Here is a 102,401-nt window from a genome sequence, read left to right as displayed (position 1 = left end):
AAGCCGCGAGATCAGCTACCCTCGCGGAAGCGGCATAACCCACCCGACACCGTGTCCACGATCAAGGGTCAAGGCCCACCAGTTCGACGGCAGTCAAGGTGTAGTAGCTGACCGCGAAAAACACGGCGAACACTGCGATAGCTGCGATGAACAGCCAGCCGAGCGCGACGAAGGGTCGCGGGATTCCGGGAATCCAGGCGGGGAGTCGGATCACGAGGATGGCGAACACGACGGCCATCCCCGAGGCGAAGCCGGTGTGAATCGCGAAGAACCGATCGACCGGAAAGACCCCGACGAAGGCGAGGAAGATCCCGACCAGGATGAGGCACAGCCGCACCCACCGGATGCCGTTCGCATGCGAGCTCGGGATGCCTCGGGTCGTGTACCTCGCAAGGGTCGTGACGATGAAGCCTGCGACGATGAGCGTCAGGTTGAACGTCATCGCCGACAGGTCGTTCGTCATCCCGAGCGCGGAGAGATTGTCTTTCCACCAGTACGGATCGCTGGCCGTCAGCATCGCCGCCAGCACCCCTTCGACCAGGAAGACCGCGAGAATCAGCGCGAGCAGCGACAGGTCCATGTGCGTGGCCGAGTAGAAGACCAGGTACGCGGTCACGGATGCTGCGGCACCCGAGAGGGCAAGCAGCGGCAGCGCGTACACTTCCGCGCCGATGAACGCATCCTCGAGGATCACCGCGAGCAGCGTCCACGACAGCAGGGCGATGATCCCGTGGGCAAAGGCAAGAGCTGCGGCATCCAGGTAGTCGAGCACCCCGAGGCGGCGAGCGCCGGACTGGCGCTGGTGGAGGACGTACCTGCCCGCGATGAACGCGAGGATGCCCGCAACCGCGGAGGCGATCGCGGAAAACTGGCCCACCGAGCCGGGGCCGGATATCGGCGCGCTCTCGAACCGGAACGCGACCAGCGCGACCAGCGCGACAAGGACGAACGCAACGGCTCCGACGCCAAGACTGAGCGACTCGAGAGTCCGCTCCTGGTCGGGGCCCGAGCCCTCGGCCGCGACGATGCGGTGCGCGCGGCGCGTCTCAGCCTGCGGTGCGGGGACTTCGCTCGGTGGTGTCGCTGTCACGGCATGAGAGTAGCGCAGCGGCCGCTGCGTGAGTCAGCCCTCACCCTCCGGGGTGTCGGATGCCGGGGGCAGCGCGTGACGCGGGCGCCACAACACGATCTCAGTGGCGCGGCGGACGCGGCGGCCGTGGCGAAGGGTGATGACCGATCCGCTCGATCCTGCCGCGAACACCCGCGCGCCGGGCCTACTGGCGAGTTCCGCTTCGACGCGGGCCTCGAGGTCGCGCACGCGCGTGTGGAGCTCGCGCACCCGGTTCTCGAGCTCGAGGATTCGCGCGATCGCCGGCAGGCTCATCCCCTCACTCGACAGCCGGGCGATCTCGCGCAGCTGCTCGACATGGCGAATGGAATACCGCCGCGACCCGCCCTGCGTGCGCCCCGGTACAACCAGGCCGAGCCGGTCGTACTGGCGCAGGGTCTGCGGATGCATGCCGGCGAGCTCGGCCGCTGCCGCGATCGCCAGGATCGGGGCCTCGTCGTCAATCTCGTCTTCGTGCATCCGGATGTCCTCGATGGCGTGTCAGCTTGCTGCGCGGGCGAGCAGTTCGGCGCGCGGGTTCTCTTTCGGCTCGGCCTCGCGGTATTTCTCGAGCGCTTCCCGCGCGGCACCGTCGACGTGTGTCGGCACCGCGATCTGCACCTCGGCGAGGAGGTCTCCGGTGCCCTTCTGCGCCTGCACGCCGCGGCCCTTGACCCGCAGAACGCGCCCCGACGGCGTGCCGGGGGCCACGCGCAGCTTGACGGGGTCGCCGCCGAGGGTGGGGACCTCGATCGTCGCGCCGAAGACCGCCTCGGTGTACGTCACCGGCACGACGACCCGCAGGTTCAGCCCGTCGCGGGTGAACACCGGATGCGGCCGCACCGTCACCTGCACGACGATGTCGCCGCTCTCCCCGCCATCCGGCGAGGGTCGACCGCGGCCGCGGAGCCGGATCTTCTGCCCGTCGGCGACGCCGGCTGGGATCTTCACCTTGAACGGTTGCCCGTCCTCGGACTGCAACGTGATCGTCTCGCCCTTGGTCGCGGTGACGAAGTCGATCGTCGTCCGCGCGGTGACATCGGCACCACGCGTGGGTCCACCGTAGCCGCGGTATCCACCGGATGCCTGCCCGAACCGACCGGAGCCGAACGAGCTGCCACCGCCCTGCCCGAACATCGAGAAGATGTCGTCGAAGTCGGCGCTCTGGTAGCTGTAGCCGCCGCGGCTCTGGCCGAACCGGCTGAAGACGTCCTCGAAGCCGCCGGCGCCCTGACCGCCCGCCGTGAAGCGAGCGCCCGAGCCCATCGCGCGGATCTGGTCGTACTCCTCGCGCTGTTCGGGATCCGAAAGCACCGCGTACGCTTCGCTGATCTCCTTGAAGCGCGCTTCAGCCTTCGCATCACCGGCGTTGGAGTCCGGGTGATACTGGCGGGCGAGCTTGCGGTAGGTCTTCTTCAGGTCCGCAGCTGATACGTCCTTCGAGACGCCAAGGACCTTGTAGAAGTCCTTGTCGAACCAGTCTTGACTGGCCATCGATCGTCCTCCGTGCTACTCAGCCGGCACGGCGACGACGACCTTCGCGGGGCGAAGCTCGATCGACCCGAGCCGATAGCCGACTTCCACGACCTCCAGAATCGTGGTCTCGGTAGCCCCGGGAGTGGGCTGCTGGAAGATCGCCTCGTGCTGTTGCGGGTCGAAGACCTCGCCGGCTTCGCCGTAGGAGCTGACACCGAGCCGCTCGGCGACCGAGCGGATCTTCTCGGCAATGGCCGCGAAGGGAGTGCCCTCCTCGAGGTCGCCATGCTTCTCGGCGCGGTCCAAATCGTCCAGTACTGGAATGAAGCCCTTGGCGACAGCGCCCTTGGCGCGTTCGATCTCGATCTCCCGCTGCTCCTCCGTGCGGCGGCGGTAGTTGGCGTACTCCGCCTGGAGGCGCTTGAGGTCGGTCAACAGTGCCGACTCGAGGTCGGCGAGGACGACATCCTCGGCCGCCGCAGCGTCTGCCGACTGCGCGGCCCCGAGGATGTCGTCGACCGTGAGCTCATCCTGCCCGGCACCGGCGGCGCCGGAGGACGAATCCTCCGACGCAGCCGCGTAGCCATCGTCAGCGCTCGCGCTGTCAGGGGCGCCGTCAGGTCCGACTCCGGAGTCCTTCTCCGAAGGGGTGGGCTCTTCGTCGTCCTTGCGTGCCATGATCTCTTCCGCTTACTTCTTGTCGTCTTCGTCCTCGACGACCTCGGCGTCGATGACGTCCTCGTCGGGGTTGGGGACCTCGCCCGAACCGGGCTCGTTCGCGGCCGGGTCGGGGTTCTCACCCGCGGCCTGGCCTGCCTGGTAGATGGCTTCGCCCAGCTGCGACTGGCTCTGGTTCAGCTTGTCGAACGCAGCCTTCACCGCGTCGTCATCATCGCCCGCGAGCGCGGCCTTGAGGGCGTCGACATCGGCTTGCACCGAGGTCTTGACCTCGTCGGGCAGCTTGTCTTCGTTGTCCTTGATGAGCTTCTCGATCGAGTACGACAGGGTCTCGGCCTGGTTGCGGGTTTCGGCCGACTCGCGGCGCTTCTTGTCTTCGGCGGCGTGCTCCTCGGCCTCGCGCACCATACGCTCGATGTCTTCCTTCGGCAGCGACGAGCCACCGGTGATCGTCATCGACTGCTCCTTGCCGGTGCCCTTGTCCTTCGCCGAGACGTGAACGATGCCGTTCGCGTCGATGTCGAAGGTGACCTCGACCTGCGGGATGCCGCGCGGGGCCGGCGCGATGCCGGTGAGCTCGAACGTACCCAGCGGCTTGTTGTCGCGGGTGAACTCGCGCTCGCCCTGGAAGACCTGGATCGCCACCGACGGCTGGTTGTCGTCGGCGGTCGTGAAGGTCTCGCTGCGCTTGGTGGGGATGGCGGTGTTGCGCTCGATGAGCTTGGTCATGATGCCGCCCTTGGTCTCGATACCGAGGCTCAGCGGGGTGACGTCGATGAGCAGAACGTCCTTGCGCTCGCCCTTGAGGACGCCCGCCTGGAGGGCCGCACCGACGGCGACGACCTCATCGGGGTTCACACCCTTGTTGGGCTCCTTGCCACCGGTCTCTTTCTTGACGAGGTCGCTCACGGCTGGCATACGGGTCGAACCACCCACGAGCACGACGTGGTCGATGTCGCCGACCTTGATGCCGGCTTCGCGGATGACGTCCTCGAACGGCTTCTTGGTGCGGTCCAGCAGGTCCTTGGTGAGGTCCTCGAACTTGGCGCGGGTGATCGTCTCAGACAGCGACACGGGGCCGTTCTCCGTCAGCGACAGGTAGGGCAGGTTCACGCTCGTGGATGCCGAGCTCGAGAGCTCCTTCTTCGCCTGCTCGGCGGCCTCCTTGAGGCGCTGCAGCGCGATCTTGTCGCCCGAGACGTCAACGCCGGTCGTGTCCTTGAACTGCTTGATCAGGTAGTCGACGACCCGCTGATCCCAGTCGTCACCACCGAGGCGGTTGTCGCCCGCGGTCGAACGCACCTGGATGGTCGAGAAGTCGTCATCCTTGCCCACTTCGAGCAGCGACACGTCGAAGGTCCCGCCACCGAGGTCGAACACCAGGATGAGCTCGTCTTCCTTGCCGCGGTCCAGGCCGTAGGCCAGAGCGGCAGCAGTCGGCTCGTTGATGATACGCAGGACGTTCAGACCCGCGATCTCGCCGGCCTCCTTCGTCGCCTGACGCTCGGCGTCGTTGAAGTAGGCGGGGACGGTGATGACGGCATCCGTCACCGTGTCACCGAGGTACTGCTCGGCATCGTGCTTCAGCTTGGCGAGGATGCGTGCCGAGATCTCCTGGGGCGTGTACTTCTTGCCGTCGACATCGAAGGTCCAGGTGGTGCCCATGTGGCGCTTGACCGACGAAACGGTGCGGTCGACGTTGGTGACGGCCTGACGCTTGGCGGTCTCGCCGACGAGCACCTCGCCGTCCTTCGTGAATGCGACCACCGACGGGGTGGTGCGGAAGCCCTCGGCGTTGGCGATGACCTTGGGCTCGCCGCCCTCGAGGACGCTGACGACGGAGTTGGTGGTTCCGAGGTCGATTCCCACTGCACGTGGCATCTGTTTCTCCTTGTTCTGCGTGGAAGCGATGTTCCGGTTGAAAGTCGACTCGCGTCACCCACGAGAGGTTGAGCCGCGATGACTCAAGCTTAGCGAGCAGTCGATGGCATGTCAATCGGAGTTGAGTCTTCTCATATCAAGTTTGCGGCGACGATAATGTCTGCGTGAACCTTCCCTGGCACTTCGCTCCGCTGCGCGGCGAGCGCGTGACACTCGACCTTCTGCGAGCCGACGATGTGGAGGTGCTGAGTACCATCCAGGGCGACCCGGCGATCGTGCGGTACATGCTCTACGAAGCGCGGTCGCGCGAGCAGGTCATTGCCGCGATCGAGCGCGACAGCGCCCACGACTGCCTCGAGAGGGCCGGTGACTACGTGCAGCCGGCGATCCGGGATGCCGATGGCCAGCTGGTCGGAACGCTGTACTTCACCCTCGTCAGCACCGATGACCGCACCGCCGAGATCGGATGGCTGCTGTCGGCATCCGCGCGGGGAAAGGGCTATGCCACCGAGGCTGCCGAGATCTTTCTGCGCGTCGGGTTCGAAGAACTCGGGTTGCACCGGATCTCTGCCGAACTCGATCCGCGCAACGACGCCTCAGCCGCAGTCTGCCAGCGCCTCGGAATGCGCCACGAGGCGCACCTCCGCGAGAACATGTGGCTGAAGGGAGAGTGGGTCGACACCGCCATCTACGCGATCCTCGAACAGGACTATCGACGCGCGCACTCCGAGTTTCGGGATGCGGACGGGCGCTAACTCCTGCAATTCACAGCCGTCCGGGGCGGCGCTCGCCCCTCACCCACCGAGTTGCAGGAGTTGGGACCGCGCCCGGCCGCCCCTCACCCGCCGGCCGCCGCCGCCCGCTGTCGCATCCGTCGCGCCTTCTGCCGCGCCTTGGCCCAGGCGTCGAACCGCGCGGTATCGGGAATACGTGCCAGGAGGGGCCCGACGACGATCGTGATGAGGACGTAGGCCGTGGCGAGCGCGGCAAGCGATCGGTCGGCCCCGGCCGATACCGCAAGCCCCGCGATGACGATCGAGAACTCCCCACGAGGCGTGAGCGCGAAGCCGGCACGCCAGCGACCGGGCTCGGCGATCCCGGCCTTACGCGCCGCAAGGTAGCCGGTCAAGACCTTCGTGCCCATCGTGACGATCGCCAGGATGAGTGCGGGGACGAGGACCGGAGGGAGATCGGAGGGGGTGGTGGAAAGCCCGAAGAACAGGAAGAACACTGCCGCGAACAGGTCGCGCAGCGGAGTGAGAACCTGCGTCGCATGCTCGGCCGCGGGACCCGAGATCGCGATCCCCACGAGGAAGGCGCCGACCGCTGCCGACACGTTCGCCTCTGCGGCAAGCCCCGCAACGATCAGGGTGAGCCCCAGCACCGAGAGCAGCAGAACGTCCGCCCGCTTGGACCAGACGAGCTTGGAGACGAGGGGTCCGTGCCGGAGGGCCACCCAGAGGATCAGAAGCACCGCGGCGAGCGCGATCGTGACGCTGATCGTCCCGGCAGCAAGGTCCATGCCGACCAAGACAGCTGTCAGCACCGGAAGATAGAAGGCCATCGCCAGGTCCTCGATCACCAGGATCGAGAGGATCGTCGGCGTCTCTCGGTTGGGGAGGCGACCCAGATCCTGCAGCACTTTGGCAACGACACCGGATGATGAGACCCACGTGATCCCCGCGAGGACCAGCGCACCGATCGGCCCCCACCCGAGGACGAAGCCGGCGATCGCTCCGGGGATGGCGTTGAGAGCCATGTCTAGGCCGCCAGCCATGCGCGACCTGTTCAGGCTACCCATCAGCTCTTTTGCGTTGTACTCCAGGCCCAGCATCACGAGCAGCAGGATGACGCCGATCTCGGCGCCGACTTCGATGAACTCCTCGCCCTGCGAGATCGGCAGGATCCCGCCCTCGCCGAACGCGAGACCTCCCAGGAGGATCAGTGGAATCGGGGAGATACCAATGCGCCCTGCGAGGCGACCCAGCAGCGCGATGCCGAACAGCAGCGCGCCGATCTCGAGAAAGAGCAGCGCGCCATCATGCATCGATCAAGCGCCGTTCAGAATCCGGACCAGATGCTCCAGGCCCTCGCGGGTGCCGACGACGACCAGGGTGTCACCGGCGCGAAGCACGTCGGAGGGCTCGGGCGCAGGGATGACGCCTGACTCGCGCACGACGGCGACGATCGAGCAGCGCGTGAGCGTGCGTGCTTTGGTATCGCCGAGGGGGCGACCGACGTACGGGGAGTCTGCCCGCACGGGAATCTTCTCCATCTGCAGGCCGGCGAAGGCCTCCTGCAGTCCCGCCAACTGCGTGAGGATCACCGATCCACCCAGAACCTCCGAAAGGGCGGTGGCCTCGTCATCCGTCAACGCGAGGGTGTCACCGCAGCGGTCGGGGTCGTCCTCGTCGGAGATCGCTATCTCTCGACCGCCCTCGCGGAAGTTCACCACCGAGAGACGCCGACCATCGTCGGTGAGGATGTCGTGACGGATGCCGATGCCGGGTAGCTCGGCGCGCTCCACGTGAACGGGCATGCGCCCATCTTCCCACCAAAAGGGCTACCCAATGTTCACTCTGGACCCCTAGCGTATGGCGAGTGAGCGACAGCGAGCCCGAACTCCGCGAGGCCCAGGCCCCGACACCCGACGCAACCGGTGTGCCGACTCCTCCGCCGACCACCGACACCGATGCCCTCGAGAGCCTGGCGGTGCTCTTCCAGGACTCCACCGAGGAGCGGCACGTCCCGCGCAAGCAGGTGATCTCGTGGGCGTTCTGGGACTGGGCGACCCAGCCTTTCAACTCCGTCATCCTCACCTTCGTCTTCGCGGCCCTGTACCTCGTCTCCGACAGCTTCCTGCCCGCTGACGTCGCTTCGCTCCCCGATGATTCCCCTGTAAAGGAGGCGGCGCTGGCCGACCTCACCAGCGGGTACGGCTTGGTCACCACCATCGCGGGGCTGCTGATCCTGTTTCTCGCGCCGGTCCTCGGCCAACAGGCCGATCGCCGGGGCAGCAAGAAGCGCTGGCTCTTCGTGTTCACGATGCTCCTCGCGCTCACGCAGTTCGCGTTGTTCTTCGTCTACGCCCAGCCCGGCTTCTTCTGGTACGGCGCGGCCGTGCTGGCCGTGGGTGCGGTCATCTCCGAGATCGCCGGCGTCAACTACAACGCGCTGCTCGTCCAGGTGTCAACGCCGAAGACGGTCGGCAAGGTCAGCGGCCTCGGCTGGGGCATGGGCTACATCGGCGGAATCGTCGCCCTCGTGATCGTCGTCGCTCTCACGTTCGCGGACTGGTTCGGGATGGACACCTCCGACGGCCTCGCGTATCGCCTGATCGCGGTCGGATGCGGTGTGTGGACGATCCTTTTCTCCATCCCGCTCTTTCGGAACGTCCCCGAGCCCCCGCCCTCGGCGCCCGGCCAAAGCGTGGGCTTCTTCCGCAGCTATGTGGTGCTCGTGCACGACATCGCGCGCCTGTTCCGGGAGCACCGTCCGACCTTCTGGTTCCTCATCGCCAGCGCCGTGTACCGCGACGGGCTCGCCGGGGTCTTCGCCTTCGGCGGGGTGCTCGCCGCCGTCGCCTTCGGGTTCGGGCCGACTGACGTCATCCTGTTCGCGATCGCCGCCAACGTGGTGGCCGGCCTGTCGACGGTCATCGCGGGTCGCTTCGACGACCGATTCGGAGCGAAGGCCGTCATCGTTTTCGCCCTGACGACACTCGTGCTCGTCGCTTTCGTCGTCTTCGCCTTCCACGACCTCGGCGCCGTCATCTTCTGGATCGGCGGGCTCATCCTCTCCGCGATGGTTGGTCCGGCCCAGGCCGCGTCTCGGTCGCTGCTCGCCCGGGTCACCCCGACGGGGATGCAGGGTGAGATCTTCGGTCTCTACGCCACCACCGGCCGCGTAGCGAGCTTCCTGTCCCCGGCGATGTGGACGGTCTTTATCGCCGCCTTCGGTTCGACCATCTTCGGCGTCCTCGGCATCGGACTGGTGCTGCTGCTCGGCCTCATCCTGCTGCTGTTCGTGCGGTTGCCGAAGCGCTCGGCGGCCTGAGCGCGGCTCCGGCATCCTCGAGGTAGGCAAAATCCGCAAGGTAGGAGGGTGGCGGCAGCATCCGTCCTACCTCGGTGATTTCTCCTACCTCCGTGCTGACGGCACAGGCGTCGCCCGGGCGTGGCACCTGAATCGCGGAGGTCGGCAATCTCTCGGAGGTAGGACGACGTGCCCAGCATCCGTCCTACGTCGGTGATGTCTCCGACCTGCGCGATTCGGCGGGGGCGGGTCAGCTTGGCCAGGAGTCGGCGAGCTTGGTCAGCAGGCGGGCGAGGTCGGCGCGTTCGGCATCCGTGAAGGATGTCAGCGCCGTCGTGATCGCATCCCGGCGCTGATCGCGAAAGCCGCGAACGAAGGCCTCGCCCTTGTCGGTGAGGACGATCCGGGTTCGGCGGGCATCGTCGGGGTCGGCTTCGCGACGCACGAGTCCGAACTCGACCCCCTGCTGGACGAGGCGTGATGCGCGAGGCTGATCGACGCCGATGGCTTCGCCGAGCTCGCTCACGGTCAGCGGGTGGTCGCTGGATGCCAGCACCTCGAGCACCCGCATCCGTGCCGGGCCCGAGATGCGGGCATCTCCCCGCTGTTCCCTCGGACCCATCGGTCCCGCCCACGGACCCCAGCCGCCGCCCGGCGCGAAGCCCGGTCCTCCTCGGTGATGCCCGCGCCTGCGGTGGTCACGTTCTTCGTCGGAACCGTGGTCGTGGGACTCGGAGGGCTCGTGGGGCATCCACGGCCGGGGGCCGCGCCGACCTCGCAGGCGAACGAGTGCTGCCGCGATCTGATCGATGGGGTCGGACGGCGAGCTCGGCATCCTTCCAATTTACATGCGAGTTGACATGGACTCGGATTACATGTCACCATACAACTATATGCATAGTCACATGCATTTCCGAGGAGGCTGCGACAACGCCCACCGGAACTGACGCGGGCTCCGCCCGCCAGAGAGGATTCACCATGAACACCCACGAAGAACACCACGAAGACGCTCCCGGCGGAAGCGACCGCCCACTCGGGTACTGGCTGCGCCTGGTCGACGCCCTGGTCAGCCGAGAGTTCGACATCCGCTTGGCCGAGTCCGGCGCGGACCGCCGTGACTGGATGCTGCTGAACGTCATCGACGGCACCTACGCCTGGGCCCGAGCACCGCGAGGTAAGCGGACGCGCCGGATCGAGGAGCGCGGCTGGATCGAGCAGAACGGATCCGGCGACTGGACTCTCACCGACGCCGGTCGGGAGATGAAGGAACGCCTCGCCGAGGCCGTGTCCGGCATCCGTGAGCGCGTGTCAAGCGCGGTCTCACCCGAAGACTACGCCACGACCATCGCGTCACTGCAGGCGATGGCCCGCGAACTCGGCGGAGCAGAGGAACACGACTCGTACCCGGGCCACGGGTTCGGCCGATTCGGCCGCGGCCGGCACGGCCACCCGTTCGGACACGGATTCCGCCCCGGATTCGGGCGCGGCTTCACCCCCGGCTTCCGTCCGGGGTTCGGACCGGCGTTCGAGGCCGACGACGATGCGCGCCACTGCGACAGCGGTCGTGACCACGGCGCGCACCGAAACGGTCACCGTCGGGGCAAGCACCACCACGGCGAGCACCGCCACGGCGAGCGCGCGTACGAGCGGGGCTTCGACGCCGGCTTCGCGCGCGGTCGCGAGTCCGCCGCGAGCTAGCGCGACCTGGCCTCACACACCCACTTCGGTCGCGTCGTCTTGCGGGTACGGCTCACGTCAACCCGCAAGACGGCGCGACCGAACCGTTGCTGGTGTCAGGGCGCAAGTCGCGTCATCCGAATCGGCCGTTGACGTAGTCGTAGGTGCGGGGATCGATCGGATCGGCGAACATGGCTTCGGTGTCGCCGTGCTCAACGATGACACCCGGGGTCCCCTGGGATGCTAGGAAGAATGCGCACTGCTGCGAGACCCGCTGGGCCTGCTGCATGTTGTGGGTCACGATGACGATCGTGACTTCTTCCTTGAGCTCGACCATGGTCTCTTCGATCACGCGGGTCGAGGTAGGGTCCAGAGCCGAGCACGGCTCATCCATCAGCAGGACGCGGGGCTTGACCGCAAGCGAACGGGCAATGCACAGTCGCTGCTGCTGACCGCCCGACAGACCGCCGCCGGGCGCACGAAGACGGTCCTTGACCTCTTTCCACAGCCCGGCCTTGATGAGAGACGTCTCGACGAGCTCGTCCTTCTCGTCGCGACCCGCTTTCAGACCGGTGAGCTTGAGGCCGGCGATGACGTTGTCGTAGATCGACATCGCGGGGAACGGGTTGGGCTTCTGGAAGACCATCCCGATCGACTTGCGCGCGTCGACGAGCTTCTTGCTCGGGTCGTAGATGTCGTCTCCGTCCAGCAGAACCTCACCCGCGAGGGATGCCGAGGGCACGAGCTCGTGCATGCGGTTGAGGATCCGCAGGAATGTCGATTTTCCGCATCCGGACGGTCCGATCAGAGCCGTGACCTGACCGGCCGGCATCGTGAGGGAGATCCGGTCGAGCACCTTGCGCTCACCGAACCAGGCCGAGACGTTCCGCCCCTCGAGTTGCGCGAGCGGAGTGCTCGCGTCGACCCAAGCGAAACGTCCACGACGCTTGCGGGCATCCTTGCGGCCGTCTGCTTTCGCAGCCTGCACAGCGGATGCCGCCATCGGCGCGGGCTCCACGGGTGCCGGTGCGATAGTCGAGGTCGGGGCTGGCGGAGTCGTCGGGTCGCCCGCGACCGCTGTCGCAGCGGGCAGGTGTGCACGTGCACCCTGCGGGGCGATCACCTCGGTGACGCTGTCGGCGTCGGGTTCGGCATCCATCGGTTCTCCTTACATGAGGTTCGGCAGTAGTCGCACCACTTCGCCTGCAACCCACAGGCAGGCAACGAGCGTCAACGGCACGAAAACGATCCAGGTGCGTGCGGGGCCGATCCTGCGAAACGACCAGACCGCCGCGATCTCGACGACGATGAGGAACTGCAGTGCGAACACCAGGGCCCACACCATTGACGTGTCCCCCGCCATCTCTTTGTCCGCCGCCGGGAGCGTTGCGAACCGGGTCTGCCGGACGCCCGACGGTTGCGGTTCGCTCACCAGTCGCGCATCGACGCGGACGAGACCGGTCGGCGCGAACGGAAGTCCGCGAGCGGTGATCAGCACGAGACGGCTTTCGCCGGCCTTGACCGACGGCGGCATCGGGTCGCCGGCGTAGCGCAGCCCGATCACCTCGTAGGTGTTCTCGCCTTGACCGGTGATCACCGTGAACTCGGTTCCGGGTGTCAGCTCCTGGATGCGGCCAAACGGAGCGCCGTATCCAGCCGCACGCCCCATGACGATGCTCAGTCCTACCTGGCCGGGAAGGACGGTGTCACGCCGGTGCCCCGGGCCGGACTGGGTCGTTTCGGAATCCGTCCCCTCGACGATCACTTCCCGCACCCCGATGCTGGGCATGTCGATGATCGCGACCGGCACGCCATCCGGCAGCAAGATGTCGTCAACGTCCCCTTCTGAGACTGGCGCGACAGCCTCAGCGAGTTGCTTGCGAAACGCATCGTCCAACTGCTGCTGTGCCGCGAAGTGGCGGAACTGCCCCAGCACGGTGATGCTCAGCACCAGTACGAGCAGAAGGGCTGCGAGCACCATCAAGGCGATCCTCAGGTACTGCTGCCCGGGCGTCAGCTCGACGGGCGGCCGCGGTGATGCGGGCGGCCTTCGCGGCGGCTTCGGTGGCGCGGAGCGTCGCGGCGGAACCGGCGCGGGGGGAGCAGGCGCGTCGGTTGCACGGTCGGTGGGGGGAAGCGGCACACGAGGGGATAGGAAGGGTATGCGCTGCCACCACTTCTGCGGCGGTTTCTGGCTCGGCAGCTGAGGCGTCGAGGACGGGGCTGGCTCGGTCGTCGTCATCGGGACGCTGCTCCACTTCCCACGAGTTCGCCGCGCCGCTCAGCGGGAGCGGGCGGCTCGTCATCCTCGTCGTCACTGCGGCGCCGGGCAGCGAACATCGCCTGCAACCGGCCGGTCACCAGCATCCACACGAGGATGCCGAGCGTCGCGAGGATCAGGAGCGCGAGCACGGGCAACGCGGCTGGAGGGGGCACAAGAACGTCAGCCTGCCGGCTCACGGCCGACAGAGCGGTGTTGTCGACGACCTCCGGGGGCGTGAATGTGGCATAGCCGCGGTAGAAGGTCCAGTTGCCGACGGGCTGAAAGGTGGCGGCGATGCGGCGGGATTCCCCGGGCTGAATGTGCGGCACACCGATGCCTTCCACCTGCGCGACCGCGCCACCGAGCAGCGAGTCCAGGCGGAACGCGATGGTCCCGTCGAACGCCTCCGGAGAGGTGTTGCGAACGATCATCGACAGGGAGACCGTGCCGCCCTGAAGATTGAAGGTCGGCACCGCGGTTGCCCGCAGTGCGCTGACGGCGAAGACGCCGAGATCCAGCGCGCCGGTGCCGAGATCCTCGCCGGTGGGCTCCTGTGTGACTGTGACGGGGGTCTGCGAGCCGGCCGAGGCGCCGGGGTAGGAAACCGTGCCCCCGGGCCCACTTATGGCGGGGGTCGTAGTGACTGGCGCGGCCTTCACGCGCACGCCCATCGTGATCACCGCTGGCGATCCAGCGCTGGTGTACCCGAGCAACTGAACATGGTGATCACCGACCGCGATCGCCGGCGGCACCGGGAACGATCCACTGAACGCTCCGGAGCCGTCGGTCGTGAGCGTTCCGAGCAGCGTCGGATCCGTGTAGTGCGCGACGGATGCCGGGCTGAAGGCCGCGAAGCCGGAACCGGACACGAGGTAGGAGCCATCGGTCTGGACCAGAACCGCGCCGTCGGAGTCGAGCGCGACCTCGCCTCCCGACGCGGTGCGTGCCTTCAGCTCGATCGTCAGCCCCCCGACCGTGACGACAATCCCGGTGCCGTCCGCGTTGGGGCGACGGACGACACTCTGGCGCACGCCGCCGATGAGTGCAGCGGCGCCGGTCACGGATGTCGGCACCTCACTGGGCACGGGTGGCACCGGAGTGCGGGTCGGAGTCGGGCTCGGATCCGTGATCGTGACGGTGACGTTTCCGTCGATCTCCGGGTCGTCATCGGCCGCAGCGGCGACGACGCCCGTAGCGACGAGAGCGAGCGCTACCGCGGCGCCCCCTGTCACAGCAAGGAGGCGCCGCAGGCCCGCACCACGTGTGCGGCCAGGTCGGCGCGCTGTCACTCGGAGGTCCGATCCCGTCCTGCGGTCGCGGCTGCCAGCCGCTCCTCGGCAGCCTGACGCTGCGCCTCGCGCTCGGTGAATCGCATCCATTCGGCAGCGCGTTCGGCATCCTTGCGACGGCGCCACCACACGAGGCCGGCGATCCCGGCGCCGATGGCGAGCACGATCACAAGCGGCCATGGCACTGCCCAGACGATGGCGTCGCGATTGGTCGCGGTGATGCTGACGAGATCCGTCTCGGGTGTCGGGTCCTTCACGAACGGATTGAGGGTGATCCAGGGGTTCAGGTAGAGCAGGGCCGCGACGCCCGGGATCTCGACCTCGACGTTGCGTCCATTGCCGGGGAGGACCTCACCAATCCCACCGCCCTGTACCTCGCCGACCGGGATGCCGAACCACGTCTTCGCGCCGACCTTACTGTTGGTGGCGAGGGCGACGTTCCCCGTGTTCTCGACGGTGTAGAACATGTGGATCGATCCGGATAAGGGGTTCCACCAGTCGCCGACGTACTCGGCGTTGAGCGCGCTGATAGACAATTGCGACACCACCTCACCGGCGACACGCACATACAACGGAGCTGCCACGCGGTTCTCGACGTCCAGCACGACACCGGGCGCCGTCACGGACACGAGGACGCCACCGACGTGATCGCCGGGGGTCGCATCAGCAGGGACCTCAACGGTGAAGGGCACCAGTCGCGATTCGCCAGCGCTGAGCGGGAATGTCAGCGACGTCGCACCGCCCTCGAACGTGACCCAGTTGTCGACGACATCCCCCGCATCGGCGGTGGCAGTGAGGTCGAAGTCACCCTTGTCGTTGTTGAAGGCATCCGAGGCCACCACGGTGTAGTCCGCTGCAACGGAGCCCGTGTTCCTCACGAGGAACTGATCGGTCACCGTCTCGCCCGGGGACACCGAGAAGGTATAGCGTGCGCGTCCGTCGACCACGCCGTCCGTGCCCGCAGGCAGCCCTGACACACCGATCTGGTCATCTGTCGCCGCGGCCGGCAGCGAGATCGAGCCGACCACGGATGCCGCGATGAGCGCGACGGCGGCGGCACGAAGCGAGAGCGAGACCACCCTGCGGGTCGTCGTGGCAAGGGTCATGATGCGGAGTATCTCTCTGGTGTCGTGTCATCAGGTGAACCGGGGGTCACACCCGGTAAAGGACAGATGAATAGACTGGGTGAGGGCCTAAGCCCCCACCCAGTCGGGTATCACCTGAGCGGCGGCTCTCAGCTCGCGGGAACGAGCGTGAGTGTCACCGACGAGGTGTACGATCCGGCGGTGGCCGAGACCGGAGCGAGGAACGACAGGTTCAGGTCGTAGTTCGCCCCCGAGGCCGCCGTACCGTTACCGGTGGTCGCCGCGAGAGCAGAACCGAACGCACCCGCGCCAGCCGTCTTGCCCGTGGTCGGAGCCGAGCCCGCGGAGTTCCCGCCGACGACGGTGGCCACGTAGCCGAGCTGGTCCTTCGAGATGGTCGCACCGCTCGGGCCAGTGAAGTCGTTCGCCGACACGTTGACCGACCAACCCGTGAGGGTGTTGCGGTCGTCGATGACGGTGAACCCACCGAGCGCGGCAGTCGCCGTCGTGTCACGCAGGACGTCTCCAAAGTCGACGCCTGTTGACGGTCCGGTCAGTTCAAACCTTCCGGTCGCCTGAATGTTGACCTCCAGCGGTGTTGTAAATGCCGTCTGTGATGTGAGTTGGAACTTCACGGCATCTTCCATTGCCTCGATATCTCCCGGCTGAACAAACGCCACCCAGAGGTCCGTGTTGTACGGGAGCCCTGATACACCGGTCAGGTCCACGGTCACGTCTCCGGACGCCGCCACGACCGCTTGCGTTGGCACCTGGACTGGGATGTCGTTGCCCTCGTTGTAGATCAACGCGGTGTAGGTCCCTGGCAACACATTCGTAAAGTTCGTTGTTCCGGGCGAGTGTGATGCGGCGCTTGCGGCCGCCTTTGCTGAGACTGCCGAGAACAGCGGCGCCTGCGGCGGGGCATCGATGATGATCTGGTCCGCAGCGAAGGTGTAGGTGTCGGTGTCCGCGTTGATCGTGATCTGGCGAGCCCAGGTCACGACCGGGACAACACCCGAGGCCTTCGTGAGGGAGACACCGACGTAGGCGGTCTTCGTACCGGTGCCGGAGAACAGGGCCGCGACGCCACCGTTGTTGCTGCCCGACACACCGAGGTTGCCCATACCAATGTTGACTGCTGCGGTGTTGGCCGCCGCGTCACCCACGTAGGTGTATGCAGCCCATCCGTTCGTGCCGGATCCAATGCCCTCCGGCGTAGCCACGAATGCGTACAGGGCATTCTGTCCTGTTGCACCGAGATCAGTTGCGGAAGGCGTCAATGCCGCGAACTTGGTGGAGCTCGAGCCTGAAACCTGCGCGGACGTGGACAGACCGTAGACCTTGTCCGCAGCTGCCAGCGACGACCCTGACCACACATAGAACGAGCCATCGGCGACAGGGGTACCCGAAACCACACCGGTGCTCGGGTCAACCGTCATTCCGGCGGGTGCCTGAGCACCGACGGGGAAGACTGCCGAGTACCCGTGAACCGTGCTGATCGCGTCGCCCGGGTTGTGTGTCGCTGCGTTCGCGGCAGCTGAGCCACCCGCGACGAGGGCCGCCGTAACCAGGGTCGCGACCCCGACCTTCGTGATGTTCTTCATCTAGATCAGTTCTCCTTATCTAGCGGTGCTCAGAAGGCGCCGAGGTTGCCGGACTTGAGGGGAGCGTAGATTGCCTCATCGATCGCGTCCTTGACCGTCTGCGGGAAGAAGCCATAGGCGAGCTTCACTCCACCGACCGTGTCGGGGTCCGTGGACTGGTTCAGCAGGGAGCTTCCCGGAATGTCCTCAGTCGTGTAGCCAGCGGCCTTCGAGACGCCCAACAGCGCGGCAAGCGAGTTGTCGAAGGTCGACGACCCCGGGTAGGTACGAGATGCCTGGGTGATCAGGAAGGTGTCACGCCCGAAAACGGTGTCAGCGTAGTAGCTAGCGTTCGGAACGAGCTTGCCCGCCACGGTGTCGACAGGCACTTTGCCTGCGATTGCGGAGCCAAGCGTGAATCCGGCTCCACGACGATCGGCGCCTACCCCGTTTACCTGAGCGACCCACTGCGCAACCGAGTGCACGACAACCGCGTTAGCGGGCATCGGGTTTCCGTTGTAGAGCGATGAAGTCTGGTGCTCCTGGCCGATCTTGATGCAGGTCGTCGGCTCGCCACCCTTGGGAAGGTTGGCGTCGGTGATCTTGCCGTCCACCGAAAGTCCAATCTGCTTGGCGAAGAACTCGCGGGTGCCAGAGCCCTCCTGCGGAAGGACAGGCGTGTACTCGACACCGTTGACCTGCGGGAGCTTGTTCGGGCCGAGGTTCGTGCACGTGAACAACGAGGTCAGTTGCTGCTGGGTAAGCTGCGTGAGACCCGATGCGTTCGTCGCGAAGGAGATTGCGTCCCGAGCGAAGGGGTAGGCCGCGAGCGTCGTGGCGAGGTTGCCGACAGTCGGGTCGATGCTCCCCGACGGCGCCGACGACGAGCGTGCGATATCAACCTGGTCCACGATGGACAGGCTTCGGGAGGAGCTGATCGATCCACCGTCGATCGAGCGGCTGAGCGCGATCTGACCGTTTCCCGACCCGTTGGGACGAAGGAAAGAGTGTCCGAATGCCTTCGTCTGGATGAACGACTTCTCGCTGTGGGCGAGGTAGACGGGGTCGATCGCGTTGAAGTTGCACGCAACCTTGCCGTTCCCGCTCGCGCGGACGTTATATCCCGTGACATTGGTACCGTTCGCGATACCGGTCAGGACGTCCTGAATGGTGTCCGAACCGACGACGGCGAATCCGTCACAGACCGGTTCGGCGTGCGCAGCCGGAGCTGCAATGACAAGCGACGCAAGAACCCCGAGGGCCGCTGCGGCACCGATGAACTGCTTCTTCACGGTGTTCCTTTTCTTTGTTGGGGATGATGTATCCGACCGCTCGATCGGGTCCAGCTCAAGCGGGGAGTGTCCTCGCAGACGCTGTTTACGCTCGTGCCGGCAGGTGAACGGTGAGCGAGCGGATGCTGAAGGAGTGGTCTCGACTCCGGCATCTACGGGTTCTCCCTGAATCACCTGGGTGTCACCTAAAGTGGCCGGCGAACGCGGGATGCCAGCGGCACACCAAGCGCCGCGACGAGACCCGCGGCCAGCCCGATTGGCACCGCGGCAGCGAGAGGCTCAGTGTCTGGGTCATCTTGTGTCACGCCGAGTTGTGCCACGGTGATCGGTGCCTCGGCTGCAGGACCTGCCGTTCCCCCCTCGCCCTCAGCGGCGGGCACCGCGTACACGGGAGTCACGTAACTCGAGCCGCCCGCGTAAGCCGGCGTACCGAGGCCTGAAGAGGAAGGTGTCGGCGCGGGGCTCGCCACCACACCCTGCCGAGCGGAGGTTGCAGCTGACTTCGCCTGGGTGGCCCAGCTTGTGGGGAGCGGTGCATACCCACGAGGCAGATCCCCCGAGTTCTGTCCGGGCTGCTGTCCCTCGTTGACGATGAACTCGACGAAAGACGCGTAGTCGCTACGCATCTCCTCGTCCGGATCGGCCGGATTCAACGCTGCATACACCGGAACCGTTAGCGGATAAGCACTTGCGGCGCTCTCTGCGGCACCCGAAAGGCTATCGAACGCCTTTACCCCCGATCCACCCGGGACGTCCGTCATCGCGTTGGCGGCCGCGAGCATAGCCTCGGTTGTCGCGCCCACGTACTGTCCAGCCGAGTTCTCTAGGAGAGCCGTGTACGTCTCGAATCGCGCGGCCGCGGACGAGTCCGTGAGCCCAATAGCCGTACGCTGGCCGACCGGGGAGGGTGCCGTCCTCGACCACTTCGGGGGATTAGCCGTCGTATCAACCCCGAGAATTCTGCGATCGTCACCGCGAAGGACGAACTGCGCCGATTGCTCGAAACTGTCGGCGTACGGACGAAAGTCGATCTGGTTCATTGCGATGTCGCCCGCCTTGGTAACGTCGTTGAACGTATTCGGTAGCTCCCAAGGATCAGCCTTCGGAAAGCTATCTGTGGGAAGGGCCAATGCGGTCCCCAGCGCGTTTGCGTCATCGGCTATCGCGTAGAAGGGGTTGACCACCATGCCCCACTCATCAGGAGTGCCGGAAAGCCAGGCGCGCGCGTCGGCGTCAGCGAGTACGTACTCCCACACTGCCCGGATCGCGTCCGCACGACCGATTGGAGTCACGGCCGACGCCAGCCCTACACCAAGCAATGAGTTGTTGCCCCAGTCGGGATTGAGCGCAAGGAATTCACGATCTCGGGTCACGTTCGTCGGGTTCAACGTCCCGGTGACTGGATTACGCAGGTAGGAGACCTTCTCCCCGTCTTGATCGTGGGTGTACACCCGCGTCGCCGGATCCGTGCTGTAGTCCAACTCGGATACGTAGTCACTCGGGATGGAACCAGTAATCGCCTCGAGGTAGGAATCGGTGAGGAGTTTCGCTACCAGCCGCGGACTCAATCTCATCGAAGTGAACGGAGTCTTACTCTTCTTCTGCTCCTCCTCCGACGCGGATATGTTTACTCGCCGGTCAACGGAGAACGAGATTGTGACTCCCGTCACCGCCAGGGGGGCGTAGACCAATGCATCATCCACCCCGTCGATATCCAGTGGACGCGATACAAGCGCCATTGGCGCGCCACTGACGGTGGCTGCTCGCAGGGCAGCGTCCTCGTCGGCACCCTGTGAGTATGCAATGGCTCTGCCGGCCTGCGCCCCGCAGTAAGCCCCCTGCCACGAGAACATTGCCTGGGCTAGCAGAGGACTACCCTGTACCTGCAACTCACCCTGTGCGAGGTCGCACCGCGACCCAACGGGCACGAAGTCCAGCTTGAAGGCGATCCGATGCCGCCACGAGTCCCACCAGAGGCCCGATCCTGTGGTCGAGTTCACGCCATTGTCCGCGCCTCCTCGCGGTATCACCACGAGCCAACACGGCTGGCCACTGACCTCGCTCGTGTTGAGACCTCGAGGCGAACCACAGCCCAATCCCGACGACTCGAGGGCGGTCTGGACCTCAAAGATGGCTTCGCCAGTGCCATCCTCGGAGAAAGGAGCCCAGTCGATTTCGTTGGTCGTAAATTTCGTGAAGTATCGGTTCTGATTCACGTCAACGGGGGTGAGCCCTGCCTGTGATCTCGTGAGCACGTCCCCTGCTGAGTTGGTCACGAGATTGGATACGAGATAGGTCTCCGGCACAGTTGCCGGGTCAGTGACCAGTTCGTCGTTGTATGCCACAAAAGGCACCGCAGTGTATGCGCCCACCTGAAAGGAGGTGTATTTCCGGTCAGGGGCCGCAACTGCAGACCGCACGGTAGTCTTCGCCCTGAGGCCACCGTTGGCAGTCAGCGCCCCGAACACACATGTCTCGCGAGCGGGGCCGGGAACGCCGTTCTCGATGACTGTTCCCCAGCACTGCGCAACCTGCAAGAAGTTCGTGGTGTCAGTGGAGAGCGCACCCCCCGAGTAGGTGATGCGCAGACCCTCGTTCGTCAGGCCCTCGGTCTTGGACACCGTGACCTTCAGATCCGGGAACGGCGTGCCGGCCGGGTCGAGGGCATCCTGGGCGGTCAGGGTCTTTGCCGACGACTCTTCCGTCTCGGCAGCGGCCGTGGTGACCGAGAGCTGTGAGCCAACCAGACCGACGCCTCCACCGACGAGCACGGCCGTCAGCGAGCCCGCGACGAAAGCACGCATCCATAGCGCAATGCCGCTCAACGGACCCCGCCGTGCTCGACGCTCCCGCCTCGACGAAGCCGACATGGTCATCACTTCGTGCCGCCCTTACTCGCACCGGACCGAAGGATTCGGATCATCGCGGGCGGCGCTATGACGGCGAGTAAGAGGAACACCACCGCGGCGAGCATCGCCGTCTGCTGCCAGCCCCATCCCTCGTCCTTGACGGCAAAGGGCGATGCGACGGCTGCTGCACCCCCACCGGTGCTCGAGCCCTCGATAGCGTTACCGTTCTCGTCATACAACGGCACACTGCCGTCGCCAGTCGCCGCACCGTCCGTCGTGCCGGTCACGCCCCCACTGGTTGTCCCACCGCCGGTGGCATTGGATGCCGACCCGCCGTTGCCCGAGCCGCTGACCGGCGTCGACTGCAAAGCGCCGGCCGTGCCGGTGGTGCACTGATCGGGTCCCTGCTTATCGCAGGCCGCGGGCTGGGGTGCGGTCTTGGCCAGCTGATTCGAGGACGGGGAGTCACCGGCGGTGAAGGTGGGGTTGTTGCACTTGTTCGGGTCGACGTTGGCCGAGCCGGCCCCCGGGATCCGCTTGATCTGTTCGAAGCCGGCGAGCACGAGGTTCATCGTGAGTGGCGAGTATCCCAACGAGGATGCCTGTTGCTGACCCTCGCAGAGGAAGTAACTCATGAAGGCGCCGAGGGTGTTGCCCTTTGCTGCGGTGAAGACGCCCTTCTCCTCAGTCGGCACGATCATGTACGAGTAGCTCGACAGCGGATAGGCGCGTGGATCGGCGCTGTTGTAGACGCCGTCGAGGATCTGCGTGAGGTCGGTGTTCACCTGGGCCGACAGCATCGCCACCGCGACAGACTGAGCCGTGGGCTCGATGTAGTAGCCGGATTTGTTGAGAACCTTGGCCACCGGGAAACCCGACTTCAGGGCGTACGAGTACTCGACGTACGTGATCGCGCCCTCACCGTAGGTCTGTGCAACGTATCCCGCCACGCCGTTCGAGCCACTTTGTCCCTTTGCACCGGAGAAGAGCGGATACTGCGAGGTCAGGCCGGATCCACGGCCCATGGATGCCGCGAACTCGCTCCACAACGCGGGGTATTGCTTCGACATCCACAGGGTGAATTGAGCGCTCGTTCCAGAGCCATCGGAACGGATGACGGGCGTGATCTTCTTGTCCGGCATGGCGAGACCAGGGTTGTCGGCCTTGATCGCGGGATCGTTCCAGTTGGTGATCTTTCCGGTGAAGATCTTGGTGATGACCTCGCCCGACAGGCGAAGATTGGTGACCTGCTTGCCGCCGATCTTCAGGTTGTACATGAACGAGGTCCCACCGGCCACGATCGGCGCGTACGCGTAACCCCGACCCGGTACCTCGGGGGCCGAGCCGTCCTCCGGCGCCGACTGGAACGGGATCTCACTCACGGCGAAGTCGACGGTGCCGAGGATGAACTCCTGGCGACCGGCCGTCGAACCGGTGCCGGAGTAGTTGATCGTCATCCCGTAGTTGGCCTTGACATTCGCCCGCCACTGGTCCAGTGCGTTCTGCGACCAGGTCGATCCCGATCCGGTGATCGGCTCGTAGGTTGCCGCGTAGGCCGGCGTCGTGTTGACAAGCGCCAGCGACGCAACCACCGTGATGACTGCCATTCGCGTGAGCAGTGTGCGCCAAGAGGTCATTGCTTCTCCTCGGGATGGTGCCCGTAAAGGGGCCGCGTGAAGCGCGCCCTGTCCATGCGGATGAGATCGTTTTGCGACCGTCGCGCCGCAGCTCGCCGCTGCCGTGGCGTGAGCTCCCCTGGGCCCCGACCGCCGATGACGCGGGCAATAGCGAAGAGGGCGAGCACCAGCAGCATCAGCACGGCCGCCGCGCCGAAACCTCTCGAGATCATGTTGGGCTCCGGCGACTTGACGAAGTCGAACACCTGAAGCGGCAACGAGATCATCGGACCTTGGAAGGGGTTGAGGTTCATGACCGCCGTGACACCGGAAGTGAGCAGGACGGGCGAAGTCTCGCCGATCCCGCGGGCGGTACCGAGGATGACGGCCGTCGCGAGTCCGGACCGAGCGGTCGGGAGTACGACGCTCCATACGGTGCGGAAACGGGACGCCCCGAGGGCGTAGGCTGCCTCGCGCAAGTTGCCGGCAACCAGGCGGAGCACAACGTCCGATGCGCGCACGATGATCGGGAGCATCATGACGGTGATCGCAAGTGACGCGGCAAAGCCCGACCGCTGCCCCGTGATCAGAAGGATGATCGCCGAGTACACGAACAAGCCGGCAACGATCGACGGGAGCGCCGTCATCGCATCCGTCACGGTGCGCACGAATCGCGCGAACGGTCCGCCGACCTCGTTCAAGAAGACTGCGGTGAGGATGCCGAGAGGAATCGTGATCACCAGCGCGATGCCGATCTGGATCAGCGTTCCCATGATGGCGTGCGCGATTCCGCCCGTGTCGAGGGGATCGAGGGGACCTGCCGACTCCATATCGGAGAAGAAGAAGTTGGCGTGGAACAACGCATCAGCGCCCCGCGTGATCACGAAGACGACAACGAACACGAGCGCACTGGCCAGAATGATGCCGGCGCTGGCGAGGACGACGGTCATGAGGCGGTCGATGACCTCGCGAACCTCAGCGACGACCGAGAGAAGCAGTGCATAGAAGACCAAGAAGAGGATGAAGGCGACAACGAACCACCCGATGACCCCGGTTAGGGGCGCGATCCAGCCGAAGATGAGCGTGGCGGTTGCCATCGCTCCGGCGGCGGCCCCGACAACCGGGTAGACATCATCGACCCGGACTGCACGCAGCTGACGCCGTCGCCCGGTAGGGGTGTCGCCAGGATCAGGCGTCTGAGTGAGGCGCGGCTTGGTTTCGGCATCCTGTACCGGCGAACTCTCCAGCGTGGTCGACATCATGCCTCACTCTGGGCGCCGGAGCGCGATCTGGCGACGATGGTCGATGCGGTGAAGTTGATGACCAGAGTGATCAGGAACAGGGTGAGACCTGCCGCCATGAGAGCTGAGAGCGCGAACTCCGATGCCTCCCCGTATCGCAGGGCGATGAGCGCCGATATGGAGTTGCTTCCGGTTTTGAGAACTTCCCAGTTGATGTAGAAGATCGGCGAGATGATCATGTAGATCGCGATGGTCTCCCCCAGCGCCCGTCCGAGCGCCAACATCGTGCCGCCGATGATCCCGCCGCGGCCGAAGGGCAGGACGACAGCGGTGATCATCCCCCAGCGGGTCGACCCGAGTGCGTATGCAGCTTCACGCTCACCGGGAGGCGCCTGCATGAAGGCTTCACGCATGATCGAGGTCTGCGTGGGAACGATCATGAGCGAAACGACGACTCCCGCGATGAATGCCGACGAGGTGAACGCGCTCGCATCCGACGCGGCTGTCCCGTCCGGATTGGTGACGGCGAAGATTGGAATCCACGAGAAGTACGTCGAAATCCACTGCGAAACCGGGATCACGTTCTCTTGCAGGAAGAAGACGCCCCACAGTCCGAAAACCACGCTCGGCACCGCCGCCATGAGATCGACCAGCGTGATCGCCCACTGCTTGAGGCGGCCGCGCAACACCTCCGAGATGAGAAGTGACGTCCCGAGCGAGAGTGGAAGCGCGATGGTGATCGCGATGAGAGCGATCGAGACGGTGCCGAACAGGACAGCAGCGATCCCGAACTGGCCGGTCTCGGGCGACCACTGCTGTTCGAACAAGAAACTGATGCCCGACACCTGCAGGGCGGACCCCGCGCGAACCGCCAGAAACAGGCCAACCGCCAGCATGATCGCTACCGTGATGCCACCAGCGGCGAACGCGACGGAGCGGAAGATGCGGTCGGAGGTGGACGGCCGGGACGTCAGCGATCGTGCACCGTCGGGGTGCGCGGTCGCGGGTTCATCGATGATCTGGGTGACGTCGTTGGCGAGAAAGACGTCAGCCACCTCATCGAAGACCGTCAGGCCCTCGTCGTGGCTGTCTTCGACCGCCTCACCGGACCCGTCACGTGAACGTTCCACTCGCGTCATGAACGACCACCAGGGGTGCGCAACGCGGACATGGGACTTCTTTCGGGTCGAAGGCGCCGCCCCTGCCGAGGAGCGACGCATGGATCAGAGCACCGCTCGGACGCGAGCCGCGGCTCGGTGACACTGGTGATCGTCATCTGCGCCGGTGAACGAAAGGCGTCGCGTTCGCTAAGGCGCGCTTTCTCGCACGTGTGCGGCGAGCATCGCGTGGTCATGGACTCACCGTGGGGGACGGGACTGCCGTCGGCGTCGGGGTCGGCGTCGGGGTTGCCGTTGGTGTCGGCGAGGGCGCCGATGCTGGCTCGAAAACCGTCACCGTCGAACCAACGACCCGCCGCGTTCCACCCACCGGGTCGGTACGGATCACGCCGATCCCGACCGTGGAGGTCGGGGCCGAGGCCGTCGTGAAGCCGGCTCCCGCAACACTTTCGAGCGCCGCGTGCACCTCGAGCCCGATGACGGTCGGCACCGCGTTGTACCCCGAGGCAACCGTCACCGCGACGGCGCTGCCGAAAGCCGCCCGATCCCCCGAGACGGGCGAGGTCTCGATCACCGTGCCCTCGGTCCAGCGGCTGTCTGCCGACGTCACCACACCGACGACGAATCCCGCCGAGACGATTCGCTCGCTCGCCTCATCTAGCTGGAGCTGCGCGACATCCGGAACGCGCGGGCGGGTGTCGGCTACCGAGGCAGGGGACGTCGGCTCCGGCGACGGCGTGGATGTCAACGGCTCGGGCGTCGGTTCCGTGGTGACGGATGCCGAGGGTGAGGTCGCCAACGAGATCACGACCCCTAAGGTGACGGCGGCTGCGACTGTCGCCAACATCGCTATGCCTGCCGGTCGCCGACGCCGATGCACGGCCGCGAACGGGCTCACCACGGGCGAGGATGCGCGCGGCGGGGTAGCTGTCGTACCGAGTACGCGAGTTACCCCCGTTCGGTCCTCATGAGTGCCGGTCGTGTGCGCGGCGGACGACGTGGGCGGGGAGATCGGCTTTGCAGCCGTGGTGGCGCGGGTGCCGGCTGTTGCATCGGTTGCTACTGCGGCAAGCGCGTCGCGCATCGCGCGCGCCGTCGGAAAGCGATCGGCCGGATCCTTGAGCATCGCCTTGACCACGACGCGATCCACGGATCGCGGGATACCCGGGCGGCCCACCGAGGGAACGGGTGGTGGAGCCTCCACGTGTGCGCGCGCAACATGGGTCGGATCATCCCGCCGGAACGGCGCGTGCCCGACGAGTGCGAAATAGAGCAACGCTCCCGCCTGGTAGACATCACCCCGCTCGTCGACAGCGTCCCCGCGCGCCTGCTCCGGGGAGACGTAGCTGGCGTTGCCGAGGACTCCGACACCCCCCTCGTCGCGTGCGGCGAGCAGCGCGGCAGATCCGACTGCCGTCTCACCGACGTCGCCCGCGATCCCGAAGTCCAGCAGGCGAACGGTCGACGGATCGAGCTCGCCGCTGCTGTCACGAGCCACCATGACATTCGTCGGCGACACGTCGCGGTGGACCAGCCCGGCCGCGTGAGCGACATCCAACGCATCGAGCACGGGGACCATCACGCTGATGGCGGCTTCGGGAGACAGCGGTCCGGTGGCACGCACATGCTCGGCGAGCGTCGCGCCCGATACGAACTCGAGCGCGATCCACACGACAGGCTCGGACCGATCGAGGTCCTCCCCGACATCCAGCACCTGCACGGAATGCGGGTGCCGGAAGCGTGCGGAACGCGCAGCCTCAGCCAAGAAATGGGCGCGCGCCAGCGGGCGCTCCGTCAAGTGTGGGTGAAGGATCTTCAGGGCCACGCGTTGCCCGCTCATCGCGTCCTCGGCGAGGAAGACGGATGCCGAGCCCCCCGTCCCCAGGAGGTCGATGAGCCGGAACCTGCCGGCGATCAGATCGGCCATGACAACGCCTAGAGCACCGCGCCCTCACCGGCACTCATCGGGCGACGACGGGCAGAGAAATGCGCGGCGGGAGCCGGGAGAAGCCTCGCAGTACGAAGAGCCGAGAGTGCCGACACGGCTGCAGCTGCCGCCGTGGACGACGAGGTGTACCACCGGGCGCACGTCATGACTGGACCTCCCTCGGCGTTGAGGACCCACCCGCGCCGAGTCGTGGCCCCATCGACGACGGCCGTAACATCCAACCGACCCGTAATGGTGGCGATCCGCTCGACGTGCCTCCGCGCCTGCTCGGCGTTCTGGTAAAGGTAGAAGCTCCGCCCGAGCTCGCGGTTGTTCGAGGCGACGAGACGCCAGTACACGGCCCCGCTCGTCTCGCCGCTCACCTTCGAGCCGTCTGCGGAACGACCCGACTTCTCGGGAGGGTGAGCAACAGCGACACCGGGGACGACAGCGTTTCGGAACCGCATCCACTTCTGGACCATCGGATCATCAACCGACGGCATGACGCGAAAGCTCACCGCAGCGGCGAGCGGCGCGTGCGGGACGTGTTCGGAACCGGGCGATTCCACGCTGTCCTCCGGGAGAAGGTGATTGGGGCTCCCGGCCCAGGACATCGTCGGGTGATTCGCTTCAGCGGGCCGTGATCGTGATCATCGGCTCGGCCGCTTTCGCGCAGCTTTCGGGCAGGTGTCCTAAGGGTGTCCAGTTCCTTCCGTACGGGTCTCAGCTAACGCCGGTCGCCCCAGCCTGGCGCGCTCCGACATCCGTGCGATGGAAATTCTGGTGAGAGCGGGAGGCGGTCGGTCCACGCTGCCCCTGATACCGGTTGCCGTACGGGCCGGATCCGTAGGGGTTTTCTGCCGGGGAGGACAGCCGGAAAAAGCACAGCTGCCCGATCTTCATGCCCGGCCACAGTGTGATCGGAAGTGTTGCGACGTTGGAGAGCTCAAGTGTCACGTGTCCCGAGAAACCGGGATCGATGAAGCCTGCAGTGGAGTGGGTGAGCAGTCCTAGACGCCCGAGCGATGACTTGCCCTCGAGTCTGGCGGCGACGTCGTCGGGCAGCGTCACCAGCTCGAATGTCGAGCCCAACGCGAACTCACCCGGATGCAGGATGAACGGCTCGTCGGGTGCGACCTCGATGAGTCGCGTCAGGTCGGGCTGGTCGACGGCCGGATCGATGAACGGATACTTGTGGTTGTCGAACAGTCGGAAGAATCGGTCAAGTCGCACATCGACGCTCGATGGCTGCACCATCTCGGCGTCCCACGGGTCCAGTCCGACCCGACCGGCGGAGATTTCATGACGGATGTCGCGGTCCGAGAGCAGCACGAGGCCAGCCTAGAGGACCCCTCGCTCAGCGTCAGCCGAGCTGGTCCGCGGTGTAGTACCACGTGTCGACGATCTTGGCCTGGCGAGACTGCTCGGTCACGATCTCCGGCCATACGAGGCGAGTGGTCACCGAGCCGGTGTTCGTGAAGTAATCCTCCGTGCGCGAGAGCGCCGCCTCTGTGCCATTCAGCTCCGCAACAGCGGTTTCGGCGGCAGTTCGGGCAAGGACACGGATGTCGGAGAACACCGTCGCTTCGAGCCCGTTGCCGAGGGATCTGATCGTTTCCGGATCGTCACCGACGGTCGTGACGATGATGTCCGACCGGCCGGAATCGGCCAGCGCGGCACGAACGCCGTCGGCGATCTCAGCGGATGCCGTCACCACGGCAGACAGCTTCTCGCCGTCTGCGTACGACGATTCGAGGATCGACGTCATGCGCGCCTGGGCGGCTTCGCTCGAGCTGTCCGTCGTGTCGACATCCTCGCCCTCAATCTGGCCCGAGCCCACGACGAGATCGCCGGACTCGAGATAGGCGGCGAGGCTGTCGCGGACCGAACTGTTGTAGAAGAACCAGTAGTCCCAGTCGTCGATGTCTGCGCCGAAGACTTCGATCCGGAGCGGGTCGTCGACCACCACGCCCGTGGGATTGCCCTGTTCGTCGCTGAGCCCGAGAGCAGAAGTAGCAGCGACCGCCGCCTCGTATCCGAACCCGTAGCGGTCTGGAGCGATGAAGAAATCTATGCCGGTCGCATTGATCGGGAGCCGGTCGAGCGCGATGACATCGATGCCGTCAGCCTCTGCCGTCGCCAAGGCGTCGACCAAGCCCTGCTCGTCCGCGGCGGTCACGATCAGCACGTCGACATCGGCCGCGATCAGCTCCTCGATCCGGTCATCCTGCTCGGCGGCATCGGCATAGTCCACGGTGACCGTCACGCCCGCCTCATTGAGAAGCGACTCGAGCGCGTCGCCGGCCATGGTCCACCGCAGCTCGCCGCTTGCCGGGAGCACGACACCGACGGAGCCGCTGGCTGTGCCCTCCAGCGGCGTGAGCGTCGGCGAAGGCAGCGGAGTAGACGTGGCCGTGCAGCCTGCCAGGCCGAATCCCGCCATGACTACCAGGGCGACGAGTGCGCGAATTCTCACCACGGTCCTTTCACGATCACCGCGGATGACACGGATGACCGAGCACATATCGCGGGCGACGCGCGAGTTTCTCTCGCGATCGTGCACCGGGCACCAACGGGTGGCGTCCGGGGGGTAAAGCACGCCTGTTGCAGCGGTGAACCGAGGCCTTAGGGGCCGTGAAGGGGTTGCGGGTGATCCCCGGACCCACCTTGATATGCTGGCGGGGCGCCTCGGCGCATGGGGCTGTAGTTCAATGGCAGAACTTCTGCTTCCCAAGCAGACAGCGCGGGTTCGATTCCCGTCAGCCCCTCCAATGCCCTCGCGTGCGGCCACAGGCCGTGCGGGAGGGCATTCGTGTGGTTGCCGTAGGAACCGACCCGCCTGCGGGTGGGCCCACGCCGCCCGAGGCTCCGCGCGCCGCGCAGCGGCGGGTGGAGGGGCGGTGGGGACGATTCCCGTCAGCCCCTCCAATCGCCCGTTGCGCCGCCACCGGCGGTGCGGCGATACGCTCAGGGCATGCGTCCGTTCGTAGGTTTCGCGATTGCCGCCGCTGCCCTTCTGCTCAGCGCCTGCCAGGCAGCCACTCCGGCCTCGGGCCAAGACGAAACACCGATCTCGCCGGAGTCAACGTCCGAACCCGCACCAGCGCCAGACGAAGCCGACTCCATTGTGTTCACGCTCGACGGACTCGAATACCGAATCGATGGCGACGAGTGAACGGTCGCGTTTGAAGTGGAGCCGATGACCGCTTTCCTTACTGAGCTCACCGACGCGGATCCTCAGATCGAGGATGTTGAAGATTGGTGGGGTGGGGAGACCGTCGTCGCCCACCGCTACAGCTGGGAGGGTGCGTCATTCGTCGTCTTTGAAAACTCGACATGGGCTCCAACGGCGATCACGGCACCCTCCATCGGAGGCGTTCCGGTGTCCACCCGCGACGGCATCGCGGTGGGGTCGAGTCGCGAACAGGTTGAAGCTCTTGATCCGCTTGAAGTATGGGATGAGGACGGTGACGGCGCGTTCGACCAGCTCGGTCTCGAGACACGCGTGGTCCCCGATACTCGATCGCTAAGCCGGCCCGGTGAGACCGGTGAGGAGTACATTCTTGTGGTGATCTCTGACGGAGCGGTCTCGAGTCTCCAACACGGTAACGATTTCAGCGACCTCTAGCCAGATCGCGTGGGAAGTGAAACCCCTCCCGAGAACATCGAAGACCCACGCAGTACTCTGCGCGGGCCTTCGGGTTCAGGGGGACGTCAGTCTCGGGCTTCTTCCTTGACGTCGTTGCGTGCCTTGACTGCGTCGCGTTCGGCCTCTGCCTTCTTCACGTCGGCTTCGGCAGACAGCTCTTCGGCCTTGTCCTTGGCCCGGTCGACGCCGTCCTTAACGGCGTCGGCGGTGTTCTCCGCAGCCTCAGCGATGTTCTTCTTCGCATCTTCCATGAATCCCATGGGGTCTCCTTCCATCTGCAGAGCGCGACGTCATGTCGCGTTGGTGACGATAGCGGCTCGACGCGCCAGTCCGGAGGGGCTTGCGCGATCGCCTCGAACCGGCGATAGTACGCTCCCGCGTCGGCAGATCCGTGAGCACGCGGTCTACCCCTTGACGCCACACTGAACGACTGTTTAGTGTGTTGAACATGCGTTCAGCACCCGACGCTCCCACCCGTGAGCGGATCCGCGACGCGGCCATCGCGGCCTTCGCGGAGCGCGGTTTTGACGCAGCGGGCCTGCGCGACATCGCGCAGCGCGCCGGGGTGAGCGCAGCGCTGATCGTGCACCACTTCGGCTCCAAGGAAGGCCTGCGCGAGGAATGCGACGCCTACGTCGTCCAGACGCTGGTCACCGACAAGGGCCGAATCGCGGGTGGCGTCGCCTCAGCGATGATGCGCGAGGCCCTCGCCGACCGCCAGCGCTACGAGCCACTTCTTGACTACATGTCCCGGATGCTGACATCCGACACCGCGGCGGCAGACGACCTCTTCGACTCCCTGACGGCCGCGACGCGCACCCTCCTCGAGCAACAGGCCGCGGCCGGGATGCTCCGCCCGCAGTCGGACATGGAGGTCACGGTCACCGCGGTGACGCTCTACGGCCTCGCCCCGGTGCTCCTGCGCCGCCAGCTCGCCCGAAGCCTCGGCGAGGACGGGCTGACCGAGACGCTGCTTCGCCGGCTCACCCTGCCGCTGCTCGAGTTTTACACCCACGGTCTCTATGCCGACGACCGGCTGCTCACCGCTGCGCACGACGCGCTGGAGCGCCCGATCGGTCCACCCTCGGGCAAGGGCGAGAACGACCCGCACCAGGACCCCGACCCGCCGCTGGCCGACTGACTCTCGGCATCCATCACACACCAGCGACGAAAGGAGCAGGGGATGACCCCTGCCATTGAACTCAACGACCTGCGCAAGCAGTACGGGCGGCGCACCGCCCTCCATGGCCTGACCCTGTCTGTCACGCCCGGCACGGTGTTCGGCCTGATCGGCCCCAACGGGGCAGGAAAGACCACGACCCTCCGGATGCTGGTCGACATCATCCGGCCGACCAGCGGCACCGCCCGCGTGCTGGGAACCGATCCGCGAACCGGCGGGGCAGACCTCCGCCGCCGCATCGGCTACGTTCCCGGCGAAATGCGGATGGAGGGAAGGACGACCGGGCGGCGCCTCCTCGACTTCTACGCGAGCGTCTCGGGACCGGTCAGCCCCGGGCGCATCGACCACCTGGCTGAGCGGCTCTCGTGCGATCTCTCCCGCCCCGTCCGCACGCTCTCGAAGGGCAACAAGCAGAAGCTCGGACTCATTCAGGCCTTCATGCATGAGCCGCCACTGCTGATCCTCGACGAACCCACGAGCGGACTCGATCCCCTGATGCAGCGCGAGTTCCTCGGCCTCGTGCACGAGGCGCGGCAGAACGGCCAGACGGTTCTGCTGAGCTCCCATGTGCTCAGTGAGATCCAACAGGCAGCCGACGAGGTCGCGGTGCTCAGCCAGGGCCGGATCGTCGCGGCGGGAGCTGTGGACGAGCTGCGGCTCGGCGCCGTGCGTCGCATCCGTGCCGTGCTGACGGATGCCGACCCCAACGCGGTCCGCGGCGTACTCGCGCCCCTGTCGACGAGCACGCCCCCCGAGGTGCGTGCGCAGGATGACCGGGTGATCGTGCACGCCACGCTCGAGGGCGAGATCGACCCGCTCGTAAAGGCACTGGCCCGCTTCCACGTGGCCGAACTGCTGATCGAGGAGCCCGACCTCGAGGAGTCGGTGCTGCGCCTCTACGGGTCCGCGAGCACCGATACCCCCACAGCGATGGGGGGCGAGTGAGATGGGCCGCCTGCTCCCCATCACAGCCCGGAGCCTCCGTGACTCCTGGCGCGGACTGCTCGCGTGGGCACTGGGCCTCACTGCTGCCCTCGCGCTCTACCTTCCGCTGTTTCCGTCGTTCGGCAGCAGCGGCTCGCTCGAAGAGATCATCGCGACGCTGCCGCCAGAGCTGGTCGACGCCCTCGGCTACGACCAGATCGGCACCGGCTCGGGGTATGCGCAAGCGACCTTCTTCGGCCTGATCGGTTTCGCGCTGATCGTGATCGCGACCACCGCGTGGGGAGCGAGCGCGATCGGCGGCGCCGAAGAGAACGGCCGCCTCGAACTCGACCTGGCACACGGGATCGGCCGTGTCTCCTACGTCCTCGAGAACGCCCTGGCGATCCTTCTGAAGCTCGTCGTGTTCGCCGTCGTCATCAGCGTGGTGATCGGCCTCCTCAACGGTCCCTCGGAACTCGGGCTGGAGGCATCCGGGATCATCGCAGCGATTGCAGCCCTCGCGGGACTGGGCGCACTGTCAGCCACTGCCGCGCTCCTTGCAGGTGCCATCACCGGTCGCCGGATCGCCGGGGTCGCGGCGGGCGCGGGCATAGCCGTCTACGGGTACGCACTGCAGGCAGTCGCGAACCAGTCCGAGGATCTCAGGTGGGTCGAACGGCTCTCGCCTTACTCCTGGGCCTACAGCGAGGCGCCGCTCGAGTCGGGATTCGCGTGGGGCATCGCAGCGGTCTGGGGTGTCGCGATTCTGTTCACAGGAGCTGCGGCTCTCGCCCTGCGCTCCCGCGACGTCACCGGCTGAGCGCTACCGGTACTCAGCGAGAGAACGAAGGGGCGGCTGGGCGCCGACGTGGGTCACCGCGTCGGCGCCCACCGCGCACGCCGCGGCCAGCGCAACCTCATCGGACCACCCGGCATGCACGGCGAGCGTGATCGCGGCGCTGAAGGCGTCCCCGGCGCCGACAGCGCTCACGGCCTCGACCGCGGGTGACGGTGCGGTCAGCACCCGCTCACCCTCACGCCACAGCGACGCTCCACGAGCCCCGTGGGTGACGACAACCAGACGCGCCGCCGACACTGCGGGGAGCGCGGCGAACTCGGCGTCGTTGACGATCACGAGGTCTGCGCGCCGCAGCACCGAGGGCCGCACGTCGCGGGCAGGCGCCGCGTTGAGTGCGAAGAATCCGGGCACGGATGCCGCGAGTGCCTCGATCGCGTGCGGGGGGATCTCCAACTGCGCAAGCACCGCTTCGTCGGACGCGAACGGCCCCGCCGCCTCGACCGCGTCGTTGGCACCGGCGCACACGACGATCGTGTTCTCACCGGCCGCGTCCACCGTGATCAGTGCCGTTCCCGTCGGCTCGGCGACGACCCGGATGCCGGACGTGTCGACGCCTGCGCGGCGGAGGTTCTCGACCATGGCCTGCCCGTCGGTGTCGTCTCCGACCGCGCCGAGCATCCGCACCGCCGCACCGAGCCGAGCGGCTGCCGCCGCCTGATTCGCCCCCTTGCCGCCGGCGCCGCGGATCGGTCCGCGCCCACGCACGGTCTCGCCGGGAATCGGAAGTTCACCCACCGTGACGGAGATGTCGACGTTGATGCTTCCGACCACGCAGAGCGGGCCCAGACCTCGGGATGTCATGCCGACATTCCATCACGCACCGTGGCTCCCGGTACGACCGGCGGTTCACCGCGCGATATAACCGAAGGGGTGCGCGACGCGCCCCGGACGGCGCCGTCCGCTCACCTCATCACCCCCGGGAGCGACATGACTGCGCCTCTTGCGCTGTACCTCGACTGCGACACCGGTATCGACGACACCGTCGCCCTGGCCTACCTGTTGCGCTCACCCCTGGTGGAGCTCGTCGGGGTCGGCACGGTCAGTGGCAACACGGATGCCGCGCAAGCTGCCCGCAACACCCTCGATCTGTTGGCGGTGGCGGGCTTCCCCGACATCCCCGTGGCAGTCGGCGCACACGACCACCTCACCCACGCCTACGGCGGCGGCGCGCCACACGTACACGGCGACAACGGCATCGGCGGCGTCATCCTCCCCGATTCGGGCGTCTCACCCGACCCACGCGACGCGGCTGACCTCCTGCTCGAGTTGTCCCACGCCTACGCAGGCTCGCTCCACCTCCTGACGATCGGGCCGGTGACCAACATCGCGCTCGCCCTGGAACGCGACCCGACGCTGCCGTCGCGAATTGCCGGTGTCACGACGATGGGTGGCGCAGCCCTCGTTCCCGGCAACATCACTCCCGCGGCAGAGGCGAACATCTTCAACGACCCCGAGGCTGCTGATGTTCTCACCCGGGCCGACTGGGACGTGACGTTCGTGCCCCTGGATGTGACCATGAACCATGTCCTCACCGACGGCGACCGAGGCCGCTTGCTCGCCTCAGCCGATCCGTTCGCGCGCGCGGTCGGTGAGATCCTCGACCACTACCTCGACTTCTACGTGCCGCAGTTCGGTGAGAGGCTCAGCCCCCTGCACGACCCGCTGGCGGCGATGGCCGCGGCGGGGGCGCCGGGCATTGGACGAAGCCTGCGCGTTCCCATCGTCATCGATACGACAGACGGTCCCTCGCGCGGCTCGACCGTGGTCGACATGAGGGGACAACGCCTCGGCCCCCGGGATCACGACGGTGTCAGGACCCGCGTGCTCTTCGACGGGGCCGATGCCCTCACCGAACACCTGGTGTCGACCATCCTCGGCGACACGGCCACGCCCTAGCGGAAGGCGGAGCGCAGACCTACGGAAGGGGCTCGGCGGGAGGAGCTTCCGCGCCGCGCGTGCCGGTCGCTGCTCGGACTGATGCAGCCCGAACGGCTCCGATGCTCGCAGCGATGACCAGCGCGATTCCGACGATCTCGAGCCACGTCATGGCCTGTCCGAGCAGCAACCAGCCGGCGAGGGTCGCTGTCGCGGGGGCAAGGCTCATCAGGATCGCGAACGCGGATGCCGCCAGCCGCCGCAACGCCAACAGCTCGAGCGCGTACGGGATCGTCGAAGAGAGCACCGCGACTGCCGCGCCCAATGCGAGAAGGTCGATGCGCACGAGTGAGCCGCCTGCTGCGATCAGTCCCCAGGGCAGCGCTGCGAGCGCGCCCACCACCATGGCCAGCGCAAGTCCGTCCAGGCGCGGGAATTCACGCCCGACGCGCGCGGAGGCGAGGATGTACAGCGCCCAGCTGGATGCCGCCCCGAGGGCGAACAGCACGCCGATCGGGTCCAGTCGGTCCCACCCGCCCCCGGCCAGCGCGATGACTCCGATCAGCGCCAGCCCTGCCCACAGCCAGGCGCTGGCACGACGCGCGGCGATCACCGAGAGCACGAGCGGTCCGAGCACCTCAATGGTGACCGTGACGCCGAGGGGAAGCCGCGCGAGCGCCAGGTAGAACAGGCCGTTCATCAGCGCGAGTACCAGCCCGAAGCCGACGACCGAGCGCCAGGCTGGCGGGGTGTGACCGCGAAGGCGGGGCCGGGCGATGACCATGAGGATGACGGCCGAGAAACCGAGACGCAGGAACACGATTCCGAGGGGTCCCAGCGCGGGGAAGAGCAGAACGGCGAGGGAGGCACCAAGCTCCTGACACACCAGGCCCGTGACAACCATCCCGACCGCGAACGGCGGCGACGACATGGCTGCCGCGCGCGGAGCGCTCACCCTGGGTCCGGGATCACGGCTGAGGCAGCGGACAGACCGCCGCGCCGCGGATGGCTTCGGCCTGCTGTTCGGCGGTCCAGGGCAGGCCCGCCGCGGGCGCTGTCTCGCCGGCCGCGGCGGGGGCCTTCGAGGCGATCGCAGCAAGTTCCCACGCGAGGTTGGCAGCGATCCCCGCGGGTGCGGCTGAGTTGTTCAGGACGACAGCGACCGTCAGCCCGGTATCGGGGTCGGCGTACGCAGCCGTGAGGTAGCCGGGAATCGCGCCGTGCTGACCGATCAGGCCTCCGGCGGCGAACGCTCCGCCGTCGTAGGTGTACCAGGTCGGTGCGCCCGGGTAGGCCTCGCGAGGACTGTCGAACCGCGTCTGGTCATCCCCGAGCAGCGCGCCGGTGGCAAGAGCCTGCGCATAGCGACCGAGATCGGCGATCGTCGAGACGGCACCGGAGTCGGCGAAGCCGATGCTGGCGGATAGCTCCGTGATGTCGACGGGATCAGTGCACAGTAGCTGCCCGTCCTCGCCCGGCAGCGAGTTGTTGCCCTGCAGCGACGAGCCACCGGTATCACCGGCGGGCGTTGCCGGGGCGGCGCCCGGAAGCCACGTGGAATCGAGGCCGAGAGGAGCCGTGACGTACTGCTCGAACAGCTCGGGCAGAGACGTTGCCGTCGCCGCCTCCAAGGCCACCCCCAGCAGAATGTAGCCGGCATCCGAGTCGACGAAAGCGGCGCCCGGACTGCTTGTTCGCTCACGTCCCATGCCATAGGCCGCGAGCTCGAGCGGAGGCCACTGGCGGTTCGGGGTCTTGAGCCAGTCGTTCCACAGCGACGGCGCCGATGCCCCGATGCCCGACGTGCTGTCGCAGAGCTGGCCCAAGGTCACGTCTTCCAGTCCCGACGCGCCGACGACATACTCCGAGACGTTGTCATCCAGGGCAACGACCTCGCGGTCGACGAGCGCGTAGAGAACATCGCACGTCATGGCCCGCGTCACGCGGGATGCGCGGAACTCCATGTCGGAAGTGACAGCCTGCGAGCTTGTCGGAGACTGGGTTCCCACACCGGCGACCCACGAGCCGCTCCACGGCGCCCAGACTCCCACAATGGCACCCGAGGATCCGGTCGCGGCCATCGCTTCGGCCAGCGCGGCATCCAGTTGCGACTGGGTCTCGGCGGGGAAATCTCCCTCCACCTGAGCCGGCACGTCGATCTCGACGGTTCCGGTGGGAGCACACCCAACGAGCATCGTCGCGAGGGCAACCGTCGCGATCCCGAGGGCGCTCCAACGCCGCCTGAGGATCGTCGCACCCATACCCAACCCCCGTTGTTCGTGCATTCAGCATTCAAACACATCAACATCACGCAATGATCACGGCCCTACGCTGGCACCATGACGTATCGCTTCGACGACAGCATCCGCACCGGCGTCCTCGCCCACATGAACGGCGACCACGGTGGCGACAACCTCCTGATCGTGCGGGCGTTCGGACAGACGGATGCCGTCGGCGCGGTCATGTCCGATCTCGATGGCGACGGCGGGGTGTGGGATGCCGAGCTCGGCGACGGCACGACAGTGACCGTGGCTGTTCCGTGGCCCGGCGGCAGCATCACAGAACGGCCCCAGATCCGAGCCGAGATCGTGAAGCTCTATGACGCGGCGTGCGAGCGTCTCGGGATCGAGCCTCGTCCGCACGAGTGAGCGGCGCCGACTCTCGCACCATCGGGACTTTGGTCTTGTAAGGTTCGGCTTACCTGAAGGTACACTGGTGCGCATGACACCCGTGACCCCGTTCTCGACGGCCCTGCGCGAGCGCTCGAGCACCGCCCACTCGGGCAGTGAACACGCCGGCTTCATGAGCGATCTGATGAAGGGCGAGGGCACGCGCGAGGACTACATCGCGCTTGTCGCCCAGCACTGGTTCATGTACGACGCGATCGAGCGCGCCGCCGATGTGATGCGCAACGACCCCGTTGCGGCCCCGTTCATCAGCGACAAGCTCACCCGCATCCCCGCACTGGAGGCCGACCTCGAGTTCCTCATCGGACCGGACTGGCGCGAGCGGATCGCTCCGCTCCCGAGCACCCAGCGCTACGTCGACCGGATCAACGAGGTCGGCTCGACGTGGGCCGGCGGATTCGTCGCCCACCACTACACCCGCTACCTGGGGGACCTCTCGGGCGGGCAGTTCATCGGCAAGCTCATGGCACGGCAGTTCGGGTTTGAGACCAACGGGATCGGCTTCTACGTGTTCGACGACATCGCCGACCCCCGCGCCTTCAAGGATGTGTACCGCGAGCAACTGGATGCCGCTCCGTGGGACGCGGACGAACAGGAGCGCGTCATCGATGAAGTGCTGCGCGCCTACCAGTTCAACACCGATGTCTTCGTCGACCTTGCCGCAGCCAAAGCCTCGGGTCGTATCGCCGAGATCGCCTGAACGATCCTCAGGCGCGGGCCCGAACAGCGGCCATGAATCGCTGCACATCGGGGTCGACCTGGATGTCCCGAGGTCGCAGGGGCCTGGACAGATAGAGCCCCTCGAGCGAGGTCAGTCTGCTGAGCGCGACGTAGGTCTGGCCCGGTGCGAACGCGCCCGATCCCAGGTCGATGATGGCGCGGTCGTACGTCTTTCCCTGCGACTTGTGGATCGTCACCGCCCACGCCAGGCGCAGCGGAAACTGGGTGAACTCCGCCACGATCTCGCGCGAGATCGACCGCGTCGACGCGTTGTAGGCATAGCGGAATCTCTCCCAGACGGCCGGCTCGACATCCATCTGTTCGCCATCCACCTCCACGCGCACCGTGCCACCCGCGATACGCGTCACGGTTCCGATGGTGCCGTTGACCCACCGCGGCGGCTGGCCGAACGTCGAGACGTCGTTACGAAGGAACATGACCTGCGCACCGACCTTGAGCTGCAGTTCCGCGTCTGCGGGATAGGCGGCATCCCCGCGACCGAAATCGCCACTGATCTCGGCATGCGCCGTCTGGGTAGCGCCCGGCAGCGCATCGAGGTGTGCGCGGTTGATGCGCGTGACGATGTCGTTGCGTGTGGCGAGGGTGATGATCGGAGGTTCGTCGTCCCCACCCGCCGGCGGGGTACGGGCACCGGTGTCGTTGAGCACCTGCGCGATATCGGCGGTGACGCGGCCATGACGGACCGCTCCCAGCATCCGGCGAAACTCCGGATCGGATTGCCGATGGATCTCAGCGAGCTCGCGGATCTGGAGGGACGCCCCGTACCGGCCGAGATCCAGGAGCGAGGACCCCTCCGATCCGGGAAGCGCGGCATCCGACCCGGCCCACACTCGCGCGTCGAAGAACCAGAACGACCGGTAGTGATCGCGGATGTATCGCTGCTCATCACCATGACGCGGCGGCACCGGCGCGAGCTGGTATGGGTCACCGAACATCACGATCTGCACCCCGCCGAACGGCTCGGCGCGCCGGCCGCGGGCCTGTCGCAGGGAGCGGTCGATGGCATCCATGACGTCGGCGTTGACCATCGAGATCTCATCGATCACGAGGGTGTCGATCGCGTTCAGCAGCTTGCGGGTCGCATCAGGATGCTCGAGGTCGGCATCCGCGATCAGGCCGATCGGCAAGCGCAGCAAGGAGTGAATCGTCTGGCCCTCGACGTTGAGCGCAGCGACACCGGTGGGCGCGCAGACGGCGATCTGTTTACTCGTCCGATAGGACAGGTGCTGCAAGAGCGTGGACTTGCCGGTTCCGGCGCGACCGGTGACGAAGACGTGGTCGCGCGTGTCTTCAATGAGCCGGAACAGCGCCTCTTGCTCTGCGGAGAGTTCGGGCGCCTGCACCGGGCCATGCTACCCAGCGCACGCCGCGGCAGGGCGTCCTCACAGCGGGTCGTTTCTAGACTGGTGCCGTGAGCACCACGGGGGAGATGGCGTCGGGCAGTGCTGCCACCGCGCCCGACTCGACGGTCACGGCGGACTCTGCGCCGCGCGCATCGCATCGCGGCCGCGGGGATGCGCGCCGCGCCGTTGCCGGCGACCTCGTGATTCTCTCGGCCATCGGCGCACTGCTCATCGCCGCATTCATCGCAGCGGGCGCGACGCTCTACGCCCAGTTCTACGGCCCGTCGGCGTTCGTGGTCCGCTACGCCAACCTGCTCGCCGACGGCAATGCCACGCAAGCCCTCGCCGTTCCGGGCGTCGCGGTCTCGTCAGCCGACCTGGAGGCTGCCGGCCTCCCCGCCGATGCCTCCGAGGACTTCCTGCGATCGAGCGCACTCGGCGATCTCAGCGACATCCACGTCGTCTCCGAGACGAACAACGGCGACACCGTCGTCGTGACCCTCGCCTACTCGGCGGGCGGGCACGAGGCGTCCACGACGTTCTCGGTGGTGCAGGACGGCATGGTCGGGATCTTCCCCCGGTGGGAGTTCGCGCAGAGCCCGATCGCGGTCATGGAACTCACCGTGAACGGGTCGTCGCAGTTCGCGGTGAACGGCTTCAGCGTCGACAAACGGCAGGTCTCACCGGACGGAGCCGCCGCCGACCTGTCAGCGCCGATCCCCCTGCTGGTGTTCTCGCCCGGCATCTACTCCGTGACCGTCGATACTCCCACGGCCACCTCGCCGGGCGTGGCAATGCTCTCGGATGTCCCGTTCACCAGTGTCCCGGTCACCGTCACGGCGACGGCATCCGACGAGTTCGTCGCACTCGTGCAAGAGAAGGTGGATGCCTTCTTGGACGAGTGCACGCAGCAAGAGGTCCTGCAGCCCACCGCCTGCCCGTTCGGGTTCGATCTCACCGACCGCATCGTGACCCTGCCGACGTGGTCGATCGTGCAGGATCCGACGGTCTCGCTCGTCGCCGACGGCGCCGGGTGGCGTATCGCCGAGTCGGCCGCCATGGCCCACATCGAGCTTCGCTCCCGCTCGCTGTTCGACGGCAGCGTGAGCGATGTGAGCGTCGACGTCCCGTTCGTTGTCACGGGCACCATCGACATCCTTCCCGACGGCACGGCATCGATCCTGCTCGGGTGAGGGAGGGTCGCGCTCAGCGGCCGACGCGGGCGTCCCGCTCGGCGAGCTGAGCAAGCCGTGCGTTGTACTCCTCGAGTTCGGCATCCGCTGTGCGATCGGCCTGTCGGTCCTCGCGCCGTTGCGCTCGCTCGTCGCTGCGGCTCCACTGGATGGCGACCGTGATCGCCAGGATGAGGGTCGGGATCTCCCCGATCGACCAAGCGATCCCACCGCCGATGTACTGGTCTTCGAGCGGCGTCGCCCCCCACGTGCGGCCCATGGCCCCGAACCACTCGGCCACCATGAGACCGCTGTTCATCATGATCGCGATGCCGAAGAAGGCGTGCATCGCCATGACGCCGATCAGGATGAGCAGGCGGAACGGGTACGGCAGGCGGTAGGGCACCGGATCGATACCGATCAGCGACAGCACGAACAGGTAACCCGTGATCAGGAAGTGGAAGATCATCCACTCATGCCCGAGGTGGTCGTACAGACTCCAGCGGAACAGGTCGGTGTAGTAGAAGAGCCACAGCGAGAGAACGAAGTTCGCCGCGGCGAAGAACGGGTTGGTGACGACCTTCGCGAACGGCGTATGGATGGCCCACAGGATCCACTCTCGCCCGCCGCGCGTGCCGTCATCCCGCTTGCGAACGGCCCGCAGCGCAAGGGTCACCGGAGCACCGGCGACCAGCAGCAGGGGGATGCCCATCGTGAGGGCCATGTGCCCGAACATGTGAACGCTGAAGAGGTACTCCTGGTAGACGTTGTGGGCACCGTTAGTGATCCACGCGAGCATGACGAGGCCCGACAGGAACAGCACCGTGCGGTACAGCGGCCAGCGATCGCCGCGCGCACGAAGGCGCCAGACGCCGGCGAGGTAGAAGAAGGCCGCGAAGGCGCACAGCAGCGCCCACAGCAGATCGATCTCCCACGCGGCCACCCACTGCCAGGGCGTCAGCTCCGGTGGCAATGAGGCGCCCGTGAGGAACTGCGCCGGCGTACGCAGCTCGGGCAGCGACGTGTCGACCGGCGGAGGCGTGCGGGCGAGCGCGACAGCTGCGCCGCTGGCCAGGCCCATGAAGCCGACCTCGACGAGGATCAGCCACCAGAAGAACCGGGACGCACGGCTCTCGCGCAGTCGATCGATCAGCCGAAGCCGATACCACGCGCCGAGCAGCCCCATCGCAACGAGGGCGACGATCTTGACGGTCAGGATCGCGCCGTACGGCGAGAGCATCGCTTCCCACGTCACGACGCCGATGACACCGCGCACGTACCCGGATGCCGCAACGACGACGAAGGCGACAATCGCGACCGTCGAATAGCGGCGCAGCACCGTCGTCATCCGCTCCGTCGGCAGCAACGGACGGATGACGATCAGCAGCATCAGACCGCCGAGCCAGAGCGCCGCACCCTCGATGTGGAGCACAGTCGCCATGACGGCAGCGTTGTGGTTGGCTTCCTCACCCGAGTGACCCTGCGTGCCCACCGGCACGAGGGCGGCGATCGCGAGGATGGCGACCAGGAAGGTGCCCGTCCACGAGCGGACCGCGAACGTGAGAACCGTCAGCACCGCCCCGAAGATCGTGGTGATCAGCCACGCACGGCCGAGATCGGTGTCTGTCAGGAACCTTCCGAACTGCGAACCGAACTCGGGGCCGAGCGCCACCTGAGCATTGAAGGCGTCGATGAACGTGAAGAACCCGGTGACACCGGCAGCAACGGTGAACACTGCCGCCGAGACGGATGCCACATCCACGGCGGTATTGAAGGCTTTGTCGCCGGCCTTGAGGGCGAACAGGGCCAGGATGAGCGATCCCAGCATCCCGGCTGCGGCGAGGTTGAAGACCAGCGTCGCTGCCGGCAAACCCCAGCGCACGACCGGACCCGCATCGGCGATCACCAGCGGAGCGGCGCCGCCGCCGTACGCAAGGGCGGCGACCATCACGACGACGGCGACCGTCACGAGCGTCGCCGGGCCGATCGCCCGCAGCAGGCGGGAATCCATCCCCTCAGCCTACGCGCGCGAAAGGGGAGCATCCGCGGACGGACGCTCCCCTTTCGAGGTGAAGACGAAGGGTCTTACTTGGCGGCAGCCTTGAGCTTGGCGCCAGCCGAAACCTTGACGCGCTTGCCGGCGGGGATCTTGATCTCTTCACCGGTCTGCGGGTTGCGGCCCGTGCGAGCGGAGGTGGCGACCTGCTCGAACGAGACCCAGCCCGGGATCGACACCTTGCTGCCCTTGGCGACGGCCTCGGCGACAGTGGTGAACAGCGCGTCGACGACACCCGAAACGGTGGCCTGGCTCTGACCGGTCGCGCTTGCGATGCTCGCGACGAGCTCGGTCTTGGTGATGGACTTTTCAGCCATTGTGGTTGTCCTCCAAGGCGGTGAAGTCCCCGCCCTCGTGCATGGACCGAAAGCTGGTGGCTCTCGGCTGGTCTCTTGCCGACCGACCTCGAATATACCCACGAACCCCGGAATTCCGCGGATTTCCCCGCCATAGGCATCCGATTCGCGGCGTGTCGCGTCACGGGAGTGACGCATGTGACTGCCGTGACTGTCTCGGTCACCAACCCCGAACAAGCCGCGCCTGCGCGAACCGGCCCGCAATGCCGGCTGCCTCGAGCGGATCCGGCTGCTTCGGTTTCGGGCCGCTGTCGCGTCAGTCTGGACGGTGCGCGTCGACGACGGTATGCGCGGTGCGGATGAACGCGGTTGCGACGGTGTCTGAGCCATCGAGGTACCCGCCGACGAGCGCGGCGTCGCGCAGGAGCACGAGAGAAGCAGCGACCTCGGCGGGGTCGGTCAGCCCGGCAGCGGCGGCGACCTCAGTCACGCTGGCCCGGAACCAGACTCGGTGTTCGTCGATCAGCTCACGGACCGGCCCCTCGTTGGGGTACTCGGCTGCAGCGTTGATGAACGGGCATCCACGCGTATGGCGCTGCTCGATATCCGCGGCGATACCCCCGATCGCAAGCTCGAGCAGCTCGGCAGGTTCGGATGTCGCGGCATATGCCTCGGCGAACATGCCGCGCAGAATCCGGTCTTCACCGCGGAGGTACTCCAGGACGAGGTCCTCCTTGCCCGCGAACTGCTTGTACATGGTGGCTCGCGTCACTCCGGCAGCGTCGATGATGCGGTCGACGCCGACGGAATGGATGCCTTCGCTGTAGAACAGGTCGGTCGCTGCCGCGAGCAGACGCTCGCGCGCAGACGGGATCGGTGGTGTGTCTGTACTCATACGGATCTCTCCCATCGTGTCATTCGTCCCGACGCACTAGCACGCCACAGAACAGATGTCGGGAAACAAACTTGTGTAGATAGAACGTTCGGTCTACTGTAGCAACGCACGGCCGCCGAAGTTCGCATTCGCGCAAACCGCAGCACCCACAGCGACCCCACAAGAACCCCACAAGGAGAAGAACCAATGGACACGAGCCACAAGACCCCGATCGTCCTCATCCACGGTCTTTGGATGACCCCCACGAGCTGGAACACATGGGCTGAGCGCTTCCGCGCTGCGGGCCACGAGGTCATCGTTCCGGGCTGGCCTGGTATCGACGACCGCTCCGTTGACGACATCCGGTCGAACCCGGACGCCTTGAAGGGGATCGGCATCCGCGACATCGTGGACCACTACGACGCGATCATCCGCGCGCTCCCCGAGAAGCCCATCATCATGGGCCACTCCTTCGGCGGACTGTTCACCCAGATGCTCGCCGACCGCGGGCTCGGTGCGGCGTACGTCGCCGTGACTCCCGGCCAACCTGCGGGCATCACCACGCTCCCCCTCTCTACGCTGTGGACCGGGACCCCGATCCTCTCGAACCCCTTCGGCAAGAACGGTGCGAAGAAGCTCTCGAAGGCTCACTTCCACTTCACATTCGGAAACGACCTGTCGCGGGCCGCATCCGACGAGCTCTGGCAAGAGTTCGCGGTTCCCTCCTACAACCGGGTCTTCTTCGAGGGCGTCGGCGCGGCCTTCAACGAGAAGGGCGGCGTCTCACACGTCGAATTCGGACGCGCTGACCGTGCCCCGTTGTTGGTGATCACCGGCGAGAAGGACCATGTCGTGCCGCCGGCCATCGGCCGGGCCATCGTCAAGAAGTACACGTCAACCGGGAGCCCCGCAGTCGTGGAGTACCGGGAGTTCCCGGGCCGCACGCACCGTATCGTGAGCCAGGACGGCTGGGAAGAGGTCGCCGACTTCGCCCTCGACTGGGCCACGTCGCACGCCCACTCGGCCTGATCAAACGCGAAAGGCCCGGCATCCGTGAGGGCGGGTTCTAGCGGTGGTCGCAACACCCCGAGTTTCGGGAGGTTGCGACCACCGTGTCGTTTTCGGAGGAGTCCGCGTCGTTGAAGGCGCGGTTTATGGCGTTGATGGACCAGATCGGGAGCGTGACTGAGGTCGCGCGGCGTCTGGGACTTAATCGGAATACCGCTTTTGGGTGGGCTCGGCAGGCGGGTTTGTCGTCGCGACGGCTGGGGCATCCACGGAAGGCCGAGTATCTGCAGCTGCGTGAGCAGGGCGTGAGACGGCGCGAGGCCGTGGAGCGCGTCGGCGTCAACGAGCGCACCGCCCGTGACTGGGAAGGCGGGATCGGCAAGTCCCGGAACTCGCGGTTTTATCCGGATGGGCGGCGTGTGGATTACACGACCGGACGCATCACGATGGAGACCATGCAGAGCCCACCACCGCTGGTACCGGATCAGGTCGGTTCCCGGCTGTTGTCGCTGATCGAGCGGGAGAAGATCGCCGACCTGCACCGCGCCGGTCTGTCGTTGCGGGCGATCGGGAGGGAGCTGGGTCGGTCGACGTCGACGATCAAGCGCGAGCTCGACGCGCACACGGTTGCCGGACGATATCTGCCGAACGGAGCGCACCGGGCGGCCGCTGACGCACGGGCACGTCCAAAACCTGCGATGCTCGCCCACCCCGGTCCATTGCGGGACTACGTCATGGACGGGCTGCGGGAACAATGGTCTCCGGAGCAGATCCGCAACCGGATCCGCCAGGATCATCCAGACGATGAGAGCATGCGCGTGAGCACGGAGACGATCTACCAGGCGATCTACGTCCAGGCTCGCGGCGGGCTCAAGCGCGAGGTCCAGGCAGCGTTACGCACCGGTCGCACCCGCCGCAAACCGCACCGGTCGCCGGAGCATCGCACGGGCCGGTTCATCGACCCGATGGTCATGATCAGCGACCGTCCCGCCGAAGTCGAAGACCGCGCTGTCCCGGGGCACTGGGAAGGTGACCTCATTACCGGGGAACTGAACAAGTCCGCGATCCTCACTCTCGTTGAACGCACTACCCGCTACGTGATGCTCGGGCACCTGCCCGACGGAGACCACACCGCCGAGACCGTCCGCGACGTCCTCGTCGACCTAATCGGCACGCTGCCCGAGCACCTGCGCGGATCGCTGACCTGGGACCAGGGCGCGGAGATGGCCGCGCACAAGCAGTTCAAGATCGCCACCGGTATCCCGGTCTACTTCTGCGACCCCGCGTCGCCCTGGCAACGCGGATCGAACGAGAACACCAACGGCCTACTGCGGCAGTACTTCCCCAAGGGCACCGACCTGACCGTCTACGGGCCAGAGGACCTCGAACACGTCGCCCACAAGCTCAACGGCCGACCACGCAAAACGCTCGGCTGGAGAACCCCAGCCGAGCGTCTGCTAGAACTTGTCTAGTTCACCGGGTGTTGCGACCACCCCTTGAATCCGCCTGAGGATGCCGGGCCTTGGCGTTCGCGGGCTGGCTTACCAGCTCGACAGTGCTTGTTCGCGAGCTGGCTTACCAGCTCGACAGTGCTTGTTTGCGGGCTGGCTTACCAGCTCGACTTGGTCACACCGGGCAGCTCGCCACGGTGAGCCATGTCGCGGAAGCGCACACGCGAGATGCCGAACTTCGTCAGCACACCGCGGGGGCGACCGTCGATCGCGTCACGGCTGCGCAGACGCACCGGCGACGCGTTGCGGGGAAGCTTCTGCAGGCCGACGCGGGCGGCTTCACGCTGCTCGTCGGTTGCGTTGGGGTCCACGAGCTGCTTCTTGAGCTCGAGGCGCTTGGCTGCGTAACGGTCGACGACCGCCTGGCGCTGCTGGTTACGGGCGATCTTGCTCTTCTTAGCCATGGATCAGCGCTCCTCTCGGAATTCGACGTGCTTGCGGATGACCGGGTCGTACTTCTTCAGCACGATGCGGTCAGGGTTGTTGCGGCGGTTCTTGCGCGTCACGTAGGTGTACCCCGTGCCGGCGGTCGAGCGCAGCTTGATGATCGGACGAACGTCCTGAGCCTTCTTCGCCATTAGAGCTTCACACCCTTCGCGATCAGGTCCTTCACAACCGACTCGATGCCGCGCACGTCGATCACCTTGATGCCCTTGGCGGACACGTTCAGGGTGACCTTACGACCGAGCGAAGGCACGTAGTAGGTCTTCTTCTGCACGTTCGGGTCGAAGCGGCGCTTCGTCCGGCGGTGCGAGTGCGAGATGTTGTGACCGAAGCCGGGAACCGCTCCAGTCACCTGGCACACTGCAGCCATGGTGATGTCTCCTTCTGTACCGTGAGGCCGGACGGCCCCACCCAAGATCCCTTGTCTGCACCCCGCACTCGACAGACCATTTCTGGCCGGATGATGAGGGAAGGGCACGAACTGCGTGCTGGAGTGCGCGCAGACAAAGAGTCAGTCTAGCACGGCGGCTGGGCGCGCCCCTTCTGCACCCCGGCCCCAGCGGAACGCCGAGACCGTGGGATCTCCCGGGATCCAGAACCGCCAGGGGTAGGCATCCGTGCCCGCGATTCCGGCGACCCCGACCCGCGGCCCGGTCGCCACGGGCGCCAGTGGCTCCTCGCGCATGAGCAGCCGCGCGACGGCCCCGGCACGACCCATGCCTGCGACGGCATCGATGCCGTCGTGGGCCGCGTGACGCAGACCGAGGCTCTGCCCGAGACGGCCGGGCCCGCGCGCCAGGTCGCGGACGTGTCCCACCGCGCGGGTGGCGAATCGGCGCTGCGCAGCGACCTCCTCGCCTTCGACGATCTCGGCGCCCCGCAGCAGCACACCGCCGGCGACGCCCGCCGGTGCACACACGACGTTGACGCACGAATGGATGCCGTGACTGAGGTACACGTAGAGGTGGCCCGGCGGACCCCACATCGTCGCATTGCGAGCGCTTCTGCCCGACCGCGCGTGGGATCCGGGATCGGGAATCTCGCCGGTTCCGACGCCGTGGTAGGCCTCGACCTCGGTGAGACGGGCGACGACCCGCTCACCGCCAGCCTCGACGATCAGGTGCGCACCGAGGAGTGTCGGGGCCACGTCAACCGGCAACGCCGAGAGGTCGGAGCGCGTCCCAGGTCGCAGACCGTCGGGAATCATCACCGCCACGACACCGACTGCCGGCACCACGAGATCGACGAGCCGGCGAGCGCGACCAGTTCGCGGGCTTGTGAGCTCTCGTCCCGTGGCAATTCGACGATGTGCGTTTCCACCGTCGCGGGAAGCGGCAGCTGGTAGGTGTCGTATGGGTTGGATGCCAGGTCGGGCGCCACGAGCATCGCCGCGTATTGACCGCTGGGCGACACGCACGTCTGCAGGACGGCGTCGGTATCCGGCGCCGAGAACACCTCCGCCGATGCACCGGCGTCATCAACGAGAACGACGGATGTCGCACCGGTCGGCAGTCCGCTATCGGCGATCGGGAACGTCGTGCGCAGGGTGCCGCCGCGCGGGAGCGGCATGACGCTGCCGATCACCGCCGGGTCGTCGCCCACATCCAGCGGTGTCTCCTCTCCGGTGAGCAGGTCGAGCACGACGAGCCCGTCGACGCGCTCGACGATCGCCTGGGCGGTTCCCGGCGCGATGCCATCGATCGCGAGCGCGAGCCCGAGAGCTGTCGGAGCCGATCCGTCGGGGGCGGTCAGCAACAGGGTCCCGTCGAAGGCGACCAGCAGCACACTGTCGGTGTCGGGCACGAACGACCATTGTGCGACCCGCTCGTCGGCCCCTGCGACGACGACCTTCGTAGGGTCGGCGGTCGGGGTATCGAGCGATGCCGTGTACAGCGCCGATTCGTCGCCGGTTCCTGTCCCGACCGTCGCCGAGGTGAACAGGTACCCGATCCGCTCCCCTCGGTCGGCGATCTGCAGGTCAGCAATGTATCCGGTGCCCGGCAGGGTCAGCTCGACCGGATTCTGCCCGTCGAGGTCGGTCATGATGAGCGCGCTCTCGCCGTCTTCGTCGACGAGCACGACGAGGTGGTCGCGGGTCGCGCGATAGTCCTCGATGTGCGGGTGAGCGAACACCGCGACGGCTGCCTCGCCGGTGAGGTCGGTGCGGAAGATGGTGTCGCCGTCGACCGTGCCGCGCTGCAGCAGGAACACCTCGCTCGGCGGGGTGGTGAACGACTCGGTGATCGTGGATGACGGGCCACCCGAGACTCCGGTCACCCCGTCGATCGTGACGGTGTATTCGGTGTCGGCATCCAAGGGGACCGTGAAGCGCACGCCGATACTGCGACCCGAGGTGTCGATATCGAACGGCGTTGCTGGAGTCACGGTCACCGAGGCAGGATCGACGTCGGCGAGCGACTGCGAGGTCGTCACGATCAGCCGGGATCCGGATGCCGAGATCGCGGCGGACGGGTCGACCTGAACGGTGGTCACGCGTGGCCCCATGAGCACAGTGGCTGCGGCCCCGAGAGCACCGACGAGGCCGATCGCAGCGGCGACCCCGACAAAGCCCAGGACGAACCCGCGCAGGCGCCGTCGTACCGCCCGCTGCCGCCGCGACGGGACCGCGCCGCTACCGCGCGGGCTGGCTTCAGTACTCATACGGGTCCTCGGGCTCGGGCACAGCCTCAACCGACTCGGCGGCGATGTGCAGGCGCCCGTCCGAGTCCGAGCGAACCGTGCCCGTCACGGTCGCCCACTCGCCTTCGGGCGCTGCCGTACCGCCCCAGGCGATCGGAACTGCTGCCAGTTGCGCGTCGATGACGCAGTGGGTGATGACGAACCGCGAGAGCAGGAAGCCGGTCCCGGCATCTCCGGGGGCGACGAACCCGGTCAAGGTGACGGCGTCGCCGTCGAAGGATGCCGGGTCTGTCGCCGTCGCGAACACCGTCGCCCACTCGCCCACCCCGAAGGTCGCCGTATCTCCCGTGGATGCCAGGGTGACGACATCCCTCCCGCCGAACAACACCGGCGTGGTGGAGGTACTCGTCGAAGCGAACTGCGGCGACAGCGACGACGGCGGCAGGGCGAGGGCGCCGATCACGACGGCGCTCGCAAGCACTCCGGCGACGACCGTGCCGGCGAGGGCTACCGGATGCCGAATGTGCGCGTGGTCATGCTCGTGGGCGCTCGCCTCCCCGTGATCGTGTCCGTGGTCGTTTTCGGCGCCCAGCGGAAGCGCGAAGGATGCGACAGCTCCGACCAGCACGATCACCGACATCCCGACCGCGAACCACGCCGATTCGGGGTTGATGTAGAGCGACAGTCGGCCCGTCACCGCAAGCCCGACGGTGAGGACGGCGAGCGCTGAGGCAAGTCCGACGCCGAGCCAGCGCGTTCCGAGGGAGCCGAGCCTAGGCAAGAAGGTTCACCACCGTCCCCATGGCGAAGGCCGACAGAACGACGACCACGACGATCCCGACGAGGGTGCGGGTCGTGAAGGTCGTGCGCAGCAGGGCGAGCATCTTCACGTCGACGAGCGGCCCGACCAGGAGGAAGGCGACGATCGAACCGGGAGTGAAGGTCGAGGCGAACGAGAGCGCAAAGAACGAGTCGACGTTGGAGCAGATCGAGACGACCATCGCGAGAGCGATCATGGCGACGATCGACAGTGCGGGGTTGGACCCGATCGCCAGCAACACGTCCCGCGGGATGAGCACCTGCACCGCTCCGGCGATGGCGGACCCGATGATGAGCGCGGGCATGACGGCGCGCAGTTCGACCACCAGCTGCGCAAGGCTTCGGCGTCCCTTGCCGCCGGGCTCGTGCGTGACCAGTTCGCACGTGTCGCGGAACCGGTCGGTCAGCAAGGCGTCGGGGCTCGGATGCCGACTGTAGAGCCAGCCGAGCAGGTTGGCGATCAGGAACCCTCCCACCAGGCGCGCCACCAGGATGCCGTCGCTGAAGCCGAAAGCCTGATGAGTCGTGATGATCACGATCGGGTTCACGATCGGCGCCGCGATGAGGAAGGTCAATGTCTCAGGCACCGTGAACCCGCGCATCAGCAGGCCGCGTGCGAACGGGACGTTGCCGCACTCGCATACCGGGATGAACATGCCGAGGAGGGAGAGCACGCCGCGCCGCAGCCACGGCGTGCGCGGCATCCATCGCTCGAGAACCCCTGGCGGGATCCAGACCTGCACGACGATCGAGAGCACCACACCGAGCACCACGAACGGCAGTGACTCGATCAGGACGCTGATCGCGAGGGTCAGACCGTCCTGCGCTCGCGTCGACAGGGGTGAGGTGAACAGCGACGGTGACAGAAGGTCGATCGCGACCAGGATCGCGATGAAGAGGATGCCGATTCCGACGCCGACCGCTGCCCGGGCACCCGGGCTCGCGCCCCCCGCGCGCGCGCGATCGGTCGCCGGAGCGTCAGCGCGCACGGTTCCCGTCGCCGGATGCCGCCCGGGCGCGCGCCGTGCATTCGGGGCAGAGCCCGAAGATGTCGACCACATGCTCGGCATCCGTGAACCCGTGCTGTTCGGCGACCGACCGCGCCCACTGCTCGACGGGGGTCGCCGCGATCTCCACCGTGGCGCCGCACGAGCGACAGATCAGGTGGTGGTGATGCCCCGAAGTCTCACACGCACGATAGAGGCTCTCGCCGTCGGGGCCGTGCAGCGTATCGGCTGCGCCCTCGTCGGCGAGACTCGCAAGAGCGCGGTAGACCGTAGCCAGGCCGATCCCGGTGTCTTCGTCGCGAAGCACCGCGTGAAGTGACTGGGCACTGATGAAGCCAGGGGCGTCGCCCAGCGCCGTGCGCACGCGTTCGCGCTGCCAGGTATTGCGTTGCGCCATGGCCGGGAGTCTAGCGAGCCACGTTCGGCGCCGGCTGGGAGCGCGTGGGAGCTCTCACGTGAACCGCGCCCGCGTCACCCGACCTCGGCGTCCTCCCACCAGGCGGCAGACGAGGTAGATCAGGAACGAAATGGTTGTGATGTAGGGGCTCACCGGGAGCGTGCCGGCGATAGCCAACAGGATGCCGCCCACCGCCGAGACGAATCCGAATCCAGCTGCCAGCAGCGGCACGCTCCACGGTCCCGACGCGATTCGCATGGCAGCCGCCGCAGGGGTCACGAGCAGCGCCATGACCAGCAGCGCACCGATGATGTGGATCGCCACGGCGACGATCAGCCCGAGCAGCAGCATGAACCCGAGAGAGACCGCCGTGACCGGCACGCCGCGCGCTGCCGCCGATTGCGGGTCGAGGGAGTCAAAGCGCAGGGGTCGCCAGATGAAGAGCAGACCGAGCAGAACCAGGATGCTGATCGCGATCAACCACCCGAGCTGTGCGTTTTGCACCGAGACGATCTGACCCGTCAGCAGACTGAACCGGTTGGCGCTGCGGCCGCTGTAGAGCGAGAGGAACAGGATGCCCAGCCCCAGGCCGAACGGCATGAGCACGCCGATGAACGAGTTGCGGTCGCGGGCGCGGGCACCGAGCCATCCGATGAGTCCCGCAGCGATGAGCGAGCCCACGATCGACCCGGTCACGACATCCCAGCCGATCAGGAGCGCGAACGCGGCGCCCGCGAACGAGAGCTCGCTGATGCCGTGCACCGCGAAGGCCATGTCGCGCTGCATCACGAAGACGCCGACGAGGCCTCCGACCAGGCCCAGCACGGCGCCTGCGATGACCGAGTTCGAGACCAACGCGAGGATCGCACCGTAGTCGGACACCCCCCCGAACATGGCGTCACCGATGTCAGACCAGTTCATGCGTGCACCCCACCGAGTTCGTCGCCGTCGTGGTGGTGATGGTGTGAGACCTCGGCATCCGGCGCGCCGACGACGACGAGCCGGTCGCCGGCGCGCAGCACAGCGACGGGAGCGCCGTAGAGGTCGCTGAGAACGCTCGTCTGCAAGACCTCGTCGGGCTTTCCGAGCGTGAACCGGCCCCCGGCGATGTAGAGGATGCGATCCACGACGTCGAGGACGGGGTTGATGTCATGCGTGACGAACAGCACACCGGTGCCGCGCTCGCGCCGGTGCCGATCGATGAGCGCCACGATCGCCTGTTGGTTGGCAAGGTCGAGGCTCGTCAGCGGCTCATCGCACAGCAGCAGGCCGGGGTCGTCGGCGATCGCCTGCCCGATGCGCAGCCGTTGCTGCTCGCCCCCGGACAGTTCACCGACGGGCCGGTCGGCGAACCCTTCGGCACCGACGTCCGCCACCAACGCGTCAACCCGGTCGCGCTCACTCCGACGCGGGAGGCTGAAGCCGAACTTATGGCCGGTGACACCGAGGGTCACGAGGTCCCGACCCCGCAGCGCGGTCTCGGGTGGCAGGGGGCGTTGCTGGGGCACGTAGCCGATGTGCCGGTTACCCCGGCGTTCAACCCGGCGGCCGCTTGTCTCGATGGTCCCGGCGCTCAGGTGTTCGAGACCGAGGATGGCCCGCAGCAGAGTCGTCTTGCCGGAGCCGCTGGGCCCGAGAACCGCGATGAACTCGCCGGGCTCGACGTCGAGGTCAAGTCCCGCCCACAGTTCCCGCTCGCCACGGCGCAGCGCCGCCCCGCGGATGCGGAGCGGCGGCTGGGCGTCCGAGGTCGCGCTGGAGCTCACGCGCCGAGCGCGTCCGCGAGCTCCGCGATGTTCTGCTGCATCCACGAGATGTAAGTCTGGCCCTCCGGGAGGGTCTCCGTGAACTCCAGCACCGGGATTGCCTGCGCGGTTGCAGTGTCGATGATCTGCGTGGTCTCTGCTCCACCGGTCTGCGCGTTCGCGATAACGACCTTGACAGAGCCGTCTTCGACGATGCCCAGCGCCTCGAGCAGGGTTGCGGGGGGCACGTCCTGCCCCTCCTCGACGGCCTCGCTGAAGGCCTCGGGGGTGAGGTTCTCGAGCCCTGCCGCCACGATCAGGTAGACAGGCACGGGCTCGGTGACGAACACCCCCTCGCCCGCATGAGCTGCCGAGATCTCGTCGAGGGATGCCTCCAGCCCGGCGATCTGGTCGATGAAGGCTGCAGCGTTGGTCTCGAAGAGGTCAGCGTTGTCGGGGTCAAGCGTCGAGAGCTCCTCAGCGATGGCTTCGGCGAAGTGCTCCATCGTGTGCGGGTCATACCAGACGTGCTCGTTGAATCCCTCGATGTGCGCGTGGTCGTGACCGTCCTCATCGGCGTGAGCGTCTTCGGTCTCCGCTGCGCCATCGTCGCCGGGGTAATTGGCGTTGAACGTGGCAGCGGTGATGACCGGAGCAGTCGTGCCGCTCGCCTCGATCATGGCATCCATGAAGCCGTCGTAGCCGCCGCCGTTCTCGATGATGAGGTCGGCTTCCGAGACCGTGAGTTGGTCTTGAGCCGTCGGCTCGAACTCGTGCGGGTCCTGAGCGGCCGAGGCGATGATCGAGGTGACCGTGACCGCGTCACCACCGATCTCTTCGGCGATCTGACCGTAGACGTTGGTTGACGCGACGACGCTCAGCGTGGCGGCATCCGGGCCCGAGGTCTCCGATGGTCCGCCCGTGCCGGCGCAGGCCGTGAGGGTGAGGGCGGATGCCGCGCCCAGCGCGAGCAGCGTGGAAAGTCGTCCGGTCGTCATACCGACAACGATAACGGAGGTGAGAATCATTATCAAAACGAGCGAGCGCGATCCTTCACCCGACGGCGCCGTGGACGCGTCAGTCGAGCAGGAGCGCGGGTTCCTCGAGGATCGACGCGACGTCGGCGATGAAGCGGCTCATCCCATCGCCGTCGATGACCCGGTGGTCGAACGAGCCCGAGACGGTTGTGACATAGCGAGGACGCACCTCGCCATCCACGACCCAGGGCTTTTGCCGGATGGTGCCCATCGCGACGATGCCCGACTCCCCGGGGTTGATGATCGGGGTTCCGGCATCCATTCCGAACACGCCGATGTTGGTGATCGTGATCGTGCCGCCCTGCTGATCAGCCGGGGTGGTCTTGCCCTCGCGCGCCGTGAGCGTCAGCTTCTCGAGGGCGCGAGCGAGCTCGCGCATGTTGAGGTCCTGGGCGTCCTTGATGTTCGGGACAAGCAGTCCTCGAGGTGTCGCTGCCGCGATCCCGAGGTTGACGTAGTGGCGCACGCTGATCTGGGCACCGCCGTCGCCGTCCACCCACGCCGCGTTCACCATCGGCGTCCGGCGCACCGCCCAGATGACGGCGCGCGCCATGATCAGCAGCGGCGAGATCTTGACGTCCGCGAAGTCGGGGGATGCCTTCAGACGCTTGACGAGCTCCATCGTGCGCGTCGCGTCGACATCCGTCCACACCGACACGTGCGGTGCCGAGTACGCCGACTGCACCATGGCGGTCGAGGTTGCCTTGCGCACGCCCTTGACCGGGATCGACTCGACCCGTCCCGCGGCCTGCGCGAACGGGGAAGCGACACCGTTGGGGGCGGGTGACACCGGCGCCGCAGCGGGCGCGACAGCAATCGTCTCTTCGCGTACCTCGGGCCAGTCGGGGGTCTCGATGTTGCGGAAGACACTTGCCTGCGACGCGTGCTTCACGACGTCTTCGCGGGTGACTTCGCCGGCCTCGCCCGAGGGCGTGACGGCCGCAAGGTCCACACCGAGATCGCGCGCGAGCTTGCGGATCGGGGGCTTCGCGATGACCCCGACGGATGCCGTCACCGGCCGCTCGGCGGGCTTGCGGCGACGTGAGGTGACAGCACCACCCGTCCCGTATCCCACGAGCACCGCGCCGCCACCCTCATCCCCCGTGGCTGCCGCTGTCAGGGATTGCGATCCGCCGGCACCGGGAGCGTCAGTCTGTGACAGCGGCGCGGATTCGGCCGGAGCCGCCTCGATCGTCACGATCGGGGTCCCCACGGCAACAGTGACGCCCTCCTCGACGAGCGTCTCGCTGACCGTGCCGGTGAACGGCGAGGGCAGTTCGACGAGCGATTTGGCGGTCTCGATCTCGACGAGCACGTCGTTGACCTGCACGGCGTCGCCGGGGGCGACCTTCCAGGTGACGATCTCGGCCTCGGTCAAGCCCTCCCCGACATCGGGGAGAACGAAGGTCTGCGTGCTCATGGCGGTCCTTTCGCGGTGCACCAACTCCTGCATCTCGGTGGTCTGTGCCTCAGTATCGCCGTGTCCGCGCTGAAATTGCAGGAGTTAGCGCCATGGGGTGTCAGTAAGCGAGGGCGCGGTCGACGGCTTCGAGGATGCGGTCGGCATCCGGGAGGTACGTACCCTCGAGCTTGGCGGGCGGGAACGGGGTATCGAACGCCGACACCCGCAGTACCGGCGCCTCGAGTGAGAAGAACGCGCGCTCGGTCACGGTCGCGGCGATCTCGCTGCCGAGGCTCGTGAATCCGGGAGCCTCCTGCGCGTAGACCATGCGTCCCGTGCGGCGGACGGAGTCGAGGATCGGACCGTAGTCAACCGGCGAGAGCGAGCGCAGGTCGATAACCTCGCAGCTGGTCCCCTCGGACTCGGCGAGTGCCGCTGCCTGCAGCAAGGTGCCGACCATCGCCCCGTGGCCGACGAGGGTGACGTCAGTGCCGCGCCGAACGACGCGAGAGGCGTGCAGCGGCAGCGCCGGGGCAGTAGTGTCCACCTCACCCTTGTGCCAGTAGGCACTCTTGGGCTCGAGGAAGATCACTGGATCGTTCGAGGCGATCGCCTCCTGGATCATCCAGTACGCATCTCCAGCGGTGGCCGGGCTCACGACCCGCAGGCCCGGCGTGTGCGTGAAGTACGCCTCGGGGCTTTCCTGGTGGTGCTCGATCGCGCCGATGTGCCCGCCGTAGGGGATACGGATGACGACGGGCATCGACACCGCGCCCTCGAGGCGGTTGGTCATCTTTGCCAGCTGCGAGGTGATCTGATCGAACGCGGGGAACACGAACCCGTCGAACTGGATCTCGCACACGGGACGGAATCCAGCAAGCGCCAGCCCGATGGCCGTGCCGACGATGCCGGACTCGGCCAGGGGCGTGTCGAGTACACGGCGCTCGCCGAACTCTGCCTGCAGACCCTCGGTCACCCGGAACACACCGCCGAGCCGGCCGATGTCTTCACCCATGAGCAGGACGCGGTCGTTCGTGGCCAGAGCCTGTCGCATGCCGGCATTCAGCGCTCGCCCGAGCGGCATGGGTCCGGAGACCGGAGCCGCCGTCGCAGCGGCCGCCTGGTTAGTGGAGGTCGAGACGGTGGTCATCGGGTGCCTCCCTCGAAGGATGCCTCGTACTCGGCAAGCCAGCGGCGTTGCTCGTCCATCAGCGGATGCGGGTCGGTGTACACGTGAGCGAACATCGAGTCGCGTTCTAGCCCGCCGAGCTCATTCGTGCGCACGCGCAGATCGTCGGCGGCAGCGGCGGCCTCGGCATCCACCTCGTCGAAGAGGGTGAAGGGGGCACCGCGATTCTCCAGGAAGGCGCGCATCCGAGCGATCGGGTCACGCTGTGCCCACGACTGCTCCTCCTCGGAGGTGCGGTACTTCGTGGGGTCATCGCTCGTGGTGTGGGCCCCAACGCGGTAGGTCATCGCCTCGATCGCTCGGGGCCCCTCGCCGCTCCGCGCCTCGTCGAGCGCACGCCGTGTGACGGCGTAGCTGGCGAGCACATCGTTGCCGTCGATGCGGATGCTCGGCATCCCGTAGCCCTCGCCGCGCCGCACGAGCGGCGTCCGGGACTGGGTTGCGACGGGTACCGAAATCGCCCACTGGTTGTTCTGCAGGAAGAAGACTTCGGGTGTGCGGTAGCTGGCTGCGAAGACCATCGCCTCGTGCACATCGCCCTGGCTGGAGGCGCCGTCGCCGTAGTACACGATGACGGCTTCGTCGCGCTCGAGGTCCCCGGTGCCACAGCGTCCGTCGAAGACCAGCCCCATGCCGTAGCCCGTCGCGTGAAGGGTCTGGGCGCCGAGGACGAGCGTGTAGATGTGGGTGTTGCCGTTTGCGGGGTCTGTCGGGTCCCATCCGCCGTGCGAGAGTCCGCGCATCAGCTTGATGATGCCGATCGGATCGACGCCGCGGATGCGGGTGACGACGTGCTCGCGGTAGGAGGGGAAGAGGTGATCCTGCGACCGTGCCGCGCGAGCCGAGCCGACCTGCGCCGCCTCCTGCCCGAGACTCGGTGGCCACAGGGCAAGCTGACCCTGGCGCTGGAGGTTCGTCGCCTGCCGGTCGATCGCGCGGATCACGACCATGTCGCGGTACAGCGTCTCGAGGTCAGAGTCGGCGAGCCCGTTCACGAGATCGAGGTAGGGCTCCGCTGCCGGATTGGGCGCGAGGGAGCCGTCAGCGGCAAGGATGCGGACAAGCTCAGGTTCTTCTGGCTGGGTCACGGTCCCTACGCTACCCGCGTGCGGGGTGCCCTTCCGGGAGGTCCTCTACAACGGAACCCGCGATCCGTAGCACTCTGTCCACAGACTCATGCTCTCCGACGGATATGCGTACCCCCTCGCCCGCAAACGGTCGGACGACGATTCCGCCGTCGTGGAAGGCATCAGCCACCGCCAGCGTGTCGGGTCCGGTGGCGAGCCACACGAAGTTTCCTTGGGCTTCGGGGACGCGCCATCCCTGCTCACGCAGGCCAGCCGCGAGCGCGTCGCGGCGCTCGGTGATCTCGGCGACGCGCTCGAGCAGCTCGGCGCGCGCGTCAAGGCTAGCGAGGGCAGCCTCTTCGGCGTGGGCGGTGACAGACAGCGGGATGGCGGTGCTGCGCGCGGCATCCAGCACCCGCGGATGACCGATCCCGTAGCCCACGCGAAGTCCCGCGAGGCCATACGCCTTCGAGAAGGTGCGCAGCACGACGACATTCGGATGCCCGGCCTGAAGGACGCGGACTCCATCGACGGCATCCGGCGCCGTCACGAACTCCGCGTACGCCTCGTCGAGCACGATCAGTACGTCGCGGGGGACACGTGTGACGAAGTCGTCGAAGGCGGACTGGGTGACAACGGGCCCGGTCGGATTGTTGGGGCTGCACACCAGGATCATGCGGGTGCGGTCGGTGACGGCATCCGCCATCGCTGCCAGATCGTGGCCCGCATCCGGGGTGAGCGGAATGCGCACGGATGTCGCGCCCGCCACCTCAACGAGGGAGGGGTAGGCCTCGAACGACCGCCACGCGTAGACAATCTCGTCGCCGGGTCCGGCGGTCGCCGCGATGAGTTGCGCGATGAGCGAGACGCTTCCGGCGCCGATGTGCACGGCGTCGGGGCTCACGCCATAGTCGGCGGCGAGTCGGTCGCGCAGCCGCGCCGCGCTCGCGTCGGGGTAGCGGTTGACCCCGGTCACCGCACGCATCGCGTCGATGACGCCCGGAAGCGGATCGTAGGGATTCTCATTGCTCGAGAGCTTGAATGCGTCGGGAGCCGCCTGCCGACCCTGTTTGTAGGGCGGCAGGGCCGCGATCGCGGGGCGGACGCGAACGGGGATCGGGTCGGGGTCGGTCATTCTGCGATTTTAGGACCGGGGTGAGTGTGCGACCGGGCTGTTACCCGTCTGCGCCCTCGTGAAAGACTGCGGACATGAGCTTTCTCGTCCGCATCGTCGTGAATGCCTTGTCGATCTGGATCGTCACCCTGATTCCCGCGCTCGGGGTCACCGTGATTCCGTTCGCCCCGGGTGAGACGCTGCAGCTCGTGCTGACGCTGCTGCTCGTGGCGCTCATCTTCGCGCTCGTGAACACGATCATCGGCACGGTGATCAAGGTGCTTGCATTCCCGATCTACATCCTGACGCTGGGGCTCATCTCCCTCGTGATCAACGGTTTCCTGCTGTGGCTGACTGCCTGGTTCACGCAGTGGTGGAACTGGGGTCTGCGGGTCGAGGACTTCTGGTGGGGCGTGGTCGCTGCCCTTCTGATCTCGGTCATCAACTGGTTCATCGGCATCCTCCTTCGGCCCCGCCGCAACAACGACTGACCGCTGACGGTTAGCCGCTGCCGCGACTCGCGGCGTATTCGGTGACGGTGACGCGTTCGGCCGAGCCGAGCGTGCTCCACAGATCTCGCAGTGCTGCGGCGCGCGGGTCGCTTGAGGCATCCACCATCGCCGCCGTTTCGGCGTAGCGCTCGATGCCGTGCGCGGCCAGGGTGAGGTCCTGTACACCCCCGACCGGGTCGGCCACGCGCTCGGCAACGAAACTGCCCGGTGCGCCCACCGTCTCGGCATGACCGCCGCCGGCGAGTCCCGCGACGGGATCGTCGGTGTGACGGATGCCGACACTGAGCACGCCGTCGGGGACTGCAGCTTCGACGGGTGAGCCGTACGTGATCAGGGTCTGCACGTCGTAGGTGCCTTCGAGCGCAAGAGCCGAAGCGAGCATCGCTCCCTGCGAGTGCCCGAACACGTGAACCGGCTCACCCGGATCGACTCCCGCCTCACGGAGGGCAAGTTCGACAGACTCGAGGGATGCCGAACGCTCACCGCGGTACAGCTCGAGGTTCGAGCGCATATCGAACGGGTCGCCCGAACCGCCCGAGACGGCCTGCGTGCCGGCGATATAGACCGCTGCCTGCGACCCGCCGCCAGGCATCGCGTAGCGCTCGACGCGGATCCGGGCTTCAGCGGCCCCGGGCACGCGGCGGGCGGCATCCGCCAAGCCCGTCACGGGCCCAGATACTGCCGCCGGGGCTACCGCGCGCACGACGGTCGGTGCGGGTGGCACGGAAGTCGCCGGGCCACCTGGCACAGGGTGCCGCGTCCCACCGCGGTGCCCTGTGCCAGGGGTCGGTGTCCCGGTAGCTGCCGCATCCGCCGCCGGAGGGCCCGTCGATCCTGGTGGCCGCGACATTCGACCGAGTCCTGCGAGCGCGACACCACTCCAGAGCACGCCGGCACCCACAGCGAGGGGAAGTGCCATGCCGGGAATCCACCACGTGGCAGCGGCCACCTGGCGGGCCATCTCGATCGGTCCATCCCCCCGCCAGTCATACACCGCGGTATCGGCGGCACGCGCAGCATCCGGATGGTCCTGCTGCAGGACCGCCATCCGGGATTCGATAGCTCTCGCCGCGTCGGTGTCACCAGCAGCCGTCGCAGCTGCCTGCTGCACCCGCAGTTCGATGAGCTCATACGCCGCAGCAAGCCCGTCGAGCGCTGCAGCGAGCGCGGCCGGCTGCTCCGCAACCCGCTCCGCACCGCTCGCCAGCCACCGTGCCTCGAGATCAACGCCGAACCCGGACGCGGTTGCCTCGGCATCCGTCGCCACCCAGCGCGCCCGGTCCGCGAACTCGCCCAGACGGATGCCGAACTCCCGCAGCCGCCAGGCCACCGCTCGCAGCTGCTCGGTGTCCACAGCGATCGCACCGCCGCTGCGGATCTCGAGATCGCTCACGCCCCGGCTCCAGCCAGACCGAAGCCGGGGTACCCACCCACGACGGGCCACGGAGATTGCGCGCGGACATCGGCGCGCAGATCGAGGGCGCGCTCTCGCAGCCCCCGCAACGCTGCAACGAGGTTCGCCATCTCGATCTGGAACTCCGCGACTGCCGCTGTCTCCCACCCGCCGACCCGCGCGATCGCCTCCGCGTCGGCAGCGAGGTCGTCAGCCCACGATGCGAGTGCCGCGAGCTGTGCCTGCACGACGCCTGCCGCCGGTGATGCCCACAGCTCATCCATTCCTCCACGGTCCCGACCCTCGGGGCGCGGGAGGCGGCATCCGTGACGTATTGTCGACGGTTCGGCCTCCCGCGAAACCGGGGAGGAGACGACGAACTGATGCGCTCGCCGGGCAGGAGGGGTATGAATGAACGCATGACTGCGAACGCCGTCGAGCCGTTTCGCGTCGTCTTCGTCTGTACCGGCAATATCTGCCGGTCTCCCATGGCCGAGGTCGTGTTCCGCGCCCTGGCCGACAGCGCGGGCGTCGGCGACCGTGTGCTCTCCACCAGCGCCGGCACCGGAGACTGGCATGTCGGCGAGCGCGCCGACGAACGTACCATCGAGGCGCTCGCGCGGCGCGGGTACGACGGCGCCCGCCATCGAGCACGCCAGTTCGGCAGGGCAGACTTCGACCGCAGCGACCTCGTGCTGGCACTCGATCGCAGTCACGAGCGGATCCTGCGGGGTTGGGCACACTCCGACGCGGATGCTGACAAGATCGCCCTGCTGATGTCCTTCGACGCTGCAGCCCAAACCCTCGACGTGCCCGACCCCTACTACGCCGACGAAGCGATGTTCGACGAGGTGCTCGGTATGATCGAGAGCGCCAGCCGCGCACTCTTCCGCCAGCTGGAGCCGGCGCTTCGCCCCGCGCCCTGAGGCGATCATCGCCCGGCGTATCGGGAGCCCGGACCGCAGATCCGACAGGAGTACCGTGACCTCCCTGCCCCGTGAGCACGACGCCATCTCGTTCGGCGAGCAGCCGCTGAGTCCCCTCGACGGGCGGTACCGCACCGCGGTGGCACCCCTGAGCGACTACCTCTCGGAGTCCGGCCTCAACCGGGCTCGCGTCGAGGTCGAGGTCGAGTGGCTGATCGCCCTCACCGACCGCTCGCTCTTCGGCACGGCACCGCTCGATGAGGCACAGAAGGAGCGCCTCCGCGCCCTGTACCGCGGCTTCGGCGCCGACGAGATCGCATGGCTGGCCGAGAAAGAGGCAGTGACTCGCCACGACGTGAAGGCCGTCGAGTACCTCGTGCGCGACCGGCTCGCCGAGCTCGGGCTCGAGCACATCGCCGAACTCACGCACTTCGCCTGCACGAGCGAAGACATCAACTCGGCCTCGTACGCCCTCACGGTGCAGCGCGCCGTCACCCAGGTCTGGCTGCCCCGACTCCGCGTCGTGATCGACCGGCTCGCGGCGCTCGCCCACGACCACCGGGATGCCCCGATGCTCTCACGCACCCACGGGCAGCCGGCGACCCCGACCACGATGGGCAAGGAACTTGCCGTCTTCGTGTGGCGGCTCGAGCGCGTCGAGCGGCAGATTGCGGCATCCGAGTTCCTCGCGAAGTTCTCGGGCGCCACCGGAACCTGGTCAGCCCACCTCGCCGCAGAGCCCGACACCGACTGGCCTGCTCTCTCGCGGGAGTTCATCGAGTCGCTCGGGATCGGGTTCAACGTGCTTACGACCCAAATCGAGTCACACGACTGGCAGGTCGAGCTCTACGACCGGATCCGGCACGCGGGCGGCATCCTGCACAACCTCGCGACCGACGTGTGGACGTATATCTCGCTGGGGTACTTCTCGCAGATCCCCGTTGCGGGCGCCACGGGCTCGTCGACCATGCCGCACAAGATCAACCCGATCCGCTTCGAGAACGCCGAAGCTAACCTCGAAATCTCGGGTGGGCTGCTGGCCACCCTTGCGCAGACACTCGTGACCTCGCGCCTGCAGCGGGATCTCACCGACTCGACGACGCAGCGCAACATCGGCGTCGCCCTGGGCCACTCCCTTCTCGCGCTCGACAACCTCGCCCGGGGGCTCACCGAGATCTCGCTCGCGCAAGCCGCGCTGGATGCCGACCTCGACGGCAACTGGGAGGTGCTGGCCGAGGCGATCCAGACCGTGGTGCGCGCCGAGATCGTCGCGGGACGCTCGCAGATCAGCGACCCCTATGCGCTGCTGAAGGACCTCACCCGGGGGCGCCGGGTCGGAGCTGCCGAACTCGCGGAATTCGTGCGGGGTCTCGACATCGGAGATGCCGCGAAGGAGCGCCTACTCGCGCTCACCCCCGCGACGTACACGGGTCTCGCGTCGGAGCTCGTCTCCGAGATCGACTGAGCCCCGACCGCGCGTTAGGCGGTCGGTGCTGAGGAGCCTCCGGCCTCACGGTCCTCGGGCGTGGTCGCCGACGCGGCGTCGCCGTCAGGCTCCTCGTCCAGCAGCACGGGCCGATCGATGGTCTTGGTCACCTGCGCGGGGTCGATCGCCAGCAGCAGGAGTGCGAGCGCGACGAGGGTGACCACGAAGGTCACTCCGGCGACGATAAGCGCAACGACCAGAGCGTTCTGCACATCCTCGGCGGGGATCTGCTGGAAGAACCCCATCGACACGAGCGTCACGATTCCCGCGAACAGGGCCGCGGCGAAAGCCAGACCGAGAAGCTGTACGGGGCGCATGATCTCCCGGCGCGTGGGCTTGTCGGTCATGGCTTCCTCTCCGCCGGTGCCTCGGCGATGGGCTCGATAGCCTCTGCATCCGTCTGGCGCGGCGAGAACGCGGCGATACCGAGGTAGACGGCGACGATCGCCGCGTAGCCCCCGAATATGCCGACGGCGATCGTGATTCCGGTCAGGGTGAAGGTTTGTCCCGCTTCTTCGATCGTGTAGGTCAGGGCGTACTGCACCGGAACGGCCAGGAGGCCGAGACCGAGCAGGATGCCGATGGCGCCGATCGTGATGGCATCACGGCTCTGCGAACGCGGCAAGTGCGTCATCCGTCGGGCCCGGATTCCCGCGACCAGCTCGACGATGCCGCTGAGCACAGCCCAGGCAATGACGACGACGAAGAACATCGTGTCGGTGCGAAGCCCCGGCATCCCGGTCGCCATTCCCGCGAGGAGGGCGAGGATGCCGAGGAGCACCGCTGCCCACCGGTCGCCCTTCGGGAAGATCAGCCACACGGCCGCAAACCAGACCAGACCCGTCGCGATCGCGAAGCCGCTGAACACGGCAAGGCCGACCGCCGCCGAGTGATCGGGGGAGAACGTGATCATGACCGCTGCCAGCGCGGCGAAGAAGGCTCGCGCCAGCTGAAGATGCCTCACCTCGAGGGTGCGGAGGGGTGCAGCGCTGGTCACAACACTCAAGTCTATTCGTCGATGCGGGCCTTCTCGGCGGGCCTGAGCTTCGCGGTCACACCCGCGACCCGCGCCGACGGCGGCGCAGAGTCACCAGAGGGGGTGGATCGCTTCGCGCAGGTGACGGTCATAGACGGCATGTACTGCCGCGTCGAATGCGTCGAGGTCGAAGGCGCCGGGCTCGAGCAGTGCCCCCGCTGCGGCATTGGCTTCGGCCTGCTGCGGCGTCCGTGCGCCCGGGATCACGGAGGTGACACCGGGTTGCGCGGCGATCCAGGCCAGGCTCGCGGCGGGGAGCGAGACTCCCGCGGGCAGTGCGGCCGCCAACTCGGATGCCGCGGCGATCCCGACCTCGAAGTCGACGCCCGAGAACGTCTCGCCGCGATCGAACGCCTCGCCGTGACGGTTGTACGAGCGATGGTCATCACTCGCGAACGTCGTGGCTGTCGTGTACTTGCCCGAGAGCAGGCCGGATGCCAGCGGCACCCGCGCGAAGATCGCAACCTGTGCCGCTTCCGCCGCCGGGAGCACCTCGTCGATCGGCTTGAGTCGGAACGGATTGAGAATGATCTGCACGTTGGTCACGCCCGGGCGCGCGATCGCGGCGAGCGCCTGCTCGCACGTCTCCACAGAGACGCCGTAAGCACCGATGAGACCGTCTTCGACGAGCCTGTCGAGCGCATCGAAGAGGTCGTCGGCGGCAATGACCTCGGTCGGTGGGCAGTGCAGCTGCACCAGGTCGAGCGTTTCGACACCGAGGTTCTCGCGGGAACGCTCCGTCCAGCCCCGGAACGCTTCTTCGGTGTAGTTCTCGCGCAACTGGTCGACGCGCCGGCCCATCTTCGTCGCGACGGTGATGCCGTGATCGGGTCGCTCGGCGAGGAACCGTCCGATCAGCTTCTCCGACCTGCCATCGCCGTACACATCCGCCGTGTCGAAGAGGGTCACGCCGGCATCGGCGGATGCCGCGAGCACCGCCAGCGCGTCGTTCTCGTCGACCGCGCCCCAGTCCGCTCCGAGCTGCCACGTACCGAGGCCGATCGCTGAGACGAGACGGCCGGTTCTTCCGAGGGGGCGCTGCTGCATGCATCCATGCTGCCATCGACCGCCGACGCTCGGACCCTGAAGCAGCCTGCGGAAGGCTCTAGGGTATGGCCATGCCCGTCACCTACCACCGCGCCGCCGCCGCGGACATCCCGTCCGAGACGCTCTACCGGATGCTGTGGCTTCGGCTTCGCGTGTTCGTGGTCGAGCAGCGCGCGGCCTACCCGGAGCTCGACGGCCGCGACATCGAGCCGGGCGCAGAGCTCATGTGGGCGGCCGACGGCGACGAGGTGTTGTCAACACTGCGGATTCTGCGCGACCCGGCGCAGATGCGTATCGGACGCGTGGCAACGGATGCCGCAGCCCGCGGGCGCGGGATCGCGGCAGAGCTCATGCGTCGCGCCGTCGCCCGATGCGAAGAGCGGGCACCCGGCCTCCCGATCGTGCTCGACGCGCAATCCCAGCTCGCCGACTGGTACGGCCGCTTCGGGTTCGAGATCTCGGGCCCGCCGTTCTCGGAGGACGACATCCCGCACGTTCCGATGCGCCGCCCGGGCGCAACCACCTGACCGCCGGTCCGGGACCGCGAACAAGCCCGATCTCGCCGAACCAGCCCGCGAGCGCATGCTGGCTCGTTCACGGATGCGCGCCAGGTGCCGGAGCTACAATCCGGCGCGTGAGGCATCCGATGGGAACGACAGTGGGGCGGCGAAGTGCGCTCGTGGGAACCGCCGCGGCTGTCACGCTCGCGCTCGGTGGATGCGGCGGCGGTCCCCTGTGGTCACAAGCGTGTCCCGCGGTCGGATGGATCAACCACGTGACCGTAAACGTGTACGGCGATTCCGCGTCGGTGACCTCGCTCGCGATCTGTGACGGTGAGACGTGCGCCAGGGGTCCCGGCGACACCGCGGCTGACATGGCCGACCTCTGGTACTACGTCGACCGGGACGGCAGCACCTGGAGCTTTGACCTCGGGATGTCGACCCCAGAATCGGTCACCGTTCGCGCATTCGGAGCCGATGAAGCACTCCTGGTCGAGTCGACGATCTCGCCGGAGTGGGTGCGCGTCGGCGGATCCGAGCAGTGCGGCGGTCCCCACGAGGGAAGCATCGACCTCACGATCTGACTCGGCGGCTCAACCAGCCAGGCGCTCGCGCAGAAAGTCGACCAGCAGCTCGTTGGCCCGATAGGTCGGGTGGCCGGGGACCTCGGCCGAGGCATCCGTCAGTACGGAGTGCGCGTTCGCGGGGATACCGTCGGGATTACCCGGCGACGAGTCGATCTCGAAGGCGCGCCAGCCCTCGCCGAGCAGACGCTCGAAGGCGGCGAAGCGCTCCGGCGGCACGCTGCGGTCCTGCGTGAATCGAAGCCCGAGGGCACACAGGCCGTCTGCGGCGCGGCGGGTGACTGCCACCTCCTCGATGACGCTCAGCCCGGTGGCGGCCCGGCCTGCTCCGATGGGAGGCGGCATCGCCGGCTGCGAAAGCACCGGGGCCAGCACGCTCTCGTCGGCGGCAGCGGCAAGCGCGAAGCCGCCCGAGAAGCACATGCCGATCACACCCACGCCGGGTCCGCCGCATTCCGCGTGCAACTGACGGGCCAGTGCCCGCAGATAGCGCGCGATCGGCCGGTCGGCGCGGCGGGCGAAGGCCGCGAACTCCCGCGAGACGCACATACGAAGCGCCGAGCCCGCGATGTACCCGCCGCTGATGGGACGCTCAGGCGTACCGATCACCGACGGCATCGCAACCCGAAAGCCCGCAGCAACCAGGCGCTCGCCCAGAGCGATCACCTCGGGGGTGGCACCGGGCAGCTCAGGTACCAGGATGACTCCCGGCCCCTCGCCCCGGTAGTAGACGTCGTGGCGCACCCCTTCGTGCTCGAAGGGGATCATCCGCCACCGCGCGAGAAGCTCGCTCACGCGCTTAGTCAATCACCCACCGGCACCGGGCGGTCGCAACGGCACATGATCCGGTGGCGGCCGGCGGTCGCAACGGCGCACACTTTCACCGACACGCCGCGCCCCGGCATCCATCACCCGGCAAGTCGCACCCCCCATGCGCCGTTGCGACAAGGCGCCAGCCGGATGACGGATGACGGATGACGGATGCTGTCAGTCGGCGGCGGCGAAGAACTCCAGGCCGGCGGCGCGGAAGTCGCGGGAACCAGGCGTATTGAAGTGGTGGCGGCCGGGGATCTCGACGAACGTACCGTTGGGGGTCGCGTCGGCGAGACGCCGGGATCGCGGCAGGATCGCGTCCTCGCTGCCGGTGGCGAAGAGTACCGGCTGCTGGGGCGGCCGGGCGGGATCGGGGTCGCCCGCCTCGCCGAAACGCATACCCTCGGCGAGCGCCACGAGTGCTGACAGATCGTTGCCCGGCACCCGCTCGGCGAGGGTCACGTAGTTGTTGGTCACCGTGTCGGTGACCGGCGTGCCGTCGGCAACGTAGGCCTTCGCCTGGTCGAGCTGGAGCCGGGCCAGCGGCGTGCCGTCGGGGATGCCGCCGAGGACAGCGCGGGTCACCAGCTGCGGACGGTCGACGGCAAGCTGCCATCCGACCCGCGCACCGAGGGAGTAACCGAGATACCGCGCGGAGTCGATCAGGTACGTATCAAGCACTGTCGCGAGATCGTCGATGAACGCCCGCATCTCGTAGGCGCGACGGTCGTGCGGTTTGTCGCTCGCGCCATGCCCGCGCTGGTCGACACCGAGAACGCGAAAGCCAGCGCGGGTGAGGTCGCGCACCCAGCCCGTGTTCACCCAGTTGTCGCGGCAGCTCGACGAAAATCCATGGACAGCGAGGACAGTCTCGGCGTCAGGGTCTCCCCACGAGTAGGTGGCGATGCGGTACCCCTCGCCCACCATCACGTACTGCGGGTCGGGCATCTCGGTCAGCGGGCGCGGTGCGGCATCCATGCGCCCATTCTTCCGCCGCCCGGGCACGGTGCGGGGCGGATGCCGAAAGTCACGGCGCGTCGAAAGCCTGTGCTGCCCGCTGAATCGCGGCGAGCGCTGCTGCGACTGACGGCACTGACCGGGCACTGCGCCGCGTGATCGCCGAGACCCGACGCGGGGCGTGGTCAGCGAGGGGATGGACCGTCACGTCGGGGTTCCGGCTCGCACGCAGTGCGAGGGACGGCAGCACGGCAACAGCCATGCGCGTCGCGACCAGCGCCTGGACGACGACGTAGTCATCGGTGCTGTGACGGATGTCGGGAGTGAACCCTGCGGCTGAGGTGGAGGTCAGCAGGTGTCGGCGGCAGCTGATGCATCCAGTGACCCACTGCTCGTCGGCAAGGTCGTCGAGGCGGATCTCTGCTCGTGCCGTCAACGGATGCCCGGGGGGAAGGACGATCTGCAGCGGATCGACCGCCAACGGCGTGCGGTCAGCGTCAGCCGGCACTGACACGTGCCCATCGTCGTACTCGAACACGATCGCGATGTCGCACGCCCCCTCTTCGAGCGCGCGAAGAGCCTCGGGTGGTTCGAGTTGCTCGAGCCGCAGGTCGATCCCCGGGAATCTCTCGGCCAGGTCGCTGACGGCACGCGCCGCGATGGTCGCGCTGGCCGACGGGAAGGATGCGATCCGCACGCGGCCTGCGCGCAGGTGCGCGTGGTCGGCGAGCTCGTGCTCAGCGTCGTGCAGAGCTGCAGCGAGCGCGTCGGCATGGCGCAACAGGGCGCGCCCGGCATCCGTCACCACGACCCCGCGCCCCTCGCGCGCCAAGAGCGGAACGCCGGCCGCAGCCTCGAGGCGCCTCACGTGCTGGCTCACCGCGGGCTGGGTCCAGCCGAGAACCTGTGCAGCGCCTGTCAGCGATCCGGTGCGTCCGACCTCGCGGAAGATCAGGATGCTGCGGGGGTCGAGGGCCGGCAGTGCCCGCGGCGCGTCGAGATCTGCGTGCGGCTCGTGCGGCTCCATCGATCCTCATTCATTAGCGCTGCTTTGGTTTCTCCATACAAGTATGTCGTTGTGCTGAGGTATCACGCAGTGGTCTCGTTGAAACATGAGAACGATCGGGCTGCTGGGCGGCATGAGCTGGGAATCCACGGCGGAGTATTACCGCATCGCGAACCAGACTGTGCGCGACCGGATGGGCGGGCTGCACTCAGCGAAGATCCTGCTGGACTCCCTCGACTTCGCCGAGATCGGCCGGATGCAGCGCGAGGACCGGTGGGACGATGCTGCCGACCTGCTCGCGACCCACGCCCGTGGTTTGCAGGATGCCGGCGCCGACATGGTGCTCATCTGCACCAACACGATGCACAAGGTCGCGCCCGAGGTCTCCGCGGCGATCGACGTTCCGCTGCTGCACATCGCGGATGCCGCGGCAGCTGCCGTCCAGGCGGCTGGATTGTCGCGGGTCGGGCTCCTCGGGACGGCGTTCACGATGGAGCAGTCCTTCTATCGGGAGCGCCTCGCCGAGCATGGCCTGGATGTCGTGATCCCGGGGGATAAGGACCGCGAGCTGGTGCACCGCGTGATCTTCGACGAGCTCGCGATGGGCATCGTCAGTGATGGGTCGCGCGCCGCGTACCGGCGGATCATCGAGGATCTGGTCGCCGAGGGCGCGGAGGGAATCATCCTGGGCTGCACCGAGATCGAACTGCTCGTGACAGGGGACGACTGCCCGGTACCCGTCTTTCCGACGGCCCGCCTGCACATCGAGGCGGCTGTCGAAGCAGCCTTCGCGTGAGCCGGGGCCCGGGAGTGCGGCGCGTCAGTCGGTGAGCTGCTGAATGCGGATGAGGTTGCCGGCGGGGTCGCGCACCGCGCAGTCCCGCACGCCGTAGTCCTGATCGATCGGCTCCTGCACGATCTCGGCGCCGGCAGCCTCGAGTGCCGCAAAGGTTGCGTCGAGGTCGCGGGCTGCGAGGTTGATCCCAAAGTACGAGCCCTTCGTGATCAGCTCGAGCAGCGTCGTGCGCTCCTGGTCGGTCAGTCCCGGGGTGGCGGCCGGCGGATGCAGCACGATCGCGGTGTCGGGCTGGCCGGCCGGGCCCACTGTGATCCAGCGCAAGACGCTGCCCGATGGCGGGTGGAACTGCGAATGGGTCGAGGGGTCGACGCGATCGTCGTTCCACTCCACGATCAACGCGGTGCGCGGCATCCTGGCGTATGAGCAGCTCACGGGCGATGACACCCTGACGGCGGTCCGTCATCGCGGGGAGGAGTATCTGCTCGAGCGGCGCCTGCGCTACCGTCTGTCGACGGGCGAACCGGTGGGACCGTGGGCGGATCTGCTGATGTACCCGTATCGCCACCCGCATACGGCCCTCAAGGCCGTCGACTACTTCACCGAGGCCGCAGCGCACGACGGCATCCGCCCCGGCGCTCGCATCGTCGACACCGTCGAACGGGTCCGCGCAGCATGCCAGCCCGACGGTAGATGGCTCCAGGGCGAGAAACTCGAGGGCGCTGTGTGGTTCCCGCTGGATGTCGAACCGGGTGAACCGTCGAAGTGGGTGACATTCCTGGCGCTGCGTGCACTGCAGCGCCAGGATGCCGCGGTCAGCGGCGAATCGGCCGCGTGACCTGCTTCGCGACACAGGGAAGCAGACCCGCCGCGTCGTGCTCGGCGCGTGCACGATAGACACTCGGCGGCATGCCGACGAGCTCGGTGAACCGAGTGCTGAAGGTACCGAGCGACGCGCACCCCACGGCGAGCGACACCTCCGTGACGCTCAGGTCACCCCGTCGCAGCAGTGGCATGGCTCGTTCGATCCGGCGGGTCATGAGGTAGGAATACGGACTCTCACCGAAGGCTGCCTTGAACTTTCGGCTCAGGTGCCCCGCTGACATGTGCGCGCCACGTGCGAGTTCCTCGACGTCCAGGGGCGCGGCGTACTCGCGATCGATGCGGTCCCGGACGCGGCGCAAGAGCACGAAGTCGCGAAGCTCGTCGGGAGTCGGAGGCATGGTGCTCAGAGTTTCACACGACGCAGCGCCCACTGTCGACGCTGGTGCGGCAGGATCGAGGGCATGACCACGGCTCTCACCTCGGACGGGCTGCGCTTCGTCACGGACTATCACCTCGCGACGCTGTCGACCCTCGCACCCTCGGGCCTGCTTCACGTGGTCGCTGTCGGCTTCACCTTCGCGGATGGCCTGGTGCGGATCATCACGATGGACGGCAGCCAGAAGGTGCGCAATATCGAACGGGATGGGCGCGCGACAGTCGCGCAGATTGCTGGTCCCCAGTGGCTGAGCATCGCGGGGCACGCGACGGTATCCCGGGACCCAGATGCCGTCGCGCGCGCCGTGGATCTCTATGCGGCGCGGTACCGGCAGCCGCAGCCCAATCCGCGCCGGGTGGCCATTGAGCTGCGGCCCGAGAAGATCATGGGTTCCGCAGGACTCGTCGCACCGTAGCCAACTCCGCACGCTTCGACCCGAAACAGGACACAGAGGCCTGGGTCCACCGCGCGAGCATGCTGGATTGAGGAGTTGCCGACCTCGCGCGTCGGCGTCGGCGTCGGCATCGGCATGCGGCGCCTGGCCGCGTAGACGCGGCCAGCGCGCTACGGCGCGGGCGGCGGAGCGAAGTGGTGCGAGCGCGCGATGTCCTGGGCAGCGCCGGTGCGCAGGAAGGCGAGGATTGCAGCAGCGTCCCCCGGGTCCGACGACGTCGTGGCGACCGCGCCCGAGAACACGGTGTCGATCGCGCAGTCCTGTGGCAGAACTCCCAGCACCGTGACACCCGGGCTGCCCACAAGCTCACTCAGCTGCTGAAAGCCGAGGTCGACCTCGCCATCGGCAAGAAGACGCGCGACGGGGATGCCGGGCCTCGCCTGTACCAGGCGGTCGCCGACCTCCGCGCTCAGGCCCCAGTCCTCAATCATCGACACCAGCGCGGTGCCACTCGGGCCGGTCGAGTATCCGATCCTGGTCGCTGCTCGGATGGCCTCGCGGCCACCCTCAGCGTCCGGGAACGCGGCATCGGAGACCGCGGCCGCCGGGGCGCCAGAATGCGACGGAATGCCGACTGCCACTTGCGACAGCACGAGGGGAGAGACGGTATCCGGCACGACGTGTCCGCCGGCGGCGAGCTTCGCGAGCGCACCGTCGGCGAGGAAGACGAGGTCGAACTCCTCGCCCGACGCGACACGCTCAGCGGCGTCGACCCCGCCGACGGACTCGACCGCAACGTGCCCGAGTCCTTCGGCGTCTGCGGCCGCCATGAGGTCGGCGAGCAGCAGCCGCGTCGCCATCGATGAGATCGCCTTCACGCGGCATCCTCGAAGGTCTCGGCATCCACCTCGACAGCGTTGTTCGCCGGGTACCGGGGACCCGACACCGTTGCCGTGTCGATGAGGCGCCCCGCGTGCTCCAGGATGTCGGGCGCGACTTCGAGCTGCTCGGCGGCGATGATTTCGCGCAGGTGATCGATGTTGGTCGTTCCGGGAATCGGCACGACGTGCTCACCTCGAGACGACAGCCACGCGAGCGCGAGCTGGGCCGGGCTGACCCCTGCCTCAGCAGCGAGGGCGCGCCATGCCGGCAGCAGCGCTGCATTGGCTTCCCAGTGCGGCGACTGGAACCGCGGCATCCCGCGACGGATGTCTTTCGCCACGAGCTCGTCGGGATCGTGGATGGCATCGGCAAGGAACCCGCGCGCGACCGGCGAGAACGCGACCAGCGCGACGCCGTCGGCCTTCGTCGCCTCGAGCATGCCGAGCTCCGCATTGCGGCTCCACAGGGAGTACTCGTTTTGCACCGCGGCGATGGGCGCGACCTGCTGGGCTTCCCGAAGTCGTGCCACCGAGACCTCTGACAGTCCGATGGCTCCGATCTTGCCGGCGTCCATGGCTTCAGCGAGTGCGGCGACGCTGTCGGCGATCGGCACCGACTTGTCCCAACGGTGCAGGTAGTACAGGTCGATGTGATCGACGCCCAGGCGGCGAAGCGACGCATCCACCTGCGCACGGAGTGTCTCCGGGCGACCGTCGATCACGCGAGCACCATCGACGATCGCCATCCCGCCTTTGCTGGCAAGGATGATCTCGTCCCGTCGACCCGCAATGGCCTTGCCGACCAACTCCTCGTTGCGCCCGCCCCCGTACAAGGTGGCGGTGTCGAAGAACGTGACGCCCTCGTCGAGCGCGGTCTGCAGCAACCGCAGCCCCTCGTCCGGCTGCGGCGCCACCCCGTACGCGTGGCTGAGTGACATGCACCCGAGCCCGTAGCGGGGCAGCTTCATGCGAGCTGCTCCTCCAGCATCCCGAGCACGCGATAGCAGTCGAAGACCTGCCGCACCGACGAGTTGGGTTCGCGTCCCTCGCGGATTGCAGCCACGAACTCGCGGTCCTGCAGTTCGATGCCGTTCATGCTGACCGCGACCTGTGAGACATCTATCGGCTCTTCTTTGCCGTTCACGAGGTCGTCGTAGCGGGCGATGTAGGTGCCGGTGTCGCCGATGTAGCGGAAGAAGGTGCCGAACGGACCCTCGTTGTTGAACGAGAGCGAGAGGGTGCAGATCGCACCTGTCTCGGCCTTGAGCTGGATCGACATGTCCATCGCGATCCCGAGCTGCGGGTGGATGGGACCCTGCATCGCGTTGGCCTGGACGATGCGCCCCGCCTGGTACGCGAACAGGTCGACGGTGTGGGCGGCATGGTGCCACAGCAAGTGGTCGGTCCACGAGCGCGGCTCGCCCTTTGCGTTCGTGTTGGTGCGACGGAAGAAGTAGGTCTGCACATCCATTTGCTGGATGTGCAACTGGTCACTCTGGATGCGCTGATGGATCCACTGGTGCGACGGGTTGAAGCGGCGAGTGTGTCCCACCATGGTGACGCGATCGGAGGCCTCGGCAGCGGCGAGCGTGGCTTCGGCATCCGCGAGCGAGTCGGCCAGCGGGATCTCAACCTGCACGTGCTTACCTGCGGCGAGCGCAGCCTGCGTCTGCGACGCGTGCATCCCGGTGGGTGTGGCGAGGATGACAGCATCCACGTCGTCGCGCTCGAGGACGGCGTCGTAGCCGACGACGGCGGCCGGAACCCCGTACTTCTCGGCGACGGCCTGCGTGGCCTCGGGCTTGGTGCCGCTGACGACGGTCACCTCAGCGTCGGCGATGTTCGTCAGGCCATCGAGGTGCTTCATGCCGAAGGCGCCTGCGGCACCCACCACGGCGATCCGGACCTTGTCACTGCTCATTCGCACTCCTTCTTCGAACGTGGTGCGCTCCGTGGGGACCGCGCGATCGATCCCCACGGAGCGGGTCTATAGTCAGGCAGTCGCGCCGACGGGCACTTTCTCATCTTCGGCCTGGGCAGCTTCGGCGGAGGCTGCGACGGGGTTGGTGATGACGAGGTGACCGACCGCCGTGTTGGAGGCGGGCACGTGGTAGAACCGGTGGTTCACCTCGGGCGCGCCGCCACCGAACTGGTCGTCCATCGCGCCGCGGGCGATGAGCCACATGACCAGCTCGATGCCTTCGGAGCCGGCCTCGTCGACGTAGTCGATGTGCGGCCATTCGGTAAGGCCCAGCGGGTCGGAGATCAACATGTCGAGGAACGCGTTGTCCCACTCCTGGTTGATGAGACCGGCGCGGGGGCCCTGCAGCTGGTGGCTCATGCCGCCGGTGCCCCAGATCTGCACGTTCAGCTCGGGGCCGTCCCACTTGTCGATAGCGCGACGCAGCGCCTTGCCGAGCTCGTAGCAGCGGCGGCCCGAGGGCACCGGGTACTGCACGACGTTGACCGCGAGCGGGATGACCTTGACCGGCCACTCCTCGACCTGACCGTACACGAGCGACAGCGGCACCGTGAGTCCGTGGTCGACGACCATCTCGTTCACGAGGGTCAGGTCGAAGTCATCCTGGATGACCGACTGTGCCAGGTGAGCAGCGAACTCGGGGTATCCCTTGACATCCGGCACCGGGCGCGGGCCGTAGCCCTCGTCGGCAACCGGGTACTCAGCGCCCGTACCGAGCACGAACGTCGGAATCAGCGAGGAGTCGAAAGCCGTCGCGTGGTCGTTGTAGACCAGGATGACGACATCCGGCGTGTTCTCCTTTGCCCACTTCCGCGTCCAGGTGTAGCCGTCGAAGACCTTCTTCCAGTACGGCTCTTCGGTCTTGCCGAGGTCCATCGCTGCGCCGATCGCCGGTACGTGCGAGGTGTACAGCGCCGAGGTGAGCTTGGCGGGAGCATCCGGCCGCATCGTCTCGGCCTTCTCGCCGGGCTGCGGCGGCGTCCAGCCGTCGAGGTCCTTCATGCGATTGCCCTCGGGACGACGGCCACCGCCGATCATCATGTCGCGGTAGGCGGCCTCGCTCATGCCGGTCATCGAGCCGGCCATCTGCTGGAAGCTCAGGCCGTGGGTCGCGCCGAGCTTGGCGAGGAAGTAGATGTTGCCACCCTCTTCCATGGCCGAGTTCAGGTCGAGGTCGAGAATCGCCTGCCGCGCCTTGGGGGTCAGCTGCCATTCGTCGAGGTAGGCCTCACGGTCGGCGAGGTAACGCTCGCGATTCTCGGGCTTCATGAACGACATGCAGAGCTGGTTGATCTGGTAGCCCTTGCGGGCTTGCTCGGCGTCGAAAATGATCGTGCCGGGGACGTTCTTGTAGGGCTTGTCCAGTGCCATGGTCAGTCTCCTTCTGGCCAGTAGAGTCGCCGCGGGTTCTCGACCAGCAGCTTGTGCTGCAGCTCGGGGGTCGTAGCGATCTGGGGGATGTAGTCGACCAGCAACCCGTCATCGGGCATGTGGCCCTTGAGGTTGGGGTGGGGCCAATCGGTTCCCCACAGCACGCGGTCGGGGAACTCCTCGACCACGCGTCGGGCAAACGGCACGACGTCGGTGTAGGCGTGCTGTTCACCGTCGAGAGCTCGAGGCCCGGTGATGCTCAGGCGCTCAGGGCATGACACCTTGGTCCACACGTTCGGGTTCTCGCGCATGAAGCGCAGGAACAGTCCGAACTCGGGACCGTCCGGATCCTTGCTGACGTCGGGGCGGCCCATGTGGTCCACGACGACGTCGGTGGGGATGGCGGAGAAGAAATCGTAGAGGTCGGGAAGGTCCTCGGCCTCGAAGTAGATCACCACGTGCCAGCCCAGCGGGGCGATCTTCGTGACGATCTCGTCCAGCGAATCGGTCGGCACACGATCGACAAGTCGCTTGACGAAGTTGAAGCGCACCCCGCGTACCCCCGCCGCGTGCAGCTCGGCGAGCTGCTCGGCGGTGACGTCGCGGCGCACGGTGGCCACACCGCGGGCGCGCCCCCCACTGCGCTCGAGCGCGTCGACGAGAGCTCGGTTGTCGGCCCCATGGCAGGTGGCCTGCACAATGACATTCCGATCAAAGCCGAGCTGGTCGCGCAGCGCGAAGAGCTGGTCGGCCGACGCATCGCAGGGTGTGTACTTGCGCTCGGGCGCGTAGGGGAACTGCTCGCCCGGCCCGAAGACGTGGCAGTGCGCGTCGACGGCGCCCGCAGGCACCTGGAAGGTCGGCGTCGAGGGTCCGTCGTACCAGTCGAGCCACCCGGGGGTCTTCTCGAACCCTCCGCTCGTGTCACCGTGGGCCATCGTCAGTCCTCCACGTACTCGAGGCCGGCGGCGGCAAGCGGCTCGCGCATGCCGTAGATGTCGAGGCCCAGAACGCCCTCGCGGAACTTCTGGCGCTTGGCCTCTTCGTTGTCTTCGCGCTTCTGGCTGGCGTCGGCCACCGCGCCGACGAGCTCACGGGGGACGACCACGACGCCGTCGACATCCGCCACGACGACATCGCCCGGGTGTACCAGGGCATTCGCCACCACGACATCGACGTTGACCGAGCCGAGGGTCGCCTTCACGGTGCCCTTGGAGTTGATCGCGCGGGAGAAGACGGGAAAGTTCATCTTTTCGAGGTCGGCGACATCGCGCACACCCCCGTCGATGACCAGGCCCTTGCAGCCGCGGGCGGTGAGGGAGGTCGCCAGGAGCTCGCCGAAGAAGCCGTCCTCACTCTCGGTGGTGCAGCCGGCGACGATCACGTCACCCTCCTGCACCTGCTCGGCAGCAACGTGGAACATCCAGTTGTCGCCGGGCTGGAGCAGCACGGTGACCGCGGGACCGCAGAGCTTCGCACCGGTGTAGGCGGGACGGATGTAGGGGCGCAGCAGTCCGACGCGGCCCATCGCCTCGTGGATTGTCGCCACGCCGAACTGCGAGAGGCGCGCGACATCTGCCGGGTCGGGCCGGTCGATCTTCGTGCGGACGATGCCGAGGTTGTTCAGTCGCATGATGGTCCTCTCACTTACCTTGGGCCGTCAGCGCCCGGTCCAGCCGCGGGTAGACCCGGCGGGCGTTGCCCTCGAAGACGAGTTCTCGTTCGGCATCCGTCAGGTTCGGGGTCGCGTCGACGTAGCGCTTGGTGTCGTCGAAGTAGTGACCGGTGCGCGGGTCGATGTCTCGCACGGCGCCGATCATTTCGCTGGCGAACAGGATGTTCTCGGTCGGGATGACCTCGGTCAGGAGGTTGATGCCAGGCTGGTGGTAGACGCAGGTGTCGAAGAACACGTTGTTCAGCAGGTGGTCTTCGAGCTCGGGCTTGCCGAGCGCCATCGCCAGGCCCCGGAAACGGCCCCAGTGATAGGGAACGGCACCGCCGCCGTGCGGGATGACGAACTTCAGGTCAGGGAAGTCGCGGAAAAGGTCACCCTTGAGCAACTGCATGAAGGCCGTGGTGTCGGCGCCGAGGTAGTGGTCGCCGGTGGTGTGGAACTGCGGCTTGCACGAGGTGCTCACGTGGATCATCGCGGGGATCTCGTACTCGACGAGCTTCTCGTAGATGGGGTACCACGAGCGGTCGGTGAGCGCCGGGGCGGTCCACAGCCCACCGGAGGGGTCGGGGTTGAGGTTGATCTCGACAGCTCCGAGCTCTTCGACGGCGCGCACGAGCTCCGGCAGAGAGGTGGCGGGATCTTCGCCCGGCGACTGGGGGAGCATCGCGCCCATGATGAACCGGTCGGGGAACAGTTCGCTGACCCGCGCAACGAGGTCGTTGCAGATACGGGCCCAGGTCTGGCTGACCGCGAGGTCGCCGATGTGGTGGGCCATGAAGGATGCCCGCGGGCTGAAGATCGTGAGGTCGGAGCCGCGCTCGTTCATGAGCTTCAGCTGGTTGGCCTCGATCGTCTCGCGGATGTCGTCGTCGCTGATGTGCAACGCTGCGGGGTCGGGAGCCTCGCCCTGACCGTTCGCGAAGGCGATCTGCAGGTCACGCCACGCGCCCAGCTGCGAGGGGGCGGTCGTGTAGTGGCCGTGGATGTCGATGATCACCGAGTGTCGTCCTTGTCACTGGATTGGCGCAGTCACTGGAGTGGCGCTGTCGCGAGCGGATGCTTGTTTCGAGGGTAAGTCGAGGCTTCAGTGTGGTCCAATAGATTCCGGAGTCCCTCTCCATAGACGGAGTCGATGCATGACCATCCCGGATTTGAATCAACTGCGCACTTTTGTGGTGCTCTACGAACTGCGCAGCCTCACGGCGACCGCGGAGTTCCTGCATGTCACGCAGCCCACGGTGAGCTATACACTCGCGCGTCTGAGAGAGCGCTTCGGCGACGATCTGTTCCGGCGCGAAGGGCACGTCATGGTGCCGACGACCCGCGCGACCCAGCTGTTCGGGCCGTTGCACGAAGCGCTCGCGCAGATCGAGTCGACGGTGAGCGAGACGGCATCCTTCGATCCATCAGCATTCACGGGAGAGCTCTCCCTCGGGCTGACCTCGATCGGCGAGCAAACGTTCTTGCCTCCGATCATGGCGGCACTGGCTCGCGAGCGATCGACTGCGCGCCTGGCGGTGAAGCGGCTGGACGCCGACGAGGTGGAGGAAGAGCTGGTGCGCGGACACCTTGATCTCGCCATCACCGTGGCGCTGATGGATGCCGCACGCCTCTGGCGCACGCCGGTTCGCGCTGTGGAGTACGTGGCGCTCACGTCGCGGCGGCATCCGTTGCCCCCGCCAGGTCCCGACATGTTCGACGGCCGCGGGTTCGTGCGCGTGTCATCCCGGGGCGGGCACACCTACCCCTTGCAGCTGCTTCTCGAACACGGACTCATGCCGCAGGTCGCACTGACTGTCGAGGAGTACGGCACGCTCCCTGCGGTGCTGCAAGACACTGACCTCGTCACGTTCCTCCCGCGCCACGTTGCCGAGGTCTTCTGCGGCTGGTTCCCGGCGCTCCGCATCGCGGACCTGCCCTGGCCGGGCCAGAGCACGCCGGTGGCGATCTTTACCCGGCGTGAGTCGAGCCTCACGCCGGCGCAGCGCTGGTTCCGCCGTCTCGTCCACGGCGCGGTCGTCGAGCCCGGCACCGAGATCTAGCCCCGTCATCCGTTCAGTCGCGCCTTGATGCGGGTTCGCCGGCGTACCACCCACACTTAGGCGCGACCGAAAACAAGCCCCTTTGTTTCAGCTGCGTCGGGTGCGGTTCCAGCTCGCTTTGGCGGGTGCGAACGGGCTGCGGACGTGGATCGACCACGTCGAATGTGGGTGAATCGACAGGATCGCCTTCTCCCACCAGGTCCGCGCCTCTTCGGGAAGCGCGGGAAGGATGACGTCCTTGTCGGCTTCGTCGTCGGGGTAGGGCCGCAGTGCCTTCCAGACCAGCTGCACCTCGGGCGCGCCGGTGGGAATGTCATCGATGTCGAGGACTGCCTTCTCCCACGGGAGCTGTAGGCGAGGATCGCGCCGGTAGACCCAGCGGTCGGCGGTTCCGTCTTCGAGGTTGATCTGCAGCACCCAGGCATCCATTGCGTCGTCGAAGATCCAGGCCGACGGGATATCGGCGCCGTCGGGCAGGTCGGACCACCGAACGAGGTCGTCACCGATCCGCGCCCAGCAGCTCATCCCCTCGGGGAGCGAACCCACGAGGTCGTCGAGCTGGGTGTAGACGGTGCTGATCGTGGTGCGGTCGCGCTCGCGCAGGGGCTCGCCACGCCACTGGTCGTAGGCGCTCCCACCCGAGAGCCACCAGCGCGCATCGGTGTCGGCGAGCAGGTCAGCAACGGATGCCGCGTCGAGCCGCGTCCACGGGGTGTCGAGGCTCGGCAGTGAGTCGGTCATGGTCCTATTGTGCTCCGCCACCGCGGCTTCCGCTCAGGAGGGCAGCGACTCCCGCTCAGGAGGGCCGGGACTGCCGCTCAGGCGGGCAAGGACTCGGCGAACCCGCGCACGTGCGCGACAAGTTCGGTCGGCGTCGTGACCATCGGGAAATGCCCCGTCGCGATCTCGACGACCTGCCACCCGGGCTCTTCGCGCACGAGGCGCCGCACCGGCTCGATCGTCGGGTAGGCGGGATCCGTACAGTCGATGAACAGGCGCGGGACTGCCTCGAGCAGGGCTTCGTCGTAGTCGAGCGGCTGCCGGTACATTCCGAAAGGATGCGGCACGTGTCGGCGGTTCAGCCACGCGGCATCCTCGGGGCTGAGGTCGAAGCCCGATTCGGCATTCGGCGCCGGCAGGGCGTTGTCGTTCTCGGCAGCGGCAGCCAGGCGCGCGGCAGCAACCTCGGGCGAATGCGAGACGCCCCATCCGTCACCCGGCTTCGGAAACATCGCGTCGACGTAAACCAGGCCCGAGAGCACCCCCGGATGCCGCTGCTGGAGTTCGACGGCGGCGCCCGTGACGACCATGCCGCCGTAGCTGTGCCCGACCAGCACGACGTTCCCGAGTTCTTCCATCTCGACCAGGCCGATGACGTCCGCGATGTGCGTGTGCAGATCGATGTCGGGTCGGCGCAGGTGTGCCCGCTCACCGTCGCCCGTCAGGGTCACGGTGTGGACCTCGAACCCGGCCTCGCGCAACGGTGCCACCACGCGTCGCCAGACCCCGCCACCCCCCCAGGCGCCATGAACCAGAACGAGGGCGGGGGCGGACGACGACATGGGCGATCCTCTCAAGACAGCGTCAACGCGACGATGCGGGCAACGGGAGTCAGGGTATCGGGAACAGCACTGCCGTGCCGCCCGGCACAGCTGCTGTCACGAGGCGGGTGTCGAAGGTTGCCAGGAGAGCGTCGTGCGATGCGGCCAGGTGCAGCAGGTAGGTGTCCGTGACCTGTGAGCTGGCGAGCAGTCGCTCGGTATGAATCGACGTGTCGAGCAGGCTCACCGAATCAGCGAGGAAGACGTGGTCGTCTCTCGCGGTCAGGCTCGCGAGACTCGCGAGGACGACAGGAACCGGCTGAGTATTCGGATACTTCGGGTGACTGACCACCCGCACGACGCCGTTCTGCACGATCGGGCACGTGTGCCAGGCATCGGCCCTGTCCCGCTCCACTCGCGCGGCGAACCAGGCGTGCGCACGTTCGTGATGGACGTGCAACGGGTCGATCAGAGCGATGATCGCGTTGACATCCAGCAGGTGGCGCGTCACTGGTTGTCGTCTCGCAGTGCGTTGACATCGTCAAGGGTAGCGCGACCGGCCGCAGGCGTGGTCGGCAGCAGAACGATGCCGTTGCGCTTGTCGAAGCGCCTGCGCTCAGTCAGAGTGGCACGCGCTAGCTGCGAAACCGCCTCTCCGAGGGTGATTCCCCGGGCATCGGCGAACTGCTTCGCCGCGGCGAGGACGTCGTCATCGATCGTGAGAGTCGTGCGCATGCATCAAGCATCACGCATCACGCATCCGTCGTCAACGGCTTCGTGATCGTCACCGCGAACGGCCCCATAGAGCCGATCGACTATCAGCGCGATGTTCCAACACAGGTCGCCCATCAGCGGCTTTCGACGGATGCGTCACTGTCGGCATCCGTCTCGGCGGCCTCGCCGGCAACAGCGGCTCTGGCATCCTTGCGGGTCTTCGCGAGGCTCGCGACCGTGGCCACAGCGATCGTGCCCGCGATGAACAGGAGCGAGACCCAGATCGGGATCTCGGGGATCACCGTGATCGGCTCGCCGCCGTTGAGGAACGGCAACTCGTTCTTGTGCAGGGCGTGGATGAGGAGCTTGACGCCGATGAAGGCGAGGATGACCGCGAGCCCCTGGGCGAGGTAGACCAGGCGCTCGAGGAGACCGCCGATCAGGAAGTAGAGCTGGCGCAGGCCCATCAGGGCAAAGGCGTTCGCGGTGAAAACGATGTAGGCCTCTTGCGTGAGCCCGTAGATCGCGGGGATCGAGTCGACGGCGAAGATGAGGTCGACGAAGCCGATGGCGATGATGACGAGGAGCATCGGGGTGACGAAGCGGCGTCCGTCCTTCTTCACCGTCAGCTTGTCGCCGTTGTATTCGTTGCTCACCGGCAGGATGCGTCGCATGAAGCGCATGAACCGGCCATTGGCCGGGTCGGACTCACCGTGGGTGAACGCTTGGCGGTAGGCGAGGTAGAGGAGCAGCGCGCCGAAGACCCAGAAGATCCACGAGAAGTTCTCGATCAGGGCGGCGCCCACCGCGATGAAGATGCCGCGCGTGATGAGCGCGATGACGATGCCGATCATCAGCACTTTCTGCTGGTAGATCTTCGGCACCGCGAACCCCGTCATGACGATGAGGAAGACGAACAGGTTATCGACTGACAGAGCCTTCTCGGTGAGGTAGCCGGCGAAGTACTCGCCGCCGAAGTCCCACCCCGAGACGAGCCCGATTCCGACGCCGAACAGCAGCGCGAGGCCGATGTAGAAGGCCGACCATCGGGCGGATTCGCCCAGGGTCGGCTCGTGGGGCTTGCGGACGTGCGCGTAGAACTCGTACACGAAGAACGCGATCGTGACCGCGATCGTGATGAGCCAGAGCGTCAGGGTGACGTTCACAAGGGACTCCTGCCTTGGCGTTGATGATCAGATCTACGCCAAGGTCTTCTCCATCCCCGTTGCTGAGAACCGGTGACCCGGGACGCGAGAGCGTCCGTAATGACGAGCCGACCGTGGTGGAGTACTCCCCTTGGTTACGCGCGACGATACCGGAATCGCAGTTCCTGTTTCTGGGAAGGGGCTGGGAGCTGGGGTTTTCGACGTAGCCGCCCCGATGGCGCTCCCGGCTGCGAGGATGGCACGATGAGCGATTCGCGCGAAGCACGGGCAGAGCAGCGGCGCCAGGACGGCCCCAATGACGAGGCCGTCGAGGAAGAGATCGAGATCGAGTTTGAAGAGGTCGTCGGCGAGGGTGCCGAGCGGCTCCACCGTACGCTTCGCGCGACTCTGGTCACGGGCTTTCTGGGCGGTGTCGAAGTCGGCATCGGGGTGCTGGTCTACCTCGGCATCCTGTACCAGACGGGTGATCAGCTTCTCGCGGGCCTCGGATTCAGCATCGGTCTGATCGCGCTCCTGCTCGCCCACAGCGAGCTGTTCACCGAGAACTTCCTGCTGCCGATCGCCGCGCTCGTGGCGCGGGAAGGCACATGGCTCGACCTGGCCAAGCTCTGGGGAGGCACGCTGCTATCCAATCTGCTCGGCGGCTGGCTGATCATGGCGATCATCGTTCTCGCCTTTCCTGACTGGCACCCGGTCCTCGCCGAGACCGCCGAACACTTCATCGAGGCGCCTCTCACCCTCGAGTTTGCGGCCCTCGCAATTCTCGGCGGTGCCGTCATCACTCTTATGACGCGGATGCAGACGGGCACCGAATCCGTGCCCGCGAAGATCGCGGCGGCCGTGGCAGGCGGCTTCGTCCTCGCCGGCTTCCAGCTGTTCCACTCGATCCTCGACTCGCTGTTCGCCTTCGGAGCGATCATCAGCGGAGCACCGATCACGTACCTCGACTGGCTGCTCTGGTTCCTGCCGGTTCTCCTCCTGAACCTGGCTGGCGGCGTCTTGCTCGTCACGCTCCTGCGCATCGTGCGGACCGGCGAGCTGTTCGAGCTCCGGCGGCGCAAGAACGCCGGCCGCGCTTAGCACCTGGGGCTAGTCTCGAGCGGTGGTCAACGACGCATCCGCCGACGACGCGGGCGTATCGAGGGAAGACGCCCGAGCAGCCGCCGACGCTGCTCGGGCACGACCACCGGCACCGGGGCAGTCACGATCGCGTCGACCGCCAGCGATCCGTTTGTCGGTCCGACGATCGGGATGGGCGTGGTCGGTGTCGGCGCGAGCGGCGAGACCGGCATCCGCAGGAGTGCGCGCCGTGCGTGAAGGTACGCGGGCACGAGCACGAGCGTGGCACCGATCCAGGCGAGCGGGTTGCTCCAGACAACCCCGATGAACCCGAACATCGCGCCCAGCACGATCGCAGCCCCCACGCGCATGACGAGTTCCACGATCCCGGTGATGGTCGGGATCAGGGCATGCCCCAGCCCTTGCAGGGCGCCGCGGAGCACGAACAGGATGCCGAGTGCGGCGTAGCTAAAGGCGTTGATGACGAGCATCGCGGCCGCCATCGAGACGACATCCTCGGACCCGCCACCGACAAACAGCTCGACGATCTGGCTGCCGAAGGCGACGAGAACGAGACCGATCACGAGAGCGGCGATCGTCGAGATCAGCAGGGATTGCCTGACGCCGCGCAGGATGCGATCGGGTCGCCGCGCGCCGAAGTTCTGGGCGACGTACATCGACACCGCAAGCCCCAGCGACTGGAGGAGGGCTACAGCAAGCCCGTCAACCCGAGAAGCCGCGGTGTAGGCGGCGACCTCGGCGGTGCCAAGCTCGTTCAGCCGCACCTGCACCGTCAGGGTGCCGATCGCGATGATCGACGCCTGGAAGCCCATCGGCAAACCGAGCCGCAGGTGGTCGATCACCTCCGCGCGTCGAAGTCGCCAGTCGGCGCGGTGCACATGGAGGGCGGGAACCCGCCGACGCACGTAGTCCAGGCACCAGATCACCGAGAGAGCCTGGGCGATGACGGTGGATGCCGCGGCTCCGGCGACACCCCACTGGAGGGGTCCGACCGTGACGATGACGAAGGCGACGTTGAGCGCACAAGCGATGCTCAAGAACACCAAGGGAGTGCGCGAATCGCCGATCGCCCGGATGATCGCCGAGAGGTAGTTGAAGAACATGATCGCGCCCGAGCCCAGGAAGCTCACCTGCGCGAACACCGCCGCTTGGGGAATCAGAGCTGGGGGCGTCTGCATCAGCACGAGGAGCGGTTCGGCGACCAGCGGCGCGATAACGGTCAGGACCACGGATGCTGCGGCCGTGAGCACCGTCCCGACAGCTACCGACCGGCGCACCCCTGCGGCGTCATGCGCGCCGAAGGCCTGCGCCGTCGGGATCGCGAAGCCCGTCGTCATTCCCCAGGCAAAGCCGAGCAAGAGGAACAGCAGGCTGCCCGTCGCGCCAACTGCCGCGAGCGCATCCACGCCGAGCTGGCGACCGACAACGATCGCGTCCACAAACTGGTAGAGCTGCTGCACGACGTTGCCGATCAGCAACGGTACGGAGAACAGAAGGATCACCCGCCAGGGGTGTCCGGTGATCAGGCTGCGCGCCATTCGTGCCCTCGAGTCGTGCGTCGAAGATGGGAAGACGGTGTCGTTGAGGGCACCATGATCCAGTGTATCGAATCGATTCGATACACTGGAAGGGAGGTCCGGCGGTTCGCACGGCGGCGAACTCCTGCAACCGGAGGCCAGGCCTTCCTAGGTCTCAGTCACGTCCCTGACGCTCTCTCATCCTCAATCGCCTCGTCTGGAACCCTGACACGGCACCGAGAACGAGACACACCGCGGCAAGCGGAACTGCGACCTGCCACCAGGAGTTGCCTGCGAGCAGGTTCGAGAACAAGATCAGCAGACAAAGGCCGTTCAATCCCAAGGCCACGTAGGCGTATTCAGCAGATGTCCACTTCCGCCGGTCGGATCGACGTGAACCGCTCGCGCTCACCGGGTTCCTTTCCATGTCGTGCCACTGATAGCCAATCCGGCCGTTGCCTATGCACGGATTCTGAACCCGCCCCGCTAACCCCGCTTGGATTCGGAGGCGAGGTGAGACAAATGGCCCACGGCCTCATCCAGAAGTTCTGCAACATGCTCGTCGTACAACACGTAGTGCACGTGGCGTCCGTCCCGGCTTCCCTCCACGAGGCTGAGGTGTCGCAGCAGCCGCAGGTGGTTGGATACGGTGGTCTGTCCCGACCCCAGTTCTTCGCTGAGCTCGGTGACTGTGCTCGGCCGGGCGCGCAGCACGCTCAGGATACGCAATCGCACGGGTGAGGCGAGAGCCTGCATGATCTCCGAGAGTCGCTCGGCGTCCGCAACTGACAGCACGCCATCCGCTTCGTGCAGGATCTCATCAGTCATGGACACCATTCTGCCCCCGCCGAATACGATAATCATACACATTTACAACATATCATGATGTTGTGATGTATGGTGAACGCATGACAGGCACCTCTCGAACTGCAGCACCTTCCACAGACGCACATGAGCATGCGCATGGCTCGACACGGTGGGAGCTGTGGTTTGCGATCGCGTCCGGCGTGACGTACGCGGCCGGGATGATCACGGAGTTCGCGTTGGGGATGCCCTTGCTCGGGATGCCGCTGGCGTTCTTCCTCGCCACCTACTTCTTCGGCGGGTTCTTCACCTTCCGGTCGGCGATCACCTCGACGTTGCGAGGCAAGTTCGAGGTCGATTTCCTCATGCTCGTGGCCGCGATCGGCGCCGCACTGATCGGAAAATGGGCCGAGGGAGCGGTGCTGCTGTTCCTGTTCAGCCTGGGACACGCCCTGGAAGAGTACGCCCTGAGCCGGGCGAGCAAGTCCATCGAGGCCCTCGCGGAGCTCGCTCCTCGCACGGCGCTGGTCCGCCGCGACGGCGGGGAGCCGGTGGAGGTGCCGGTCGAGCAGATCGCGGTCGCGGACATCATCGTGATTCGCCCGAACTCACGAATCCCCTCGGACGGCTTCGTGATCTCGGGCGTCTCTGCCGTCGACCAGTCGGCGGTCACCGGCGAGTCCATCCCCGTGGAGAAGGAACCCGTCACCGATCCCGAGCGTGCGATGCGCACCATAGACACCCTGCCGGCCGCAAACCGAGTCTTCGCAGGAACCGTCAACGGATCAGGAGTGCTCGAGGTCGAGGTCACCGCCACGGCGGCCGACTCGACCCTGAGCAAAGTCGTCGAGCTCGTCCGGACCGCCGACCAAGCCACATCCCCGACCCAGCAGTTCATCGACCGGTTCCAGCGCTGGTACGTGCCCGCCGTGATCATCGGCGTCGCGGCCACCTTGCTGGTGGCGATGTTCGGGTTCGGGCAGCAGTTCAGCGACGCGTTCTATCTCTCCATGACCGTGCTCGTCGCCGCAAGTCCCTGCGCTCTCGCGATCGCCACCCCCGCAGCCGTACTCGCGGGGGTTGCCCGCGCCGCTCGCGCCGGCGTGCTCGTCAAGGGAGGCGCGCCCCTGGAGACCCTCGGCCGGGTCAAGGCGATGGCATTCGACAAGACCGGCACGCTCACCTGGGGCCTTCCCCGCGTCACCTCCGTCATCCCGGTCGACGGCGACGACGGAGCGCTGCTGATCCCGACACTGGTCGCGGTGGAAGCCCTCAGCGATCACCCTCTTGCCACAGCGATCGTCCGCGATCTCGCCGACCGCATCTCCGAATCCGAGCGGGTCGACGCCACAGATCTGAACGCGGTCATCGGCCGCGGTGTGCGCGCCACGATCGACGGTGAGACGGTGGAGGTCGGCAACCTCCGCATGTTCGACGAGCAGCAGATCACCCTCCCTCCTGCGCTCGACGCGGCGTACGGACATGCCCGCGACTCCGGGCAGACGCTGATGATCGTGCGGCGCGGCGACCGGTTCCTCGGTCTCGTCGGCGTCATGGACGCCTCCCGCGCGGAGTCGGCCCAGGTGCTCGCCGCGCTGCGCGGCACGAACGTCGGGCGGCTCGTGATGATCTCGGGCGACAATCAGCGGGTCGCTGACGCCGTCGGGCGTGAAGTCGGAGTCGACACGGCCATCGGAGAGCTGCTGCCCGAGGACAAGGTCGCCGAGATCACCCGCCTCGCCCAGTCCCACCGCCCGATCGCCATGGTCGGCGACGGGGTGAACGACGCCCCAGCGATGGCGCGCGCCGATATCGGCATCGCGATGGGCGCCGCCGGCTCCACCGTCGCGCTCGAGACCTGCGACATCGCCCTGATGAGCGACGACCTCGGGCGCGTGCCGTTCGCCGTGCGGCTCAGCCGTGCCACCAGCCGGATCATCCGCCAGAACCTGATCGCCAGCCTCGCCGTCGTCGTCTTCCTCATCATCGCCACCTTCGTCGGCCTGAACATCGGCGCCGTCGTCCTCATCCACGAGGGATCCACCCTGATCGTGGTCGGCAACGCCCTCCGGCTCCTCGCCTTCGAGCGCGGTAAGGAACACCACGGCATCGACCACGAGGACAAGCCCGCCCTGTGACCTGCGGGTCGAGCGCTCGACCCGTGCGGTGCGCCTGGGGTCAGCTCAGGCCGGAGTAGGCGTGAAGTCCTTTGAAGAACATGTTGACAACCGTGAAGTTGAAGAGCACCGCGAGGAAGCCGACGATGCACAGCCACGCGGAGCGGGCACCTCGCCACCCCCGTGTGGCGCGGGCATGGATGTAGCCGGCATAGAGCACCCAGATCACGAAGGTCCAGACCTCCTTGGTGTCGAACCCCCAGTACCTTCCCCAGGAGTCATTGGCCCAGATCGCGCCGGCAACCAGTGTGAAAGTCCAGAACACGAAACCGACGATCACGAACCGGTACGCGAGGGACTCGAGCGCTCCCGAGGGCGGCAGCGTGGTCAGGAACCGCGGTCCGCTGCGTGGCGCGCCATCCGCAGGGGCGGCTGCCGTGAGGCGTTCGCGGCGGGCTTGCAGGAGCTGGGTGACCGACAGGCCGCAGGCGATCGCGAACAGTGCGGTGGCAAGGGATGCGACGAAGACGTGGATGACCAGCCACACACTTTTGAGCGGGTCCATGAGTGGGACGACGTCGACGTAGAAGGTGATGGTGGCGCCACCCAGCAGCAGCACCACCATCCCGATGAGGAACGCGCCGAGGAAGCGGAGGTCGTAGCGGCGCAACACAAGCAGGTACACCGCGACGATCAGGACGGTTCCGGTGAGCGCGAACTCGTACATGTTGGCCCACGGCACCCGTCCGGCCGCGATCCCTCGCAGGACTGTGCCGGCCAGGTGGAACAGGAAACCGAGCATTGTCAGCGCCGTTCCGAGCCGTGCCCACAGCGGCCTCGGTTGAGAACGTGCCGGCTCCGGGGTCACCGGGCGCCGTTCCTGCCAGGCATCTGTGACCGCGGGTGCCGTCGCTGCTCCGACCAGCGCCGAGTCCCTCAGCGGCACGGCAACGGGAACGGAGCGACGAGCGAGGTCGATGGTGTACGCGATGAACGCGAGGACGTAGGTGGCGATCGCGGTCCAGACCAGCAACAGTGAGATGCCATCGAGCGTGAGCGCAGATGATCCGGTCATGATGTGGGTGCCTTCTTTGTCAGGGGTTTGGGCCTCAGCCGGCGTTCGCTTGCAGCCAGATCAGTGAGTCGACGGCGGTTTCGTCGATGTACACCTCGAAGTGCAGATGGTTGCCGGTGGAGCGTCCCGTGGTTCCGACCAGTCCGACCGTCTGACCGGCAGTGACGGTCTGGCCGACAGAGACCAGTCGGCTCCCGGTCTGCATATGTGGGTAGACGGTGCGGACGCGCTGACCGTTCAGGACGGACTCGATCATGACGGTGACGCCGTAGGCGCCATAGCCGTCCTGCGAGACGCTGACGACACCGCCTAGGGACGCGTAGACCGGGGTGCCACCGGCGGCGGCCATGTCGGTGCCCATATGCGCACCGCCGCGGTCGCCGAACCGGTCGGTCACGGTGAACGGGCCGCCTACCGGCCACCGCACGATGCCGCTGCCGGGGGTGACCATGCTGTAGTCGAACGGCACCAACGCCACGCGCTCCGAAGCGCGAGCACGAGACGCGGCGGCCTCCGCCGCCTCCCTCCGGTCGATCTCCTCCGGGGTCGTAGCCGAGTAGCTGTCGCGCGTGAGCTGTGTCTGCGTCGCGTCGGACGCCACGATGAGAGACTGCGCGTCTTCCGAGGCGACCCGCTGCATTGTCGGTGGCAGGGGGTCTGTAGACCGCCAGGCGCCGTATGCGGGCAACGCCACGGTCGTGATCAGTCCGCTGACAATCGCGAGCGCAGTCAGTCTCCGCACCGGATGCATCGTCCGGGGACCGCGCGATGGCGCTGCCGCGACGGCCGGCCGCGGGGTGGGGTCCACGATCGTGCGCGACGGGGAGCCTTCTTGCCGGAGACTGCGACGTGTGGGGAACGCGCGAGGCTGGTCGCTCGACGGTTCTCCACCTGGCGGGCTGGACCAGGCCTCCGCGACGGGTCTTGGTGCTCTCATAGCGGTGTCGACCTCCGTGGTTCGGCGTGCTTACGCGGGATGAGGGGCCGGACGCGGTCCTGGATCCCGAGCCCGATGAGGGTGATGGCCGCGAGGACGGGGACCAACCCGGTCAGCCACGGCCCGATGAACACGGCTGCGGTGAGCCCGGTGCGCAATGGAATCGTGCTGATCTCCGCGGCCGTGGTGTCGACGCCGACGCTGTCGGTCGTGCCGCCGCCGGGCGCGATGACTTCGCTGGTGCCCACGGTGGAGACGTTGACCACAGTCCGGCCGGTTTCGATGGCGCGCATTCTCGCGAAGGCGAGCTGTTGCAGGTTCTCGTCGGTCCCTCGGAAGTCGGCGTTGTTGGTCTGGAACACGTAGAGTTCCGCGCCGGCGCGGGCACCGTCCCAGATCACCTGGTCGTAGATGACGTCAAAGCAGATCGCCAGCCCGACACCGACGTCGTTCACGGTGACGATCGGCGGGTTGCTGCCTGGGGTGTACTCCCGCTGGATCAGCCCGACGAGGTCCGGGGCGATGCGTTCATACAGCCAACGGTCGGGGACGTATTCGCCGAACGGAACCGGGTTCACCTTGTCGTGCCACTGGCGGGCATCGACATCGGCTGTCCACAGCAGCGACGTGTTGAACACGTCCGCACCGCGGGTGGTAGCCGCGTTCATCAGCAGTGGCGCCCCCGCCTCGGCCACGACACGGTCCAGCCGAGTCGCGACCGTGGGTGTCCGCAGGGGGTCAGCATCCACGCTGCCTTCCGGCCACACCAGCAGGTCCATCTGCTGTCCGAGCAGCGGTCGGGAGGCGGCTGCCTGCACGTCGAGCATTTCGCCGGGTGCCTTGGTGTCGAAGTAGCCGGCGGGGCCATTGCCCTGAACCCACCCGACCCGAAGCGTCCCAGCGTCAGTGGTGGGAAATTGCGGGGTTCCGACGAGGACGAGTGTAAGGATCGCGGCGGGGATGATCCCGCGCAAGAACCGAATGCCGCCCGCGCGAACCCATTGCAGAATGCCCGCGCACAGGGCCACGACCAGCAGACTCAGTCCCGTCACTCCGGTCCATGAGACGGCCTGAACCAGGGGGCCATCGACCTGTGTCATACCAATCCGCAGCCAGGGGAATCCACCGTAGGGCCACGACCCCATCACGACTTCACGCGTGGCCCAGAGCCCGCCGATCAGCAGCGGCACGGCGATCAGCTGCACAGCTCCACGCGATCGATACCGCTCCGTCCACCGGTAGGCGAGGGTGATCGGGATGGCCCCGGCACCGAACAGCACGGCCTGCAGGCTGGCGAGAGCCACCCAGGGCACCGGGCCAAGGAACTGCCCGACCCAGACCAGATGGGTGAAGAAGAACACGACGCCGAAAACCGTGCCGACCAGGAATGCGGTGAGGGCGCTGCGGCCGATCAGGCTAACCAGGGACATCGTGACTGCCACCAGCGCCAACGGCCACCACCCGATCGCCGGAGTGGCCAGATCCAGCACGAACCCGCCAGCACCAGCCACCGCAATCGCTGCCCACAATGGCAGCCGTGCCGTGCGACCCAGAGGGGGCGCGGTGGTCGTTTCCGGCGGAAACGCGGTGGCGAGAGTGGTCGTGGCCATCAGCTGCTGTCCTTTTGACGAAGCGTGTCGAGGTAGGCGTTGTAGGCGTCGAGTTCGGGGTCGCCATGGGTGTCGGCGTAGCGGGCGGCAGCGGCATCCCGGGCGGTGTCATCGCGGAACCAGCGGTGCATGACGAAGATCAGCATCAGCAGGGTCGGCGCTTCTCCGTATGACCAGGCCAGGCCGCCGGCGAGACGCTGGTCCTCGATCGGATCGATGCCCAGCGCCAGCGTGGGCGCGGCGAACGCGTCGACGAGCAGAGTGGTCGCCACCATCAGGAACACCCCGAAGAACGCATGCAGGGCGGCCTCGGCGAACACGTCCAGCGCGCGACCGCCATGGCTGAGTCGCACCGGCAGTGGGTCGGCGGAGAGCACCGGGATGGTGAACAGGATCCCGGCCACCAGGAACCCGACCTCGAGGCCCACGTGTCCCCCGGGTGCTTGGAGGATGCGGTCGGCGGCATCGGCGAGGTACAGCCCGTAGAACGCGAACAGGTACAGCGGAAGCGCCACCCAGGGGCTCAGTGCCCACCGCGCGACGCGGCTGCGCAGTCCCGCGTGTGCTATGCGGAGCATGAGCCGGCCGAGCCCGTGGTGGGGTGTGGCTCGAAGCAGGAGTGTGCCCGGGGATCCGAGCACCAGCAGCGGGGGGATGGCCATCATGAGGGTCAGCTGCTGAAACATGAACACCGAGAACAGTGCGTACCCATATGCCTCCACACCCAGACCGGTGACCGCAGCCAGAGCAACGCAACCGAGCAAGAAGCTGACCGTGCGCCACACCGGCCACCGCCGCCGGCCGATCCACAGTCGGATCGCGCCGGCGAGGTAGGCGGCAGCAAGCACGGCGGCGACCAGCGGCAGCAGCGGGAACGGCAACGGCGCGGGGCTGAGCAAGCTAAGCAAAGTCGGCGGCGTGCCAGGGATCCAGTCGTTCACGATGTCATGTCTGGTCAGGCGATCAGAAGTCGAACAGCTCTCCCAGGAGCCCGTCGCGGCGACGACGCCCGTTCCGGCCCTGGTGCGAGTCGCCCCTGTCGTGGCGGACATCACGGGTACCGGGTTCCGGATATCGCGGGGCACGGGTGTCGGTGGCCCGGTCGAGGATCTTGTCCAGTTCGCCGCGGTCCAGCCAGACGCCGCGACACCCGGGGCAGTAGTCGATCTCGACGCCGGCGCGCTCGCTCACCAGCAGCAGAGTGTCATCAACGGGGCATTTCATCGGGTCTCTCCTTCGGGGTTCGCGCCGCGCGCGCGGTTCAGAGCGGCGGCGTGGTCGTTCGCGATATCACGGACGGCCGTGTGGAGCGTGGGGTCTTCGCCGCGGGCGAGGCCCGCGTATTCGACGTGTACGCCCGCGGGGACGGTTCGGGCTTTGACCCAGATGCGTCGGCGGGGCACGAACAGAGCGGCGAACAGTCCCGCCATGGCGAGAATCGCAAAGGCGAGCACCCATCCGCTGGTGGGATCGTGCTGGATCTGCAGTGACGCGAACCGCTTCACCGGCTCCTGCTCGGACGCTGCCTCCCAGGTGATCGTGCCCCACCCGTTGGGCAGGTTGACGGTGGCGCCGGGGGTGAGCTCGAGGGAGTCCAGCCCCGTGTCGCCGCCGGTGTGCTGGGTGAGTCCGTCGACCTCGAGGGTGTACACCGACCGGGGTGTGCCGTCATCGATGCCGAGGTCTCCGCTGAACACGTTGAGAGTGAGCACCGGGTTGACCACGTCCGGGTAAACGGAAGTGAACGCTCCGGAGGGAAGCACACCCTGAGTGGGGTAGAAGAAGCCGACCAGCCCAAGCTGCTCGGGAAGCCCGTCCGGAATCTTGATGATCCCGAGCGATGTCATGTTCGAGTCCTGCGGCAGGAACGGCTGCGATTCGCTCCACACGACCTCTCCTGCGGCGTCACGGACGGTGAGGGTGGGAGCGTAGCCGTTGCCGAGCAGGTAGATGCGGTCACCGGCGACGGTGATCGGATAGTTCACGATCACGCTCTCGGTCCGGTCGTCCCGACCGGAACTGCGGATCGTGACGTCGGCGGAGAAGTCACCCGCTTGCCCGGCACCGGGCATGCCGGGCAGCTGATAAGAGACCCGGAAGTCGTCGAGGGTGATCGAGTACGGGGCCAAGCGGGTGCCGTCGATGAAGCGGCCGGGGTTGAAGGAGGAATAGTCGCTGAGCGCGTTGACGAACGTCGTGCCCTCCACCACGACCCGCTGGCCGGTGTAGGCGAACCCGCCGCCGATCGCGACCGAGACGAGCACCCCGACCAGCGCGATGTGGAAGACCAGATTGCCGGTCTCCCGCAGATACCCCCTCTCGGCCGAGACCGACGCCCACCCCGGCTCGTCGTAACGGTGGACTCGGTAACCGGCTCGACGCAGCTGGTGCTGCGCTAGCCGTACCGCATCCCCGGCCGGATCCGCAGTGGCATCGTCGGTCGCGATCATCGTCTCCTGATAGTCGACCAGGCGGGACAGTCGTGCGGGAGTGCGCGGCGGCACGGACCGGAGCGCCTTGTAGTGGTGCTTGGCCCGGGGGATGACGCAGCCGATGAGGGATGCGAACAGCAGCAGGTAGATCGCGGAGAACCAGGGGGACGAGTACACATCGAACAGGCCGACCGCGTCGGCAAGGGGGAACACGTCAGGGTTGTCGCGCTGCCACTGGGTGACCCCGTTGGGGTCGGCGGTGCGCTGCGGGAACAGCGACCCGGGGACGGCGGCGATCGCGAGGAACAGCAGCAGCACCAGGGCGGTGCGCATGCTGGTCAGCTGCCTCCACGCCCACCGGGCCCAGCCGCCCACACCGAGGGCAGGACCGTTGATCTCGGACGGGGCGTCGGAGTCGCGGTGATCAGCGGGGCGCAGCGGGTCGACAACCGTGCCGGTCTCAGAGCGGGACGGGGACATTGATCACCACCTGCTGCAGAGCGGACATCAGCATGGTCCACAACCCGGTCACCATGAGAACCCCGAGCAACACCAGCAGGACGCCACCGATGATGTTCAGGGCGCGGATGTGGCGACGCAGAAGCGACACCGAGCGCGAAGCCCACCCCCAGCCCATAGCGAGCAGGAGGAACGGGAGACCCAGCCCGAGCGAGTAGGCAAGACCAAGCAGGCCGGCTCGGGTGGGATCGCCGAGGTTCCATGACATCGACAGGATCGCCGCGAGCGTCGGACCGATACAGGGGGTCCACCCCACTCCGAGCGCAAACCCGAGAAGCGGGGCGCCGATCAGGCCGGCGCGGCTCTGGATCCGAGGACGGAGGCTACGTTGGGCGATACCGAAGAACCCGATGAACACCAGGCCGAGGACGATCACAACCGCCCCCAGGAGTCGGGTGAGGATGTTGGCGTACTGCAGCAGCAGGAGCCCGAACGTGCCGCCCAGGATCGTCACGGTGACGAAGACCACCGTGAACCCGGCGATGAACAGGCCCACGCCGAGCAGCAGGCGGGTGCGCTCCGCCCTTACCGTCGACCCGGTCCCGGCGGCACCCGGGTTGCTGCCGGCGGCGCCGCCGAGGTAGCCGAGGTAGCCGGGCACCAGAGGCAGCACGCAAGGGGAGATGAACGAGACCAGGCCTGCGAGGGCCGCGATCGGGATCGCGATCCACAGAGCACCGTCGACGACCAGAGGCCCGGGGTTGATCACGGATTCTCCTCGGCGAGGGTGTCGGCGACCAGGGTGGCCAGGATGGAGGCGCTGGCCAGCTGGCCGATGACCCGGGCAGCGACTCTCCCGTCCCGGTCGAGCACCAGCGTGGTGGGGGTGGCCTGGATCGGGGTGACCTGCGCGAACGCTAGCTTGACCTTGCCGTCGTTGACGTCGATCACGCTCGGGTACGTGACGTTGTTGTCGCGAGCGAAAGACAGGGCGGTGGCGGGCTGGTCGTAGGTGTTGACGCCGAGGAATGCGACGCCTTGGTCCTGGTACCTCTGCCAGACCTCTTCGAGCAGCGGCGCCTCGACGATGCACGGACCGCACGCGGCATACCAGAAGTTCACCACCAGCACCCCGCCGCGGTAGTCGTCGCTGGTCACTCTCTCGCCGGTCTCGGTGAGCCCCTCGAAAGCGACCGGTTCACCGCGGTCGGACTCCAGGATCTGCACCACTTGGAAGTCGCCGGCGATGTAGCCCTTCTCGTTCCCGTCCCGATACTGCTGGGCGAGCGAATCGTTGCTCGCACAGCCAGTCACCACGCTGACCGCGAGCAGCGCGAAGACGGCGGCGAAGACGCGGCGGCGAGTCACGAGCGACGCACCTTGATCATCGCTCCGGCGACCAGGAAGATCACCGCGGCAGCCGGTTGCGCGAACGACCAGAGTGGCCCGGAGAACGGAAACGGGAATAGCGGGTTCCACAGCACCGCTATCGCGGCGAACGCCGGAAGCCACCACCACTGCCTGGCCTGTACGGCGAACCAGCCGACGATGACAGCGAGGATCGCGGTGACGAACAGCACCAGGAGGAACCAGTCTCCGCTCATCAGCGCCGGGGCCAGGAACAGGACGACGGCTGCGAGCAGCCCCGGGGCGAAAGCATTGCGCTGATAGACGGACGGCATGCGTTGCTTGGCCATCATGGTCTCCGCGCCTCCGCGACAGGCTCGGGCTCGTTCGTCGCCGCTTCGGCGCGGCGCGCGGTGGCTGCTCCCCGGTGTGCCCAGAGAACGCTGGCGAGGAGGATCACGCCAGCGCCGAGCGCGACGTCGGCGAGGTTGCCGATGAACCAGGTGCCGTAGGCGAGGAAATCGGTGACGTGCCCGACGCCGAACCCGGGTGGAGAGAACAGCCGGTCGATGAGGTTCCCGATCGCACCGCCGAGGATCAACCCGAGTCCCACAGCCCACCACACGGTGCGAGCTCGGACGACGGCGATCACCAGCAGCACCACGGCAGCCACCCCGACGAGCGTCAGCAGCCCGGTGAAGCCAGCGCCCAGGGAGAGGATCGCACCGGGGTTGAACGCGAGCTGCAGTCCGAGCAGGTCACCCAGCAGGGGGATGCGCTGCTGGGTGCTCAGCCCCGACACCGCCGCCGCCTTGGTGGCCTGGTCGATCACCACGACCACCGCGGCGATCATGCAGGCGACCGCGAGTCGGGTGCCGCTGTTACGAGCCATCGGTCTTCTCCTCCGTCGAGGGCTGTGCCCGGGTCGCTTCTGTCGCGGCGCGGTCGCGGCGGCGGCGTTCCCAGGCCACCATGAGCACCACGATCAGTGCGCCGCCGATGATGACCACGCCGCTGATGACAGCAAGCACGGGAAAGAGCTCTCCCCCGCCGGAGGCCTGACCGCCGTAGCCGTCGTCCGTGGATTCGGCGGTGGAACGGATAGGAGATGGCTCAAGCGCCTGCTTCGTGGCGGTGGGCTCGGGAGTGGGGGCACTCTCGGGAACCGCGGCCGATTCGAGGGTGAGCGAGATCTCCTGCGGCGCCACGCCGATGGTCGCGTCAGCATCGGGGGTGGCCGAGACGATGCTGTCATGTGCGGCCGCGGATGATGCGGTCGAGAGCACCATGCCAGCTGCCAGCAGCAGGCTCACCCCCAGGGCGACGAATGCGACAGGACGACATCTGAGCAGCATCGGGGCGGCCTCGGTGGGCGGGGAGGATGACATGGCGTGGCTTTCAGGGACGGTTGATGATGTGATGGGCGATTGTGGTGGCGTCTCGCCAGACCCCGGTGATGGTGTCCGCACCGCGGCCGCTGTACTGCGGCATACCGGCGACGAACAGTCCCGGGATCCCGGTCCGGGTACGGGCTCCCCGCTCGGCGTGCGCGGCATCCGGCAGCCAGTCATCACCCGGTGCGTAGCCGGTGGCGAAGATCACGGAGTCCGGTGAGAGCTCACTGCCATCAGCGAGCGTCACCACGCCGCCGTCTGCGGCAGTCGCCGCGGGAACGATGGAGACCCCGGCGCGGCGCAGCCGCTCGTAGCTGTCGCCGAACACCGGTTCGGGATGCCGCCTGCGGGTGAGCCACGAGACTGCCTGTCCGGCAGCTGACGGGTAGCTGCCGCTCGGCCGGTGCCCCCGCGGGGTGCGTATAGACAAGGTGATCGTGTGAGAAGTGGTCAGCTCACGTGCCAGCTGCACCCCGCTGTTGCCGCCTCCGACGACGAGCACATGTCCCGGCTCGATCTGGTTTGGGTACAGGTAGTCGCTGCTGTGCATCACGACGCCTGGAACGCTCAGGGTCGCAGCCCACTCCGGCACACGCGGATACGCTGCCGCGGCGGTCGCGCACACGACGTTGCGGGTCTGTACGTCCCCTGCGGTCGTGGACAGCAGCAGAGTGGTTCCGGTGCCGGGACGCTCTACTCCGGTGGCGCGGACCCCCCAGACCGTCTCGACACGAAGTCCCCCCTCGACGAAGGCCAGATAGTCGACGATCTCGTCAGCGCGGGGACGCCGACGCTGATCGCCGGGGAGCCCTCGAGGCGGGATCACGCTATGCCGGGCGTCGCTGAGCAGCTCCATCGAATGCCATCGAGATGCCCAGCTGCGCTGCCCCTTGCGAGCCGCGTCGATCACGACGAAATCCTGCTGCGGGCGCAGGCCCTTGGCATTCAACGCTGCGGCAACTGCCAGTCCGGACTGCCCGGCTCCGACGATGATCACTCGTCGGTGCGACAGGCTCGTCTGCATCACCGACCACCGGAGAGGGCAGCCGCGATTGCGTCTTCGAGGTCGTTCAGCGTCTGCAGCTCGAGCTTCTCCCCGCCGACGAAGAACGTCGGCGTGCTGCCGACCCCCAGAGCGCGTCCCTCGTTGAAATCGAGCTCCACGCGTTCGGTGGTGGCGGGATCGGCAACGGCCGCATCATAGGCGGTCATGTCCAATCCGAGCTGTTCGGCGAAGCCGCGGAACAGCTCGGCACGAGACTCCTGCGCCTCACCCCACTCCGCCTGTGTCTCGAACAGTCGGTGATACATGTCCTCGAATCGGTCCTGCTGTGCGGCCGCCTCCGCGGCGATCGCCGCGTTCTTCGAGTTGAAATGACCGGGCAGCGGGAAGTATCGCACCACGTAGGTGATCTGGCCGGCGTACCTCTCCCGGATATCCTCGACGATCGGGTAGAACGCGCCGCACGCTTCACACTCGAAGTCCAGGAACTCCACCACCGTCACCGCATCCGGACCACCGTCGTCCAGAACGTGCGAGCTCTCTCCCACCACGGAGGTGCCGGTGCTGCTTCCTTCGCCGGGAGGCGGGGTGGGGTTCTGACTGACCAGCGCATAGATGATCGCGACCAGCACCATCACGACGACCACAGCCAGAGTGACCAACGTCGCCTTCACAGGGGTTTTCATTCGAGTACTCCAAACCAAGACACGACACATGACAGAACCCGGGCGTGAGCCCGGGGCGAATCGCCGTCCCGGAAGGACGGCACGCCGAATGTCAGGTTCGGGAGATGCTCAACTGCGTCAGCGAAAGGATGCTCACCCGCGAAATCGTCGACGGGTGGGGAAAGAGCGAGAGTACCCGCGGCCAGATCCCACGATCAGGGAGGACGCGGCTGCGCCACAGCCGGTAAGTCAGCACCGCGAGCACCAGCCCGCACAGCATCCCCAGAACACACAGCGCTGCCCCCATCAGCGCGCTGGCCCCCGAGGATTCGCCAACCACCGTCTGCTGTTCTCTGCCGTCGCGTGCATCGGTGGCGCCGCCACTCAGCGGCTCGACGTGCGGGTCCACGAGTGCGGACATTCCCAGCGGCACCGGCGTGGTGCCATCGGTCTCGAGGTGTCCAGCAGCGGCGATGCCCAACATCAGCAGGAGCGCCAGGCCGAGAGCAGTAACGATCCTCGTTATCAGAAGACGCTCGCTCAGCACGGCTGCGCGCTGAGTTCGAGTCGTCGGGGTCATCACCAAAAGCCTACCGTGGGCACCCATTCTAGGCTATGAACAGGCTCAGACACCGACCAGCTGACGCTCCTTCACCGCCGCGAACTCCTGCCCCCGGCCACGCCGTGCCGAAAGGTCCTGCTCGTGTCGGACGATTGGGCTGCCCGGCGCATCGTCGGCGCGACATACCGGATCCGACTCGGGAGTGGTCGGCCTGGCAACTACTACTGTGGGTTCCCGCTCGAGATGGCATGAACCCCTCGCGATTCCACGGTAGTTGGCAACGGTTTCAGGGCCAGGATTCCACGCGAAATGGCATTTTCCTACAGTTGGTCCGACTCAACTCAGATGCCCGCTTGCGGCAGGCAGATCGACCTAGAGTGTGTTAACGAGTGAGCAGCCGCGCCGTTCAGAGGCGAGGGCGATCGCCGACGGGGCGGCTCACTCTTCTCCTCATCCCGGTGTTGCTCAGCGCGACCGGCGTCCTCGATCTCCGCATTCCTTGGCCGTGGCTCCATGGCGAGTCCGCGGGGGATCGTCCGGTCGAGCACTCACCCCTGAGAGCCCTGTCAAGGTGAGCTGGACCGGGACAGCCGCTGGAGTGCTCTATCTCGCGTGGCTGGCGTCCGCAACCCTGCGCCCCGGCGGCAACGGGCTATTCGAGACACAATCCCACGCGCGCGACTCCCGGTCGAAGCTGTTCCGGATGGGGCTCGTCACCAACCTGCTCAACCCCAAGGCCGCTGTCATGTAACTCGCGATCATCCCGCAGTTCATAGATCACGGGCAGGGAAACACGACCGCTCAGGGATTCGTTCTCGGCGGAGTTCAGATCATCGTCAGGATGATCGTCAACTCCCTCATCGTGCTGGGCGCCGGCACAATCTCCGGATTCGTGTCGACGCGACTCACATGGATCCGGCACCCCGCTCGGCGCAGTGGCGGTCACGCTGGCCAGAGAGGTCCCGCAATGCATCTCGCCCCTGAACCGGGCGATCATGCTGCAGGACCTCCGTGAGACGCCGCTCGGATAGACCGTCCTCCGGAAGCTCGACGAGTACGAATGACCCTTTCTGATGGGATCGAGCAGGACTGTTGTTCTGCACAGACTCTGCTAGGTAGAGTGGGATTCCATCCGACGGAACCCGCCGTCGGTGAACAAAGGA

107 protein-coding genes, 1 tRNA gene and 2 pseudogenes are annotated in these 102,401 nt (G+C 67.0%); 27 read left to right on the top strand and 83 right to left on the bottom strand.

Features of this window, described 5'->3' with window-relative positions:
* Window positions 1-61: 61 nt before the first annotated feature.
* Genes ACQVDU_RS14120 through dnaK form a run of 5 tightly spaced genes read right to left on the bottom strand, consistent with a single transcriptional unit; the run spans window position 62 to window position 5,143 of the window.
* The gene (locus ACQVDU_RS14120) at window positions 62-1,090 is read right to left on the bottom strand and encodes a DUF998 domain-containing protein (RefSeq protein WP_443477479.1); all 1,029 of its coding nucleotides are present in this window, start codon (window positions 1,088-1,090) and stop codon (window positions 62-64) included.
* A 33-nt stretch (window positions 1,091-1,123) separates the two neighbouring features.
* On the bottom strand, window positions 1,124-1,588 hold the full coding sequence (locus ACQVDU_RS14115; protein WP_443477478.1) for a heat shock protein transcriptional repressor HspR: 465 nt from the start codon (window positions 1,586-1,588) through the stop codon (window positions 1,124-1,126).
* A 21-nt stretch (window positions 1,589-1,609) separates the two neighbouring features.
* On the bottom strand, window positions 1,610-2,602 hold the full coding sequence (locus ACQVDU_RS14110) for a DnaJ C-terminal domain-containing protein (protein ID WP_443477477.1): 993 nt from the start codon (window positions 2,600-2,602) through the stop codon (window positions 1,610-1,612).
* 15 nt (window positions 2,603-2,617) lie between these two features.
* Window positions 2,618-3,262, bottom strand: a complete 645-nt coding sequence (locus ACQVDU_RS14105) for a nucleotide exchange factor GrpE (protein ID WP_331792020.1) — start codon at window positions 3,260-3,262, stop codon at window positions 2,618-2,620.
* Between the two features lie 12 nt (window positions 3,263-3,274).
* Complete coding sequence (gene dnaK, locus ACQVDU_RS14100) at window positions 3,275-5,143, bottom strand: molecular chaperone DnaK (RefSeq protein ID WP_331792021.1); 1,869 nt, start codon at window positions 5,141-5,143, stop codon at window positions 3,275-3,277.
* A 164-nt stretch (window positions 5,144-5,307) separates the two neighbouring features.
* Here dnaK and ACQVDU_RS14095 point away from each other — a divergent pair.
* Window positions 5,308-5,760 (top strand): annotated as a pseudogene (locus ACQVDU_RS14095) (GNAT family N-acetyltransferase); the annotation flags it as partial.
* A 221-nt stretch (window positions 5,761-5,981) separates the two neighbouring features.
* Here the strand turns inward: ACQVDU_RS14095 and ACQVDU_RS14090 are convergent.
* Both ACQVDU_RS14090 and ACQVDU_RS14085 read right to left on the bottom strand, forming a co-directional pair.
* Window positions 5,982-7,190 (bottom strand): cation:proton antiporter, encoded by a 1,209-nt coding sequence (locus ACQVDU_RS14090; protein ID WP_443477476.1) that lies wholly within the window; start codon window positions 7,188-7,190, stop codon window positions 5,982-5,984.
* A 3-nt stretch (window positions 7,191-7,193) separates the two neighbouring features.
* Window positions 7,194-7,682 (bottom strand): cation:proton antiporter regulatory subunit, encoded by a 489-nt coding sequence (locus ACQVDU_RS14085; RefSeq protein ID WP_443477475.1) that lies wholly within the window; start codon window positions 7,680-7,682, stop codon window positions 7,194-7,196.
* A gap of 62 nt (window positions 7,683-7,744) precedes the next feature.
* Here ACQVDU_RS14085 and ACQVDU_RS14080 point away from each other — a divergent pair, with 62 nt between their 5' ends.
* Window positions 7,745-9,199, top strand: coding sequence for an MFS transporter (locus ACQVDU_RS14080; protein ID WP_443477474.1), 1,455 nt, complete (start codon window positions 7,745-7,747; stop codon window positions 9,197-9,199).
* Window positions 9,200-9,428: 229 nt separating this feature from the next.
* Here ACQVDU_RS14080 and ACQVDU_RS14075 read toward each other — a convergent pair whose 3' ends face one another.
* Window positions 9,429-10,013 carry a MarR family winged helix-turn-helix transcriptional regulator gene (locus ACQVDU_RS14075; RefSeq protein ID WP_292707132.1) on the bottom strand — a complete coding sequence of 195 codons (585 nt, stop codon included), beginning with the start codon at window positions 10,011-10,013 and terminating at the stop codon, window positions 9,429-9,431.
* Window positions 10,014-10,156: 143 nt separating this feature from the next.
* Here ACQVDU_RS14075 and ACQVDU_RS14070 point away from each other — a divergent pair, with 143 nt between their 5' ends.
* A complete protein-coding gene (locus ACQVDU_RS14070) occupies window positions 10,157-10,876 on the top strand; it encodes a hypothetical protein (RefSeq protein ID WP_443477473.1) in 720 nt (239 codons plus the stop codon).
* A 112-nt stretch (window positions 10,877-10,988) separates the two neighbouring features.
* Here ACQVDU_RS14070 and ACQVDU_RS14065 read toward each other — a convergent pair whose 3' ends face one another.
* From ACQVDU_RS14065 to ACQVDU_RS14000, 14 genes are all read right to left on the bottom strand, one after another.
* Window positions 10,989-11,711, bottom strand: coding sequence for a phosphate ABC transporter ATP-binding protein (locus ACQVDU_RS14065; RefSeq protein WP_443477484.1), 723 nt, complete (start codon window positions 11,709-11,711; stop codon window positions 10,989-10,991).
* Window positions 11,712-12,023: 312 nt separating this feature from the next.
* Window positions 12,024-12,836, bottom strand: coding sequence for a sortase (locus ACQVDU_RS14060; protein ID WP_443477472.1), 813 nt, complete (start codon window positions 12,834-12,836; stop codon window positions 12,024-12,026).
* A gap of 257 nt (window positions 12,837-13,093) precedes the next feature.
* Window positions 13,094-14,350, bottom strand: coding sequence for a hypothetical protein (locus ACQVDU_RS14055; protein WP_443477471.1), 1,257 nt, complete (start codon window positions 14,348-14,350; stop codon window positions 13,094-13,096).
* Window positions 14,351-14,403: 53 nt separating this feature from the next.
* A complete protein-coding gene (locus ACQVDU_RS14050; RefSeq protein WP_443477470.1) occupies window positions 14,404-15,513 on the bottom strand; it encodes a WxL protein peptidoglycan domain-containing protein in 1,110 nt (369 codons plus the stop codon).
* A gap of 128 nt (window positions 15,514-15,641) precedes the next feature.
* Window positions 15,642-17,096 carry a hypothetical protein gene (locus ACQVDU_RS14045; protein WP_443477469.1) on the bottom strand — a complete coding sequence of 485 codons (1,455 nt, stop codon included), beginning with the start codon at window positions 17,094-17,096 and terminating at the stop codon, window positions 15,642-15,644.
* Between the two features lie 29 nt (window positions 17,097-17,125).
* Window positions 17,126-18,367 (bottom strand): hypothetical protein, encoded by a 1,242-nt coding sequence (locus ACQVDU_RS14040; RefSeq protein ID WP_443477468.1) that lies wholly within the window; start codon window positions 18,365-18,367, stop codon window positions 17,126-17,128.
* A gap of 185 nt (window positions 18,368-18,552) precedes the next feature.
* Complete coding sequence (locus ACQVDU_RS14035) at window positions 18,553-21,138, bottom strand: hypothetical protein (protein WP_443477467.1); 2,586 nt, start codon at window positions 21,136-21,138, stop codon at window positions 18,553-18,555.
* 104 nt (window positions 21,139-21,242) lie between these two features.
* The gene (gene pstS, locus ACQVDU_RS14030) at window positions 21,243-22,853 is read right to left on the bottom strand and encodes a phosphate ABC transporter substrate-binding protein PstS (protein WP_443477466.1); all 1,611 of its coding nucleotides are present in this window, start codon (window positions 22,851-22,853) and stop codon (window positions 21,243-21,245) included.
* Entirely contained in the window at window positions 22,850-24,094 is a 1,245-nt protein-coding gene (gene pstA / locus ACQVDU_RS14025; RefSeq protein WP_443477465.1) for a phosphate ABC transporter permease PstA, read from the bottom strand. The genes pstS and pstA overlap by 4 nt, the downstream gene beginning before the upstream one ends.
* On the bottom strand, window positions 24,091-25,212 hold the full coding sequence (gene pstC, locus ACQVDU_RS14020) for a phosphate ABC transporter permease subunit PstC (protein ID WP_443477464.1): 1,122 nt from the start codon (window positions 25,210-25,212) through the stop codon (window positions 24,091-24,093). The genes pstA and pstC overlap by 4 nt, the downstream gene beginning before the upstream one ends.
* A gap of 211 nt (window positions 25,213-25,423) precedes the next feature.
* The gene (locus tag ACQVDU_RS14015) at window positions 25,424-27,118 is read right to left on the bottom strand and encodes a protein kinase domain-containing protein (protein WP_443477463.1); all 1,695 of its coding nucleotides are present in this window, start codon (window positions 27,116-27,118) and stop codon (window positions 25,424-25,426) included.
* An 8-nt stretch (window positions 27,119-27,126) separates the two neighbouring features.
* Window positions 27,127-27,687: a hypothetical protein gene (locus tag ACQVDU_RS14010; RefSeq protein ID WP_443477462.1), complete on the bottom strand. Its 561-nt coding sequence runs from the start codon at window positions 27,685-27,687 to the stop codon at window positions 27,127-27,129.
* Between the two features lie 154 nt (window positions 27,688-27,841).
* Window positions 27,842-28,450, bottom strand: coding sequence for a dCTP deaminase (dcd, locus tag ACQVDU_RS14005; RefSeq protein WP_443477461.1), 609 nt, complete (start codon window positions 28,448-28,450; stop codon window positions 27,842-27,844).
* Between the two features lie 31 nt (window positions 28,451-28,481).
* A complete protein-coding gene (locus ACQVDU_RS14000) occupies window positions 28,482-29,594 on the bottom strand; it encodes a substrate-binding domain-containing protein (RefSeq protein ID WP_443477460.1) in 1,113 nt (370 codons plus the stop codon).
* A gap of 221 nt (window positions 29,595-29,815) precedes the next feature.
* Here ACQVDU_RS14000 and ACQVDU_RS13995 point away from each other — a divergent pair.
* The 3 genes from ACQVDU_RS13995 to ACQVDU_RS13985 all read left to right on the top strand — a co-directional run bounded on the left by ACQVDU_RS13995 (window position 29,816) and on the right by ACQVDU_RS13985 (window position 30,746).
* A tRNA-Gly gene (locus ACQVDU_RS13995) sits at window positions 29,816-29,889 on the top strand.
* A gap of 203 nt (window positions 29,890-30,092) precedes the next feature.
* Window positions 30,093-30,293 carry a hypothetical protein gene (locus tag ACQVDU_RS13990; RefSeq protein ID WP_300590978.1) on the top strand — a complete coding sequence of 67 codons (201 nt, stop codon included), beginning with the start codon at window positions 30,093-30,095 and terminating at the stop codon, window positions 30,291-30,293.
* Between the two features lie 24 nt (window positions 30,294-30,317).
* On the top strand, window positions 30,318-30,746 hold the full coding sequence (locus ACQVDU_RS13985; protein ID WP_443477459.1) for a hypothetical protein: 429 nt from the start codon (window positions 30,318-30,320) through the stop codon (window positions 30,744-30,746).
* 86 nt (window positions 30,747-30,832) lie between these two features.
* On the opposite strand, the gene ACQVDU_RS13980 is transcribed toward ACQVDU_RS13985, so the two are convergent.
* Window positions 30,833-31,027 (bottom strand): hypothetical protein, encoded by a 195-nt coding sequence (locus ACQVDU_RS13980; protein WP_443477458.1) that lies wholly within the window; start codon window positions 31,025-31,027, stop codon window positions 30,833-30,835.
* 188 nt (window positions 31,028-31,215) lie between these two features.
* On the opposite strand from ACQVDU_RS13980, the gene ACQVDU_RS13975 reads away from it, so the two are divergent.
* Genes ACQVDU_RS13975 through ACQVDU_RS13965 form a run of 3 tightly spaced genes read left to right on the top strand, consistent with a single transcriptional unit; the run spans window position 31,216 to window position 33,691 of the window.
* Window positions 31,216-31,908: a TetR family transcriptional regulator gene (locus ACQVDU_RS13975; RefSeq protein ID WP_443477457.1), complete on the top strand. Its 693-nt coding sequence runs from the start codon at window positions 31,216-31,218 to the stop codon at window positions 31,906-31,908.
* 42 nt (window positions 31,909-31,950) lie between these two features.
* Complete coding sequence (locus tag ACQVDU_RS13970; protein ID WP_443477456.1) at window positions 31,951-32,892, top strand: ABC transporter ATP-binding protein; 942 nt, start codon at window positions 31,951-31,953, stop codon at window positions 32,890-32,892.
* Between the two features lies 1 nt (window position 32,893).
* Window positions 32,894-33,691: an ABC transporter permease subunit gene (locus ACQVDU_RS13965; protein WP_443477455.1), complete on the top strand. Its 798-nt coding sequence runs from the start codon at window positions 32,894-32,896 to the stop codon at window positions 33,689-33,691.
* Between the two features lie 3 nt (window positions 33,692-33,694).
* On the opposite strand, the gene ACQVDU_RS13960 is transcribed toward ACQVDU_RS13965, so the two are convergent.
* Entirely contained in the window at window positions 33,695-34,531 is an 837-nt protein-coding gene (locus ACQVDU_RS13960; protein ID WP_443477454.1) for a PfkB family carbohydrate kinase, read from the bottom strand.
* 126 nt (window positions 34,532-34,657) lie between these two features.
* Here ACQVDU_RS13960 and ACQVDU_RS13955 point away from each other — a divergent pair, with 126 nt between their 5' ends.
* The gene (locus ACQVDU_RS13955) at window positions 34,658-35,626 is read left to right on the top strand and encodes a nucleoside hydrolase (RefSeq protein WP_443477453.1); all 969 of its coding nucleotides are present in this window, start codon (window positions 34,658-34,660) and stop codon (window positions 35,624-35,626) included.
* Between the two features lie 19 nt (window positions 35,627-35,645).
* On the opposite strand, the gene ACQVDU_RS13950 is transcribed toward ACQVDU_RS13955, so the two are convergent.
* Window positions 35,646-36,536: an EamA family transporter gene (locus tag ACQVDU_RS13950; RefSeq protein ID WP_443477483.1), complete on the bottom strand. Its 891-nt coding sequence runs from the start codon at window positions 36,534-36,536 to the stop codon at window positions 35,646-35,648.
* A 37-nt stretch (window positions 36,537-36,573) separates the two neighbouring features.
* On the bottom strand, window positions 36,574-37,890 hold the full coding sequence (locus ACQVDU_RS13945) for a serine hydrolase domain-containing protein (protein WP_443477452.1): 1,317 nt from the start codon (window positions 37,888-37,890) through the stop codon (window positions 36,574-36,576).
* Between the two features lie 54 nt (window positions 37,891-37,944).
* Between ACQVDU_RS13945 and ACQVDU_RS13940 the strand changes: the two genes are divergently transcribed.
* Complete coding sequence (locus ACQVDU_RS13940) at window positions 37,945-38,253, top strand: DUF2470 domain-containing protein (RefSeq protein ID WP_300591438.1); 309 nt, start codon at window positions 37,945-37,947, stop codon at window positions 38,251-38,253.
* A gap of 73 nt (window positions 38,254-38,326) precedes the next feature.
* The gene (locus ACQVDU_RS13935) at window positions 38,327-38,992 is read left to right on the top strand and encodes a biliverdin-producing heme oxygenase (RefSeq protein WP_292707067.1); all 666 of its coding nucleotides are present in this window, start codon (window positions 38,327-38,329) and stop codon (window positions 38,990-38,992) included.
* Between the two features lie 7 nt (window positions 38,993-38,999).
* Here ACQVDU_RS13935 and ACQVDU_RS13930 read toward each other — a convergent pair whose 3' ends face one another.
* Window positions 39,000-40,376 (bottom strand): ATP-dependent DNA helicase, encoded by a 1,377-nt coding sequence (locus ACQVDU_RS13930; protein WP_443477451.1) that lies wholly within the window; start codon window positions 40,374-40,376, stop codon window positions 39,000-39,002.
* Window positions 40,377-40,444: 68 nt separating this feature from the next.
* On the opposite strand from ACQVDU_RS13930, the gene ACQVDU_RS13925 reads away from it, so the two are divergent.
* Window positions 40,445-41,569 (top strand): hypothetical protein, encoded by a 1,125-nt coding sequence (locus ACQVDU_RS13925; protein WP_443477450.1) that lies wholly within the window; start codon window positions 40,445-40,447, stop codon window positions 41,567-41,569.
* 13 nt (window positions 41,570-41,582) lie between these two features.
* On the opposite strand, the gene ACQVDU_RS13920 is transcribed toward ACQVDU_RS13925, so the two are convergent.
* From ACQVDU_RS13920 to ACQVDU_RS13910, 3 genes are all read right to left on the bottom strand, one after another.
* Complete coding sequence (locus ACQVDU_RS13920; protein WP_443477449.1) at window positions 41,583-43,559, bottom strand: cytochrome c oxidase assembly protein; 1,977 nt, start codon at window positions 43,557-43,559, stop codon at window positions 41,583-41,585.
* A gap of 74 nt (window positions 43,560-43,633) precedes the next feature.
* Window positions 43,634-43,921 carry an HU family DNA-binding protein gene (locus ACQVDU_RS13915; RefSeq protein ID WP_195692545.1) on the bottom strand — a complete coding sequence of 96 codons (288 nt, stop codon included), beginning with the start codon at window positions 43,919-43,921 and terminating at the stop codon, window positions 43,634-43,636.
* Window positions 43,922-44,216: 295 nt separating this feature from the next.
* Complete coding sequence (locus ACQVDU_RS13910; RefSeq protein ID WP_443477448.1) at window positions 44,217-44,795, bottom strand: TetR/AcrR family transcriptional regulator; 579 nt, start codon at window positions 44,793-44,795, stop codon at window positions 44,217-44,219.
* A 186-nt stretch (window positions 44,796-44,981) separates the two neighbouring features.
* On the opposite strand from ACQVDU_RS13910, the gene ACQVDU_RS13905 reads away from it, so the two are divergent.
* Together ACQVDU_RS13905 and ACQVDU_RS13900 are read left to right on the top strand one after the other, a co-directional pair.
* Window positions 44,982-45,803, top strand: a complete 822-nt coding sequence (locus tag ACQVDU_RS13905; RefSeq protein WP_443477447.1) for an alpha/beta hydrolase — start codon at window positions 44,982-44,984, stop codon at window positions 45,801-45,803.
* Window positions 45,804-46,087: 284 nt separating this feature from the next.
* A complete protein-coding gene (locus ACQVDU_RS13900) occupies window positions 46,088-47,254 on the top strand; it encodes an IS30 family transposase (RefSeq protein ID WP_443477482.1) in 1,167 nt (388 codons plus the stop codon).
* A gap of 137 nt (window positions 47,255-47,391) precedes the next feature.
* Here ACQVDU_RS13900 and rpsN read toward each other — a convergent pair whose 3' ends face one another.
* The 15 genes from rpsN to ACQVDU_RS13825 all read right to left on the bottom strand — a co-directional run bounded on the left by rpsN (window position 47,392) and on the right by ACQVDU_RS13825 (window position 60,175).
* On the bottom strand, window positions 47,392-47,697 hold the full coding sequence (rpsN, locus tag ACQVDU_RS13895) for a 30S ribosomal protein S14 (protein WP_292707051.1): 306 nt from the start codon (window positions 47,695-47,697) through the stop codon (window positions 47,392-47,394).
* A gap of 3 nt (window positions 47,698-47,700) precedes the next feature.
* Window positions 47,701-47,871, bottom strand: a complete 171-nt coding sequence (gene rpmG, locus ACQVDU_RS13890; RefSeq protein ID WP_005051772.1) for a 50S ribosomal protein L33 — start codon at window positions 47,869-47,871, stop codon at window positions 47,701-47,703.
* Entirely contained in the window at window positions 47,871-48,107 is a 237-nt protein-coding gene (gene rpmB / locus ACQVDU_RS13885; RefSeq protein ID WP_195692548.1) for a 50S ribosomal protein L28, read from the bottom strand. The genes rpmG and rpmB overlap by 1 nt, the downstream gene beginning before the upstream one ends.
* A 141-nt stretch (window positions 48,108-48,248) precedes the next feature.
* The gene (locus tag ACQVDU_RS13880; RefSeq protein WP_443477481.1) at window positions 48,249-48,944 is read right to left on the bottom strand and encodes a DNA-3-methyladenine glycosylase; all 696 of its coding nucleotides are present in this window, start codon (window positions 48,942-48,944) and stop codon (window positions 48,249-48,251) included.
* Window positions 48,944-50,398, bottom strand: a complete 1,455-nt coding sequence (locus ACQVDU_RS13875) for an Ig-like domain-containing protein (protein ID WP_443477446.1) — start codon at window positions 50,396-50,398, stop codon at window positions 48,944-48,946. Before ACQVDU_RS13875 ends, ACQVDU_RS13880 begins: the two co-directional genes overlap by 1 nt.
* Window positions 50,388-51,158 (bottom strand): TIGR03943 family putative permease subunit, encoded by a 771-nt coding sequence (locus ACQVDU_RS13870; RefSeq protein ID WP_300591581.1) that lies wholly within the window; start codon window positions 51,156-51,158, stop codon window positions 50,388-50,390. Before ACQVDU_RS13870 ends, ACQVDU_RS13875 begins: the two co-directional genes overlap by 11 nt.
* Window positions 51,151-52,185 carry a permease gene (locus tag ACQVDU_RS13865; RefSeq protein WP_443477445.1) on the bottom strand — a complete coding sequence of 345 codons (1,035 nt, stop codon included), beginning with the start codon at window positions 52,183-52,185 and terminating at the stop codon, window positions 51,151-51,153. The genes ACQVDU_RS13870 and ACQVDU_RS13865 overlap by 8 nt, the downstream gene beginning before the upstream one ends.
* Window positions 52,175-52,600, bottom strand: a complete 426-nt coding sequence (locus tag ACQVDU_RS13860) for a Fur family transcriptional regulator (protein ID WP_443477444.1) — start codon at window positions 52,598-52,600, stop codon at window positions 52,175-52,177. The genes ACQVDU_RS13865 and ACQVDU_RS13860 overlap by 11 nt, the downstream gene beginning before the upstream one ends.
* Window positions 52,601-52,654: 54 nt before the next feature.
* Window positions 52,655-53,521 carry a metal ABC transporter permease gene (locus tag ACQVDU_RS13855; RefSeq protein WP_300590758.1) on the bottom strand — a complete coding sequence of 289 codons (867 nt, stop codon included), beginning with the start codon at window positions 53,519-53,521 and terminating at the stop codon, window positions 52,655-52,657.
* Window positions 53,518-54,366 (bottom strand): metal ABC transporter ATP-binding protein, encoded by an 849-nt coding sequence (locus ACQVDU_RS13850; protein ID WP_443477443.1) that lies wholly within the window; start codon window positions 54,364-54,366, stop codon window positions 53,518-53,520. The genes ACQVDU_RS13855 and ACQVDU_RS13850 overlap by 4 nt, the downstream gene beginning before the upstream one ends.
* A complete protein-coding gene (locus ACQVDU_RS13845; protein ID WP_443477442.1) occupies window positions 54,363-55,343 on the bottom strand; it encodes a metal ABC transporter solute-binding protein, Zn/Mn family in 981 nt (326 codons plus the stop codon). Before ACQVDU_RS13845 ends, ACQVDU_RS13850 begins: the two co-directional genes overlap by 4 nt.
* 79 nt (window positions 55,344-55,422) lie before the next feature.
* Window positions 55,423-56,802: a dihydrolipoamide acetyltransferase family protein gene (locus ACQVDU_RS13840; RefSeq protein ID WP_300590761.1), complete on the bottom strand. Its 1,380-nt coding sequence runs from the start codon at window positions 56,800-56,802 to the stop codon at window positions 55,423-55,425.
* Between the two features lie 100 nt (window positions 56,803-56,902).
* Window positions 56,903-57,868, bottom strand: coding sequence for an alpha-ketoacid dehydrogenase subunit beta (locus tag ACQVDU_RS13835; RefSeq protein ID WP_443477480.1), 966 nt, complete (start codon window positions 57,866-57,868; stop codon window positions 56,903-56,905).
* Between the two features lie 62 nt (window positions 57,869-57,930).
* Window positions 57,931-59,061 carry a thiamine pyrophosphate-dependent enzyme gene (locus ACQVDU_RS13830; protein ID WP_300593882.1) on the bottom strand — a complete coding sequence of 377 codons (1,131 nt, stop codon included), beginning with the start codon at window positions 59,059-59,061 and terminating at the stop codon, window positions 57,931-57,933.
* A gap of 10 nt (window positions 59,062-59,071) precedes the next feature.
* The gene (locus ACQVDU_RS13825; protein ID WP_443477441.1) at window positions 59,072-60,175 is read right to left on the bottom strand and encodes a histidinol-phosphate transaminase; all 1,104 of its coding nucleotides are present in this window, start codon (window positions 60,173-60,175) and stop codon (window positions 59,072-59,074) included.
* A 74-nt stretch (window positions 60,176-60,249) separates the two neighbouring features.
* On the opposite strand from ACQVDU_RS13825, the gene ACQVDU_RS13820 reads away from it, so the two are divergent.
* On the top strand, window positions 60,250-60,645 hold the full coding sequence (locus ACQVDU_RS13820) for a phage holin family protein (protein ID WP_443477440.1): 396 nt from the start codon (window positions 60,250-60,252) through the stop codon (window positions 60,643-60,645).
* A gap of 10 nt (window positions 60,646-60,655) precedes the next feature.
* Here ACQVDU_RS13820 and ACQVDU_RS13815 read toward each other — a convergent pair whose 3' ends face one another.
* On the bottom strand, window positions 60,656-62,059 hold the full coding sequence (locus tag ACQVDU_RS13815; protein ID WP_443477439.1) for a hypothetical protein: 1,404 nt from the start codon (window positions 62,057-62,059) through the stop codon (window positions 60,656-60,658).
* Window positions 62,056-62,343 carry a hypothetical protein gene (locus tag ACQVDU_RS13810; RefSeq protein WP_300590965.1) on the bottom strand — a complete coding sequence of 96 codons (288 nt, stop codon included), beginning with the start codon at window positions 62,341-62,343 and terminating at the stop codon, window positions 62,056-62,058. The genes ACQVDU_RS13815 and ACQVDU_RS13810 overlap by 4 nt, the downstream gene beginning before the upstream one ends.
* A 135-nt stretch (window positions 62,344-62,478) precedes the next feature.
* On the opposite strand from ACQVDU_RS13810, the gene ACQVDU_RS13805 reads away from it, so the two are divergent.
* Both ACQVDU_RS13805 and purB read left to right on the top strand, forming a co-directional pair.
* On the top strand, window positions 62,479-62,985 hold the full coding sequence (locus ACQVDU_RS13805; protein WP_300590964.1) for a low molecular weight protein-tyrosine-phosphatase: 507 nt from the start codon (window positions 62,479-62,481) through the stop codon (window positions 62,983-62,985).
* Window positions 62,986-63,040: 55 nt separating this feature from the next.
* Window positions 63,041-64,450 carry an adenylosuccinate lyase gene (gene purB, locus ACQVDU_RS13800; protein WP_363497795.1) on the top strand — a complete coding sequence of 470 codons (1,410 nt, stop codon included), beginning with the start codon at window positions 63,041-63,043 and terminating at the stop codon, window positions 64,448-64,450.
* 14 nt (window positions 64,451-64,464) lie between these two features.
* On the opposite strand, the gene ACQVDU_RS13795 is transcribed toward purB, so the two are convergent.
* The 3 genes from ACQVDU_RS13795 to ACQVDU_RS13785 all read right to left on the bottom strand — a co-directional run bounded on the left by ACQVDU_RS13795 (window position 64,465) and on the right by ACQVDU_RS13785 (window position 66,554).
* A complete protein-coding gene (locus tag ACQVDU_RS13795; RefSeq protein ID WP_443477438.1) occupies window positions 64,465-64,818 on the bottom strand; it encodes an amino acid transporter in 354 nt (117 codons plus the stop codon).
* Complete coding sequence (locus ACQVDU_RS13790) at window positions 64,815-65,468, bottom strand: acyl-CoA synthetase (RefSeq protein WP_443477437.1); 654 nt, start codon at window positions 65,466-65,468, stop codon at window positions 64,815-64,817. Before ACQVDU_RS13790 ends, ACQVDU_RS13795 begins: the two co-directional genes overlap by 4 nt.
* A 90-nt stretch (window positions 65,469-65,558) precedes the next feature.
* Window positions 65,559-66,554 carry an aldo/keto reductase gene (locus ACQVDU_RS13785; protein ID WP_443477436.1) on the bottom strand — a complete coding sequence of 332 codons (996 nt, stop codon included), beginning with the start codon at window positions 66,552-66,554 and terminating at the stop codon, window positions 65,559-65,561.
* Window positions 66,555-66,625: 71 nt separating this feature from the next.
* Here ACQVDU_RS13785 and ACQVDU_RS13780 point away from each other — a divergent pair, with 71 nt between their 5' ends.
* A complete protein-coding gene (locus tag ACQVDU_RS13780) occupies window positions 66,626-67,081 on the top strand; it encodes a GNAT family N-acetyltransferase (RefSeq protein WP_443477435.1) in 456 nt (151 codons plus the stop codon).
* A 107-nt stretch (window positions 67,082-67,188) separates the two neighbouring features.
* Window positions 67,189-67,638, top strand: coding sequence for a hypothetical protein (locus ACQVDU_RS13775; RefSeq protein WP_443477434.1), 450 nt, complete (start codon window positions 67,189-67,191; stop codon window positions 67,636-67,638).
* A 9-nt stretch (window positions 67,639-67,647) separates the two neighbouring features.
* Here the strand turns inward: ACQVDU_RS13775 and ACQVDU_RS13770 are convergent, their stop codons facing one another.
* The 3 genes from ACQVDU_RS13770 to ACQVDU_RS13760 all read right to left on the bottom strand — a co-directional run bounded on the left by ACQVDU_RS13770 (window position 67,648) and on the right by ACQVDU_RS13760 (window position 70,435).
* Entirely contained in the window at window positions 67,648-68,433 is a 786-nt protein-coding gene (locus tag ACQVDU_RS13770; RefSeq protein ID WP_443477433.1) for a dienelactone hydrolase family protein, read from the bottom strand.
* Window positions 68,434-68,625: 192 nt separating this feature from the next.
* The gene (locus ACQVDU_RS13765; RefSeq protein ID WP_443477432.1) at window positions 68,626-69,429 is read right to left on the bottom strand and encodes an alpha/beta fold hydrolase; all 804 of its coding nucleotides are present in this window, start codon (window positions 69,427-69,429) and stop codon (window positions 68,626-68,628) included.
* Between the two features lie 49 nt (window positions 69,430-69,478).
* On the bottom strand, window positions 69,479-70,435 hold the full coding sequence (locus ACQVDU_RS13760) for a LysR family transcriptional regulator (protein WP_443477431.1): 957 nt from the start codon (window positions 70,433-70,435) through the stop codon (window positions 69,479-69,481).
* Between the two features lie 85 nt (window positions 70,436-70,520).
* On the opposite strand from ACQVDU_RS13760, the gene ACQVDU_RS13755 reads away from it, so the two are divergent.
* A complete protein-coding gene (locus ACQVDU_RS13755; protein WP_443477430.1) occupies window positions 70,521-71,210 on the top strand; it encodes an aspartate/glutamate racemase family protein in 690 nt (229 codons plus the stop codon).
* 24 nt (window positions 71,211-71,234) lie between these two features.
* Here the strand turns inward: ACQVDU_RS13755 and ACQVDU_RS13750 are convergent.
* Window positions 71,235-71,534: pseudogene (locus tag ACQVDU_RS13750) on the bottom strand (VOC family protein); the annotation flags it as partial.
* On the opposite strand from ACQVDU_RS13750, the gene ACQVDU_RS13745 reads away from it, so the two are divergent.
* Window positions 71,521-72,048, top strand: coding sequence for a hypothetical protein (locus ACQVDU_RS13745; protein WP_443477429.1), 528 nt, complete (start codon window positions 71,521-71,523; stop codon window positions 72,046-72,048). The pseudogene ACQVDU_RS13750 and the gene ACQVDU_RS13745 overlap by 14 nt on opposite strands.
* Here the strand turns inward: ACQVDU_RS13745 and ACQVDU_RS13740 are convergent.
* Window positions 72,026-72,433 (bottom strand): helix-turn-helix transcriptional regulator, encoded by a 408-nt coding sequence (locus ACQVDU_RS13740; protein WP_443477428.1) that lies wholly within the window; start codon window positions 72,431-72,433, stop codon window positions 72,026-72,028. The genes ACQVDU_RS13745 and ACQVDU_RS13740 overlap by 23 nt on opposite strands.
* A 63-nt stretch (window positions 72,434-72,496) precedes the next feature.
* On the opposite strand from ACQVDU_RS13740, the gene ACQVDU_RS13735 reads away from it, so the two are divergent.
* Window positions 72,497-72,886, top strand: a complete 390-nt coding sequence (locus ACQVDU_RS13735) for a TIGR03618 family F420-dependent PPOX class oxidoreductase (RefSeq protein ID WP_443477427.1) — start codon at window positions 72,497-72,499, stop codon at window positions 72,884-72,886.
* A gap of 149 nt (window positions 72,887-73,035) precedes the next feature.
* Here ACQVDU_RS13735 and ACQVDU_RS13730 read toward each other — a convergent pair whose 3' ends face one another.
* From ACQVDU_RS13730 to ACQVDU_RS13700, 7 genes are all read right to left on the bottom strand, one after another.
* Window positions 73,036-73,743, bottom strand: coding sequence for a substrate-binding domain-containing protein (locus ACQVDU_RS13730; protein WP_443477426.1), 708 nt, complete (start codon window positions 73,741-73,743; stop codon window positions 73,036-73,038).
* Entirely contained in the window at window positions 73,740-74,714 is a 975-nt protein-coding gene (locus tag ACQVDU_RS13725; protein WP_443477425.1) for an aldo/keto reductase, read from the bottom strand. Before ACQVDU_RS13725 ends, ACQVDU_RS13730 begins: the two co-directional genes overlap by 4 nt.
* Window positions 74,711-75,667, bottom strand: a complete 957-nt coding sequence (locus ACQVDU_RS13720) for a Gfo/Idh/MocA family oxidoreductase (protein ID WP_443477424.1) — start codon at window positions 75,665-75,667, stop codon at window positions 74,711-74,713. Before ACQVDU_RS13720 ends, ACQVDU_RS13725 begins: the two co-directional genes overlap by 4 nt.
* Window positions 75,668-75,739: 72 nt before the next feature.
* Window positions 75,740-77,098: a protocatechuate 4,5-dioxygenase subunit alpha/beta gene (locus tag ACQVDU_RS13715; RefSeq protein WP_443477423.1), complete on the bottom strand. Its 1,359-nt coding sequence runs from the start codon at window positions 77,096-77,098 to the stop codon at window positions 75,740-75,742.
* 2 nt (window positions 77,099-77,100) lie between these two features.
* Entirely contained in the window at window positions 77,101-78,036 is a 936-nt protein-coding gene (locus ACQVDU_RS13710; protein ID WP_443477422.1) for an amidohydrolase family protein, read from the bottom strand.
* A 2-nt stretch (window positions 78,037-78,038) separates the two neighbouring features.
* Window positions 78,039-78,731, bottom strand: coding sequence for a 4-carboxy-4-hydroxy-2-oxoadipate aldolase/oxaloacetate decarboxylase (ligK, locus tag ACQVDU_RS13705; protein ID WP_292708719.1), 693 nt, complete (start codon window positions 78,729-78,731; stop codon window positions 78,039-78,041).
* A 10-nt stretch (window positions 78,732-78,741) separates the two neighbouring features.
* The gene (locus tag ACQVDU_RS13700) at window positions 78,742-79,770 is read right to left on the bottom strand and encodes an amidohydrolase family protein (RefSeq protein WP_331792402.1); all 1,029 of its coding nucleotides are present in this window, start codon (window positions 79,768-79,770) and stop codon (window positions 78,742-78,744) included.
* 139 nt (window positions 79,771-79,909) lie between these two features.
* Here ACQVDU_RS13700 and ACQVDU_RS13695 point away from each other — a divergent pair, with 139 nt between their 5' ends.
* Window positions 79,910-80,815, top strand: coding sequence for a LysR family transcriptional regulator (locus ACQVDU_RS13695; RefSeq protein WP_292708715.1), 906 nt, complete (start codon window positions 79,910-79,912; stop codon window positions 80,813-80,815).
* An 87-nt stretch (window positions 80,816-80,902) separates the two neighbouring features.
* Here ACQVDU_RS13695 and ACQVDU_RS13690 read toward each other — a convergent pair whose 3' ends face one another.
* The 5 genes from ACQVDU_RS13690 to ACQVDU_RS13670 all read right to left on the bottom strand — a co-directional run bounded on the left by ACQVDU_RS13690 (window position 80,903) and on the right by ACQVDU_RS13670 (window position 84,236).
* Window positions 80,903-81,556 carry a hypothetical protein gene (locus ACQVDU_RS13690; RefSeq protein ID WP_443477421.1) on the bottom strand — a complete coding sequence of 218 codons (654 nt, stop codon included), beginning with the start codon at window positions 81,554-81,556 and terminating at the stop codon, window positions 80,903-80,905.
* A 77-nt stretch (window positions 81,557-81,633) separates the two neighbouring features.
* Window positions 81,634-82,377 (bottom strand): alpha/beta fold hydrolase, encoded by a 744-nt coding sequence (locus ACQVDU_RS13685; protein ID WP_443477420.1) that lies wholly within the window; start codon window positions 82,375-82,377, stop codon window positions 81,634-81,636.
* A gap of 49 nt (window positions 82,378-82,426) precedes the next feature.
* Window positions 82,427-82,867: a TA system VapC family ribonuclease toxin gene (locus ACQVDU_RS13680; RefSeq protein WP_443477419.1), complete on the bottom strand. Its 441-nt coding sequence runs from the start codon at window positions 82,865-82,867 to the stop codon at window positions 82,427-82,429.
* Complete coding sequence (locus tag ACQVDU_RS13675) at window positions 82,864-83,091, bottom strand: hypothetical protein (protein ID WP_228179416.1); 228 nt, start codon at window positions 83,089-83,091, stop codon at window positions 82,864-82,866. The genes ACQVDU_RS13680 and ACQVDU_RS13675 overlap by 4 nt, the downstream gene beginning before the upstream one ends.
* A gap of 113 nt (window positions 83,092-83,204) precedes the next feature.
* On the bottom strand, window positions 83,205-84,236 hold the full coding sequence (locus ACQVDU_RS13670) for a TerC family protein (RefSeq protein ID WP_443477418.1): 1,032 nt from the start codon (window positions 84,234-84,236) through the stop codon (window positions 83,205-83,207).
* Window positions 84,237-84,479: 243 nt separating this feature from the next.
* Here ACQVDU_RS13670 and ACQVDU_RS13665 point away from each other — a divergent pair, with 243 nt between their 5' ends.
* Entirely contained in the window at window positions 84,480-85,316 is an 837-nt protein-coding gene (locus ACQVDU_RS13665; RefSeq protein WP_228179419.1) for a formate/nitrite transporter family protein, read from the top strand.
* A gap of 26 nt (window positions 85,317-85,342) precedes the next feature.
* Here the strand turns inward: ACQVDU_RS13665 and ACQVDU_RS13660 are convergent, their stop codons facing one another.
* The gene (locus tag ACQVDU_RS13660) at window positions 85,343-86,854 is read right to left on the bottom strand and encodes an MATE family efflux transporter (protein WP_443477417.1); all 1,512 of its coding nucleotides are present in this window, start codon (window positions 86,852-86,854) and stop codon (window positions 85,343-85,345) included.
* A gap of 465 nt (window positions 86,855-87,319) precedes the next feature.
* Window positions 87,320-87,661: an ArsR/SmtB family transcription factor gene (locus ACQVDU_RS13655; RefSeq protein ID WP_228179421.1), complete on the bottom strand. Its 342-nt coding sequence runs from the start codon at window positions 87,659-87,661 to the stop codon at window positions 87,320-87,322.
* Window positions 87,662-87,741: 80 nt separating this feature from the next.
* Between ACQVDU_RS13655 and ACQVDU_RS13650 the strand changes: the two genes are divergently transcribed.
* Window positions 87,742-89,775: a heavy metal translocating P-type ATPase gene (locus ACQVDU_RS13650; RefSeq protein ID WP_363497864.1), complete on the top strand. Its 2,034-nt coding sequence runs from the start codon at window positions 87,742-87,744 to the stop codon at window positions 89,773-89,775.
* Between the two features lie 40 nt (window positions 89,776-89,815).
* On the opposite strand, the gene ccsB is transcribed toward ACQVDU_RS13650, so the two are convergent.
* From ccsB to ACQVDU_RS13580, 14 genes are all read right to left on the bottom strand, one after another.
* Entirely contained in the window at window positions 89,816-90,829 is a 1,014-nt protein-coding gene (ccsB, locus tag ACQVDU_RS13645) for a c-type cytochrome biogenesis protein CcsB (RefSeq protein WP_363497867.1), read from the bottom strand.
* A 34-nt stretch (window positions 90,830-90,863) separates the two neighbouring features.
* A complete protein-coding gene (locus tag ACQVDU_RS13640; protein ID WP_228179424.1) occupies window positions 90,864-91,571 on the bottom strand; it encodes a M23 family metallopeptidase in 708 nt (235 codons plus the stop codon).
* Window positions 91,572-91,762: 191 nt separating this feature from the next.
* On the bottom strand, window positions 91,763-93,376 hold the full coding sequence (gene lnt / locus ACQVDU_RS13635) for an apolipoprotein N-acyltransferase (protein WP_363497871.1): 1,614 nt from the start codon (window positions 93,374-93,376) through the stop codon (window positions 91,763-91,765).
* Window positions 93,376-94,320: a cytochrome c oxidase assembly protein gene (locus ACQVDU_RS13630; RefSeq protein ID WP_374198037.1), complete on the bottom strand. Its 945-nt coding sequence runs from the start codon at window positions 94,318-94,320 to the stop codon at window positions 93,376-93,378. Before ACQVDU_RS13630 ends, lnt begins: the two co-directional genes overlap by 1 nt.
* A 19-nt stretch (window positions 94,321-94,339) precedes the next feature.
* Window positions 94,340-94,600 (bottom strand): TFIIB-type zinc ribbon-containing protein, encoded by a 261-nt coding sequence (locus ACQVDU_RS13625; RefSeq protein WP_363497875.1) that lies wholly within the window; start codon window positions 94,598-94,600, stop codon window positions 94,340-94,342.
* Window positions 94,597-96,288: a cytochrome c biogenesis protein ResB gene (gene resB / locus ACQVDU_RS13620; protein WP_363497878.1), complete on the bottom strand. Its 1,692-nt coding sequence runs from the start codon at window positions 96,286-96,288 to the stop codon at window positions 94,597-94,599. The genes ACQVDU_RS13625 and resB overlap by 4 nt, the downstream gene beginning before the upstream one ends.
* The gene (locus tag ACQVDU_RS13615; protein ID WP_228179442.1) at window positions 96,269-97,033 is read right to left on the bottom strand and encodes a cytochrome c biogenesis CcdA family protein; all 765 of its coding nucleotides are present in this window, start codon (window positions 97,031-97,033) and stop codon (window positions 96,269-96,271) included. Before ACQVDU_RS13615 ends, resB begins: the two co-directional genes overlap by 20 nt.
* Window positions 97,033-97,635: a TlpA family protein disulfide reductase gene (locus tag ACQVDU_RS13610; RefSeq protein WP_228179428.1), complete on the bottom strand. Its 603-nt coding sequence runs from the start codon at window positions 97,633-97,635 to the stop codon at window positions 97,033-97,035. The genes ACQVDU_RS13615 and ACQVDU_RS13610 overlap by 1 nt, the downstream gene beginning before the upstream one ends.
* Window positions 97,632-97,967, bottom strand: a complete 336-nt coding sequence (locus ACQVDU_RS13605) for a DUF6804 family protein (RefSeq protein WP_228179429.1) — start codon at window positions 97,965-97,967, stop codon at window positions 97,632-97,634. Before ACQVDU_RS13605 ends, ACQVDU_RS13610 begins: the two co-directional genes overlap by 4 nt.
* Window positions 97,964-98,506 carry a signal peptidase II gene (locus ACQVDU_RS13600; RefSeq protein WP_292712518.1) on the bottom strand — a complete coding sequence of 181 codons (543 nt, stop codon included), beginning with the start codon at window positions 98,504-98,506 and terminating at the stop codon, window positions 97,964-97,966. The genes ACQVDU_RS13605 and ACQVDU_RS13600 overlap by 4 nt, the downstream gene beginning before the upstream one ends.
* Window positions 98,496-98,969: a hypothetical protein gene (locus ACQVDU_RS13595; protein ID WP_443477416.1), complete on the bottom strand. Its 474-nt coding sequence runs from the start codon at window positions 98,967-98,969 to the stop codon at window positions 98,496-98,498. Before ACQVDU_RS13595 ends, ACQVDU_RS13600 begins: the two co-directional genes overlap by 11 nt.
* A gap of 43 nt (window positions 98,970-99,012) precedes the next feature.
* Complete coding sequence (locus ACQVDU_RS13590) at window positions 99,013-100,032, bottom strand: NAD(P)-binding domain-containing protein (protein ID WP_363497891.1); 1,020 nt, start codon at window positions 100,030-100,032, stop codon at window positions 99,013-99,015.
* Window positions 100,032-100,697 carry a DsbA family protein gene (locus tag ACQVDU_RS13585; protein WP_443477415.1) on the bottom strand — a complete coding sequence of 222 codons (666 nt, stop codon included), beginning with the start codon at window positions 100,695-100,697 and terminating at the stop codon, window positions 100,032-100,034. Before ACQVDU_RS13585 ends, ACQVDU_RS13590 begins: the two co-directional genes overlap by 1 nt.
* A 91-nt stretch (window positions 100,698-100,788) precedes the next feature.
* On the bottom strand, window positions 100,789-101,256 hold the full coding sequence (locus ACQVDU_RS13580; protein WP_228179434.1) for a hypothetical protein: 468 nt from the start codon (window positions 101,254-101,256) through the stop codon (window positions 100,789-100,791).
* A gap of 553 nt (window positions 101,257-101,809) precedes the next feature.
* Between ACQVDU_RS13580 and ACQVDU_RS13575 the strand changes: the two genes are divergently transcribed.
* Window positions 101,810-101,989, top strand: coding sequence for a LysE family transporter (locus ACQVDU_RS13575; protein WP_005050722.1), 180 nt, complete (start codon window positions 101,810-101,812; stop codon window positions 101,987-101,989).
* The last annotated feature ends 412 nt before the right edge of the window (window positions 101,990-102,401 follow it).

This window comes from Microbacterium sp. F2 (assembly GCF_052274505.1).
In the GTDB taxonomy this organism is placed as follows: domain Bacteria; phylum Actinomycetota; class Actinomycetes; order Actinomycetales; family Microbacteriaceae; genus Microbacterium.
Note: the sequence above shows the minus strand (reverse complement) of the source record. Positions and strands in the feature narration are given on the sequence as shown.

Coding starts and splice junctions, on each gene's coding strand:
- ACQVDU_RS14115 (WP_443477478.1), bottom strand. CDS start 1,588: ATGCACGAAGACGAGATTGACGACGAGGCCCCGATCCTGGCGATCGCG.
- ACQVDU_RS14110 (WP_443477477.1), bottom strand. CDS start 2,602: ATGGCCAGTCAAGACTGGTTCGACAAGGACTTCTACAAGGTCCTTGGC.
- ACQVDU_RS14105 (WP_331792020.1), bottom strand. CDS start 3,262: ATGGCACGCAAGGACGACGAAGAGCCCACCCCTTCGGAGAAGGACTCC.
- dnaK (WP_331792021.1), bottom strand. CDS start 5,143: ATGCCACGTGCAGTGGGAATCGACCTCGGAACCACCAACTCCGTCGTC.
- ACQVDU_RS14090 (WP_443477476.1), bottom strand. CDS start 7,190: ATGCATGATGGCGCGCTGCTCTTTCTCGAGATCGGCGCGCTGCTGTTC.
- ACQVDU_RS14085 (WP_443477475.1), bottom strand. CDS start 7,682: ATGCCCGTTCACGTGGAGCGCGCCGAGCTACCCGGCATCGGCATCCGT.
- ACQVDU_RS14075 (WP_292707132.1), bottom strand. CDS start 10,013: ATGCCGAGCTCGCCGTCCGACCCCATCGATCAGATCGCGGCAGCACTC.
- ACQVDU_RS14070 (WP_443477473.1), top strand. CDS start 10,157: ATGAACACCCACGAAGAACACCACGAAGACGCTCCCGGCGGAAGCGAC.
- ACQVDU_RS14060 (WP_443477472.1), bottom strand. CDS start 12,836: ATGGTGCTCGCAGCCCTTCTGCTCGTACTGGTGCTGAGCATCACCGTG.
- ACQVDU_RS14050 (WP_443477470.1), bottom strand. CDS start 15,513: ATGACCCTTGCCACGACGACCCGCAGGGTGGTCTCGCTCTCGCTTCGT.
- ACQVDU_RS14045 (WP_443477469.1), bottom strand. CDS start 17,096: ATGAAGAACATCACGAAGGTCGGGGTCGCGACCCTGGTTACGGCGGCC.
- pstS (WP_443477466.1), bottom strand. CDS start 22,853: ATGACCTCTTGGCGCACACTGCTCACGCGAATGGCAGTCATCACGGTG.
- pstA (WP_443477465.1), bottom strand. CDS start 24,094: ATGATGTCGACCACGCTGGAGAGTTCGCCGGTACAGGATGCCGAAACC.
- pstC (WP_443477464.1), bottom strand. CDS start 25,212: ATGACGCGAGTGGAACGTTCACGTGACGGGTCCGGTGAGGCGGTCGAA.
- ACQVDU_RS14015 (WP_443477463.1), bottom strand. CDS start 27,118: ATGGCCGATCTGATCGCCGGCAGGTTCCGGCTCATCGACCTCCTGGGG.
- ACQVDU_RS13990 (WP_300590978.1), top strand. CDS start 30,093: ATGCGTCCGTTCGTAGGTTTCGCGATTGCCGCCGCTGCCCTTCTGCTC.
- ACQVDU_RS13985 (WP_443477459.1), top strand. CDS start 30,318: ATGACCGCTTTCCTTACTGAGCTCACCGACGCGGATCCTCAGATCGAG.
- ACQVDU_RS13980 (WP_443477458.1), bottom strand. CDS start 31,027: ATGGGATTCATGGAAGATGCGAAGAAGAACATCGCTGAGGCTGCGGAG.
- ACQVDU_RS13975 (WP_443477457.1), top strand. CDS start 31,216: ATGCGTTCAGCACCCGACGCTCCCACCCGTGAGCGGATCCGCGACGCG.
- ACQVDU_RS13970 (WP_443477456.1), top strand. CDS start 31,951: ATGACCCCTGCCATTGAACTCAACGACCTGCGCAAGCAGTACGGGCGG.
- ACQVDU_RS13965 (WP_443477455.1), top strand. CDS start 32,894: ATGGGCCGCCTGCTCCCCATCACAGCCCGGAGCCTCCGTGACTCCTGG.
- ACQVDU_RS13960 (WP_443477454.1), bottom strand. CDS start 34,531: ATGACATCCCGAGGTCTGGGCCCGCTCTGCGTGGTCGGAAGCATCAAC.
- ACQVDU_RS13955 (WP_443477453.1), top strand. CDS start 34,658: ATGACTGCGCCTCTTGCGCTGTACCTCGACTGCGACACCGGTATCGAC.
- ACQVDU_RS13950 (WP_443477483.1), bottom strand. CDS start 36,536: ATGTCGTCGCCGCCGTTCGCGGTCGGGATGGTTGTCACGGGCCTGGTG.
- ACQVDU_RS13945 (WP_443477452.1), bottom strand. CDS start 37,890: ATGCACGAACAACGGGGGTTGGGTATGGGTGCGACGATCCTCAGGCGG.
- ACQVDU_RS13940 (WP_300591438.1), top strand. CDS start 37,945: ATGACGTATCGCTTCGACGACAGCATCCGCACCGGCGTCCTCGCCCAC.
- ACQVDU_RS13935 (WP_292707067.1), top strand. CDS start 38,327: ATGACACCCGTGACCCCGTTCTCGACGGCCCTGCGCGAGCGCTCGAGC.
- ACQVDU_RS13920 (WP_443477449.1), bottom strand. CDS start 43,559: ATGGATTCCCGCCTGCTGCGGGCGATCGGCCCGGCGACGCTCGTGACG.
- ACQVDU_RS13915 (WP_195692545.1), bottom strand. CDS start 43,921: ATGGCTGAAAAGTCCATCACCAAGACCGAGCTCGTCGCGAGCATCGCA.
- ACQVDU_RS13910 (WP_443477448.1), bottom strand. CDS start 44,795: ATGAGTACAGACACACCACCGATCCCGTCTGCGCGCGAGCGTCTGCTC.
- ACQVDU_RS13905 (WP_443477447.1), top strand. CDS start 44,982: ATGGACACGAGCCACAAGACCCCGATCGTCCTCATCCACGGTCTTTGG.
- rpsN (WP_292707051.1), bottom strand. CDS start 47,697: ATGGCTAAGAAGAGCAAGATCGCCCGTAACCAGCAGCGCCAGGCGGTC.
- rpmG (WP_005051772.1), bottom strand. CDS start 47,871: ATGGCGAAGAAGGCTCAGGACGTTCGTCCGATCATCAAGCTGCGCTCG.
- rpmB (WP_195692548.1), bottom strand. CDS start 48,107: ATGGCTGCAGTGTGCCAGGTGACTGGAGCGGTTCCCGGCTTCGGTCAC.
- ACQVDU_RS13880 (WP_443477481.1), bottom strand. CDS start 48,944: ATGATTCCCGACGGTCTGCGACCTGGGACGCGCTCCGACCTCTCGGCG.
- ACQVDU_RS13875 (WP_443477446.1), bottom strand. CDS start 50,398: ATGAGTACTGAAGCCAGCCCGCGCGGTAGCGGCGCGGTCCCGTCGCGG.
- ACQVDU_RS13860 (WP_443477444.1), bottom strand. CDS start 52,600: ATGGCGCAACGCAATACCTGGCAGCGCGAACGCGTGCGCACGGCGCTG.
- ACQVDU_RS13855 (WP_300590758.1), bottom strand. CDS start 53,521: ATGAACTGGTCTGACATCGGTGACGCCATGTTCGGGGGGGTGTCCGAC.
- ACQVDU_RS13845 (WP_443477442.1), bottom strand. CDS start 55,343: ATGACGACCGGACGACTTTCCACGCTGCTCGCGCTGGGCGCGGCATCC.
- ACQVDU_RS13840 (WP_300590761.1), bottom strand. CDS start 56,802: ATGAGCACGCAGACCTTCGTTCTCCCCGATGTCGGGGAGGGCTTGACC.
- ACQVDU_RS13835 (WP_443477480.1), bottom strand. CDS start 57,868: ATGCCGCTCGGGCGAGCGCTGAATGCCGGCATGCGACAGGCTCTGGCC.
- ACQVDU_RS13825 (WP_443477441.1), bottom strand. CDS start 60,175: ATGACCGACCCCGACCCGATCCCCGTTCGCGTCCGCCCCGCGATCGCG.
- ACQVDU_RS13820 (WP_443477440.1), top strand. CDS start 60,250: ATGAGCTTTCTCGTCCGCATCGTCGTGAATGCCTTGTCGATCTGGATC.
- ACQVDU_RS13810 (WP_300590965.1), bottom strand. CDS start 62,343: ATGGATGAGCTGTGGGCATCACCGGCGGCAGGCGTCGTGCAGGCACAG.
- ACQVDU_RS13805 (WP_300590964.1), top strand. CDS start 62,479: ATGACTGCGAACGCCGTCGAGCCGTTTCGCGTCGTCTTCGTCTGTACC.
- ACQVDU_RS13795 (WP_443477438.1), bottom strand. CDS start 64,818: ATGACCGACAAGCCCACGCGCCGGGAGATCATGCGCCCCGTACAGCTT.
- ACQVDU_RS13785 (WP_443477436.1), bottom strand. CDS start 66,554: ATGCAGCAGCGCCCCCTCGGAAGAACCGGCCGTCTCGTCTCAGCGATC.
- ACQVDU_RS13780 (WP_443477435.1), top strand. CDS start 66,626: ATGCCCGTCACCTACCACCGCGCCGCCGCCGCGGACATCCCGTCCGAG.
- ACQVDU_RS13765 (WP_443477432.1), bottom strand. CDS start 69,429: ATGGATGCCGCACCGCGCCCGCTGACCGAGATGCCCGACCCGCAGTAC.
- ACQVDU_RS13760 (WP_443477431.1), bottom strand. CDS start 70,435: ATGGAGCCGCACGAGCCGCACGCAGATCTCGACGCGCCGCGGGCACTG.
- ACQVDU_RS13755 (WP_443477430.1), top strand. CDS start 70,521: ATGAGAACGATCGGGCTGCTGGGCGGCATGAGCTGGGAATCCACGGCG.
- ACQVDU_RS13740 (WP_443477428.1), bottom strand. CDS start 72,433: ATGCCTCCGACTCCCGACGAGCTTCGCGACTTCGTGCTCTTGCGCCGC.
- ACQVDU_RS13735 (WP_443477427.1), top strand. CDS start 72,497: ATGACCACGGCTCTCACCTCGGACGGGCTGCGCTTCGTCACGGACTAT.
- ACQVDU_RS13725 (WP_443477425.1), bottom strand. CDS start 74,714: ATGAAGCTGCCCCGCTACGGGCTCGGGTGCATGTCACTCAGCCACGCG.
- ACQVDU_RS13720 (WP_443477424.1), bottom strand. CDS start 75,667: ATGAGCAGTGACAAGGTCCGGATCGCCGTGGTGGGTGCCGCAGGCGCC.
- ACQVDU_RS13715 (WP_443477423.1), bottom strand. CDS start 77,098: ATGGCACTGGACAAGCCCTACAAGAACGTCCCCGGCACGATCATTTTC.
- ACQVDU_RS13710 (WP_443477422.1), bottom strand. CDS start 78,036: ATGGCCCACGGTGACACGAGCGGAGGGTTCGAGAAGACCCCCGGGTGG.
- ligK (WP_292708719.1), bottom strand. CDS start 78,731: ATGCGACTGAACAACCTCGGCATCGTCCGCACGAAGATCGACCGGCCC.
- ACQVDU_RS13695 (WP_292708715.1), top strand. CDS start 79,910: ATGACCATCCCGGATTTGAATCAACTGCGCACTTTTGTGGTGCTCTAC.
- ACQVDU_RS13690 (WP_443477421.1), bottom strand. CDS start 81,556: ATGACCGACTCACTGCCGAGCCTCGACACCCCGTGGACGCGGCTCGAC.
- ACQVDU_RS13685 (WP_443477420.1), bottom strand. CDS start 82,377: ATGTCGTCGTCCGCCCCCGCCCTCGTTCTGGTTCATGGCGCCTGGGGG.
- ACQVDU_RS13675 (WP_228179416.1), bottom strand. CDS start 83,091: ATGCGCACGACTCTCACGATCGATGACGACGTCCTCGCCGCGGCGAAG.
- ACQVDU_RS13665 (WP_228179419.1), top strand. CDS start 84,480: ATGAGCGATTCGCGCGAAGCACGGGCAGAGCAGCGGCGCCAGGACGGC.
- ACQVDU_RS13660 (WP_443477417.1), bottom strand. CDS start 86,854: ATGGCGCGCAGCCTGATCACCGGACACCCCTGGCGGGTGATCCTTCTG.
- ACQVDU_RS13655 (WP_228179421.1), bottom strand. CDS start 87,661: ATGACTGATGAGATCCTGCACGAAGCGGATGGCGTGCTGTCAGTTGCG.
- ACQVDU_RS13650 (WP_363497864.1), top strand. CDS start 87,742: ATGACAGGCACCTCTCGAACTGCAGCACCTTCCACAGACGCACATGAG.
- ccsB (WP_363497867.1), bottom strand. CDS start 90,829: ATGACCGGATCATCTGCGCTCACGCTCGATGGCATCTCACTGTTGCTG.
- lnt (WP_363497871.1), bottom strand. CDS start 93,376: ATGGCCACGACCACTCTCGCCACCGCGTTTCCGCCGGAAACGACCACC.
- ACQVDU_RS13625 (WP_363497875.1), bottom strand. CDS start 94,600: ATGAAATGCCCCGTTGATGACACTCTGCTGCTGGTGAGCGAGCGCGCC.
- resB (WP_363497878.1), bottom strand. CDS start 96,288: ATGTCCCCGTCCCGCTCTGAGACCGGCACGGTTGTCGACCCGCTGCGC.
- ACQVDU_RS13605 (WP_228179429.1), bottom strand. CDS start 97,967: ATGATGGCCAAGCAACGCATGCCGTCCGTCTATCAGCGCAATGCTTTC.
- ACQVDU_RS13600 (WP_292712518.1), bottom strand. CDS start 98,506: ATGGCTCGTAACAGCGGCACCCGACTCGCGGTCGCCTGCATGATCGCC.
- ACQVDU_RS13595 (WP_443477416.1), bottom strand. CDS start 98,969: ATGCTGCTCAGATGTCGTCCTGTCGCATTCGTCGCCCTGGGGGTGAGC.
- ACQVDU_RS13590 (WP_363497891.1), bottom strand. CDS start 100,032: ATGCAGACGAGCCTGTCGCACCGACGAGTGATCATCGTCGGAGCCGGG.
- ACQVDU_RS13585 (WP_443477415.1), bottom strand. CDS start 100,697: ATGAAAACCCCTGTGAAGGCGACGTTGGTCACTCTGGCTGTGGTCGTC.
- ACQVDU_RS13580 (WP_228179434.1), bottom strand. CDS start 101,256: ATGACCCCGACGACTCGAACTCAGCGCGCAGCCGTGCTGAGCGAGCGT.